Annotated in this window: 110 protein-coding genes and 1 pseudogene (2 of these 111 only partly in view); 61 read left to right on the top strand and 50 right to left on the bottom strand. The window is 67.9% G+C overall.

What is annotated here, in order from left to right:
- Nucleotides 1-809, top strand: the end of a protein-coding gene (locus tag GVY41_RS09925; protein ID WP_170301162.1) for a 3'-5' exonuclease. It extends 1,273 nt beyond the left edge of the window; the window shows 809 of its 2,082 coding nt (coding positions 1,274-2,082); its start codon lies beyond the left edge, outside the window; the stop codon is at nt 807-809.
- Between the two features lie 153 nt (nt 810-962).
- Here the strand turns inward: GVY41_RS09925 and truA are convergent, their stop codons facing one another.
- On the bottom strand, nt 963-1,730 hold the full coding sequence (gene truA, locus GVY41_RS09920; RefSeq protein WP_161345933.1) for a tRNA pseudouridine(38-40) synthase TruA: 768 nt from the start codon (nt 1,728-1,730) through the stop codon (nt 963-965).
- Between the two features lie 109 nt (nt 1,731-1,839).
- On the opposite strand from truA, the gene GVY41_RS09915 reads away from it, so the two are divergent.
- Both GVY41_RS09915 and GVY41_RS09910 read left to right on the top strand, forming a co-directional pair.
- Entirely contained in the window at nt 1,840-3,255 is a 1,416-nt protein-coding gene (locus GVY41_RS09915) for a YcjX family GTP-binding protein (protein ID WP_229726018.1), read from the top strand.
- Nucleotides 3,252-4,268: a YcjF family protein gene (locus tag GVY41_RS09910; RefSeq protein ID WP_161345929.1), complete on the top strand. Its 1,017-nt coding sequence runs from the start codon at nt 3,252-3,254 to the stop codon at nt 4,266-4,268. Before GVY41_RS09915 ends, GVY41_RS09910 begins: the two co-directional genes overlap by 4 nt.
- Here the strand turns inward: GVY41_RS09910 and GVY41_RS09905 are convergent.
- Nucleotides 4,265-4,672 carry a group III truncated hemoglobin gene (locus GVY41_RS09905; RefSeq protein WP_161345927.1) on the bottom strand — a complete coding sequence of 136 codons (408 nt, stop codon included), beginning with the start codon at nt 4,670-4,672 and terminating at the stop codon, nt 4,265-4,267. The genes GVY41_RS09910 and GVY41_RS09905 overlap by 4 nt on opposite strands.
- Nucleotides 4,673-5,179: 507 nt before the next feature.
- On the opposite strand from GVY41_RS09905, the gene ileS reads away from it, so the two are divergent.
- Both ileS and GVY41_RS09895 read left to right on the top strand, forming a co-directional pair.
- The gene (ileS, locus tag GVY41_RS09900) at nt 5,180-8,239 is read left to right on the top strand and encodes an isoleucine--tRNA ligase (RefSeq protein ID WP_161345925.1); all 3,060 of its coding nucleotides are present in this window, start codon (nt 5,180-5,182) and stop codon (nt 8,237-8,239) included.
- Nucleotides 8,240-8,243: 4 nt separating this feature from the next.
- Complete coding sequence (locus GVY41_RS09895) at nt 8,244-8,693, top strand: methylated-DNA--[protein]-cysteine S-methyltransferase (protein ID WP_161345923.1); 450 nt, start codon at nt 8,244-8,246, stop codon at nt 8,691-8,693.
- Here the strand turns inward: GVY41_RS09895 and GVY41_RS09890 are convergent.
- The 5 genes from GVY41_RS09890 to fsa all read right to left on the bottom strand — a co-directional run bounded on the left by GVY41_RS09890 (nt 8,690) and on the right by fsa (nt 13,368).
- A complete protein-coding gene (locus tag GVY41_RS09890; RefSeq protein WP_161345921.1) occupies nt 8,690-9,382 on the bottom strand; it encodes a CDP-alcohol phosphatidyltransferase family protein in 693 nt (230 codons plus the stop codon). The two genes, GVY41_RS09895 and GVY41_RS09890, sit on opposite strands and share 4 nt — an antisense overlap.
- Nucleotides 9,383-10,049: 667 nt before the next feature.
- On the bottom strand, nt 10,050-10,592 hold the full coding sequence (locus tag GVY41_RS09885) for an EF-hand domain-containing protein (RefSeq protein WP_161345919.1): 543 nt from the start codon (nt 10,590-10,592) through the stop codon (nt 10,050-10,052).
- Nucleotides 10,593-10,664: 72 nt separating this feature from the next.
- A complete protein-coding gene (locus GVY41_RS09880; protein WP_161345917.1) occupies nt 10,665-11,588 on the bottom strand; it encodes a tyrosine recombinase XerC in 924 nt (307 codons plus the stop codon).
- The gene (locus tag GVY41_RS09875; RefSeq protein WP_229726017.1) at nt 11,585-12,292 is read right to left on the bottom strand and encodes a DUF484 family protein; all 708 of its coding nucleotides are present in this window, start codon (nt 12,290-12,292) and stop codon (nt 11,585-11,587) included. Before GVY41_RS09875 ends, GVY41_RS09880 begins: the two co-directional genes overlap by 4 nt.
- A gap of 422 nt (nt 12,293-12,714) precedes the next feature.
- Nucleotides 12,715-13,368 (bottom strand): fructose-6-phosphate aldolase, encoded by a 654-nt coding sequence (fsa, locus tag GVY41_RS09870; RefSeq protein ID WP_066808978.1) that lies wholly within the window; start codon nt 13,366-13,368, stop codon nt 12,715-12,717.
- A gap of 81 nt (nt 13,369-13,449) precedes the next feature.
- Between fsa and GVY41_RS09865 the strand changes: the two genes are divergently transcribed.
- A complete protein-coding gene (locus GVY41_RS09865; RefSeq protein WP_161345913.1) occupies nt 13,450-15,645 on the top strand; it encodes a primosomal protein N' in 2,196 nt (731 codons plus the stop codon).
- A 9-nt stretch (nt 15,646-15,654) separates the two neighbouring features.
- On the opposite strand, the gene GVY41_RS09860 is transcribed toward GVY41_RS09865, so the two are convergent.
- Nucleotides 15,655-16,791 (bottom strand): sigma factor-like helix-turn-helix DNA-binding protein, encoded by a 1,137-nt coding sequence (locus GVY41_RS09860; protein WP_161345911.1) that lies wholly within the window; start codon nt 16,789-16,791, stop codon nt 15,655-15,657.
- 148 nt (nt 16,792-16,939) lie between these two features.
- On the opposite strand from GVY41_RS09860, the gene msrA reads away from it, so the two are divergent.
- The 3 genes from msrA to GVY41_RS09845 all read left to right on the top strand — a co-directional run bounded on the left by msrA (nt 16,940) and on the right by GVY41_RS09845 (nt 19,068).
- Complete coding sequence (gene msrA / locus GVY41_RS09855) at nt 16,940-17,593, top strand: peptide-methionine (S)-S-oxide reductase MsrA (RefSeq protein WP_161345909.1); 654 nt, start codon at nt 16,940-16,942, stop codon at nt 17,591-17,593.
- 216 nt (nt 17,594-17,809) lie between these two features.
- Nucleotides 17,810-18,682, top strand: a complete 873-nt coding sequence (locus GVY41_RS09850; RefSeq protein ID WP_161345907.1) for a 50S ribosomal protein L11 methyltransferase — start codon at nt 17,810-17,812, stop codon at nt 18,680-18,682.
- A gap of 74 nt (nt 18,683-18,756) precedes the next feature.
- Nucleotides 18,757-19,068 (top strand): hypothetical protein, encoded by a 312-nt coding sequence (locus GVY41_RS09845; RefSeq protein WP_161345905.1) that lies wholly within the window; start codon nt 18,757-18,759, stop codon nt 19,066-19,068.
- A gap of 135 nt (nt 19,069-19,203) precedes the next feature.
- Here GVY41_RS09845 and GVY41_RS09840 read toward each other — a convergent pair whose 3' ends face one another.
- Nucleotides 19,204-19,398, bottom strand: a complete 195-nt coding sequence (locus tag GVY41_RS09840; protein WP_161345903.1) for a DUF1127 domain-containing protein — start codon at nt 19,396-19,398, stop codon at nt 19,204-19,206.
- 378 nt (nt 19,399-19,776) lie between these two features.
- On the opposite strand from GVY41_RS09840, the gene ruvC reads away from it, so the two are divergent.
- From ruvC to GVY41_RS09820, 4 genes are read left to right on the top strand one after another with little or no spacing between them, the layout of a single operon-like run.
- The gene (gene ruvC / locus GVY41_RS09835) at nt 19,777-20,358 is read left to right on the top strand and encodes a crossover junction endodeoxyribonuclease RuvC (RefSeq protein ID WP_161345901.1); all 582 of its coding nucleotides are present in this window, start codon (nt 19,777-19,779) and stop codon (nt 20,356-20,358) included.
- Complete coding sequence (gene ruvA / locus GVY41_RS09830; RefSeq protein WP_161345899.1) at nt 20,355-21,023, top strand: Holliday junction branch migration protein RuvA; 669 nt, start codon at nt 20,355-20,357, stop codon at nt 21,021-21,023. Before ruvC ends, ruvA begins: the two co-directional genes overlap by 4 nt.
- Before the next feature lie 52 nt (nt 21,024-21,075).
- Nucleotides 21,076-21,987, top strand: a complete 912-nt coding sequence (gene htpX, locus GVY41_RS09825) for a zinc metalloprotease HtpX (protein ID WP_161345897.1) — start codon at nt 21,076-21,078, stop codon at nt 21,985-21,987.
- The gene (locus GVY41_RS09820) at nt 21,978-22,448 is read left to right on the top strand and encodes a GNAT family N-acetyltransferase (protein WP_229726016.1); all 471 of its coding nucleotides are present in this window, start codon (nt 21,978-21,980) and stop codon (nt 22,446-22,448) included. The genes htpX and GVY41_RS09820 overlap by 10 nt, the downstream gene beginning before the upstream one ends.
- Nucleotides 22,449-22,477: 29 nt before the next feature.
- Here GVY41_RS09820 and GVY41_RS09815 read toward each other — a convergent pair whose 3' ends face one another.
- Entirely contained in the window at nt 22,478-23,068 is a 591-nt protein-coding gene (locus GVY41_RS09815; RefSeq protein ID WP_161345895.1) for a TetR/AcrR family transcriptional regulator, read from the bottom strand.
- A gap of 88 nt (nt 23,069-23,156) precedes the next feature.
- On the opposite strand from GVY41_RS09815, the gene GVY41_RS09810 reads away from it, so the two are divergent.
- The 17 genes from GVY41_RS09810 (at nt 23,157) to folD (ending at nt 39,494) form a co-directional block, all read left to right on the top strand.
- The gene (locus GVY41_RS09810) at nt 23,157-23,660 is read left to right on the top strand and encodes an anthrone oxygenase family protein (RefSeq protein ID WP_161345893.1); all 504 of its coding nucleotides are present in this window, start codon (nt 23,157-23,159) and stop codon (nt 23,658-23,660) included.
- 147 nt (nt 23,661-23,807) lie between these two features.
- Entirely contained in the window at nt 23,808-24,848 is a 1,041-nt protein-coding gene (gene ruvB, locus GVY41_RS09805; protein WP_161345891.1) for a Holliday junction branch migration DNA helicase RuvB, read from the top strand.
- Nucleotides 24,849-24,913: 65 nt separating this feature from the next.
- A complete protein-coding gene (locus GVY41_RS09800; protein WP_161346116.1) occupies nt 24,914-25,537 on the top strand; it encodes a hypothetical protein in 624 nt (207 codons plus the stop codon).
- Nucleotides 25,534-25,935 (top strand): tol-pal system-associated acyl-CoA thioesterase, encoded by a 402-nt coding sequence (gene ybgC, locus GVY41_RS09795; RefSeq protein ID WP_161345889.1) that lies wholly within the window; start codon nt 25,534-25,536, stop codon nt 25,933-25,935. Before GVY41_RS09800 ends, ybgC begins: the two co-directional genes overlap by 4 nt.
- A gap of 179 nt (nt 25,936-26,114) precedes the next feature.
- Nucleotides 26,115-26,810 carry a protein TolQ gene (gene tolQ / locus GVY41_RS09790; RefSeq protein ID WP_161345887.1) on the top strand — a complete coding sequence of 232 codons (696 nt, stop codon included), beginning with the start codon at nt 26,115-26,117 and terminating at the stop codon, nt 26,808-26,810.
- A 3-nt stretch (nt 26,811-26,813) separates the two neighbouring features.
- Complete coding sequence (tolR, locus tag GVY41_RS09785; protein ID WP_161345884.1) at nt 26,814-27,299, top strand: protein TolR; 486 nt, start codon at nt 26,814-26,816, stop codon at nt 27,297-27,299.
- 9 nt (nt 27,300-27,308) lie between these two features.
- Nucleotides 27,309-28,514, top strand: a complete 1,206-nt coding sequence (locus GVY41_RS09780; protein ID WP_161345882.1) for a hypothetical protein — start codon at nt 27,309-27,311, stop codon at nt 28,512-28,514.
- 194 nt (nt 28,515-28,708) lie between these two features.
- The gene (gene tolB / locus GVY41_RS09775; RefSeq protein WP_161345880.1) at nt 28,709-30,034 is read left to right on the top strand and encodes a Tol-Pal system beta propeller repeat protein TolB; all 1,326 of its coding nucleotides are present in this window, start codon (nt 28,709-28,711) and stop codon (nt 30,032-30,034) included.
- A gap of 111 nt (nt 30,035-30,145) precedes the next feature.
- Entirely contained in the window at nt 30,146-30,670 is a 525-nt protein-coding gene (gene pal / locus GVY41_RS09770; RefSeq protein ID WP_161345878.1) for a peptidoglycan-associated lipoprotein Pal, read from the top strand.
- 14 nt (nt 30,671-30,684) lie between these two features.
- On the top strand, nt 30,685-31,521 hold the full coding sequence (gene ybgF, locus GVY41_RS09765) for a tol-pal system protein YbgF (protein ID WP_161345876.1): 837 nt from the start codon (nt 30,685-30,687) through the stop codon (nt 31,519-31,521).
- 1 nt (nt 31,522) lies between these two features.
- Nucleotides 31,523-32,764: a tRNA lysidine(34) synthetase TilS gene (gene tilS, locus GVY41_RS20535; protein ID WP_268234503.1), complete on the top strand. Its 1,242-nt coding sequence runs from the start codon at nt 31,523-31,525 to the stop codon at nt 32,762-32,764.
- A 90-nt stretch (nt 32,765-32,854) separates the two neighbouring features.
- Nucleotides 32,855-34,765 carry an ATP-dependent zinc metalloprotease FtsH gene (ftsH, locus tag GVY41_RS09755; protein ID WP_161345874.1) on the top strand — a complete coding sequence of 637 codons (1,911 nt, stop codon included), beginning with the start codon at nt 32,855-32,857 and terminating at the stop codon, nt 34,763-34,765.
- Nucleotides 34,766-34,767: 2 nt separating this feature from the next.
- On the top strand, nt 34,768-35,562 hold the full coding sequence (locus tag GVY41_RS09750; RefSeq protein ID WP_161345872.1) for a methyltransferase: 795 nt from the start codon (nt 34,768-34,770) through the stop codon (nt 35,560-35,562).
- Nucleotides 35,563-35,575: 13 nt separating this feature from the next.
- Entirely contained in the window at nt 35,576-36,172 is a 597-nt protein-coding gene (locus tag GVY41_RS09745) for an MOSC domain-containing protein (protein WP_161345870.1), read from the top strand.
- Nucleotides 36,173-36,494: 322 nt separating this feature from the next.
- Complete coding sequence (locus tag GVY41_RS09740) at nt 36,495-38,168, top strand: formate--tetrahydrofolate ligase (protein WP_161345868.1); 1,674 nt, start codon at nt 36,495-36,497, stop codon at nt 38,166-38,168.
- A gap of 130 nt (nt 38,169-38,298) precedes the next feature.
- A complete protein-coding gene (locus tag GVY41_RS09735; protein ID WP_161345866.1) occupies nt 38,299-38,607 on the top strand; it encodes a chorismate mutase in 309 nt (102 codons plus the stop codon).
- The gene (gene folD, locus GVY41_RS09730) at nt 38,604-39,494 is read left to right on the top strand and encodes a bifunctional methylenetetrahydrofolate dehydrogenase/methenyltetrahydrofolate cyclohydrolase FolD (protein ID WP_161345865.1); all 891 of its coding nucleotides are present in this window, start codon (nt 38,604-38,606) and stop codon (nt 39,492-39,494) included. Before GVY41_RS09735 ends, folD begins: the two co-directional genes overlap by 4 nt.
- 39 nt (nt 39,495-39,533) lie before the next feature.
- Here the strand turns inward: folD and GVY41_RS09725 are convergent, their stop codons facing one another.
- Nucleotides 39,534-39,962, bottom strand: a complete 429-nt coding sequence (locus GVY41_RS09725; RefSeq protein WP_161345863.1) for a PaaI family thioesterase — start codon at nt 39,960-39,962, stop codon at nt 39,534-39,536.
- A gap of 127 nt (nt 39,963-40,089) precedes the next feature.
- Here GVY41_RS09725 and GVY41_RS09720 point away from each other — a divergent pair, with 127 nt between their 5' ends.
- On the top strand, nt 40,090-40,866 hold the full coding sequence (locus GVY41_RS09720; RefSeq protein WP_161345861.1) for a LytTR family DNA-binding domain-containing protein: 777 nt from the start codon (nt 40,090-40,092) through the stop codon (nt 40,864-40,866).
- Here GVY41_RS09720 and pdeM read toward each other — a convergent pair.
- Entirely contained in the window at nt 40,820-41,533 is a 714-nt protein-coding gene (pdeM, locus tag GVY41_RS09715; RefSeq protein WP_161345859.1) for a ligase-associated DNA damage response endonuclease PdeM, read from the bottom strand. The genes GVY41_RS09720 and pdeM overlap by 47 nt on opposite strands.
- Nucleotides 41,534-41,592: 59 nt before the next feature.
- On the bottom strand, nt 41,593-43,995 hold the full coding sequence (locus GVY41_RS09710) for a ligase-associated DNA damage response DEXH box helicase (protein ID WP_161345857.1): 2,403 nt from the start codon (nt 43,993-43,995) through the stop codon (nt 41,593-41,595).
- A 101-nt stretch (nt 43,996-44,096) separates the two neighbouring features.
- Between GVY41_RS09710 and GVY41_RS09705 the strand changes: the two genes are divergently transcribed.
- Nucleotides 44,097-44,726, top strand: a complete 630-nt coding sequence (locus tag GVY41_RS09705; RefSeq protein WP_161345855.1) for a sulfotransferase family protein — start codon at nt 44,097-44,099, stop codon at nt 44,724-44,726.
- 12 nt (nt 44,727-44,738) lie between these two features.
- Here GVY41_RS09705 and GVY41_RS09700 read toward each other — a convergent pair whose 3' ends face one another.
- Nucleotides 44,739-46,061, bottom strand: coding sequence for a P-loop NTPase family protein (locus GVY41_RS09700; protein WP_229726015.1), 1,323 nt, complete (start codon nt 46,059-46,061; stop codon nt 44,739-44,741).
- A 167-nt stretch (nt 46,062-46,228) separates the two neighbouring features.
- Between GVY41_RS09700 and GVY41_RS09695 the strand changes: the two genes are divergently transcribed.
- Nucleotides 46,229-47,860: a hypothetical protein gene (locus GVY41_RS09695; protein WP_161345853.1), complete on the top strand. Its 1,632-nt coding sequence runs from the start codon at nt 46,229-46,231 to the stop codon at nt 47,858-47,860.
- On the opposite strand, the gene GVY41_RS09690 is transcribed toward GVY41_RS09695, so the two are convergent.
- The 15 genes from GVY41_RS09690 to GVY41_RS09620 all read right to left on the bottom strand — a co-directional run bounded on the left by GVY41_RS09690 (nt 47,830) and on the right by GVY41_RS09620 (nt 59,913).
- Entirely contained in the window at nt 47,830-48,357 is a 528-nt protein-coding gene (locus tag GVY41_RS09690) for a prepilin peptidase (protein WP_229726014.1), read from the bottom strand. The genes GVY41_RS09695 and GVY41_RS09690 overlap by 31 nt on opposite strands.
- A 3-nt stretch (nt 48,358-48,360) precedes the next feature.
- On the bottom strand, nt 48,361-49,218 hold the full coding sequence (locus GVY41_RS09685; RefSeq protein WP_161345851.1) for a tetratricopeptide repeat protein: 858 nt from the start codon (nt 49,216-49,218) through the stop codon (nt 48,361-48,363).
- Between the two features lie 11 nt (nt 49,219-49,229).
- Nucleotides 49,230-49,811: a tetratricopeptide repeat protein gene (locus GVY41_RS09680; RefSeq protein ID WP_161345849.1), complete on the bottom strand. Its 582-nt coding sequence runs from the start codon at nt 49,809-49,811 to the stop codon at nt 49,230-49,232.
- Between the two features lie 4 nt (nt 49,812-49,815).
- Complete coding sequence (locus tag GVY41_RS09675; RefSeq protein WP_161656888.1) at nt 49,816-50,805, bottom strand: type II secretion system F family protein; 990 nt, start codon at nt 50,803-50,805, stop codon at nt 49,816-49,818.
- Between the two features lie 4 nt (nt 50,806-50,809).
- On the bottom strand, nt 50,810-51,778 hold the full coding sequence (locus GVY41_RS09670) for a type II secretion system F family protein (RefSeq protein ID WP_161345847.1): 969 nt from the start codon (nt 51,776-51,778) through the stop codon (nt 50,810-50,812).
- A 12-nt stretch (nt 51,779-51,790) separates the two neighbouring features.
- Nucleotides 51,791-53,248 carry a TadA family conjugal transfer-associated ATPase gene (locus tag GVY41_RS09665; RefSeq protein ID WP_161346106.1) on the bottom strand — a complete coding sequence of 486 codons (1,458 nt, stop codon included), beginning with the start codon at nt 53,246-53,248 and terminating at the stop codon, nt 51,791-51,793.
- Nucleotides 53,249-53,289: 41 nt separating this feature from the next.
- The gene (locus GVY41_RS09660) at nt 53,290-54,564 is read right to left on the bottom strand and encodes a CpaE/TadZ family protein (RefSeq protein WP_161345845.1); all 1,275 of its coding nucleotides are present in this window, start codon (nt 54,562-54,564) and stop codon (nt 53,290-53,292) included.
- Nucleotides 54,565-54,788: 224 nt separating this feature from the next.
- Nucleotides 54,789-55,442, bottom strand: a complete 654-nt coding sequence (locus tag GVY41_RS09655) for an OmpA family protein (RefSeq protein ID WP_161345843.1) — start codon at nt 55,440-55,442, stop codon at nt 54,789-54,791.
- A 4-nt stretch (nt 55,443-55,446) separates the two neighbouring features.
- Complete coding sequence (locus tag GVY41_RS09650) at nt 55,447-56,808, bottom strand: type II and III secretion system protein family protein (RefSeq protein ID WP_161345841.1); 1,362 nt, start codon at nt 56,806-56,808, stop codon at nt 55,447-55,449.
- A 202-nt stretch (nt 56,809-57,010) separates the two neighbouring features.
- On the bottom strand, nt 57,011-57,853 hold the full coding sequence (gene cpaB, locus GVY41_RS09645; protein ID WP_161345839.1) for a Flp pilus assembly protein CpaB: 843 nt from the start codon (nt 57,851-57,853) through the stop codon (nt 57,011-57,013).
- Nucleotides 57,854-58,060: 207 nt separating this feature from the next.
- A complete protein-coding gene (locus GVY41_RS09640; RefSeq protein ID WP_161656887.1) occupies nt 58,061-58,276 on the bottom strand; it encodes a hypothetical protein in 216 nt (71 codons plus the stop codon).
- Nucleotides 58,277-58,372: 96 nt separating this feature from the next.
- Nucleotides 58,373-58,555, bottom strand: coding sequence for a Flp family type IVb pilin (locus GVY41_RS09635; protein ID WP_161345837.1), 183 nt, complete (start codon nt 58,553-58,555; stop codon nt 58,373-58,375).
- Nucleotides 58,556-58,821: 266 nt separating this feature from the next.
- Nucleotides 58,822-59,004: a Flp family type IVb pilin gene (locus GVY41_RS09630; RefSeq protein ID WP_161345837.1), complete on the bottom strand. Its 183-nt coding sequence runs from the start codon at nt 59,002-59,004 to the stop codon at nt 58,822-58,824.
- A gap of 278 nt (nt 59,005-59,282) precedes the next feature.
- A complete protein-coding gene (locus GVY41_RS09625) occupies nt 59,283-59,465 on the bottom strand; it encodes a Flp family type IVb pilin (RefSeq protein ID WP_161345837.1) in 183 nt (60 codons plus the stop codon).
- 265 nt (nt 59,466-59,730) lie between these two features.
- Complete coding sequence (locus GVY41_RS09620) at nt 59,731-59,913, bottom strand: Flp family type IVb pilin (protein WP_161345835.1); 183 nt, start codon at nt 59,911-59,913, stop codon at nt 59,731-59,733.
- Between the two features lie 286 nt (nt 59,914-60,199).
- Between GVY41_RS09620 and GVY41_RS09615 the strand changes: the two genes are divergently transcribed.
- Nucleotides 60,200-61,042 (top strand): lytic transglycosylase domain-containing protein, encoded by an 843-nt coding sequence (locus GVY41_RS09615; RefSeq protein ID WP_229726013.1) that lies wholly within the window; start codon nt 60,200-60,202, stop codon nt 61,040-61,042.
- An 11-nt stretch (nt 61,043-61,053) separates the two neighbouring features.
- On the opposite strand, the gene GVY41_RS09610 is transcribed toward GVY41_RS09615, so the two are convergent.
- The 6 genes from GVY41_RS09610 to tldD form a co-directional block, all read right to left on the bottom strand.
- A complete protein-coding gene (locus GVY41_RS09610; RefSeq protein WP_161345833.1) occupies nt 61,054-61,338 on the bottom strand; it encodes a GNAT family N-acetyltransferase in 285 nt (94 codons plus the stop codon).
- Nucleotides 61,331-61,960 (bottom strand): 3-oxoacid CoA-transferase subunit B, encoded by a 630-nt coding sequence (locus GVY41_RS09605; protein ID WP_161346102.1) that lies wholly within the window; start codon nt 61,958-61,960, stop codon nt 61,331-61,333. Before GVY41_RS09605 ends, GVY41_RS09610 begins: the two co-directional genes overlap by 8 nt.
- Complete coding sequence (locus tag GVY41_RS09600; RefSeq protein ID WP_161345830.1) at nt 61,957-62,661, bottom strand: CoA transferase subunit A; 705 nt, start codon at nt 62,659-62,661, stop codon at nt 61,957-61,959. Before GVY41_RS09600 ends, GVY41_RS09605 begins: the two co-directional genes overlap by 4 nt.
- A gap of 97 nt (nt 62,662-62,758) precedes the next feature.
- On the bottom strand, nt 62,759-65,497 hold the full coding sequence (topA, locus tag GVY41_RS09595) for a type I DNA topoisomerase (protein ID WP_161345828.1): 2,739 nt from the start codon (nt 65,495-65,497) through the stop codon (nt 62,759-62,761).
- 273 nt (nt 65,498-65,770) lie between these two features.
- A complete protein-coding gene (gene dprA / locus GVY41_RS09590) occupies nt 65,771-66,985 on the bottom strand; it encodes a DNA-processing protein DprA (protein ID WP_161345826.1) in 1,215 nt (404 codons plus the stop codon).
- A 335-nt stretch (nt 66,986-67,320) separates the two neighbouring features.
- Complete coding sequence (tldD, locus tag GVY41_RS09585) at nt 67,321-68,742, bottom strand: metalloprotease TldD (RefSeq protein WP_161345824.1); 1,422 nt, start codon at nt 68,740-68,742, stop codon at nt 67,321-67,323.
- 193 nt (nt 68,743-68,935) lie between these two features.
- Here tldD and coxB point away from each other — a divergent pair, with 193 nt between their 5' ends.
- From coxB to GVY41_RS09530, 11 genes are all read left to right on the top strand, one after another.
- Nucleotides 68,936-69,778 carry a cytochrome c oxidase subunit II gene (coxB, locus tag GVY41_RS09580; RefSeq protein WP_229726023.1) on the top strand — a complete coding sequence of 281 codons (843 nt, stop codon included), beginning with the start codon at nt 68,936-68,938 and terminating at the stop codon, nt 69,776-69,778.
- Between the two features lie 61 nt (nt 69,779-69,839).
- Nucleotides 69,840-70,772, top strand: a complete 933-nt coding sequence (gene cyoE, locus GVY41_RS09575) for a heme o synthase (protein ID WP_161345821.1) — start codon at nt 69,840-69,842, stop codon at nt 70,770-70,772.
- Nucleotides 70,773-70,776: 4 nt separating this feature from the next.
- Nucleotides 70,777-70,968, top strand: coding sequence for a hypothetical protein (locus GVY41_RS09570; RefSeq protein WP_161345819.1), 192 nt, complete (start codon nt 70,777-70,779; stop codon nt 70,966-70,968).
- Entirely contained in the window at nt 70,968-71,546 is a 579-nt protein-coding gene (locus GVY41_RS09565; RefSeq protein WP_161346100.1) for a cytochrome c oxidase assembly protein, read from the top strand. The genes GVY41_RS09570 and GVY41_RS09565 overlap by 1 nt, the downstream gene beginning before the upstream one ends.
- 23 nt (nt 71,547-71,569) lie before the next feature.
- A complete protein-coding gene (locus tag GVY41_RS09560; RefSeq protein ID WP_161345817.1) occupies nt 71,570-72,370 on the top strand; it encodes a cytochrome c oxidase subunit 3 in 801 nt (266 codons plus the stop codon).
- 84 nt (nt 72,371-72,454) lie between these two features.
- Entirely contained in the window at nt 72,455-73,144 is a 690-nt protein-coding gene (locus GVY41_RS09555; protein ID WP_229726012.1) for an SURF1 family protein, read from the top strand.
- 12 nt (nt 73,145-73,156) lie between these two features.
- Nucleotides 73,157-74,548, top strand: a complete 1,392-nt coding sequence (gene thrC, locus GVY41_RS09550; RefSeq protein WP_161345815.1) for a threonine synthase — start codon at nt 73,157-73,159, stop codon at nt 74,546-74,548.
- Nucleotides 74,545-75,807: a M16 family metallopeptidase gene (locus GVY41_RS09545; protein ID WP_161345813.1), complete on the top strand. Its 1,263-nt coding sequence runs from the start codon at nt 74,545-74,547 to the stop codon at nt 75,805-75,807. Before thrC ends, GVY41_RS09545 begins: the two co-directional genes overlap by 4 nt.
- A complete protein-coding gene (locus GVY41_RS09540; RefSeq protein ID WP_161345811.1) occupies nt 75,807-76,391 on the top strand; it encodes a GNAT family N-acetyltransferase in 585 nt (194 codons plus the stop codon). The genes GVY41_RS09545 and GVY41_RS09540 overlap by 1 nt, the downstream gene beginning before the upstream one ends.
- Before the next feature lie 115 nt (nt 76,392-76,506).
- The gene (locus GVY41_RS09535; protein WP_161345809.1) at nt 76,507-77,322 is read left to right on the top strand and encodes an MBL fold metallo-hydrolase; all 816 of its coding nucleotides are present in this window, start codon (nt 76,507-76,509) and stop codon (nt 77,320-77,322) included.
- Between the two features lie 57 nt (nt 77,323-77,379).
- Nucleotides 77,380-78,798 carry an FAD-binding oxidoreductase gene (locus tag GVY41_RS09530; protein ID WP_161345807.1) on the top strand — a complete coding sequence of 473 codons (1,419 nt, stop codon included), beginning with the start codon at nt 77,380-77,382 and terminating at the stop codon, nt 78,796-78,798.
- Between the two features lie 170 nt (nt 78,799-78,968).
- Here GVY41_RS09530 and GVY41_RS09525 read toward each other — a convergent pair whose 3' ends face one another.
- Nucleotides 78,969-79,505: an adenine phosphoribosyltransferase gene (locus tag GVY41_RS09525; RefSeq protein ID WP_161345805.1), complete on the bottom strand. Its 537-nt coding sequence runs from the start codon at nt 79,503-79,505 to the stop codon at nt 78,969-78,971.
- Between the two features lie 271 nt (nt 79,506-79,776).
- Entirely contained in the window at nt 79,777-80,649 is an 873-nt protein-coding gene (locus tag GVY41_RS09520) for an S-methyl-5'-thioadenosine phosphorylase (protein ID WP_161345803.1), read from the bottom strand.
- Nucleotides 80,650-80,789: 140 nt separating this feature from the next.
- Between GVY41_RS09520 and GVY41_RS09515 the strand changes: the two genes are divergently transcribed.
- On the top strand, nt 80,790-81,668 hold the full coding sequence (locus GVY41_RS09515; protein WP_161345801.1) for a DMT family transporter: 879 nt from the start codon (nt 80,790-80,792) through the stop codon (nt 81,666-81,668).
- On the opposite strand, the gene GVY41_RS09510 is transcribed toward GVY41_RS09515, so the two are convergent.
- Nucleotides 81,665-82,249 (bottom strand): flavin reductase family protein, encoded by a 585-nt coding sequence (locus tag GVY41_RS09510; protein WP_161345799.1) that lies wholly within the window; start codon nt 82,247-82,249, stop codon nt 81,665-81,667. The genes GVY41_RS09515 and GVY41_RS09510 overlap by 4 nt on opposite strands.
- 84 nt (nt 82,250-82,333) lie before the next feature.
- Here GVY41_RS09510 and GVY41_RS09505 point away from each other — a divergent pair, with 84 nt between their 5' ends.
- The 3 genes and pseudogenes from GVY41_RS09505 to GVY41_RS09495 all read left to right on the top strand — a co-directional run bounded on the left by GVY41_RS09505 (nt 82,334) and on the right by GVY41_RS09495 (nt 84,301).
- Nucleotides 82,334-82,840 (top strand): GNAT family N-acetyltransferase, encoded by a 507-nt coding sequence (locus GVY41_RS09505; protein ID WP_161345797.1) that lies wholly within the window; start codon nt 82,334-82,336, stop codon nt 82,838-82,840.
- 46 nt (nt 82,841-82,886) lie between these two features.
- Nucleotides 82,887-83,663: an EcsC family protein gene (locus GVY41_RS09500; RefSeq protein ID WP_373283288.1), complete on the top strand. Its 777-nt coding sequence runs from the start codon at nt 82,887-82,889 to the stop codon at nt 83,661-83,663.
- A gap of 78 nt (nt 83,664-83,741) precedes the next feature.
- A pseudogene (locus GVY41_RS09495) lies at nt 83,742-84,301 on the top strand (type 1 glutamine amidotransferase domain-containing protein).
- Between the two features lie 268 nt (nt 84,302-84,569).
- Here GVY41_RS09495 and ptsP read toward each other — a convergent pair.
- Both ptsP and GVY41_RS09485 read right to left on the bottom strand, forming a co-directional pair.
- Nucleotides 84,570-86,816, bottom strand: a complete 2,247-nt coding sequence (gene ptsP / locus GVY41_RS09490) for a phosphoenolpyruvate--protein phosphotransferase (RefSeq protein WP_161345795.1) — start codon at nt 86,814-86,816, stop codon at nt 84,570-84,572.
- A 34-nt stretch (nt 86,817-86,850) separates the two neighbouring features.
- Complete coding sequence (locus tag GVY41_RS09485) at nt 86,851-88,110, bottom strand: aspartate kinase (protein WP_161345793.1); 1,260 nt, start codon at nt 88,108-88,110, stop codon at nt 86,851-86,853.
- A gap of 175 nt (nt 88,111-88,285) precedes the next feature.
- On the opposite strand from GVY41_RS09485, the gene GVY41_RS09480 reads away from it, so the two are divergent.
- Nucleotides 88,286-89,770, top strand: coding sequence for a pyruvate kinase (locus tag GVY41_RS09480; protein WP_161345790.1), 1,485 nt, complete (start codon nt 88,286-88,288; stop codon nt 89,768-89,770).
- A 2-nt stretch (nt 89,771-89,772) separates the two neighbouring features.
- On the opposite strand, the gene GVY41_RS09475 is transcribed toward GVY41_RS09480, so the two are convergent.
- From GVY41_RS09475 to GVY41_RS09460, 4 genes are all read right to left on the bottom strand, one after another.
- On the bottom strand, nt 89,773-90,438 hold the full coding sequence (locus tag GVY41_RS09475; RefSeq protein ID WP_161345788.1) for an SDR family NAD(P)-dependent oxidoreductase: 666 nt from the start codon (nt 90,436-90,438) through the stop codon (nt 89,773-89,775).
- Between the two features lie 35 nt (nt 90,439-90,473).
- A complete protein-coding gene (locus GVY41_RS09470) occupies nt 90,474-90,911 on the bottom strand; it encodes a DUF1178 family protein (protein WP_161345786.1) in 438 nt (145 codons plus the stop codon).
- A 94-nt stretch (nt 90,912-91,005) separates the two neighbouring features.
- Entirely contained in the window at nt 91,006-91,491 is a 486-nt protein-coding gene (locus GVY41_RS09465) for an NUDIX hydrolase (RefSeq protein ID WP_229726011.1), read from the bottom strand.
- A gap of 161 nt (nt 91,492-91,652) precedes the next feature.
- Nucleotides 91,653-92,924, bottom strand: a complete 1,272-nt coding sequence (locus tag GVY41_RS09460) for a 3-deoxy-D-manno-octulosonic acid transferase (RefSeq protein WP_161345784.1) — start codon at nt 92,922-92,924, stop codon at nt 91,653-91,655.
- Nucleotides 92,925-93,029: 105 nt separating this feature from the next.
- Here GVY41_RS09460 and GVY41_RS09455 point away from each other — a divergent pair, with 105 nt between their 5' ends.
- The 6 genes from GVY41_RS09455 (at nt 93,030) to GVY41_RS09430 (ending at nt 100,062) form a co-directional block, all read left to right on the top strand.
- Entirely contained in the window at nt 93,030-93,710 is a 681-nt protein-coding gene (locus tag GVY41_RS09455; protein WP_229726010.1) for an NnrU family protein, read from the top strand.
- Nucleotides 93,711-93,796: 86 nt separating this feature from the next.
- Nucleotides 93,797-94,300 (top strand): DUF2478 domain-containing protein, encoded by a 504-nt coding sequence (locus tag GVY41_RS09450; RefSeq protein WP_161345782.1) that lies wholly within the window; start codon nt 93,797-93,799, stop codon nt 94,298-94,300.
- A 256-nt stretch (nt 94,301-94,556) separates the two neighbouring features.
- A complete protein-coding gene (locus GVY41_RS09445; protein ID WP_161345778.1) occupies nt 94,557-94,973 on the top strand; it encodes a CopG family transcriptional regulator in 417 nt (138 codons plus the stop codon).
- Between the two features lie 24 nt (nt 94,974-94,997).
- A complete protein-coding gene (locus GVY41_RS09440) occupies nt 94,998-96,089 on the top strand; it encodes an extracellular catalytic domain type 1 short-chain-length polyhydroxyalkanoate depolymerase (protein WP_161345776.1) in 1,092 nt (363 codons plus the stop codon).
- Between the two features lie 161 nt (nt 96,090-96,250).
- Nucleotides 96,251-98,536, top strand: coding sequence for a beta strand repeat-containing protein (locus tag GVY41_RS09435; protein WP_161345774.1), 2,286 nt, complete (start codon nt 96,251-96,253; stop codon nt 98,534-98,536).
- A 167-nt stretch (nt 98,537-98,703) separates the two neighbouring features.
- A complete protein-coding gene (locus tag GVY41_RS09430) occupies nt 98,704-100,062 on the top strand; it encodes a GntP family permease (RefSeq protein WP_205600085.1) in 1,359 nt (452 codons plus the stop codon).
- Nucleotides 100,063-100,085: 23 nt separating this feature from the next.
- On the opposite strand, the gene nhaC is transcribed toward GVY41_RS09430, so the two are convergent.
- The 6 genes from nhaC to GVY41_RS09395 form a co-directional block, all read right to left on the bottom strand.
- A complete protein-coding gene (gene nhaC, locus GVY41_RS09425) occupies nt 100,086-101,597 on the bottom strand; it encodes a Na+/H+ antiporter NhaC (protein WP_161345770.1) in 1,512 nt (503 codons plus the stop codon).
- Between the two features lie 637 nt (nt 101,598-102,234).
- Nucleotides 102,235-103,065, bottom strand: coding sequence for an HTD2 family dehydratase (locus GVY41_RS09415; protein ID WP_161345768.1), 831 nt, complete (start codon nt 103,063-103,065; stop codon nt 102,235-102,237).
- Between the two features lie 91 nt (nt 103,066-103,156).
- Nucleotides 103,157-104,293 carry a CaiB/BaiF CoA transferase family protein gene (locus GVY41_RS09410; protein WP_161345766.1) on the bottom strand — a complete coding sequence of 379 codons (1,137 nt, stop codon included), beginning with the start codon at nt 104,291-104,293 and terminating at the stop codon, nt 103,157-103,159.
- Entirely contained in the window at nt 104,286-105,023 is a 738-nt protein-coding gene (locus GVY41_RS09405) for an NAD(P)H-dependent oxidoreductase (protein ID WP_161345764.1), read from the bottom strand. The genes GVY41_RS09410 and GVY41_RS09405 overlap by 8 nt, the downstream gene beginning before the upstream one ends.
- Nucleotides 105,024-105,030: 7 nt before the next feature.
- Nucleotides 105,031-106,191 (bottom strand): acyl-CoA dehydrogenase family protein, encoded by a 1,161-nt coding sequence (locus GVY41_RS09400; protein ID WP_161345762.1) that lies wholly within the window; start codon nt 106,189-106,191, stop codon nt 105,031-105,033.
- A gap of 136 nt (nt 106,192-106,327) precedes the next feature.
- Entirely contained in the window at nt 106,328-107,287 is a 960-nt protein-coding gene (locus tag GVY41_RS09395) for a LysR family transcriptional regulator (RefSeq protein ID WP_161345760.1), read from the bottom strand.
- Between the two features lie 101 nt (nt 107,288-107,388).
- Here GVY41_RS09395 and GVY41_RS09390 point away from each other — a divergent pair, with 101 nt between their 5' ends.
- The 5 genes in view from GVY41_RS09390 to GVY41_RS09370 are tightly spaced (at most 52 nt apart) and all read left to right on the top strand, a layout consistent with a single transcriptional unit that may run on beyond the window.
- A complete protein-coding gene (locus tag GVY41_RS09390; RefSeq protein ID WP_161656885.1) occupies nt 107,389-107,943 on the top strand; it encodes a thiamine pyrophosphate-binding protein in 555 nt (184 codons plus the stop codon).
- Between the two features lie 5 nt (nt 107,944-107,948).
- On the top strand, nt 107,949-108,536 hold the full coding sequence (locus GVY41_RS09385; protein WP_161345758.1) for a thiamine pyrophosphate-dependent enzyme: 588 nt from the start codon (nt 107,949-107,951) through the stop codon (nt 108,534-108,536).
- A gap of 52 nt (nt 108,537-108,588) precedes the next feature.
- A complete protein-coding gene (locus tag GVY41_RS09380; RefSeq protein ID WP_161345756.1) occupies nt 108,589-110,067 on the top strand; it encodes an aldehyde dehydrogenase in 1,479 nt (492 codons plus the stop codon).
- 7 nt (nt 110,068-110,074) lie between these two features.
- Nucleotides 110,075-111,250 carry an NAD(P)/FAD-dependent oxidoreductase gene (locus GVY41_RS09375; protein WP_161345754.1) on the top strand — a complete coding sequence of 392 codons (1,176 nt, stop codon included), beginning with the start codon at nt 110,075-110,077 and terminating at the stop codon, nt 111,248-111,250.
- Between the two features lie 10 nt (nt 111,251-111,260).
- Nucleotides 111,261-111,649: the 5' portion of an SDR family NAD(P)-dependent oxidoreductase gene (locus tag GVY41_RS09370; protein ID WP_161345752.1), read on the top strand. The gene runs 385 nt beyond the window's last position; 389 of the gene's 774 nt are visible here — the first part of the coding sequence; its start codon is at nt 111,261-111,263; the stop codon falls past the right edge of the window.

Genomic DNA, 111,649 nt, shown 5'->3' with positions numbered 1-111,649 from the left:
TGGCGGACGTGACCGGGCGCTCTGTGCTGCTGACCCATGCCACAGAATGCTGGCCCGACCGTGATGCGGCGGGGCGGGCCGGCATCTGCCTGCCGGTGCGCGAGGCCCGCCGCGCCCATCGCCGCCCGCCCCCGGTGACGCGGGCGGTGGTCTACGATTTCGACCTGCTGTCCAAGGCCCGCAATGCCGGCGTGCTGGATTCGCGGCTGGAAGACCTGACCTATGTGGTCTTCGACACCGAAACCACCGGGCTGCTGCCCGCGCAGGGCGACGAGATCGTGCAGATCGCCGCGGTGCGCATCGTCAATGGCCGGCGGGTGGAAAAGGAGGTCTTCGACACGCTGGTGAACCCCGGCCGGTCGATCCCCGCCGGCTCGACCGAGGTGCATGGCATCACCGGCGCGATGGTGGCGGACGCGCCGCGGATCGAGGAGGTCGGCCGGCAGTTCCACAAGTTTGCGGAAGGCGCGGTGCTGGTGGCCCATAACGCCCCCTTCGACATGGAATTCCTGCGCCGGCACGAGGCCGGGATCGGCGCCAGCTTCGACAACCCCATCCTCGACACGGTGCTGCTGTCGGCTGTGGTGTTCGGGCAAGGCGAGACCCACAGCCTCGATGCGCTGACGCACCGGCTGGGGATCACCATCCCCGAGGAGGCGCGCCACACCGCCATCGGCGACACCGTCGCCACCGCCGATGCCTTCCTGCGCCTGCTGCCGATGCTGCGCGCCAAGGGCATGGTCACCTTTGGCGACGTGCTGGCCGAGGTGCGCAAGCATGGACGGCTGCTGAAGGACCTGAACGGCTGATCTGCTTTGCCTTTTCCAAATATCCTGCGGGGGAGCCCGAAGGGCGTGGGGGGCGCAAAGCCCCCCTCCGCAGGTGCCTGTGGCGCAGCGCCGGGGGTTTCACACCCCCGGACCCCCGTGGGATATTTGGAAAAGGCAAAGGCGAAGGGGCGGTCAGGCGAACGGGTCTTCGGGGTAGCCGACGCCGGTGAGGTAAAGCCCCTGCGGCGGGCAGACCGGGCCGCAGGCGGCGCGGTTTTTGGCCTCCAGCGCGCGGCGCACGTCCTCGGGCGCCCACGTCCCGGCGCCGACGCGTTCCAGCGTGCCGACGATGGAGCGGACCTGGTTGTGCAGGAAGCTGCGGGCGCGGAGGGTGAAGCAGTATTCGGTGCCCTGCGGGACCGGATGCGCGGTGATGGTGATCTCGTCCAGCGTCTTCACCGGCGAGGCCGCCTGGCACATGGTGGAGCGAAAGGTGGTGAAGTCATGGTGGCCGACCAGATGCGCCGCCCCGTCTTGCATCGCGGCAAGGTCCAGCGGGTTCTGCACTTGCCAGACGAGGCCCCTGTCATGCGTCACCGGGGCTCGGCGCTGGAGCAGGCGGAACAGATAGCGCCGCTCGATGGCCGAGAAGCGGGCGTGGAAGTCATCCGCCACGCGGGCCGCGGCAAGGATCGCGACCGGCTGCGGCTTCAGGTGCCAGTTCAGCGCCTCGGCGAGGCGGAACGGGTCCCAGTCCTTGGCCAGATCGCAATGGGCGACCTGGCCCGTGGCATGGACACCGGCATCGGTGCGGCCGGCGGCGGCGATGCCCGGTGCCTCGGCGTCCAACCGGCGCAGCGCGACTTCGATGGCCTCTTGCACCGAGGGCTGGCCGCTCTGACGCTGCCAGCCGGCGAAAGGGGCCCCGTGATACTCGATCTTCAGTGCAAATCTTGGCATGTCGCCCGCCCTAGCGCGGGGCGCCGGGCTTGGCAATCGGCGTGGTGGATCGGCCCTCCACATTCCGCGTGCGGGTGCCTATCTTGGATGCAAAGCAAAGGGGCGCGACTTGGGCATCGGTGACATTGCGGACAGCGTGACGCGCAGCGTCGAAAGCCTTGGCGCCTCGGTCAGCGAAGCCTTCTTCGAGCCGGTGATCCGGCTGGGGGTCACGGGCCTGTCGCGCGCCGGCAAGACGGTGTTCATCACCTCGCTGGTGGCGAACCTGCTGGACCGGGGGCGGATGCCGCAGCTGAAGGCGGCGGCGGATGGGGCGATCCGGTCGGTCTTCCTGCAGCCGCAGCCCGACGTGACGGTGCCGCGCTTCGAGTATGAGGCGCATCTGGCGGCGATGACCGGGCCCGACCCGCATTGGCCGGACAGCACCCGCGCGGTCAGCGAGCTGCGCCTGTCGTTCCGGGTGCAGCCACAGGGGATGCTGGGGGGCCTGCGCGGGCTGCGCACCGTGCATCTCGACATCGTGGACTATCCGGGCGAGTGGCTGCTGGACCTTGGCCTCTTGGACCGGACCTATGCCGACTGGGCCGCCGAGACGCTGGCGCGGATCGCGGACCGGCCCGAGGCGGCGGGGTTTCTGGCGCTGGCGGGGGCCACGAACGGCGCCGCGCGGCTGGACGAGGCGGATGCGCGCAGCCTGGCGGACAGCTTTGCCGGCTACCTGATCCGCGCCCGCGCCGCCGGCTGGTCGGATTGCACGCCGGGGCGGTTCTTGCTGCCGGGCGAGATGGCGGGGTCCCCCGCGCTGACCTTCGCGCCGATCCCGCAGCCTGCGGATCCCGGCCGCACGAGTCTGTGGCGTGAGATGGACCGGCGCTTCGAGGCCTACAAGGCGCGGATCGTGAAGCCGTTCTTCCGCGAGCATTTTGCCCGGATCGAGCGGCAGGTGGTGCTGGTCGACGCGCTTGGTGCGATCCATGCCGGGCCCCGCGCGGTGGAGGATATGCGCCGGGCGATGGCCGAGATCCTGGCCGCCTTCCACCCCGGCCGCAATGGCTGGCTGACCGGGCTGCTCGGCGGACGGCGGGTGGAGCGCATCCTGTTCGCAGCGACCAAGGCCGACCATTTGCACCACAGCCAGCACCCGCGCCTGACCGCGATCATGGAAGCGCTGCTGCGCGAGGCAAAGGACCGTGCCGATTTTGCCGGGGCGAAGACGGCGGCGATGTCGATTGCGGCGCTGCGGGCGACGGTGGAGGAGACGATCAGCCATGAGGGCGGCCCCTTGGATGCCGTGCGCGGCCGCCTGCAGGGCGGGCGGCAGGCGGCGTTCTGGGCGGGCGAGCTGCCCGCCGATCCGGCGCAGCTGCTGGTGCCGGCGCGGCAGGGGGCGGAGCGCTGGCTCGACGCCGATTTCGGGGCGATGGCCTTCCTGCCTGCGGCCTCGCCGCTGCGCCCCGGCGAAGGCCCGCCGCATATCAGGCTGGACCGGGCGGCGGAATTCCTGATCGGAGACAGGTTGCGATGACCCTTGAGCCCAAGCGCCGCGGCCCGGTGATCCTGGAACGCGAGGGGGCGGCGGATGTCACGCCCGCCACCGCCCCGCCGGTGCCGGATTTCCTGCCCGATGGCCGCGCGATGCAGATCGCGGCGCGGGTGGCGGCGCGGCCGCCCTCACGCCTCGGGCGGTTCTTCTGGGCCAGTGCCGGGGCGCTGCTGTCGTTCATGGTCTCGATGGCGGCGTGGAATTTCGTGACCGGGCTTCTGGCGCGCAACCCGGTTCTGGGCTGGGCGGCGGTGGTGCTGGTCGGCGCCTTCGTGCTGGCGGCGCTGCTGATCGCGTTGCGCGAGCTGTCGGCCTATGCGCGGCTGGCGCGGCTGGACCGGGTGCATCAGGCGGCGACCGAGGCGCTGCTGGCCGGCGATCTGAAGGCGGCGCGGGCGGTCTCTGCGCGGCTGATCGCGCTGTATGCCGGGCGGCCCGAGACGGCCTGGGGGCGCGAGCGGCTGGCAGAGCGGCAGGGCGAGATCCTGGATGCGGATGCGCTGCTGCAACTTGCCGAGGCGGAACTGCTGGCGCCGCTCGACCAGGCGGCGCGGCGCGAGGTGGAGGCGGCGGCGCGGACGGTGGCGACCGTCACCGCGCTGGTGCCGATCGCGCTGGCCGATGTGGTGGCGGCGCTGGCGGCGAACCTGCGCATGGTGCGGCGGGTGGCCGAGATCTATGGCGGACGGGCGGGCACCTTGGGAAGCTGGCGGCTGCTGCGCACGGTGTTCACGCATCTGGTGGCGACGGGCGCGGTGGCGGTGGGGGATGACATGATCGAGACGGTGGCGGGGGGCGGATTGCTCGCCAAGGTCTCGCGCCGCTTCGGGGAGGGCGTGGTCAACGGCGCGCTGACGGCGCGGGTGGGGGTCGCGGCCATCGAGGTGTGCCGGCCGCTGCCCTTTGCGGCGCTGCCGCGGCCCAAGGTGTCGAACCTTGTGGGGCGGGCGCTGGCGGGGCTGTTCCCGACCGGGAAGGGCACGTCGGAGGATTAGCGCAGGACGGGAACCCCGCCCGCGCGCGTTTCGACTTCGGCTACGCCCATGCGCAAGCCCTGGCCGATGCGATGGGCGAGGGCGGACCATGAGGCGGCGGTTTCGGGGGGCAGTTCGCGCTGCAGGGTCGTGTCGAAGAGCGCCAGCCAGCCGGGGAAATGGCCGGCCTTCACGTCGCCCGCGCGCAGATGGGCGCGCATCGGGCTGCCGTCATAGCCCCGCTCCAGCAAGATCGCGTTGCGCCAGAAGGCGGCGACTTTTGCCTCATGCACCGGCCAGTCGGTGACGTGGCGCGCGAAGATCGGGCCGAGCTGTGCGTCGCGCCGGACGGCGGCATAGAAGGCGGTGACCACCCGGTCGATCTGGGCGGCGGTGATGGGGAAGCGTGGTGGCAGGTGGGTCATCGGGCGGCCCCTTTCCCTGCCGATATGCGCGTGGAAGGGGATGGGTGCAAGGCGCGGGGGTGTCGCAGTGATGATGGGCGACCGTTGTGCCGCTGCATCGCTTGGATTGGCGAAGGCCCCCGCCTTCGCCACGCGAAGACATCTCATCCCTGCCGGACGGGCCCCCAAAGGGCCCGGCCAGCGCCCGCCCCGGTCTCGTGTGGCCAGCGGCTCCGGGGGAGAGGCCCCGCACGGGCGGGGGCGAGGCAGTGCCTCGCCTATTCCCGCCCGATCCTAGCGGACCACCTGTGGCGAGGGGCTCGCACCCTCCCTTTACGCCGCGCCGCCCCTTTCCTATAAGGCGCGCATGACCCGGCCCGCCGCACATGCTTTGCGAATTACCGGCCCGGCGCTCTGACCGCTGTCAGGGCCGCCGGGATGATGCTTGCCGGGGGGTGCCGGAAGACCGCGCCCGCCGTTCCCAGATAGTCAGGGCCCCCACGTGGCCCGCCCCCGAGGATCGTTCCGATGTGCGCCGAGACCGTTGACCCGACTGCCGACACCGTTGACTACCGCGATACCGTCTTCCTGCCCGAAACCCCGTTCCCGATGCGCGCCGGCCTGCCCGCGCGCGAGCCGGGCTGGCTGGAGCGGTGGGAGAAGATCGGCGTTTACGACCGCCTGCGCGAGAAAGCCGCCAGGCAAGAGGGGGGCCGCACCCCCTTCACGCTGCATGACGGCCCGCCCTATGCCAACGGCCATCTGCATATCGGCCACGCGCTGAACAAGACCATCAAGGACATGATCGTGCGCAGCCATCAGATGATGGGCTTCGACGCGCGCTATGTGCCGGGCTGGGATTGCCACGGCCTGCCGATCGAATGGAAGATCGAGGAGCAATACCGCGCCAAGGGCCTCGACAAGGACGATGTGGACGTCGTCGCCTTCCGGCAGGAATGCCGCAAGTTCGCCGAAGGCTGGGTTGATATCCAGCGCGAGGAGTTCAAGCGGCTGGGGATCACCGGCAACTGGGCAGACCCCTACCTGACGATGGATTTCCACGCCGAGGCGGTGATCGCCGAGGAGTTCATGAAGTTCCTGATGAACGGCAGCCTGTATCAGGGGTCCAAGCCCGTGATGTGGTCGCCGGTGGAGAAGACTGCGCTGGCCGAGGCAGAGGTCGAGTATCACGACCTGACCAGCCATACGGTGTGGGTGCGGTTTCCGATAAGTTTCTTGCGGACTGTTGAGCGATCCAAAGCAATCAACGAATCGAAACGACGTGCTCAGGAAGTTGCTCCGAACTTCGAACTCATTGGTTATGAGAAGGATGAGTACGACGCGGAAGAGCACCCGCTGCTTGAAGGTGCGTCCGTTCTGATTTGGACGACGACCCCTTGGACGATCCCTTCCAATCGGGCGATCGCATATTCACACTCAATCCCTTATGGGATGTACGAAATCGAAGAGGTTTCGGAAGGAAGCAACGCAGTCGTTGGTGAGCGCGTGGTGTTGGCTGACGAGTTGGTAAAAACTGTCTTTCCGAACTCTGGAGTCACAAAATCGAAGCGGCTCGAAGCCATCAATCCTCACCACCTCGTTTGCAAGCATCCCTACGCGATTCTCGATCCGCTATGGGATGAAAATAAACAAGAGAGACTCTCGAATCTGCGCCCCCTCCTCCCCGGCGATCACGTCACCGACGAGGCGGGCACCGGCTTTGTCCATACCGCGCCCTCCCACGGCGATGACGACTATCAGATGGGCCTGAAATTCGGCCTGCCGATGACCTATGATGTCGAGGCGGATGGCTCCTACCGGGCTGACCTTCCGCTGTTCGGCGGGCAGGCGATCCTGACGGCCGAGGGCAAGGAAGGTCCGGCCAACGTGTCGAACATCAAGGCGCTGCACGGCGCCGGGGCGCTGTTTGCCAAGGGCAAGATCAAGCACTCCTACCCGCATTCCTGGCGGTCCAAGGCGCCGCTGATCTACCGCAACACCCCGCAATGGTTCGTCGCCATCGACAAGTCGCTGGAGGACGGGATGGGCCAGTATGGCGAGACCATCCGCGCCCGGGCGCTGAAATCCATCGAGGATCTGGTGAAGTTCACCCCGCCCTCGGGCCGCAACCGCCTGCATGCGATGATGGACAGCCGCCCCGACTGGGTGCTGTCGCGCCAGCGCGCCTGGGGCGTGCCGCTGACCTGCTTCACCAAACGGGGCGCCAAGCCGACCGATGCCGACTTCCTGCTGCGCGACCCGGCGGTCAATGCCCGCATCGCTGCGGCGTTCGAGGCGGACGGGGCCGACGTGTGGTATGTGCCCGGCTTCAAGGACCGGATGCTGGACGGGCTGCACGATCCCGACGCCTATGAGCAGATCTTCGACGTGCTGGACGTGTGGTTCGACTCTGGCTCCACCCACGCCTTCGTGCTGCGCGACCGCGCCGATGGCACCGCTGACGGCATCGCCGATGTCTATATGGAAGGCACCGACCAGCATCGCGGCTGGTTCCATTCCTCGCTGCTGCAAGCCTGCGGCACCAAGGGGCGGGCGCCCTATCGGGGCGTTGTGACCCACGGCTTCACGCTGGACGAGAAGGGCATGAAGATGTCCAAGTCGCTGGGAAACACCATCGTCCCGGCGGAAATCGTCAAGGATTACGGCGCCGATATCCTGCGGCTGTGGGTGGCGCAGGCGGATTACACCGCCGATCAGCGCATCGGCAAAGAAATCCTGAAGGGCACCGCCGACAGCTACCGCCGCCTGCGCAACACCATGCGCTTCCTGCTCGGCAACCTCGAGGGCTTCACCGAGGCCGAGCGGGTGGCCCCGGCCGACATGCCGGAACTGGAACGCTGGGTGCTGCACCGTCTTGCCGAGCTCGACCATGTCGTGCGCAAGGGCTACCGCGAGTATGACTTCCAGGGCGTGTTCCAGACCCTGTTCACCTTCTGCACGGTCGACCTGTCGGCGGTGTATTTCGACATCCGCAAGGATGCGCTCTATTGCGACCCGGCGGGCAGCCTGCGGCGGCGCGCGGCGCGCAGCACGCTCGACCTGTTGTTCCACCGGCTGACGACCTGGCTGGCGCCGATCCTGGTGTTCACGATGGAGGAGGTGTGGCTTTGCCGCTTCCCCGGCGAGGAGTCCTCGCTGCACCTGCAGGACATGCCCGAAACCCCGGCCGACTGGCGCGACGAGCCGCTGGCGGCGAAATGGGAGGCGCTGCGCCGGGTGCGCCGCGTGGTGACGGCGGCGCTGGAGGTGCAGCGCACCGCCAAGGAGATCGGCGCGAGCCTCGAGGCGGCGCCGGTGGTGCATGTCGAGGATGCCGCGGCGCTGGCGGCGCTGAAATCGGTGGATTTTGCCGAGATCTGCATCACCTCGGGCATGGTGCTGACAGGCGATCCGGCCCCGACCGAGGCGTTCCGCCTGCCCGAAGTGCCCGGCGTCGGCGTGGTGTTCGAACTGGCCGAGGGCGAGAAATGCCAGCGCTGCTGGCAGATCCTGCCCGATGTGGGTTCGCATTCGCATGCCCACACCTGCGCGCGCTGCGATGCCGCGCTGACCGGGATGGGGAAGTAGGGCCATGCAGGCGGGGTTCGACAGCCCCTTTGGCCGGCTGGTGCTGACCGAAGAGTCTGGCGCGATCACCCGCTTGCGGTGGGGAGCAGAGGCGGCGGGCGCAGGCTCGCCGCTGCTGGCCGAGGCGGGGGCGCAGCTGGCCGCCTATTTCGCCGGGCGGCTGACGCGGTTCGACCTGCCGCTGGCGCTTGGGGACGGATTCCGCGGGCGGTTCCTGCAGGCGCTGCAGGGCATTCCCTATGGCGAGACGCGGCGCTATGGCGATCTGGCAACCACACTGGGGGTGTCTGCACAGGCGATCGGCCAGGCCTGCGGCGCCAATCCGATCCCGGTGATCGTGCCCTGCCACCGGGTGCTGGGGGCGGCCGGGCTGGGGGGATTTTCCGCGCCGGGCGGGGTGGAGACGAAGGTGGCGCTGCTGAGGCTGGAGGGGGCGGCGGGCCTGCTGATCTAGCTTTTTGCCGGGATCAGCTGCTGCACGACACCCGCCAGCAGCAGGTAAAGCGAGGTCACGACCAGCCCCCAATGCGCCCAGCTTTCGGGGTGGAAATCGACCCAGGCAGCCCATCCGGCGAACGCCGTCCAGGCCAGCGCCATCGGCAGGGTAATCGCGCGCCAGCGGTCGGTGCGCACCGGGTGGACGAACTTGATGTTCAGGAACATCGCCACCGCCAGCGCCACGACGATGGCCAGTGTCAGCTCGAAATTCGGCTTCAGCGCGAATAGGACCAGCACCACCATGTTCCAGCAGGCCGGAAAGCCCGAGAAGGAATTGTCCTTCGTTTTCATCCGCGTATCGGCGAAATAGATCACCGAGCCGTAGACGATGACGATGATGGCGATCCACCCGGTCCAGCCGGGCAGGATGCCGGATTTGAACAGCGCATAGGCCGGGATGAACACATAGGTCAGGTAGTCGATGATCAGGTCCAGCAGGACCCCGTCATAGGTGGGCCAGTTGACCGTGACCTGGTAGCGCCGGGCCAGCGGGCCGTCGATCCCGTCCACGACCAGCGCCACGACCAGCCACAGGAACATCATGCTCCACTGCTCCTCGACCGCGGCGAGCATTGCCAGCATCGACAGGACGGCACCGGTGGCGGTGAGCAGGTGGACGAACAGGGCTTTGAAACGCAGGGTCATCCAACCGTCATGCAGGAATTCGCGCAAAGGCGCAACCGGGCCGGGGTTGGAAACACCGGCGGCGTGGGGCGCGCACGGGCGTTGCGGCGCAAGACGGCGGCAGTGGCGCGGGAAGTGGCAGCAGGCGGATGGGGAAGGGCGGCGGGAAAAGCGGGCGCATGGCGGCGCCGGACCAAGGCGGGAGCGCGTGATATGGCCACGCGCCTTGCCAAGAGAGGGCCCGATCCATGCTCTTGGATCACCCTGCATTCCCGCACCGCGAGGGTGGAGGCCGCGCAACAGGCGGCAAGCGCGCTGGACGATGGAGTGGATTGATCCATGCGTCCATGCGGGCGGGTAGCTGAGCCCAGCAGGTGTGGCACGAGGCCCAAGCCTGAGGGTGGTGCAAACCTCGAGCGAGGCCGGATTGGCCTGCGCCTGCGCTTGCAAACGTCCTTGGTGGCCCTGCCGCGTGGTAGCTGGACGCTGGTCGCAACAGCGCCCGTCCCCCGGCGCACCAAGCTCCGCCGGTATCCGCCCGTCGGGGAGGGGTTGGGGTATCCAACAGCGCAGGCTGCACGCGCTTCTGTGGCGCGGTTCGCTCGGCCAGCTTGTAGGCAAACGCGCCAGCGAGCGCCGCACCATCCCCGGCTGCGGACCCACCACGGCGCCCGCCGGCTTTGCCCCGTCAGGCCCTGGCGAGCAGCATTGCGAGGGCGTGATCCGCGTCCATCAGCACTGGCGGAACTGGCGCCGGCTTCGGGTCCACCTCGGTCAGGCGCTGGAACAGCTCGTCCGGCGAAAGGGTGGGCGCGGGCGGGGCTGGCGGTTTCGGGGCAGGCGTGACGGCGAGCAGGTCCTCGATCAGGCTGGCGGTGTCGGCGGCCGAGGTTCCACCGCTGGTCGCTGCCCGGGCCGCCAGAGGATCGGCGCCCGCCGCTTGCGGTGCCGCCATGGCCTCGCCCAGCTTGCCAAGCACGGCGGCGAATACCGCCTGGTTCATGGCGTCGGGCCGGGCCTCGCGGCGTCGGTGCGTGTTCACGCGCGCGTCGATCTCGGCCGCGCTCAGCGCGCCGCTGTCATCGGTATCGATGAGGTCAAAGGCTGCCTCGAACTTCGGTCGGCCCGCAATCTCGGCCCGGCCGAGATCGCCGGAGCCATCGCTATCAAGCCGTTTCAGCATGGCGCTGCCCACCGAGGGGGCAACGCGGAAGGTCTGGTGCACGTCCATGGGAAAACCCTTCTGGTTTGGGAACGTGGGCAGCACTCTGCGCCGGCAGCGGTTAAGGAACCGTTTGCGGGGTCACGCCCGCGGGTGGGCCGCGGCATAGACCTCCATCAGCCGCGCCGAATCCACCGCCGTATAGGCCTGCGTGGTGGACAGCGAGGCATGGCCCAGCAATTCCTGGATACTGCGCAGATCGCCGCCCGCCGCCAGCAGATGCGTGGCAAAGCTGTGGCGCAGGGCGTGGGGCGTGGCGGTGGCCGGCAGGCCGAGGCTCATGCGCGCCAGTTCCATCGCGCGCGCCACCTGCCGCGGGTTCAGCGCGCCGCCGCGCACGCCGCGGAACAGGGGCGCGGTGCGGGCGGCGGGATGGGGGCAGAGGCGCAGGTAGTCCGCCACGGCATCGCGCGCGGCGGGCAGGACCGGCACGATCCGCTCGCGCCCGCCCTTGCCGATGATGCGCAGCACCGGCGGCAGCGGCGCATCGGCGCCCGTCAGGCCAAGCGCTTCCGAGATCCGCAGGCCGCAGCCCCAGAGCAGGGTCAGCACGGCCGTGTCGCGCGCCGCCGTCCAGGGCTCGCGCGCCTGATCCTCGACCATGCTGATCATCGCGCGGGCGGCATCCTCGGCCAGCGGGCGCGGCAGCGGGCGCTTGAAGCGGGGGCTGCGGGCGCCAAGCACCACGGTCGCGTCAAATCCCTCGCGGTCCGACAGCCAGCGGTAGAAGCTGCGCACCGAGGAGAGGGCGCGGGCGAGCGACCGCGCGCCGACACCGCGGCTGCGTTCGGCCGCCATCCAGGCGCGCAGGTCACCTTGCGTGATCGCGGCGAGGGCGGCGGTGCCGGGGGCGGTGTCCCAGTGCTGGCCAAGGAAGCTCAGGAAGCCGACGACATCGGTGCGATAGGCGGTGACGGTGTTCTCCGCGGCCCCGTCCAGGGCCGCCAGATGCGACAGCCAGGCCTGCAGCGCATCGCGCACTGCGGGCGTCAGCGCCAGGCTCACGCCAGCCAGCGCCGCATCGCACGCTCGAACGCGCCGGCGAAGAAGGCCAGAAGGTCGGTGCCCTGCGTCGGCTTGAAATGGTGCGGGTCTTCCGAGCCGAGGACCAGCATCGCTGGCAGCCGCCCCTCGCCCAGGTCGAGGCGGATCGCGGCTTCGGACCGGATCCAGCCGCCCTTGTCGCCATAGACGCCGTCGGCCGAAGGATGGGTCTGGCGCAGCACCACCGGGCGCAGCGCGCCGTTGCGGGGGCCGCGGAGGTAGGCCTCGACAAACCCCGGCTCGGCGACACACAGCACCGCGCCCACCCGCGCCAGCGCCGGGTCGTCGCCCGCCTGCACGGTTTCCAGCACCAGCCGCACCGCATCGACGCGCAGGATCTCGGCGACGTCGGTGCCAAGCGCCAGCAGGAAATCCTCGAACTTCAGCGGGTCGAGCATCCGCAGCACGGCGCGGTGGATCTGGTTGGTCCCGGCGAGGTTTTCGTAAGCGGCGGCGATGACGGAGCGGTGGGTATCCTCCAGCCGGTCCAGCCGCGCCTCGAGCCGTTCCATCGCAATGCCGCGCAGGTCGACGATATTGGCACCCATTGCCCGTTCATTGGCGGCGATCAGGGCGCGCATCAGGTCGCGGTCCTCAAGGATCACCTCGGGCTGCGAGATGATCCTGTCGCGCAAGGGCTGGTCGATGGGGGCGCTTTCGGCCATGGCTCGGGTCCGTCCGTTCGGGGCTTTGGGGGTGAGCATACAGGCAGGGCGGCGTTGGAACAATCCCGTGATGGTTGCGTGAGGGGGAATGTCGGGCGGCTGGTTAGGCGCTTTTCAGAGACCGCTCGGTTCGGGCGGAAACAGGCGAGGCACTGCCTCGCCCCGCCCGTTGCGGGACGTATCCCCCGGAGCCATCGGCAACAAGAGACCGGAGAGGCCAGCGCCCGACCTGGCGGGCGAGAAGCGCCCGCCATGGGCGGGGCGGGCGCTGGCCGGGCCCTTTGGGGGCCCGTCCGGTCCAGGATGAGACAGCACGGCGTGGCGAAGGCGATGGCCTTCGCCAAGGCATCGCCCGCGCCATAAAGGAAAAAGGCCCGCCGCATCGCTGCGGGCGGGCCCCGTCAATCACGAAGCGCGAACGCTCAGAGGATCTTCTGCCCGGTCTTCGCCCAGTCGGCGGTGAACTGCTCCAGCCCCTTGTCGGTCAGGATATGGTTCGCCATCGCCTTGATGACCGCGGGCGGCGCGGTGATCACATCGGCGCCGACCAGCGCCACATCGGTGATGTGGTTCACGTTGCGGATCGAGGCGGCCAGGATCTCGGTATCAAAATCGTAATTGTCATAGATGGTGCGGATATCCTCGATCAGCTGCACGCCATCGAGGTTGATATCGTCCAGCCGGCCGATGAAGGGCGAGATGAACGCCGCGCCGGCCTTGGCGGCGAGGATCGCCTGCGCGGCCGAGAAGCACAGCGTGACATTGACCATGTGGCCTTCGGATGCGAAAGCCTTGCAGGCGGTCAGGCCGGCCCAGGTCAGCGGCACCTTGATCGCAATGTTGGGGGCGATCTTGGCGAGCTTCAGACCTTCGGCGATCATGTCCTTGGCTTCCAGAGCCACGACCTCGGCCGAGACCGGGCCTTCGACCATGTCGCAGATCTCCTTGGTGACCTCGAGGATGTCGCGGCCCGATTTCAGGATCAGCGACGGGTTGGTGGTGACGCCATCGACCATGCCAAGGTCGTTGAGTTCCTTGATGGCGGCCACATCGGCGGTATCGACGAAGAATTTCATGGGGGGAGTCCTGCAAGTGAAGGGATGCCGCCCTGATACCGCAACCAGGCCGGTGCCGAAACCCCCGATGGGCCACCCGTGATGGATGAGGCGCGGTTCTTTGCGGGCGGCGAGCGGGTGGCGGTGCTGACGGCAGAACCCATCGGCCGGGTGCTGGATTACCGCGCGCCCGAGGGCGGCTGCGCCGAGGGCGCCTTCGTGGTGGTGCCGCTGGGGCCGCGGCTGGTGATGGGCGTGGTCTGGGGGCCGGGCGAGGGCGGGTTCGATCTGTCGAGGCTGCGCGCGGTCAACCGGGTGCTGGACGCGGCGCCGATGCGCGGCGAGCTGCGCGCCTTCCTGCTGCGCGCCGCCGAATACACGCTGACGCCGCCGCCGGCGATGCTGCGGCTGGCGACGCGCAGCCCCGGTCTGGGCGAGGCGCCGGGGCCGCGCCGGGTGTATCGGCTGGCGGGGACCGAGCCCGCGCGGATGACCGAGGCGCGGGCGCGGGTGCTCGACGCGCTGCAATCCTTCGGCGGCGCGGCGCTGACCCTGTCGGAACTTGCGGCGGCGGCCGAGGTCACGACCAGCGTGGTCAAGGGGCTGGTGAAGATCGGCGCGGTGCTGGAGGGGGAGGCCCCGCGCGACCTGCCCTATCCGCGGCTGGACCCCTCGCTGCCCGGCAAGGCGCTGTCCGGCGATCAGGCGGCGGGCGCGGAGCGCTTGCGCGCCGCGGTGCAGGGCGGCGGCTATGGCACCACGCTGCTGAAGGGCGTCACCGGGTCAGGCAAGACCGAGGTGTATCTGGAAGCCGTGGCGGAATGCCTCGCCATGGGCCGGCAGGCGCTGGTGCTGTTGCCGGAAATCGCGCTGACGGCGGAGTTCCTGACGCGGGTCGAGGCGCGCTTTGGCGCACGGCCTGCCGAATGGCATTCGGGCGCGACCCAGACCGAGCGGCGGCGGCTGTGGCGGATGGTCGGGCAGGGCGATGCGCAGCTGGTGGTGGGGGCAAGGTCCGCGCTGTTCCTGCCGTTCCGCGACCTCGGGCTGATCGTCGTCGATGAGGAACATGACAGCTCTTACAAGCAGGAGGACGGCGTCCTCTACAACGCCCGCGACATGGCGGTGCTGCGGGCCTCGCTATGCTCGGCGCAGGTGGTGCTGGCCTCGGCCACCCCCAGCCTCGAAAGCTGGGTGAATGCCGAGGCGGGAAAATACGCCCGCATCGACCTTGGCGCCCGCTTCGGCGTGGCGGAACTGCCCGAGATGCGGGCCATCGACATGCGCGCGGAAACCTTGCCGGGGGATCAGTGGATATCTCCCACGCTGGCGGGAGCGGTGAAGGCGCGGCTGGCGGCGGGGGAGCAATCCTTGCTGTTCCTCAACCGCCGCGGCTATGCGCCGGTGACGATCTGCCGGGCCTGCGGCCACCAGATCGGCTGCGAGCATTGCGATGCGCGAATGGTGGAGCATCGGTTCCTCAAGCGGCTCGTCTGCCACCAATGCGGCGACAGCCGGCCGATCCCGCTGGCCTGCCCCTCTTGCGGGGTGGAGGGCAAGTTGGCCCCGGTCGGCCCGGGGGTGGAGCGGCTGGCCGAGGAGGTGGCGGCGAAGTTTCCGGCCGCGCGGGTGGCGGTGCTGTCATCCGACCTGTTCGGCTCGGCAAGGGCGCTGAAGGCGCGCATCCTCGAGATTGCCGAGGGCGCGGCCGACATCATCATCGGCACGCAACTGGTTGCAAAGGGGCACAATTTCCCGGCTCTGACGCTGGTGGGGGTGATCGACGCCGACCTTGGCCTGCAAGGCTCGGACCTGCGGGCGGCGGAGCGGACGTTTCAGCTGATGCGGCAGGTGGCGGGGCGGGCCGGGCGCGGGGCGAAGCCGGGGGTGGCGCTGCTGCAGACCTTCCAGCCCGAGCACGCCGTGATCCGCGCCATTCTGGGCGGCGACGAGGAAGCCTTCTGGCGCGCCGAGGCGGCAGAGCGGCGGGTGGCGGGGATGCCCCCCTACGGGCGGATGGCGGGGATCATCCTCTCCTCGCCCGACCTTCAGGCGGTGTTCGATTTCGGGGCGGAGCTGGCCCGGCGCGATGGCCCGCTGCGCCGGATCGGGGCGCAGGTCTGGGGGCCGGCCCCGGCCCCGATTGCCCGGGTGCGCGGCCGCCACCGGGTGCGCCTGCTGGTCAAGGCCGACAAGGGCGCGCCGCTGCAAGCCGCGCTGGCCGAATGGACGGGGCAGCTGAAACCGCCCGCGAACTTGCGGCTGGCGGTGGATATCGACCCGCAGAGTTTCCTGTAGGGGAGAGCCTCAGCTCAACTGCTCCTTCGCGGCAATCGCGACCCCGCGCAGCACGTCCTGCGCGATCTCGCCCGCCACCGCATAGCCAAAGCCACCCTCTGCCCACCAGACGCCGCGCGTTCCGCCCTCCTCGAGGAAGCCGAAGGCGGTGCCCCCGGCGCCGGGCTGCGGGGCGGCGAACAGGGTCAGCCGCTCGCCCGGCCCGCTCTCATAGACCAGCACGGCGGCGGTGCCGCGGGCGTCGGGCAACAGGCGGCCCCCGATGGGATGGAAGCCGAAGGCCCCCAGATCGGGCAGGGCGAAGGGCCGCCCCAGCCGTGTCGAAAGCCAGCCGGTCACGTACTCGATGCGCTCGGCCCCCAGCTCGGCCGGCCGGGCGACCTCAGCATAGGCGTCATGGGCGTGCAGGGCTGCCAGCATCGGAAGCTCGGTGGCCGGCCGCGGCTGCATCCACCACGCGGCGCCCCAGCCCCCCGCGGCACCGATTGCCAGCAGGGCAAGGGCGGCGGCGACAGGGCGCAAACGGCGAGGACGGGCCACTGGCACCGGCGCCTCGGCGAAAAGCGCCCGCATCCGCTCCGGCACCGGCTCCGACACCTCCGGGTGGAGCAGGGCAAGCGCCGCATCCTGCCCGTCCCACTCCGCCAGCGTGGCCTGCGCCGCCGGGTCCGCCGCCAGCCGCGCCGGGAACCCCGCCGCCTCCTCGACCGAGAGCCTGCCATGCCGCGAGGCCAGCAGCGCAATGTCGCCGAGGGCTGCCTTGCCGGCGATGCGCGATCTGGGACGAGGCCCCTCGCGCAGCATCTCCCGCGCCCGGCCCAGCCGTGACACCAGCGCCCCCTCGGACACCTCCAGCGCCATTGCCGCCTCGGCCAGCGTCAGCCCCTCCACCGTCACCAGCAGTAGCGCAAGCCGCTGATCCTCCGGCAGCCGGGGCAGGGCCGCAGGCGCCTCCCCCTCCCGTTGCATCCTCAGCAGGATGCCGAACAGCCAGCCGCGCAGGCCCTCCCCCGGCGCGCCCTGCGCCAGTGCAACCTCCAGACATCGCTGCACCAGATCGTCGGCGGCGTCACGGTCCTGCACCAGCGCCCGCGCAAAGCGGCGCAGCGAGGGGATCATCGCGCGAGTGTCGTCCTGAAAGGTCATGCTGCCGTCCTGCCCGCGCTCTGCGGCGCGCTGGACCATGTGTAAGGCCAGAGCCCCCTGCAGGTCCATCGCAACCCGCGCGGCCCGCCTCTGGCAGGCGGACCTCCCCCGCCCTACATTAGGGGCAACCCCAGACCAGGAGCCCATCATGCTGAATGCCCTCTTCGGACGCAAACCCGACCTTCCGACCCCGGCCGAGGCGCTGCCGGGCCGCGCCGAGCCGATCCCGACCGCCGAGACCCATTTCCTGAACGGCCGCCCCCTGACCGGGCCGGTGCCGGAGGGGATGGAGGAAGCCGTCTTCGGCATGGGCTGTTTCTGGGGGGTGGAGCGCAAGTTCTGGGACCTGCCCGGCGTCTGGGTGACGATGGTCGGCTATGCTGGCGGGCTGACCCCGAATGCCACTTACAAGGAGGTCTGCTCGGGCCTGACCGGGCATAACGAGGTGGTGCGGGTGATCTACGATCCCGCCGTCATCTCCTTCGAAACGCTGCTGAAAACCTTCTGGGAGAACCATGACCCCACGCAAGGCATGCGCCAGGGCAATGACCGCGGCACCCAGTATCGCAGCGGCATCTACACCTTCTCGGACGCGCAGCAGCAGGCGGCGGAGGCCAGCCGCGAGATCTATGGCCAGCGCCTTACGGCCGCCGGCTACGGCGCCATCACCACCGAGATCCTGCCGACGCCGGAGTTCTTCCATGCCGAGGATTACCACCAGCAATACCTCGCCAAGACCCCGGACGGCTATTGCGGCATCGGCGGCACCGGAGTTTCCTGCCCCATCGGCCTGCCTGCCTGAGGCAGGATACAGAACCCATACAGAAGCCATACATACGGCATATGTAAACTGAAACACTCGGGAACCGGCGCCACAACACCTCTTCTTGCCCTTCGTTTTGGCCTAAGTATCCCGGGGGTCCGGGGGCAGCGCCCCCGGCGCCTGCCGCCGCGCGCCGCTTGACGCAGCAGGCGCCCGGGCCTATCGCAGGCCCGACCCAACCCCGGAGCCAAAGCCATGACCACCTTCACCGCGTTGACCACTCTCGATGGCCGCGACCCGGCCGAGGCCCTGGGCGAGGCGCTGGAAGACCTGACGCCGGAACCGACCGGCGTGGGCGTGTTCGAGATCGAGGATGGCTCGGGCCGCTGGGAGGTGGGGGGCTACTTCCTCGAGCAGCCCGACGAGACCCAGCTTGCGATCCTGGCGATGGCCTTCGGCGCGGCGCCCTTCGCGGTGTCGGAGATCCCCGAGACCGACTGGGTGGCGCATGTGCGACGCGATCTGCACCCGATCGTGGCGGGGCGGTTCTTCATCTATGGTGGGCATGATGCCGACAAGGTGCCGGCGGATGCCGAGCCCTTGCTGATCGAGGCGGCGATGGCCTTCGGCACCGGGCATCATGGCACGACGCAGGGCTGCCTGCTGGCGCTCGACCGGCTGGCGACGGATGGGTTCGTGGGCCGAAACGTCGCGGACATCGGCTGCGGCACCGCGGTGCTGGCGATGGCGGCGGCGCGGATCTGGCCGGGGGTCATCATGGCCTCGGACCTTGACCAGATCGCGGTGGAAACCGCGGCGGCGAATGTCACCGCGAACAATCTGCAAGGCCGGGTGGAGTGCTTCGAGGCGGCGGGGTTCGAGCATCCGCGCCATGCGGCGGCGGCGCCCTATGACCTCGTCTTCGCCAATATCCTGAAGGGCCCGCTGATCGAGCTGGCGCCCGACATGGCGGCGCATATCGGCTCGGGCGGCTATGCGGTTCTGTCCGGCATCCTAAACCCGCAGGCGGATGACACGGTAGACGCCTATGTCGAGAACGGGTTCGATGTTGCCGCGCGCAACGAACTGGGCGAGTGGACGACTTTGGTGATGCAGCGGAAACGCTGACGCCAGATTCCGCATGACGAGTGCCGGTGACGCGCGCAGGATTGCTTGCGGGGCGTCAATCGGAGGCATCGGGGATGCTGGACGAGAACATGCAGGATTTTCACGGCCGGCTTGCGCGCGTGGCGCGGGGGCGGGCCATCGGCCGCACTTCGGCGCCTGCGCCCGGGCGGCGGCGCTGGGTTGCGGCCCGGGCGCTGCTATTCCTGTTCCTGATGCCGATCGCGGTCAAGGCGGCGATGCTGCTGCGGCTTGGCGGCGCGGAGTATGAGGCGCGGCTGGACATCTTGCGTCAAGGGACAACGGCGCAAAAGGCCGGCGCGGCGGTGATGCAGGTCGATCCGGCGACGGCGCGGCTGGCGGACTGGCTGCGCGGTCTGGGGGGCTGAGGCCCCTGAAAGACAAAGGGCCGGTGCAGATGTCTCTGCCACGGCCCTGTCTTCAGATCGTCGTCTTCAGATCGTCGCCACCCGTGCCAGGCAGGGGCCCTTCAGGCCCGCCACTGCGAGGGTGTTTCCCGGGCGTCAGCCCCGGGCGCTGATCGCGTCGATGTCGCTGCGCGACAGACCGATATCGTCCAGTTCACGGTCCGACAGGCGCGACAGCGCTTTGCGGGTGACCCGGGCATCGTTCCATGCGGCAACTGCGGCAAAGAGCCGACCCGCGACACCGACACCGGTGCCTGCGGCGACCATGCGGTTCGTTTCAAAGGCGGCCATGATTTCAGTCCTTCATAAAGTGCGTAATTCGGAAGCATCGTGCTTCGTGAACCGCAAATAGGCTGGGCGTTATTGCAACGCAAGGTGGGCCCAAGCATGGTCGCCATGCTGCGGCTGCATGGCTCTCGCGGCCCGTTCACGGGATTTTCACTACCTGCAAAACTGCCCGTGAAACCTGTCGAAATGGCGATCCGGAATGTCGCTTTCGGGCGAAATGTGCGGCACAAATGCTGCAACTGCGAAGGCGCGCCTTCCCGCTGGCGAGCGTTCGCGTTTTGTGCTACTGCGTCAGAAAAGCCACAAACTGTCGGCAATCGGCCTTTCACGGCCGAGACCGGCGGCGATGCGGCAGCAAAACAAGGGCGGGGGCAGGACGCTATGCGGGTTTTGGGAATCGATCCGGGGCTGCGGACCATGGGCTGGGGCGTGATTGACGTGTCGGGCGCGCGGCTGAGCCATGTCGCCAATGGCCTCTGCCTGTCCGGCACCGGCGATCTGGCGCAGCGGCTGCTGGCGCTGTTCGACCAGCTCACCGAAGTCTTCGCGCGCTTCGAGCCGACGGCGGCGGCGGTGGAGCAGACCTTCGTGAACAAGGATGCCAGCGGGACGCTGAAGCTGGGACAGGCGCGGGCGGTGGCGCTGCTGGTGCCGGCGCAGCGCGGGCTGGTGGTCGGGGAATATGCCCCGAACGCGGTGAAGAAGGCGGTGGTCGGCGTCGGCCATGCCGGCAAGGATCAGGTGGCGCATATGGTGCGCTTCCAGCTGCCGGGCGTGGATCTGGCGGGGCCCGATGCCGCCGATGCGCTGGCGGTGGCGATCACCCATGCCCATCACTTGCAAAGCGCCGGGCGGATGTCGGCCGCGGTGCGCAGCGCGGAAACGCGGGCGAAGACGCCGCGGGGGGCGGTGGATGGCTGGGCCGAGATTGCCCGCACCCGTGTGAAGGGAGGCGTGGCATGATCGGGCGTATCGCGGGGGTGATCCTGCACCGGGCGATGGATCATGTGCTGATCGACGTGCGCGGCGTGGGCTATATCGTGCATGTGTCGGACCGGACCGCTGCCAGCCTGCCGCCGGTGGGCGAGGCCTGTGCGCTGTATACCGAGCTGCTGGTGCGCGAGGATCTGCTGCAGCTGTTCGGGTTTTCCACGTTGCTGGAGAAGGAATGGCACCGGCTGCTGACCTCGGTTCAGGGGATCGGGGCCAAGGCCTCGATGGCGATCCTGGGCACGCTGGGGGCCGAGGGCGTGGGCCGGGCGATTGCGCTTGGCGACTGGAACGCGGTGCGGCAGGCGCCGGGCGTGGGGCCCAAGCTGGCGCAGCGGGTGGTGATGGAGCTGAAGGACAAGGCGCCTAGCGTGATGGCGATGGGCGGCGCGCTGACGGTGGATGTGAGCCAGCCCGAGGATGTGCTGGAGCCTTTGGCGCCTCGCACAAGGCGGCCCGCGGCGGCGGTGTCGCCCACGGCAGCGGCCACGGCGGATGCGCTCTCGGCGCTGGTCAACCTTGGCTATGGGCAGGGCGAGGCGGCGGGGGCGGTGGCCGAGGCTGCGGGGGCCGAGCCGGATGCGCCGACGCCGGTGCTGATCCGCGCGGCGCTGCGGTTGCTGGCGCCGAAGGCTTGAGGCAAGCGCCGGCGGTGCCCATATTCCGGCGGTGAGTTTGCGGGAGGCGGGCATGGGCTATACCAAGACGGCGATCCTGATGGCGGCGATGACGGCGCTGTTCATGGGGCTTGGCTATCTGCTGGGCGGGCAGGGCGGGATGCTGATCGCGCTGGGGCTCGCCGGGGCGATGAACTTGTTCGGCTGGTGGAACTCCGACAAGGCCGTGCTCAGGATGCACGGCGCGCGGGAGGTGACCGAGGCCGAGGCGCCCGCCTATGTCGGCATGGTGCGCGAGATGGCGCTGCGGGCCGGGATGCCGGTGCCGAAATGCTACATCATCGAGACGGATCAGCCGAATGCCTTTGCCACGGGCCGCAATCCGCAGAATGCCGCCGTGGCCGCGACCACAGGCCTTTTGGCGCGGCTGAGCCCCGAGGAGGTGGCGGGGGTGATGGCGCATGAGCTGGCGCATATCCGCAACCATGACACCCTCATCATGACGGTGACGGCGACCTTTGCCGGCGCGATTTCCATGCTGGCGAACTTCGCGCTGTTCTTTGGCAACCGTGAGCGGCAGGGCGGGCTGATCGGCACGCTGGTGCTGATGATCCTCGCGCCGATGGCGGCGGGGCTGGTGCAGATGGCGATCAGCCGCACGCGGGAATATGAGGCGGACCGGGCGGGGGCCGAGATCTGCGGGCAGCCGCTGTGGCTGGCCTCCGCGCTTGGCAAGATCGAGGCCTTTGCGCAGCGGATCGACAACCCGGCGGCCGAGCAGAACCCGGCCAGCGCGCATATGTTCATCATCAACCCGCTGCATGCCCATGCCCATGACAAGCTGTTCTCGACCCATCCGAACACGCAGAACCGGATTGCGGCGCTGCGGGCGATGGTGGGGGAGGTGCCGCGCGCTGCGATGGACGCGGGGCCGAGCCGGGTGCCGCGGGTCAAGCGGGCGGCAAGGAAGGGGCCGTGGAGTTGAGCGGGCGGGGCCTGACATTCCGCCGCGCGGTTGCCGGGGATGTTCCGGCGCTGGTCGCGCTGCTCGCCGATGACGTGCTTGGCGTGCAGCGGGAGCAGACGGGGCCGGAGGGCCTTGGGCGCTACGATGCCGCGTTTGCCCTGATCGACGCCGATCCCAACCAGTTTCTCTGCGTCGCCGAGCGCGAGGGGCAGATTGCGGGCACCTTGCAGCTGAGCTTCATCCCCGGACTGGCGCGGGGCGGCGCGATGCGCGGGCAGATCGAAGCGGTGCGCGTGGCGGCGGGGATGCGGGGGCACGGCATCGGCCGGGCGATGTTCGATTGGGCGATTGCAGAATGCCGGGCGCGGGGGTGCGCGCTGGTGCAACTGACCACGGACAGGTCGCGCGCCGATGCTCACAGGTTCTATGACGGGCTGGGGTTTGTGGCCTCGCATGTGGGGTACAAGAAGCAGCTGTAGCGGGCCGTCGCCAGGAAGCCTTGGCCCAGCTAACCGTCCATTAGCCGATAGAAGAGCGCCATCGAGCGTGTGCATTGCGCGTCGATCTCTGCCTGCGACGGCGCGGGGCAGTTATGGATGATGCGCCTGATCTGCAGATCCCCGACAAGCAGGCTGATGAACAGGCGGGTGGCCTCGGCTGGCCCGATGTCGCCGCCGGTGCAGATCCGGCCCATCAGCTCGGCCAGCAGTGGCATGACCTGGTCGCGCCCGCCGGCGGAGATGGCGGCCCCCAGCTCTCCGCTCGGGTCGGCGGCGGCGGCGCGGTTCAGCAGGATCGCCCGGTCGCCGAGCAACATTTCGAGGAAGACGGCCGCAACACTGGCGAGCGTGCCGCGCGGGTCGTCCTGCCGCTCCAGCGCGCGCAGCAGCAGAGCGCGGGTCTCGGCGGCATTGTCCTCGACCATCGCGCGGAACAGCCCCTCCTTGTTGCCATACCAGCGGTAGAGCGTCTCGTTCGAGGCCTTGGCCGCGGTAGCGATGCGCAGCATCGAGGTGCCGGCATAGCCGTGCTCGGCCAGCAGCGCATAGGCGGCGCGGGCGATGGTGGCGTGTCGGTCCTGTCGGTCGCGGTCGTTCATGGGCCTGCGGAAATTGCTTGCTTTATCCGTACACATCGGTACGTCCTGGTAAAGGCGTATTGATCTGTACGCCAAGCGGAGCGCGGACATGAAGCACCTGACCTATGGAATGATCCTGCTGTCGCTGACGCTGAGCGCGGCGATCTTCGGCTTTTTCTATGCCTGGGTCTGTTCGACCATGTGGGGGCTGGACGCGGCTGACCCGCGGGTGGCGATCAGCGCGATGCAGGCAATGAATGCCTCGGTCAGGAATGCGGTCTTCGCGCCGGCCTTCTTCGGCACCCCGGTCGCGCTTGGCGCGGCTGCGGGGCTGCTGCTCATGCGGGGGCACCTGCGCAGCGCGGCAGCGTTTGCAGTGGGAGCGGGCGTCTATCTGTGCTTCGGACTGGTGCTGACGATGATGGTCAATGTTCCGATGAACGAGGCGTTGGCGATGGTTGCGGTGCCTGCGGACGTGGAAAGCGCCGGGGTGATCTGGCGGGAGTATTCCGGGCCCTGGCAGGTCTGGAACCAGATCCGCACGGTGGCCTCGGGCGCGGCATTCCTGCTGGCCCTGTCGGGGGTGATGATGGTTGGCCGGGAGCGGGTCTGAGACCCCGGACAGCCGCGCATCCAGTCCCGCAGCGCCCACCCGGCGGACGGGCGCTGCCCTCTGCCAGTGGGCCACCAACCCCGCCCCGCTTGCATCGCAACGCGTTCCGGGTGAGAACGGACAGGAAACGTCGCAAAGGTCTGCCCGATGCCCGCCTCCAGCCCCGATCCGATGCTGCGCCCTGAAAGCCTGCCCGAGGATCCGGGCGGGGCCGACCGGGCGCTGCGGCCGCAGGCGCTGTCGGAATTCGTGGGCCAGGCCGAGGCGCGGGCCAATCTGCGGGTGTTCATCGAGAGCGCGAAGATGCGCGGCGAGGCGATGGACCACACGCTGTTCCACGGCCCGCCCGGCCTTGGCAAGACCACGTTGGCGCAGATCATGGCGCGCGAGCTGGGGGTCAGTTTCCGCATGACCTCCGGCCCCGTCATCGCCAAGGCGGGCGATCTGGCGGCGATCCTGACCAACCTCGAAGCCCGCGATGTGCTGTTCATCGACGAGATCCACCGGCTGAACCCGGCGGTGGAGGAGATCCTGTATCCCGCGATGGAGGATTTCGAGCTGGATCTGGTGATCGGCGAGGGGCCGGCGGCGCGGACGGTGCGGATCGAGTTGCAGCCCTTCACGCTGGTCGGGGCGACGACGCGGCTGGGGCTGCTGACGACGCCGCTGCGCGACCGTTTCGGCATCCCGACCCGGCTGCAATTCTACACCGAGGATGAGCTGGACCTGATCGTGGCGCGCGGGGCGCGGCTGATGGGGATCTCGTCCGATCCCGCCGGCACGCGCGAGATTGCGCGGCGGGCGCGGGGCACGCCGCGGATCGCCGGGCGGCTGCTGCGCCGGGTGGTGGATTTCGCGCTGGTCGAGGGCGATGGCCGGCTGACGCGCGAGATTGCGGATTCGGCGCTGACCCGGCTGGGGGTGGATCATCTGGGGCTGGATGGGGCCGACCGCCGTTATCTGATGCTGATCGCCGAACACTACGCGGGCGGCCCGGTGGGGGTGGAAACGCTGTCGGCGGCGTTGTCCGAGGCGCGGGATGCCATTGAAGAGGTGATCGAGCCCTACCTGCTGCAACAGGGCCTGATACAGCGAACCCCGCGCGGGCGGATGCTGGCGAGCCGGGCCTGGAGCCATCTGGGCATGGCCGCGCCGGCGCTGCCGGGGCAGACCGACCTGTTCGGCTGAGCTTGAGCGCGCGCCGGGTTGCTTCTATGTCAGGGGCAGCAACAGGCGAGGCGACGATGGACCAGATGAGCCCCGAGGTGATCACCGCGCTGTTTACCCGTGCGTCTGGGGACTATGTCTTTGCCCGCTGGGGAAGGCCGATCGTGCCGGTGGTGTTCGGGGTCGATGATGCGACGCTGTCCACCATGAAGGGCGCCATCGAGGCGGTGGTGGTGCTCGCCGGGCACAAGATGGCCGAGCATGACCCCGAACTGGGCGCCAACCTGATGGTGTTCTTCCTGCGTGACTGGGCCGAACTGCTGGAGGTGCCGAACCTGGACCGGCTGCTGGACGGGCTGGCGCCGCTGGTGGCGCGGCTGCAGGCGGCGGAGGCGAACCAGTACCGGGTGTTCCGCTTCGATCCGTCGGGCGCGATCAAGGCGGCTTTCGTGTTCGTGCGGATGGATGACGCTCTGGCCGAGGTGCCGGCGGCGACGCTGGCGCTGTCCCAGGCGGTGCAGGTGATCGTGCTGTGGTCGGATGCGGCGTTCCATCAGGCGTCGCCCTTGGGGCTGGTGGAGGGGGTGGCAGTGCTGCGCCCCGAGATCGCGGCGGTGATCCGCGCCGCCTATGACCCGGTGCTGCCGGTAGCGACGCAGGAGGCCAGCCACGGGCTGCGGCTGGCGGCGCGGGCGGGGCGGCTGGTATGACGCATACCTTTGCGCTGCGGGTCTATTACGAGGATACCGACCTTGCCGGCATCGTCTATTACGCCAATTACCTGAAGTTCATCGAGCGGGGGCGCAGCGAGTGGGTGCGCAGCCTCGGGATGGATCAGGCGAGGCTCAAGGCTGACACCGGGATCGTCTTCGCCGTCCGCCGGGTCGAGGCGGATTACCTGCGCCCCGCCCGCTATGATGACGAGCTGGTAGTGGAGACGCGGGCAGTGAGCATCAGCGCGGCGCGGATCGTGCTGGATCAGGCCGTGATGCGGGGCGGCGAACGGCTGTTTCAGGCGCAGGTGGTGCTGGTCTGCATCGGCGAGGGCGGGCAGCCGGCGCGAATTCCGGCAATGCTGCGGCAAAAGCTGAGCCCGGCACTGCACTGACGTGCAGGGGCGGGCGGCAATCCGCCGCCCAAGGCAGCAGCGGGCGCGGAACTTGCCCCAACTGTGCGCCGCAATGCGGCATTGACGCAGATGTGTTGGCATCTCCCCTTACCCTGTGTAGAATCGCGTGCAATGAGAGCCGCGACAATGCGGCCCCACAACCGGCGAGCAGTATAGATATGGAAACCGAAGCCCTTGCGATGGCGCAGGAGATCGACTTCTCCTTGTTCGCGCTTTTTGCGCGCGCCACCCTGACCGTGCAACTTGTGATGCTGATGCTGCTGGTTGCCAGCATCTGGTCCTGGACGATCATCGTGCAGAAGCTGCTGACCTATCGGATGGCACAGCGCGAGGCGGCGATCTTCGACCGCTCGTTCTGGTCGGGTGAGCCGCTGGACGAGCTGTTCGAGAAGATCGGCAGCGCGCCCGATGGGGCCAGCGAGAAGATCTTTGCCGCCGGAATGCTGGAATGGCGGCGCAGCCACCGGCAGGATGGCGGGCTGATCGCCGGCGCGCAGGCGCGGATCGACCGGTCGATGGACGTGGCGATCGCCAAGGAGGCCGAGCGGCTGAATGCCGGCCTTGGCGTGCTGGCCACCACCGGCGCCACGGCGCCGTTCATCGGCCTGTTCGGCACGGTCTGGGGCATCAAGACCGCCTTCGAGGACATCGCCATTTCGCAGAACACCAGCCTTGCGGTCGTGGCGCCGGGCATTGCCGAGGCGTTGCTGGCCACAGGCATCGGCCTGCTGGCCGCCATCCCGGCGGTGATCTTCTACAACAAGCTTTCGGCCGACAGCGACAAGATCGTGTCGGGCTACGAGGCCTTTGCCGACGAGTTTGCCACCATCCTCTCGCGCCAGCTGGACGCCTGAGCCATGGGCGGGGGTGTTGCCAGAAAATCCGGCGGAGGCGGCCGGCGCGGGCGGCGGCGGGGCACACCCGCCGCGATGAGCGAGATCAACATCACGCCCTTCGTGGACGTGATGCTGGTGCTGCTGGTGATCTTCATGGTCGCGGCGCCGCTGATGACCGTGGGCGTGCCGCTGGAACTGCCCAAGACCGCCGCGCAGGCGGTGCCGACCGAGCAGGAGGAGCCGCTGACCATCTCCATCACCGCCGAAGGGCCGGTGATGATCATGAACACCGAAACGCCCGAGAACGAGCTGATCGAGAAACTGCGTGCCATCGCGGCCGAACGCAATGACGACAAGCTGTTCCTGCGGGCCGACGGGTCGATCCCCTATGAACGTGTGGTGCAGGTGATGGGCGCGCTGAATGCGGGCGGTTTCACCTCGATCATCCTCGTGACCGAGGCGGGCGGCCCCCGGTTCGATGGCGCGGTAGCGGCCCCGAGCGAGTAAAGGCAGCCCATGGCGAGCCCGGAAAAGATCGGCATCACGGTATCGGCGGCGGGGCACGCAGGATTGATCCTGTGGGCCGCGCTTGGCGGCTGGCTGTTCCAGCCGCAGGAGAGCGAGCCGGTGGAGATGGCCGAGGTCTCGCTGATGTCGGAAAGCGAGTTCGCGGCGATTTCGGCAGCGGCCGAGGCGGCGGCAAGCCGTGCGCCCGTGGCCTCGCCGGACGAGCCGTCGGCCCCCGCCGCGCCCGAAGCGCCGGAGGCAGAAGCGGCCCCGGCCGAGCAGCCGGCCGAGCCCGAGCAGGTGACGCCCGAGCCGCCGGCGCCCGAGCCTGCACCCCAGCCGGACGCCGCCCCCGATGTGACCGAACTGACCCCGCCGGTGCCCGAAGTGCCCGAGGCGCCGCCGACGCCGCCGACCCCGCCGGTCGAGGAGCCGAGCGCGACGATCCTGACCGAGATCAGCCCGCGGCCGCGTCCGCGCCCGGCGCCGCGCGTGGCCCCGACGCCTGCAGAGGCGCCCGAGCCCGATGCGCAGGTTGCGGAAACCGCGGTGGCCGAGACGGAGCCGGAACCTACGCCCGAGCCCGAGCCGGTGCCTGAGCCCCCCGTCGAGGAGGCCGCGCCGCCCGAGGCGACAACCGAGATCGTGACCGAGGCGACCGAGACCGACGAGGCGCCCGAAAGCTCTGCCCCCGCCGCGACGCCGCGGCCCCGGCAGCGCCCGGCAGCGCCGGCGCGCCCGGCCGAGACCGAGACGGCGGCAGCGGAACCCGAAGCGGCGGCCCCTTCGCGCGAGGATGCCGTGGCGGATGCGCTGGCCGAGGCCCTGGCCGAAAGCGCCCCGGTGGAGGCGCCCGAGGCGGCCTCTGGCCAAGGGCAGGCCCCGTCCGGCCCGCCGATGACGGCCGGCGAGAAGGATGCGCTGCGCGTGGCTGTGCAGGCCTGCTGGAACACCGGCTCGCTGTCTTCCGAGGCGCTGCAGGTGACGGTGACGGTGCGGGTGCTGATGTCGCAAGACGGGCGGCCGCAGTCGAACAGCATCGAGATGCTGGGCTATGAGGGCGGATCGGATGGGGCGGCCAACCAGGCCTATGAGGCCGCCCGGCGTGCGATCATCCGCTGCGGGGCCAACGGCTATGACCTGCCGGCCGAGAAATTCGACCAATGGGATGAGATCGAGATGATCTTCAACCCGACGAACATGAGGATCAAGTGATGGGTGCCGCGCAGGCAAAGCCCATTGCGGCGGGCCGGGTCGCAGGGGGCCGGATCGGGGAACGATCCGCGCTGGCGCAGGTTGGTCACGCAGTTGTGGCCGGGGCCGCCGGGCCCTTGCCCTATGCTGCGGCAAGAATTGATGGGTTTTTAAGGGCGGTTCGCAGGGCCCCCAACACAGAGGGTGTGACGCTGATGCTTCGCAGTTTGACATGGGCGCTGGCACTTGCCGGCGCAGCTTTCGCCGCGGCGCCGGTTGCGGCGCAGGATGGCCCGCTGCGGCTGGAAATCACCGAGGGCGTGATCGAGCCCTTGCCCTATGCGGTGCCGGCCTTCGTGGCCGAGAATGCCGCCGCCCAGCAATATGCCGCCGAAATCTCGCGCGTTGTCGCGTCCGACCTCAGCGGCACCGGCCTGTTCCGCGAGATCCCGGCCTCGGCCCATATCGCGCGGGTCACCAGCTTTGACGCGCCGGTGGGCTATGCCGACTGGAAGGCCGTGAATGCCGAGGCGCTGATCACCGGCGCGGTGTCGGTCTCGGGTGACCGGCTGACGGTGAAGTTCCGGCTTTATGACATCTATTCCGGCCAGCAACTGGGCGAGGGGCTGCAATTCGCCGCCACCACCGCCAGCTGGCGGCGCATGGCCCACAAGGTCGCCGATGCCGCCTATAGCCGGATCACCGGCGAGAGCGGGTATTTCGACAGCCGCGTGGTGTTCGTGGCCGAGGCCGGTCCCAAGGACCAGCGCCAGAAACGCCTTGGCGTAATGGATTACGACGGCGCGAACGTGCAGTACCTGACCGACAGCAGCACCATCGTGCTGGCACCGCGCTTCTCGCCCACCGGCGACCGGGTGCTGTTCACCACCTTTGAAACCGGCTTCCCGCGGATCAAGCTGCTGAACGTCGCCTCGGTCACCGCGCAGCTGCTGCCGGAAACGCCCGGCACCATGACCTTCGCCCCGCGCTTTTCCCCCGATGGGCGGCAGGTGGTCTATTCGCTGGAGCAGGGCGGCAATACCGACATCTGGAAGATGGACCTGAACACCGGGCAATCCTCGCGCCTGACCAACACGCCCGCGATCGAGACCGGGCCGTCCTTCAGCCCCGATGGCAGCCGCATCGTGTTCGAAAGCGACCGGTCTGGCACCCAGCAGCTGTATGTCATGTCCGCCTCGGGCGGCGAGCCGACGCGGATCAGCTTTGGCGAGGGCCGCTATGGCACCCCGGTCTGGTCGCCGCGCGGCGATCTGATCGCCTTCACCAAGCAGAACCAGGGCCGCTTCCATATCGGCGTGATGCGGACCGATGGCTCGGAAGAGCGGCTGCTGACGGCGTCGTTCCTCGACGAGGGCCCGACCTGGGCGCCCAATGGCCGGGTGATCATGTTCACCCGCGAAAGCGCCGGTGCGGGCGGCGAGCCGCGGCTGTATTCGGTGGATATCACCGGGCGGAACCTGAAGGCGGTGACGACAGAGGGCGCGGCTTCGGACCCGGCATGGTCGCCGCTGCTGCCCTGACCGGACCTGCAGGAGGGGCGTTTCCAAATCGCGGCCAGACTGCTAACCTGACGGCCAAAGGCCACCGAACACATCTGATGGCCAAAGGCCAATAAACACAGGCGGAACGACATGAGACTGCACTCTTCGGCCCTACTTCTGATCGGCGTGCTTGCCCTTGCGGCATGTAACAACCCCAACCGCTTTGGCGCGGGCGGTGCTGATGGCGCGGGCGGCTATGGTCCCGGCGGCATCGGCAGCACCGGGCTTGGCGGCGCGAACGATCCGACCTCGCCGGCCTATTTCGCGCAGACCATCGGCGACCGGGTGCTGTTCCAGGTGGACCAGTCGACGATCAACCCCGAGGCGCGGATGATCCTGACCGGCCAGGGCCAATGGCTCGCCAGCAACCCGCAATATACCGCGATCATCGAAGGCCATGCCGACGAGCAGGGCACGCGCGAGTACAACCTTGCGCTTGGCGCCCGCCGCGCCAGCGCCGTGCAGGAGTTCCTGGTCAGCCAGGGCGTGCAGCCCGGCCGTCTGCGCACCGTCAGCTATGGCAAGGAACGCCCGCTGCAGGTCTGTTCGGAAGAAAGCTGCTATGCCCAGAACCGCCGCGCCGTGACCGTGATCTCGGTCGGGGCCGGTAGCTGAGAACGGGGGGCGCGATGATCCGGCTTCCGGGCCTTGCCCTGTGCGTCTTTGCGCTGGCCGCGCCCTTTGCAGGGGCGGCCAGGGCGGAAACGCTCGCCGATATCCGGACCGAGCTGTCGCAGCTGGCCGCGATGCTGCAATCGCTGAAGTCAGAGCTGGTCAGCTCTGGCACCGGATTGCAGGCCGCAGGCGGCGCAACGGCGCTCGACCGGATGAACACGATGGAGGCGGAGCTGTCGCGCCTGACATCGCAGACGGAAGAGCTGCAGAACCGCATCGACCGTGTGGTGTCGGATGGCACCAACCGGGTCGGCGATCTGGAATTCCGTCTGTGCGAGATGGAGGATGGCTGCGACATTGCCAACCTTCCCGTGACCACCGCGCTTGGCGGCGAGGCGGGCAGCGCGGCGCCGGCCCTTCCGGCGCCGGGTTCGACCGCTCCGCCGCCTTCGGGCGGGGCACAGCTTGCGGTGGGCGAGCAGGCAGACTTTGATCGGGCCCGGGAGGTGCTCGATCAAGGTGACTTTCGCGGCGCCGCTGACCTCTTTGCGACCTTTACCCAAACCTACACGGGCGGCCCCCTGACCGGCGAGGCGCATTACCTGCGCGGCGAGGCGCTGACCAAGCTGGGCGAGACGGCGAATGCCGCGCGCGCCTATCTGGAGGGGTTCTCGGGCAGTCCGGACGGGCCGTTCGCCGCCGACAACCTGCTGCGGCTTGGCACCTCGCTGGGGCAGCTGGGGCAGAGCCAGGAGGCTTGCGTAACGCTGACCGAGGTCGGCACCCGCTTCCCGGGCCATCTGGCGACGGCCGAGGCGGCCTCGCAGATGCGCACGCTTGGTTGCCAGTGACGTGACAGACGACCCGCTGCTGCGGACAATTATTGCGGCTTTGACGCCCGGACGCATCGAGCGTCTGGGCGTTGCCGTGTCCGGCGGGGGTGATTCGGTGGCCCTGTTGCATCTGCTGGCGGCGTGGCGCGCGGCAGGCGGCCCTGATCTGGCGGCGGTGACGGTGGATCACGGGTTGCGGCCCGAGGCGGCGGCCGAGGCCGAGGCGGTGGCGGTGGTCTGCGCCGGGCTTGGCGTGCCGCATACCGTGCTGCGCTGGCAGTGGGACCGGCGCGGCAATCTGCAGGATGCGGCGCGGCGGGCGCGGCAGCGGCTGATCGCGGAGTGGGCGGCGGGGCAGGGGGCCGGTGCTGTGGCGCTTGGCCATACCGCCGACGATCAGGCGGAAACCGTGCTGCTGCGGCTGGCGCGCGGGTCGGGCGTGGACGGGCTGTCGGGAATGGCGGCGGAGCGGCGGGCGGAGGGCGTGCTGTGGCTGCGGCCGCTGCTGGAGGTGCGGCGCGGGGCGTTGCGGGACTGGCTGCGGACGCGGGGGGTCGGCTGGGCGGAAGACCCCTCGAACGATGATCCGCGCTTTGACCGGGTGAAGGCGCGGCAGGCGCTGGCGGCTCTGGCGCCGCTGGGGCTGGACGTGGCGGGCCTCGCGGACACCGCCGCGCGGATGCGGATGGCGCGGGAGGCGCTGGCGCAGACGGCGCAGGCGGCGGCGCGAGGGCTGGGGCGGATTGACGCAGGCGATGTGGTGCTGGCCTCGGGGTTTGCCGGCCTGCCAGAGGAAACCCGGCTCAGGATCGCAGCCCATGCCCTGCGCTGGATCGGCGGTGGCGACTATCGCCCGCGGCTGGCGGCGCTGCAGGGCGCGCTGGCGGCGGCACAGGGCGGCAAGCCCGCGACGCTGGCCGGGTGTCTGCTGCTGCCCGAGGCGGGCGGCCTGCGGATTGCGCGTGAGCCGCAGGCGGTGGCTGCCACCACTGGCCTCGTGGGCGACCTTTGGGACGGGCGCTGGCGGCTGGAGGGCCCCGGGCCGGCGGACTGCGAGGTCCGGGCGCTTGGCGCTGCCGGGTTGGCGCTCTGTCCGGGCTGGCGCGAGACTGGCCGCCCCCATGCCGGGCTGGCGGCGACGCCCGCGGTCTGGCGCGGCGCCAATCTGGTCGCGGCGCCGCTGGCCGGGCACCCGGCGGGTTGGCGCGCAGAGCTTGCCTGCGGCGAAGAGGACTTCCTTCATTCGCTGATCTTGGATTGAACCTGACCGCCAAATCCCTATTTTGAACGGCAAGTGACACCGCGCGCCGCCAACGGTACGGGGCTGTCCGCACAAATGGAGGTTTCCCCCTTGGGTAACGCGCGCAATATCGCCTTCTGGGTCGTGCTGTTCCTGCTCATCCTGGCGCTGTTCAACCTGTTTTCGGGTGGGCAGAACACGATGAACAGCCGCTCGATCAGCTATTCGGAGTTCGTCCAGCGGGTGGACGCGGGCGAGGTGGCCTCGGTCACGCTCGACGGGGAGCAGGTGATCATGCGGGGGACCGATGGTCAGCAGTATGTGACCGTGAAGCCCGACGGGGACCAGATCACCGAGCGCCTGATCGCCAATAACGTCGAAGTGAAGGTGGAACGCCAACAGCAATCGGGCTTCTTGTCGATGCTGTCGCTGTGGCTGCCCTTCCTGCTGCTGATCGGCATCTGGATCTTCTTCATGAACCGGATGCAGGGCGGCGGCAAAGGCGGGGCGATGGGCTTTGGCAAATCGCGCGCCAAGCTGCTGACCGAGAAGCAGGGCCGCGTGACCTTTGACGACGTGGCCGGCATCGACGAGGCCAAGGAAGAGCTGGAAGAGATCGTGGAATTCCTGCGCAACCCGCAGAAGTTCAGCCGCCTTGGTGGCAAGATCCCGAAAGGCGCGCTGCTCGTCGGCCCGCCCGGTACGGGTAAAACCCTGCTCGCCCGCGCCATTGCGGGGGAGGCCGGGGTTCCGTTCTTCACCATCTCTGGCTCCGACTTTGTCGAGATGTTCGTGGGCGTCGGCGCAAGCCGGGTGCGCGACATGTTCGAGCAGGCCAAGAAGAACGCGCCCTGCATCGTGTTCATCGACGAGATCGACGCCGTGGGCCGCGCCCGGGGCGTGGGCATGGGCGGCGGCAATGACGAGCGTGAACAGACGCTGAACCAGCTGCTGGTGGAAATGGACGGCTTCGAGGCGAATGACGGCGTGATCATCATCGCCGCCACCAACCGCAAGGACGTGCTGGACCCGGCGCTGCTGCGCCCGGGCCGCTTCGACCGGCAGGTGACCGTCAGCAATCCCGACATCAAGGGCCGCGAGAAGATCCTGAACGTCCACGCCCGCAAGGTGCCGCTGGGGCCGGATGTCGACCTGCGCACCATCGCGCGCGGCTCGCCGGGCTTCTCGGGCGCCGATCTTGCGAACCTCGTGAACGAGGCCGCGCTGACCGCTGCGCGCAAGGGCCGCCGCTTCGTGACCATGGACGATTTCGAGAGCGCCAAGGACAAGGTGATGATGGGACCGGAGCGCCGGTCGATGATCATGTCCGATGACGACAAGGAAATGACCGCCTACCATGAGGCCGGCCACGCCATCGTCGGGATCAAGCTGCCGAAGTGCGACCCGGTCTACAAGGCGACGATCATGCCGCGTGGCGCCGCGCTTGGCATGGTGATGAGCCTGCCCGAGATGGACCGCCACAGCTGGCACAAGGACCAGATGAAGGACCGCATCGCCATGGGCATGGCCGGCAAGGCCGCCGAGGTGAAGAAATGGGGCGAGGAGCGTGTCTCCTCGGGCGCCAGCGGCGATATCCAGAACGTGTCGGCCGTGGCCCGCGCGATGGTGATGCGTTGGGGCATGTCGGAAAAGATCGGCAATATCGACTATTCCGAGGCGCATGAGGGCTATCAGGGCAATACCGGCGGCTTCAGCGTCTCGGCGGAAACCAAGCGCATGATCGAGGATGAGGTGAAGATCATCGTCGACGAGGGCTATGCCCGCGCGATGCAGATCCTGACCGAGCATGAGGAAGAGTTCGAGCGTCTGGCCCAGGGCCTGCTGGAATACGAAACCCTGACGGGCGACGAGATCAAGCGGGTGATGCGCGGCGAGCCGCTGGCCGATCCGGGCAATGACGAGACCCCGCCCTCGGGCAATGCCACCAGCGTGACCGCGATCCCGAAGACGACCAAGCCCAAGGCCCCCAAGGGCGGGCTGGAACCCGAGCCGACGGCCTGACGATGGCCGCTGGCAAGGATTGGAGCCCCGAGACCTATGCCCGGTTTCGGGGCCTTCGGTTGCGGCCGGCGCTGGATCTGCTGGCGCAGGTCCATGATCTGCCCGAAGGCGATGTGATCGACCTTGGATGTGGCAACGGCGCCGTGGGGCCAGCGCTGGCGGCGCTGTTCCCGGGCCGCCGGCTGATCGGCATCGACCAGTCGCCTGCGATGCTGGCCGAGGCTGCGGCAACGGGCGCCTACCGCCGCTGCCTTGCCGAGGATGCCGCGGTGTGGGAGCCGGCAACGCCGCCGGCGCTGATCTTCTCCAACGCTGCGCTGCAATGGCTGGGGAACCACGATGAGCTGCTGCCTCGGCTGGCGGGCCTGCTCGCCCCCGGCGGCACCCTGGCGGTGCAGATGCCGCGCCAGTTCAACGCGCCCTCGCACCGATTCCTGCGCGAGTTCGCCGCCGACATGTTCCCGGACCGTTTCGATTTCGTCGACTGGCACCCGCCGGTCCGCGCCCCGTTGGACTATCACCGTCTGCTTGCCCCGCTTGGGCAGCTGAACGTGTGGGAGACCGACTACATCCAGCGGCTTGTGCCCGGCGGCACCGGCCACCCGGTGCGGCGCTTTACCGAAGCCACGGCGATGCGCCCGTTCCTCGACAAACTGACCCCGGCCGAGACCGAAGCCTTCGTCGCGCGCTATGATGAGGCGCTGTCCGCCGCCTACCCGGCGGAGGATGACGGAAGCGTCCTGTTCCCGTTCCGCCGCGCGTTCATCGTGCTGCAGATGCCTGCGCATCCGTTCTGACCCGGAGGCTGCCATGCCGGTGCTGAAACCGAGTGACTTCTGGGGCGAAATCGTCTGGCTGGGCCGGGTCGATGACCGCGCCACCACCCTTGCCGCGACGCCCCTGCCCGAGCTTCACGCCAGCTTTGCCGGCGTTGCGGGAGAGGAGCATGCGGGGCTGACGCGCCCCTCGTGCTCTCGCGTGACGGCGCAATATCCGCGCAACACCGAGATTCGCAACACGCGGCAATTCTCGATCCTCGCGCAGGAAGATCTGGACAGTATCGCCGCTGCGATGGGGCTGGACAGCCTCGATCCGGCCTGGCTGGGCGCCAGCATGGTGGTGAACGGGATCCCCGATTTCAGCCATGTTCCGCCCTCGTCACGCCTGCAGGCGGGCAGCGGCGCGACGCTGGTGGTCGACATCGAGAACCGCCCCTGCACGCTGCCCGCCAAGGTGATCGAGGCGGCGCGTCCGGGGGCGGGAAAACTGTTCAAGCCGGCTGCCAAGGGCAAGCGCGGGATCACGGCTTGGGTTGAACGGGAGGGGGTGTTCCGGCTGGGGGACCGCCTGCGTCTGCATGTGCCGGACCAGCCGGTCTGGGCACATCTGGCGGAGGTGCGGGGGTAGAGCGCTTAGACCAGGACCAGGAAGGTCGAGGCAAGGGCGAGTCCCAGGCCGAAGCCGAGGTTGATGGCGATGGTTGCGGCGCGCATGGCAAGTCTCCTGTGGTTGGTCTTGTCGGCGTCTTCGCAGGCTCAACGCTGCCGCACCGGCGAAGTTCCGCGCATGGCTGCATTCCCCGGAAAACGCCCGATGTTTCCGATCGGCGTTGCGGCATCCGCGCCCGCGGCGAATTCAGGGGCGCATCCGTCGCAAACCTGTGCGACCGTGGCTTGCGATGCGCTAAGGCGCTTGGCAGGGAAGGCGCATCAGACGCCGGGAGGAACCCGTGGCTGCAAGAACCGATATCGAAATCGCCCGCGTGGCGGTGAAACGCCCGATCCGCGAGATCGGGGCGAAGCTGGGCATCCCCGTGGAGGCCCTGATCCCCTATGGCCATGACAAGGCCAAGGTGGCGCAGGGCTTCGTCGCCGGGCTGGAGGGGCAGGCGGAAGGCAAGCTGATCCTTGTCACCGCGATCAGCCCCACCCCGGCGGGTGAGGGCAAGACCACGACGACGGTCGGCCTCGGCGACGCGCTGGCGCGGATCGGCAAGCGCACGGCAATCTGCATCCGCGAGGCGAGCCTGGGCCCGAACTTCGGCATGAAGGGCGGGGCGGCGGGCGGCGGCATGGCCCAGATCGTGCCGATGGATGAGATGAACCTGCATTTCACCGGCGATTTCCACGCGATCACCGCCGCGCATAACCTGCTGTCGGCGCTGATCGACAATCACCTCTACTGGGGCAATGCGCTGGATATCGACCCGCGCCGCATCACCTGGCGGCGGGTGATGGACATGAACGACCGGGCGCTGCGCGACATGGTGGTGGGCCTTGGCGGGGTGAAGAACGGTTTCCCGCGGCAGACCGGTTTCGACATCACGGTGGCGTCCGAAGTGATGGCGATCCTGTGCCTCGCGCGCGATCTGGCAGACTTGCAGGACCGGCTGGGGGCCATCGTCATCGGCGCGCGCCGCGACCAGAGCCCGGTCCATGCCCGCGACCTGAAGGCCGAGGGCGCGATGACCGTGCTGCTGAAAGAGGCGATGCAGCCCAACCTGGTGCAGACGCTGGAGCATACGCCGGCCTTCGTGCATGGCGGGCCCTTTGCCAATATCGCCCATGGCTGCAATTCCGTCATCGCTACCCGCACCGCGCTGCGGCTGGCGGATTACGTGGTGACGGAGGCGGGGTTCGGCGCCGATCTTGGCGCCGAGAAGTTCTTCGACATCAAGTGCCGCAAGGCGGGGCTGGCGCCTGCCGCCGCGGTGATCGTGGCAACGGTGCGGGCGCTGAAGATGAACGGCGGCACTGCGCGGGCCGATCTAGGCCCCGAGGATGTGGCGGCGGTCGAACGCGGCTGCGCCAACCTTGGCCGCCACATTGCCAACACGCGCGGGTTCGGTGTGCCGGTGGTGGTGGCGATCAACCATTTCACCGGCGACACGGCAGCAGAAATGGCGGCGGTGCAGGCCTTCTGTGCCGCGCAGGGCGTGCAGTCGGTGCTGTGCCGGCATTGGGCGGAAGGCGGCGCCGGGGCCGAGGAACTGGCCCATGCCGTGGTGGCGCTGGCCGATGCGCCCTCGACCTTCACCCCGCTCTACCCCGACGACATGCCGCTGCTGGCCAAGATCGAGACGGTGGCGACGCGCATCTATCACGCTGCCGAGGTGGTGCCCGAGGCCGGCATCCGTGAGCAGCTGGCGGCCTGGGAGGCGGCGGGGCATGGGCATCTGCCGGTCTGCATCGCCAAGACGCAGTATTCGTTTTCCACCGATCCCACCCGGCGCGGCGCGCCCTCCGGCCATTCCGTGCCGCTGCGCGAGGTGCGGCTGGCGGCGGGGGCGGGCTTCGTGGTGGCGATCTGCGGCGAGATCATGACGATGCCGGGCCTGCCGCGGGTGCCGGCGGCGGAGAGCATCCGGCTGAATGCCGCGGGCGAGATCGACGGGTTGTTCTGATGGGTCAAGCTGTTCTGATGGGGTTGAGCGGGCGCGCCAGATGTTGCAGAGGTTTTCGTGGCCCTTTCCCCGGGGCCACGCCCCCAGGACCGCAGGCCCCCGCCTGCCGCTGCACCGCAGGAGAGCCCGCATGACCAAGCTTCCGCAGATCACCAACATGGCCGAGTTGCGCCTTGAGATCGACCGGCTGGATGCCGCGCTGGTCGATCTTCTTGCGCAGCGCACGGCGATGATCGACCGCGCCATCGAGCTGAAACCCGGCGAGGGGCTGCCGGCGCGGATCGAGACGCGGGTCGAGGATGTGGTGACCAAGGTGCGGGCGCGGGCGATTGCGGCAGGGCTGCCGCCCGAACTGGCCGAAACATTGTGGCGCGAGATGATGGAGTTCTTCATCGCGCGCGAGGAAGACGTTCTGGGTAAAGGGGATGACGGGGAATGACGGCACAGATCATCGACGGCAAGGCCTTTGCGGCCAAGGTTCGCGGCCAGGTGGCGGACGGCGTGGCGCGGCTGAAGGCCGATCACGGCATCACGCCGGGGCTGGCCGTGGTGCTGGTGGGCGAGGATCCGGCCAGCCAGGTCTATGTACGCAACAAGGGCGTGCAGACCGAGGAGGCGGGGATGCGCTCTGTCACGCACCGGCTGGATGCCGGGGTGGAGCAGATCGAGCTCTTGAACCTCATCTACCAGCTGAACGGCGATGACGAGATCAACGGCATCCTCGTGCAACTGCCGCTGCCGGCGCATATCGACGCAAGCTTCATCCTCGACGCGATCGATCCGCAGAAGGATGTGGACGGGTTCCACATGTCGAACGTGGGTCGGCTGGCGACCGGGCAGAAGGCGATGGTGCCCTGCACGCCGTTGGGATGCCTGATGATGCTGCGGGACCATCTGGGCGACCTTTCGGGCCTGAACGCGGTGGTGGTCGGGCGCAGCAATATCGTCGGCAAGCCGATGGCGCAGCTGCTGCTGGCCGACAACTGCACGGTGACCATCGCGCATAGCCGCACGCGCGACCTGGCGGCCGTCTGCCGGGGGGCGGACATTCTGGTGGCGGCGGTGGGCCGGCCCGAGATGATCACCGGCGATATGGTGAAACCGGGCGCCACGGTGATCGACGTGGGCATCAACCGGGTAGGGCGAGACGGCAAGACCCGCCTCGTCGGTGACGTGGACTTCGCCAGCGCCTCGGAAGTTGCGGGCGCGATCACCCCGGTGCCGGGCGGGGTGGGGCCGATGACCATCGCCTGCCTGCTGGCCAACACGCTGACCGCCACCTGCCGCTGGCACAATCTGCCAGAGCCGGAGGGGCTGACGGTCTGAGGTTCGTCAGCCCAAAGAGGCTGACGGTCTGGGCGCCCCTCAGCCCGCCGGGCCCACCGCGATCATCGTGCCCTGCAACAGCGCGATGGTGCGGCGGGTGCCTGCCTCGGTCTCTGCTTCCACCTCAGCCGTGACCACGGTCAGCCGCCGCCCCGCCCTCACCACCCGCCCGGTGGCGATCAGCCGCGCCCCGGCGGCGGGGGCCATCAGGTTGATCTTCATCTCCACCGTCATCACCTCGGCGCCCTCGGGCATCAGGGTCAGCGCGGCATAGCCCGCCGCGGTGTCGCCAAGCGCGAAGGTCAGCCCGGCATGGCCGACATCATGCTGCTGGCGCACGTTCGGACCGATCGGCGCGGCGATTGTGCAAAGGCCCGGTGCCAGCTCTTCAAGGCTGGCGCCGAAGGTCTGCATCAGGCTCTGCCTGGCAAAGCTGGCGCGCACCCGCGCCTCTGGTCCCTCATCCATCGCGATTCCTATGTCTTTGGCGCAACGCTTGGAGAAGGCTACTTCGAAACCGGAACCGGCGCCATTGCCCGCCATGGGCGCTGCAATTAGGTGATCGGGCCTGAAGTTTGGATTGGTGCCGGGGTTGATGACCTCCTTGTTCAAAGACTGGAAGCGCTTGCTCGAAAGCTGGAAGCGTGTGGTCTCGGCCCCCGCCGCGATCGTGACATGGATCGTGCTGTCGATTCTGACGACGCTTGCCGGACCGTTTGGCAGCTATGAAGTGTTCCCGCTCGCCCTGCGCGCGATCTATTGGCCGACGCTGATTGGCCTTGGCTTGCTGATCGGCTCGGCAGTGCGGGTGCTGATCGAGGAGCGGATATGCTCGCGTAGCATCTGGCCGGCGTCCTTCGTGATCGCGGCGATCAACGTGGTGCTGTTCACCCCGCCGCTGACGCTGATCACCCATTGGCTGGGCGGCTCTGCCAGCCCGGTGCCGAATGTCTGGGAGTTCGCCCTCTTCGTGTTCGTCGGCTCGGTCGGCGTCGGGGCCGTCCGCAATGTGATGGCGGACCCGCCGGCCGAGACGCCGCCGCCCGCCCCTGAAGAGGCGCTGCCAAAACTGATCGCCCGCCTGCCGGACCAGCAGCAGGCGCCGCTGGTGCGGCTGTCGGTGCGCGATCACTACGTGGTCATCCACACCTCGCAGGGCACCGACACGCTGCTGATGCGCTTTGCCGATGCAATGGCCGAGACCGATCCGGTGGAAGGGCTGCAGGTCCATCGCTCACACTGGGTCGCCGCGGCCGAGGTGGCCGAGCCGGTACGGCGGGGCGGGCGCACGCTGCTGGTGATGAAGGACGGCTCGGAAGTGCCGGTCAGCCGCGGCTTCCAGGCCGCCGTCTCGGAGCGCTGGCCGGGCTAGCGGCGCGCGGCATCGGCAGGCAGATCGCCCGCCGCCCGGTCAGCACCGCCACTGCCTCCGGCCCCATCAGCGCCCCCAGCGCCGGGTCGGTGGTGGCAAGCCCGCCGGTATAGGTGCCGAAGGCGGGCAGGATCGCGCGCGCCCTGTCGATCAGGAAGCAGGGCCGCGACAGCAACTGCCCCTGCGCGGTGATCCGCGCCTTGGGGTGGTAGTGCCCCGACACCTCGCCCGCACCCGCGCCCGGCACGGCGATGTGGCGGAAGGTCAGCGGGCCTTCGTGGCATTCCGCCAGATGCGCCCCGCCAAGCCCCACCGGCCCCGGATCATGGTTGCCCGCGATCCAGATCCAGCGTCGCCCCGCCATCAGCCGCGCCAGCCACAGCGCCTCCGCCTCCGGCAATTCCGTCGACAGCAGGTCGTCGAAACTGTCGCCGAGGCAGATCACCACTGCTGGGTCCAGCGCCGCGATCTCGGCATCCAGCCGCGCCAGAGTGTCTACGGTCTCATAGGGCGGCAATAGCGTCCCCCCGCGCCGGGCGATCCGCTCCGACTTGCCCAGATGCAGGTCCGACACGCAGAGCAGCCCGGGCTCCGCCCACCAGAGCGTCCCCGCCGCCCGCGCCATCAGCCGCGCCCCCGCCAGCCCGAACTCGAATCCTGTTTTCATCTTCTTGCTGGCTCAAATATCCCGGGGGTGCGGGGGCTGGCCCCCGCTTCTTCTCCCCGTCATACCAGCCCCGCCGCCGCCATCAACCGCTCTGCCGCCTCGGCGAGCAGCCGTTCGCGGCCCGCGCCCTGCACCGGCACACGGCCCATCTCCAGGAACAGCGGCGCGGCCAGTGGCGGGATCCGCTCCAGCCGCCTTGTGTCGATGCGCCCGCCGATCCGGGCCAGCATCTCCTCGATCCGCCCAAAATCCACCAGCCCGCGCATCGCCTCTTCTGCGGTGATCCGCAGCATCAGGTGGCCGGGATCATGGCGGCGCAGCGTGTCATAGAGGATGTCGGTGGAAAACGTCGCCTGCCGCCCGGACTTGCGCTGGCCGGGCAGGTTGCGCTCGATCAGCCCGGCGATCTGCGCGGTGGTGCGGAAGCTGCGCTTCATCACCGCGTTGCCCGCCAGCCAGCCCTCCAGCCCCTCGCGCAGGCCCGCCGCATCCAGCAACGGCGCGGCGTCCAGCACCGCGTCCAGCCCCCAGATCAGCGTGGCATAATCGGTGGCGACAAAGCCAAGCGGATGCAGCCCCTGCTCCTCCATCCGCTTGGTTGCCAGCAGCCCCAGCGTCTGCTGCGCGTTGCGCCCGGCAAAGCCCCAGATGCACAGATGCTCGCGCCCCTCGTAAGGAAAGCTCTCGACCAGCAGCCGATTGCGCTGCGGCATCACCGACACCTCGGCCTGCAAGGCCAGCCAGCCCTGGGTGGCGGGCGGCAGGGCGGACCAGTCACCGCTGTTCAGGATCGCCAGAATCCGGTCCGACAGTTGGGTGGAGGTGGCGAACTTGGTGCCGTCGAACACCGCCAGCTTCGGCTCGCGCCCCGGATCGCGGGTCACCTCGACCGTCAACTCGCGCAGCCCATCGAAGCGGACCACCTGCCCGCCCATCAGGAAGGTATCGCCCTGGGACAGCGAGGCGGCAAAGCTCTCCTCAACCTCTCCAAGCGGCGTTCCGCCGCGGCCCTTCATCCGCACCTTCAGCTTTTCGGTATCGACGATGGTGCCAAGGTTCATGCGGATCATCCGCGCCGTGCGCGGGTCGCGCAACTGCCAGAGGCCATCGCCGCGCTGCATCAGCCGCCGCCAGCGGTCATAGGCGCGCAGCGCATAACCGCCCGTGGCGCAGAATTCGAGGCAGGCGTCGAAATCGGCGCGGGGCAGGGCGGCATAGGGGCCGGCCGCCGTGATCTCGGCATAAAAAGCCCCGGCGTCGAACGGCCCGGCGCAGGCGGTGGCAAGGATATGCTGGCACAGCACATCCAAAGGCCCCGGCCCGCGCGGATCGCCGTCGAGGTCATGCGCCTGCACCGCCTGCAGCGCGGCGATGCATTCCACCACCTCGAAGCGGTTGGCGGGCACCAGCATCGCCTTCGATGGCGCGTTGTAGCGGTGGTTGGCCCGGCCGATCCGCTGCACCAGCCGCTTGACGTTCTTGGGCGCGCCGACCTGGATCACCAGATCGACATTGCCCCAGTCGATGCCCAGATCGAGGCTGCCGGTGCAGACGATGGCGCGCAACTGCCCCGCCACCATCGCCGCCTCTACCCGCTCGCGCTGTTCGCGGGCAAGGCTGCCGTGGTGGATGCCGATGGGCAGGTCATCGGTGTTCTGCACCCAGAGGTCATGAAAGAAGATCTCGGCCTGCGCGCGGGTGTTGTGGAAGATCAGCGTGGTCTGGTGGGCGCGGACGCGGTCCAGGATGTCCGGGATCGCATAGCGCCCGCCGCCCCCGGACCAGGGCGGCGGCGCGGTGGTCTGCATCATGGTGATGTCGGGGTCCGGCCCGGGGTCGGCGTGCAGCACCGCGCAGGGCTGGGGCGCATGGGCCATGAACCGCGCCAGCGCCGGCGGGTCCTCGACCGTCGCCGACAGCCCCACCCGGCGCAGGCCGGGCGCAAGCGTGGCCAGCCGGCCTAGGCCCAGCATCAGCTGATCGCCGCGCTTGCTTTCGGCCAGCGCATGGATCTCGTCCACGATCACCCGTTGCAGCCCGTCGAAGATCCGCGGGGCATCCTCATAGCTTAGCAGCAGGGCAAGGCTTTCAGGCGTGGTCAGCAGGATCTGTGGCGGATCGGCGCGCTGGCGCTTGCGCTGCGTGGCGGTGGTGTCGCCGGTGCGGTCCTCGACCCGGATCGGCAGCCCCATTTCCGCAATCGGCGCGGTGAGGTTGCGGCGGATGTCGGCGGCCAGCGCCTTTAGCGGCGAGATATAGAGCGTGTGCAGCCCCGGGCGCGGCGCATCGGCCAGTTCGGCCAGCGTCGGCAGGAAGCCCGCCAGCGTCTTGCCGCCGCCCGTGGGCGCGACCAGCAGCAGCGCAGGCTCCCCGGCGCGGGCCAGCATCTCCGTTTGATGCGGGTGCAGGGACCAGCCCCGGGCGTTGAACCAGTCGGTGATGGGGGGCGGCAGGCTGTTCATGGGGCAGAAGATAGGGTGCGGCGATGCAACTTGGCAGGGGTCTTGCCACCGAAAGCCCATCCCCGTATCCCGGGGCAACCCTAAGCGACCCCGGACCCCTGATGCTGATCTCCTATGCGCAGTCGCTCGTGCTGTTCGCCACGCCCAAGACCGGCTCTACCGCGCTGGAATATGCGCTGGCCGCCAGCTGCGACCTGCGGCTGACCGGCGCGCCGTCGCGGCGGCACACGACGATGCAAAGCTACGAGTCGCGGATGGAGCCGCGGGTGCGGGCGCTGTGCCTTGCCGAGCCGGAGTTGGTAGCACTGGTGCGCGAGCCGCTGGACTGGCTGGGCAGCTGGTTCCGCTACCGCGCCCGCCCGGGGATGAAGGTCCCGCAGAACAGCACCCGCGGCATGAGCTTTGATGACTTCATCGAGGGCTATCTGTCGGACGCACCGCCGCCGCCGTCGCGGCTTGGCACCCAGTCCGACTTCCTGTCACGCAAGGACGGCAGCTGCGGCGCAACGGCACTGTTCCCCTATGAGCGGTTCGACGAGGCCGCCGCCTATCTGCGGCGCAAGCTGGGGACAGAGGCGGAGCCAGACGCGGTGAACGTTTCGCCCTATGCCGAACTTGCCCTGTCACCCGAGCTGGAAGCGCGGCTGCGCGAGGAGCGGGCCTTGGATTTCGCGCTGCACCAGCAGGCGCTGGCGGGCTGGGACGCGCTGGCAACGCGGCTCCGCCTGTAGGCGCCCCGGCCTTCAGTGCTCCACCTCTGAATCGTCCACGAACATGTTGGCCCAGGCCCGGTCGATCAGCTCGGGCGACATCTGGTGGGGGATGCCTTCAAAGTCGCAGATGGCGATCATCTGGTCGATCAGGAACACCGGCTGGTAATTCGCATAGACGTTGTCGATGGTGGGGTACTTGACCTTCAGCAGGTGGATCAGCGCCTTTTCGTTCAGTGGCACCCCCTTCTTGCGGGCGACGAGCGCGAAGATCTTCAGGAAGTTCTCCTGGCTCGGCCCGTCGATCTTGATCTTGAAGAAGATCCGCCGCAGCGCCGCCTTGTCGAAGATGCTGTTGGGGTGGAAGTTGGTCGAAAAGATCACCAGCGTGTCGAAGGGCACCTCGAACTTCTCGCCCGATTGCAGGGTCAGGATGTCCTTGCTCTCCTCCAGCGGCACGATCCAGCGGTTGACCAGCTTCTGTGGCGGCTCCGACTGGCGGCCAAGGTCATCGACGATGAACACGCCGCCGGTGGATTTCAGCTGCAGGGGCGCGGTATAGGTCCGCGCCGTGGGGTTGTAGGTCAGGTCCAGCATGTCCAGCGACAGCTCACCCCCGGTGATCACGGTGGGGCGGTCGCACAGCACATAGCGGGTGTCGAAGCGGTTGGCGTTGCGACGCAGGGTGCTTGCATCCTCTACCGCGGCCTCGGCGGCGGAATGGACGATCGGGTCATAGACGGTGATGACCTGCCCGGAATATTCGATGGCCAGCGGCACATAGATCTTGTCGCCAAGCGCGTCGCGGATGCCATTGGAAATGCTCGACTTGCCATTGCCGGGCGGGCCATACATCAGCACCGACCGGCCGGATCCCACCGCCGGGCCAAGCTGGTCCAGCAGCGCCGGCGGCAGGATCAGGTGGCCCATGGCCTTGGTCAGCTGCGCGCGGGTCAGGGTAATGTTGCGGATCGACTGCCGCATGATCTGTGCGCGGTAGGTGTCCATCGGCACCGGCATTGCGCCGAAATATTCCGATTGCGCCAGCGCATCCAGCGCCCGCGCCTTGCCGGCATCGGTCAGCTGATAGCCCATCCCGGTGCCCGAGGTGGCATGGAGCGTGCCCGTCGCCTCCAGCAGGCGCTGGCTGCGGGCAAGGTCCACCAGTTCCTGCGCCACGCTGACCTGCACGCAGCAGATGCGGGCGATGTCGGGCACAAGGTCGAGGTTCATGCGGAACATGGTCTTCAGCAGGATGTCCCGCATCATCACCATCGACAGGCCGGTTTCGGCCATCGTGCGCGGGGCGGGCGGGGCGGCGACGGTCGTCGCGGCGGCGGTGGCCTGCATGGTCATGCGGATGTCCCTGACTGCTTTATGCTTTTTGGGCGATTCTACCCATGCGGGGGCCATTCAACAACGGAAATGCACCAAGCCGAGGCTTCCCCGGTCAAGCCTGGCAGGCTATGGTTTCCACAATGGTAAGGCGCGCCGCAAAACGGCGTCGGGCGGGGGCAGGACGAGTGACGATCAGGCAAGGTGGCTGGCGGCTGGCGGTGTTTCTTCTGGCCGTGGTGGCGGTGATGGGCGGGCTGGCGCTGGGCAAGGGCGGGCTTTTCATCGCCAAGCATGAGGGCGACACCCTGCATCTGGCCGACATGGTGCTGCGCATGGCGCGCGGGCAGGTCCCGCATCTGGATTACGCCACGCCCATCGGCATCCTGGCAGTGGCGCCGGTGGCGGGGCTGGTGGCGCTTGGCGCGGGACTTGGCCATGCGCTGATCCTGGCGCAGACCCTGCTGGCGCTGCTGCTGGTGCCGGCGATCCTGCGCGCGGGGCCCAGCCGGATGCAGGGGCCATGGCCCTTTGTGCTCGGCGCACTGGTGCTGATCTTCGTGCTGGCGCTGGTGCATGGCGAGGCCGAACCCTCGACCTCGATCTCGATGCATTACAATCGGTGGGCCTGGGCGATCAGCTATCTGGTGCTGGTGCTGGCGGTCCTTCCGCCGCTGCCGGGGCGGGCGCGGCCCTGGCTCGACGGGGCGCTGATCGGGCTGGGGATGGCGGCGCTGGCGCTGATGAAGATGACCTTCTTCGCCGCCTTCGCGCTGCCGGTGCTGCTGGCTTTGGCGCTGCGGCGCGAGGGGCGGGCGCTGCTGGCGGCGCTGGTCGCCGGGCTGGCGGTGGCCGCGGTGGCGACGATGCTGCTAGGGACGGGCTTCTGGGCGGCCTATCTGGGCGATCTGCTGCAGGTGGCCGGGTCCGACGTGCGCCCGCAGCCGGGGGCCAGCTTCACCGGCGTGCTGACAGAGCCGCTGTACCGGCTGGTCAGCATCTTGGCGATCCTGGCCGTGGTCTTCCTGCGCAAGGGCGGGCAGGCCGATCTGGGGTTGGTGCTGATCGTGCTGTTCCCGGCCTTCGCCTTCGTCACCTACCAGAACTACGGCAACGATCCGCAATGGATCTACCTGCTGGCGCTGCTGGCCTTCGTCGCGCGGCCAGAGCCGGGCACCCGCCGCGCCTGGGGCTTCGATCTGCGCGACGGGCTGACGGCGGTGGGCATCGCGGCCTTCGCGCATGGCGCCCCCTCGTTGCAGAACATGGCCTACAGCCCGCTGCTGCACCTTCGGCTTGGGGAGAACAGCCAGCCGGTGGGGGGCGAGGCGCTGGCCGATATCCACGTGCTGGACAGCCGCATGGCGGCGCTGGCGGGCACGTCCAGCATCGCCGCGCCGGACTTTTCGCAGCTGGCGCCGCCCGCGCTGGCGGAGGATGCCAAGGTCTCGGACCGGCCCGCGCTGCTGAACGGCGAGACGCTGCCCCGCTGCGCGCTGTCCACCGGCCTGACCGCCTGGCTGCACGCGGTGACGGCGGATCTGGAGGCGGCGGGGCAGTCCGGCAAGGGCATCTTCACCACCGACACGCTGTCGCTGTTCTGGATGTTCGGCGATTTCCACCCGCTGGATCAGGGTGCGCCCTGGTATTACGACGGGCTGCCGGGGCTTGCGGATGCCGATCTGGTGCTGGTGCCGCTGTGCCCGCTGTCGCCCTCGGGCCGCACCGCGGCGCTGGAGGCGCTGGCCGAGGCGGGGACTGAGCTGACAGAGATCCGGCGGACCTCGCTCTATATCTTGCTTGGGAAGAACGCCCCGTAAGTCTCGGGGAAGGCGGCAAAAACCAGATAGGCGACAATCGTTCCGGCGATGGCGAGGCCCATCGGGAAATCCTTGCGCGTCCAGCTGACCCAATCGGGCGTCTGCCGACGCACGGCGGGGATGGCGCGGGCCGCCCGGTGCATGGCGAAGGCCCCCAGCAGGAAGGCCGCGAACAGCAGCGGGATGAGCGGCGCCTGTTCGACGGCCACGAAGGGCGCGGCGGCGGCCGCGAACTTCACGTCGCCCGCCCCGACCCCGGCCACGAGGTGCAGCACGAACCCGGCGCCAAGGATCACCGCGTAATGCAGCCAGCGCCAGGCCCAGACCTCGGCCGGCAGTACCAGAAATCCGGCCACAGCAAAGATCAGCAAGAGCAGCCGCCCGGCGGCGTTGCGGATCTTCATGAACTTCAGGTCCGACCAGCAGACATAGAGCGCGACCGGCGCAACCAGCACCAGAAACACCAGCGCCGCGGTCTGGGGAGAGGTGCCCAGCAAGGCCTAGCCCTGCCCGCCGGTTTCCAGCGCGGTCAGCGCGCGGGAGGCTTCCTCGAAATGCTGGGGATGGGTGTCGATCGCGTCGCGCAGCAGACCCTTGCCGATGGTGACATCGCCCTGCTTGATCGCCGACAACGCGGCGGTATACAGCAGCATCGCCCGTTCGGTCTGGGTCATCTGGGCGATGGGCATGTCATATTTGCGCTGCCCGGCGCGGGCCATGACCAGGTTGTTCTTGGCGGTGAACAGCCCCTCGTCATGGGTCAGCGCCTCGTTGAACAGCTTCTCGGCGCCGGCAAAGTCGCGGCGGCCCAGCTTGGAATAGCCCCAGTTGTTCAGCACATTGGCGGGGCGCGTCGTCAGCCCCGCGGCGATTTCATAGAAGCTGTCGGCCTTGGCCCAGTTCTTGTTGCTGTCGGCGACCATCGCCTCCAGCCGGTAGCGTTCATAGGTCTCATGCGTCGGCGGAACGTTGTTCAGCTCTGCCTCGGCGCGCTTCCAGTCGCCGGCGCGGATCAGGGTATCGGCATATTCCACGCGGTCATCCGCCGTGCCTTCGGGACTGGCGATGATCTGGCCCCAGAGCGCCACCGCCTCGGTCGGTCGCTTGGCCCGCACCAGCGAGCGGGCAAGCCCGCGGCGCAGGTCGATCCGGTCCGGCTGATCCGACGTGGCGCGCTGGAAATACGCGACCGCCTCGTTCGGGTCGGCCACGGTCAGCATGATGTCGTTGAGGTTGGTCTCGTCGATGACATTGACGCTTTTCACGGCGCGCTCGACATCGGCGTCAGAGGTGCCCCCACAGCCAGACATCAGGGCCGCTGCGCCAAGGCACAGCGTCAGCAACACGGGGTGGCGCATCATTGGCGTCCTTATAACTGCTCGACCTCGGGCGCGCCCAGCAGCAGGTATTCCCCATAGCCGCGACGAACCAGCTTGTAGTTTGTTATGTCTTTGGGTTCATCATACGCCGGATTTTCGATCTGTGCGAGCGCCAGGCGCAGATTTTCGCGGATGGCGTCCGATTCGCCACTGTCCAGCGCATAGGCGGTGCGGAACACGCGGCTGGCCTCGGCCGGCTCACCCATTTCCATCAGCGCGACCCCAAGGTTGTTCCAGGCCGGCACAAAGCGTTCGTCCTGATCAATGGCCCGGCGCAGCATGGCCTCGGCCTGACCAAGCCGCCCCAGCCGCAGGTTTGCCGATCCGATGGCCGAGAGCACATCGACGGTGGCCCCGGTCTCGGCAGCGGCACGGTAATAGGCGCGCAGGGCCAGGTCGAACTCGCCCGCCTCCATCAGCCGGTGGCCGACGGTCAGCCCGTCCACCGCCTCGCCGCGCGCGCGGCCCGTGGGTGCATAGGGATCGCCGCCCCCCAAAGGCAAACCGCCCGTCGATTGACAGGCGGCGAGCAGGCATATGGCTGTAAGGGCAAGCGCCCTGCCGAGCGTCATTCAGTTACCGCATGCTATCGAACAGCCCCAGCATAGAATGAACTGACGGGCCCACAAGGATGATCAGCAGCGGCGGCACAGTAAACATCATCGTTCCAAGGGTGATCTTGGTGGGCAGCTTGTTGGCCAGTTCTTCGGCGCGCATCACCCGCTTGTCGCGCATGTCGGCGGCATAAACGCGCAGCGCCTCGGCGATCGAGGTGCCGAAGGTCTGCGACTGGATCAGCACCGTCACGAAGGACGAGATGTCGGGCAGCCCGGCGCGTTCGGCAAAGCCGCGCAGCACGGTGGCCTTCTCCTTGCCGGCCTTCACCTCATAGGCGACCAGCTCGAATTCCTCGGACAGGGCCGGGAAGCCCGGCTCCAGTTCCTTGGCGACGCGGACGATGGCCTGATCGACCGACTGGCCGGCCTCGACGCAGACCAGCAGCATGTCGAGCGCGTCGGGAAAGCCGTTCTGCATTTCCTTCTGCCGGCTCTCGACCCGCTTGTCGACCCAGTAGCGCGGCAGGTAATAGCCGGCGATGCCAGGCCCAAGCGCGTAGAGGATCATGTTGGTCGTGGACAGATCTCCGGTCTTGGACTTGATGAAGGCATAGATCACGCCCAGAACCAGCAGCCCGATCCCCAGCACGAACTGCGCCGCATGGAAGGTGCGCACCGCCGACTTGCCGCGATAGCCGGCGCGGGTCAGCTTCAGGCGGGCCGAGGTCATTTCCTCTTCGTTCTGCGGCTCGAGGAAGCCGGCGAACTTCTCCAGCTTGTCGGTCTTGCCCGACCGCAGCATCTTGCGCGTCGGCTCCTTGGCGCGGGCGGCGGCCTGCGCGGCCTGGTTGCTCTGCCGCAGCTTTTCCAGCGGATCGGGGGTCTTGCGCATCATCATGGGCAGCACGGCCAGGATCAGCAGCAGGCCAAGCCCGCCGACCGCATAAAGCGGCCCCAGCGGCCCAAGATTGGCGATCAGCGCGGCGTTGAGATCGGTGAACAGCTGCACGGGACTAAACCTTGATATTGGTCATGATCTTCATGAACAGGACGTTGGCCCCCAGCAGGGCCCCCACCACCAGCGCGGCGGGAACGAAGGCGGCGGTTTCCTTGACCTCGTCGAAGTAGTCCGGCTTGCCGAGCTGGATGGCGACCAGCGCCACCAGCGGGAAGGCCGACAGGAACATGCCCGACCATTTCGCCTCGGCCGTGATCGCCTTCACCCGGCGGAACAGCCGGAAGCGGGCGCGGATCACCTTGGCAAGCCCGTCCAGGATCTCGGCCAGGTTGCCGCCGGCCTGCTGCTGGATGGTCACGGCCACGGCCAGGAAGCGCAGATCCTGCATGTCCATCCGCTCGGCCAGTGACTTGAGGCTCTCGGTCACGTCGCGGCCATAGGCGGCCTCATCCGCGATCATCCCGAATTCGGTGCCAAGCGGGTCGGCGACCTCCTTGGCGACGATCTGGATGGCGGAGGAGAACGGATGCCCCACCCGCAGCGAGCGCACCATCAGCTCGATCGCGTCGGGCAGCTGCTCTTCGATCAGGGTCAGGCGCTTCTTGGCCTTGCCGTTGACCCACATGTAGACGCCGCCCACCCCCATCACCACGGCGATCAGGGCGCGGATGCCGGGCTCTGCGCTGGTGCCGACAGTCAGGCCGCCGTAAGCCACCGCCGACAGTAGCACCATCACCATCACCAGCTGCTGCGGCGAGAACGCGATGTTGGCCTTTTGCGCCTTGGCCGCCAGGATGGAATAGAGCGGGATGCCGCGGGCCTTCAGATGCTGGCTGGCCTCCTTGCGCAGCTGTTCCAGCACCTGCTCGCGCGGGCCGCCCTTTTCCAGCAGGTCCAGCCGGCGGTTTACCCGGGCGTTGAGGCTGATCGACTTGCCGAAGACCAGCAGGTAGATGCCCTCGACCAGCAGCAGCACTGCGACGAAGATCAGGGCGTAGATGATGGGGGCCGGGCTGATGGACATGGCGTGCTCTCCTCAGACCGCGGGTTCGTAGATCGAGGCGGGCAGGTCATAGCCCCACTGCCGGAAGCGCTCTGCGTAATGCGAGCGGATGCCGGTGGCGGTGAAGCGGCCGATGATCTTGCCCGAAGGCTCCATCCCCAGCCGTTCGAAGCGGAAGATTTCCTGCATCGAGATCACGTCGCCTTCCATGCCGGTGATCTCGGTGATCGAGACCATGCGGCGGCTGCCGTCCTGCAGGCGGCTGGCCTGCACGATCAGGTTGACGGCGGCGGCGATCTGGCTGCGCACCGCCTTGATCGGCATCTCGATCCCGGCCATCGCCACCATGTTCTCAAGCCGGCTGATGCCGTCGCGGGCCGAGTTGGCGTGGATGGTGGTCATCGACCCGTCATGGCCGGTGTTCATGGCCTGCAGCATGTCGATGACTTCCTCGCCGCGGGTCTCGCCGACGATGATCCGGTCGGGGCGCATCCGTAGCGCGTTGCGCAGACAGTCGCGCTGCGTGACCGCGCCCTTGCCCTCGACATTGGGCGGGCGGCTCTCCATCCGGCCGACATGGACCTGTTGCAGCTGCAGTTCGGCCGTATCCTCGATGGTCAGGATCCGCTCGGAGTTGTCGATGAAGCTGGACAGCGCGTTCAGCGTGGTGGTCTTGCCCGAACCCGTACCGCCCGAAACGATCACGTTCAGCCGGGTGGAGACCGCTGCCTGCAGATAGGCGGCCATCTCTTCGGTGAAGGCGCCAAAGCGGACCAGATCGTCGATGGCCAGCTTTTCCTTCTTGAACTTGCGGATCGAGACCAGCGAGCCATCGACGGCCACCGGCGGCACCATCGCGTTGAAGCGGCTGCCATCGGCAAGGCGGGCGTCGACATAGGGGTTGGATTCATCGACGCGGCGGCCGACGGCCGACACGATCTTGTCGATGATCCGCAGCAGGTGGCGTTCGTCCTTGAAGGTGATGTCGGTCAGCGTCAGCTTGCCGCCGCGTTCCACGAAGATCTGCTGCGGGCCGTTCACCAGGATGTCGTTGACGCTGTCATCCTTCAGCAAGGGCTCCAGCGGGCCAAGGCCCATCACCTCGTCATACAGCTCCTGCACCAGGGTGAAGCGCTCGTCCTTGTTCAGGACGACGCTCATTTCCTCCAGCGCCTCGGTGGTGATCGCGCTGATCTCCTGCCGCAGGTCGGCCTCGGTGGCATGTTCCAGCGCCGACAGGTTAAGGTCGTCCAGCAACCGTTTGTGCAGCTGCACCTTCAGCTCGGACAGCTTCTCCTTGCGCTTCTTCTCCTTGTCCGCGGCGATGGCCTGCGCGGGGGGCTGCTGCGCCTGGGGATCGGCCTTGCGGGTCACGGTGGGGCGCTGCTGCTGCCCGGCGCTGGCGGGCGCGGCGGGCGCCGCCTGCACCTTGGCGGCGGGCGCCATCGGCACGGCGCCGGGAGCGGTGGGCTTCTTGTAGCGCGAGAACATCGTGGGCACCTATTCCTGTACTGTGGACCAGCGGCGAGCGATCAGACCTTGCCGGCCTCTGCGGCGCGGTTGAGGTCGAACAGCGATTTCGCCAGCTTCTGGATTTCCTTGCGCAGCGGGTTCTTGGCCGCGGCGGTCGCCAGTGGCAGGCCGTGGTCATTGGCCTGCGTCACTTGCCGCCCGCCATCGGGGAACTGCAATTCGATCGTGATATCAAGGCTTTCGGCCAGTCTCTTCACCCGGCCCTTGGCCGCCAGATCGGTGAATTTCGGCGCCCGGTTCAGAACGTAGCGCAGCTTCTCTACCGGCAGCTCTTCGGATTTCAGCGCGCGGATCATCCGCAGCGTGTTCTGGGCCGACCGCATGTCCAGCTCGATGGGCACGAAATACACATGCGCCTGATTGAGCACCGCCTCGGTCCATTGCACCACGGCCGAGGGCATGTCGATCACCACGAAATCGAAATTGTCGCGGGCCACGTCGATCAGGCGGTTGATGTCTTCCGAGGTGACGATGTCCAGCGGCAGCATCTCGGCGGGCGCGGTCAGCACCTGCAGGCGGTCGTGATATGTCAGCATGGATTGCAGCAGCGTGTCGCCATCCAGCACCGAAGTGTCGGACAGCATGTCATAGACAGCCTCGCGGCGCGGCAGGTCGAGGTAGGTGGCGACAGAGCCCATCTGGAAATCGAAATCCAGCAGGCAGACGCGCGGGCCGTTGTCCTTGACCAGCGTTGCCAGCTCCCAGGCGAGGTTGACCGCGAAGGTCGAGGCGCCGGTGCCGCCGGCAAGGCCATGCACGGGCAACACCACGCCATCGCGCTGGCCGGTGGCCTTGAAGGCGGGCGCGGCGTGGCTGGTGAGCGGGTGGGCATGAGGATCGGCATGGACGGGCGCCGCCACCTCGGGCTCTTTCAGCCGCTCGATGGCCTCGTGCAGCGCGTTCTCGGGCAGCGGGTAGGGCACGAAGTCATCCGCCCCCATCCGCAGCAGGTGGTGCAGGGCGATGGGGCTGATCTCGTCGGCGATCAGGATCACCCGAATGCCCATGTCGCGGGCGCGCCCGATGATGCCGGACACGCGGGTCAGGTCGGCTTCATCCTCGCCATCCACGGCGACGGCGATGAACTCGAGGTGTTTGGCCTCGGGCTGGTCGAGGAATTTCAGGGCGTCGGGAAAGGCGAGATCGCCCCAGCTTTCGCCAAGCTCGGCCTCCATGTCCTCGATCAGCAGGTCGAAGTTTGCCACGTCCCGCGAGACGGTGCAGGCCACGATCGGGGCCGGTTCTGGCTGCAGTGCGGGGGCTGCGTTACCCATTGCCTCATGTCCTTTTTTACTGCCAGGCGCGACGCGACTCTGGTGTCGTCTCACTCATCCATGGGGCGGAAGGTGGGGGACAATGTAGGCAAGAATGCGGCTTAAAAATCCAAATTGTGCGGAATTCATAGACGGTGGGTGCATCAACAGCCGCCATGCAAAGATTGCCCGCCCAATGTGCAGGCCAGCGGTGGCGTCCGGCGCGGGGCAGGGCGCCTGCCGCGTTACTCGCCGCCGCCTTCGCCGCCACCCTCACCGACTCCCCCGCCCAACGCAGAGGCCGGCACAGCGCTGGCGACATACTCGCGGAAGATGACCTCGGCATATTTGCCGTTCAGCACCATCGGATGGTTGGCAACAAAGCCCGACACCTCGGTGACGGTACGGCGGTTGCGCTGCTCTGGCCCCTGGGTCAGCACCAGCGGCTGGGTCTTGCCGAATGAAGCCACCGCCTCGAGCCGCGACCGGCTGACGCCCTGCGTTGCCAGATAGGCGACAACGGCCTGGGCCCGGCGCATCCCGAGCGCCTTGTTGTAGGCATGCGAGCCGACAAGATCGGTATGGCCGTAGACCCGGAAGCGCAGTTCCGGGAACTGGCGGATGAAATCGGCCTGCTTGCGCAGGGCGGCCTGGGCATTACCGTCCAGCATAGAGCTGTTGAAGGCGAAGGTCACCATTGCCGGCACTTCCGCGGCAAAGCGCCGTGTCAGGTCGATGGCATAGGATTTGTCGCCGCTCTGGACCATCGTGTTGTTCATCGTGGCATTGCCGAAGCTGGCTTCGGTGCCGTCGATCCTGCCGCCCAGCTCTGTCACCGGGTCGCAGGCGACCAGAGCGGTCAGCGCCAGCGGGAACACGATCAGGCTACGCAGGCGCATCTTGTCACTCCATGACATAGCCGTAGGACCCCGTGAAATCTTGCTTGGCCACTTCGGCCGCCGCGCCCGTGGTCTTGCCGCGCAGGAACAGGTCGGCCTCGGTCGGGATACGCACCCTGTCTGTCGGAAGGGCGAGGGCCTCGCCGCGGGTCGGGGTCACCAGATGCGGGGTGACGATGATCACCAGTTCCGTCTGCTGCCGTTCATACTCCACACTGCGGAACAGCGCGCCCAGAACCGGGATGTCGCCCAGCCACGGCACCTGGCTGTTCAGGTCGGTGAAGTCGTCCTGCAGCAGCCCCGCAATGGCAAAGCTCTCGCCGTCGCGCATCTCCACCGTGGTCTTGGTTTCGCGGCGCCTGAAGGCATTGACCGAGAAGCCGCCGTTCTGAAGCGTCACCGCAGTGTCGATGGACGAGACCGAGGCCGACATTTCGAGGTTGATGATGTCGCCATCGATCACCCGGGGTATGAAGGCCAGCTCCACACCGAAGGGTTTGTATTCGATGGCGATGGACCCATCGTCATCCACCACGGGGATCGGGTATTCGCCGCCCGCGAGGAAGCTGGCTTCCTGCCCCGACAGGGCGGTCAGGTTCGGCTCGGCCAGGGTGCGGACCATGCCCTTGGATTCGAGCGCCTCCAGCAACACGCCGATTTCGAAGTTGCCACGTGTGAGGTTGAGCCCGAGGCCCGCACCACCTTGCGCCACGCCCGCAGCATTGCCGGTCGGAGAGCCGTTGCCGATCCCGGCATCGAACGAGCCGGCAGAGTTGCCGATCCCAATCGAGGCAGAGAGGTTCTTGGAAACCGAGCGCTGCATCTCGGCAAAGCGGACCTGCAGCATCACCTGCTGGGTGCCGCCGACGTTCATCAGGTTCGACACCCGGCCGGGCGCATAGCGCTGCGCCAGTTCCAGCGCACGGTCCAGCGTGCCGATCGACGAGACGGTGCCCGACAGCACGATGCCGTCATTGGCGGTGCGCACCTCGATCGTCTCGCCCGGCAGAACCTGACGCAGGCGTTCCTTGAATTCGGCGATGTCTGGGGTGACCTGCACTTCCACGTTGGTCATCAGCTTGCCATCGGCGCTGAGCAGCGTCAGCGTGGTGCGGCCCGGGGCCTTGCCAAGCACGTAGATGGAGCGGTCCGACAGGGTGGAGATATCGGCGATGCCCGGATTGGCGATGGAGAGCTCCGCAAAGGGACTTTCGGATTCAACCACCACAGCCCGGTTCATCGGGACCGACAGCGGGGTGGAAACCGATCCGCTCATCACCCGTAGCACCTCGGCCCGGGCCAACGGCGCCGCCACCACGGTTGCGGCAAGCCCCAGAAGGCCGGCCCTGACAATAGTTCCGATCATAGGTTGACCCTGCCTCTCGATCACGCCTCTACCGGGTCTTGACGCCCGAATTTCCGCCAGAATGCGCGAGAAGTCGTTTTTTTGCAAGAATCAACCTCTTGCACGCCGACATTTACCTAAGGCCCTGTCCGCCCCGTCCATCTATCGCCGAAACCCGGCGCGCCGCCACCAGATGCGGTGCGATGAAACGGGCACTGGCGCCTCAGTTGGTGCAGGGGATCTGGGTTTCCACCATCTCGCCGCCCTTGTTGGTGCGGATGGTACAGACCTTCGCGGCCTCCTCGACCTCGACGACTTCTGCCGCCTGCACACCCAGCAACTGATCGCGGTTGACCTCGACGGCGCTGAACAGGCTGTCATCGTTGCTGCCGACCAGCGCCAGCGTCAGCCGGCCGGTCGATTGTGCCAGCGTCAGCGCCGCAACCTGCATCGGCGCTGCCTCGATGGTCACGGTGCCGGCGATCTGCGCCATGTCTACCTGATCGGTATCCGCCCGCTGGTCGATGGCGATCAGCCGGACCGAGGAGTCGATCAGCTTGGTGACATCCTGGCCCTGCTGGTTGCCGGTCCAGTAGACGTCGACCCGGTCGCCGGGGCGCAGGAAGCCCGACACGCCGCTGCTGACATCGACCTGGATGGTGAAGGCGCGCATGCCCTTGGCAAGACGCGAGGTGAGGCCGGCATCCTCGCCGGGTTCGGTGACCTTGACGGCCAGCACCGGCTCGAACTTCTCGACCGCGCGCAGCACGATCCGGGTGGTCGGCGCGCCTTCGGGGAACAGGGCGGCCGCATCGGTGAAGGCGCCTTCGGGAACCGCATCGGCCTGCCATTTGATCTGCATGACGTCTTCGGGGGTCAGCGGATCGCCGTATTTCTTGGGGGTGTTGACCACGAGGATGTCGACAAGCGGCACTGCGCTGGCCTGAACCGCACGCAGGGCATCCCGCTCTGCCTGGGTCTGCGCGATATAGCCCTGCGCCATATAGACCGCAAAGCCCGCAAGCCCGATACCTAGGATCAGAACCAGACCAAAAACCATCCTCATGACATCATCCTTCTGCTCGTTGCGATGCGGCTTGTTGCGGATTGCGGAGTCCGCCTGCATCGACCGGAAATATGCCGCGCGATTGCGGCAGAAACTTGGTGGAAGCGTGCCGCGTCCGGGGTATTTCGGGGCGACCCGAGCAAGGGCGACATGCGAAAGGCCCGGTGTGATCCGGGCCTTTGCGTCGCAGTTCAGATCGCCGAGGCGTCAGTCGAGAAAGCTGTTCGCCGAGGTTATCGTCTCGGCAATGGTATCACTTGCGTCGCTGATCGAGACCGAAAGCCCGCCTGCGGCCAGAACCCCCAGGACAACGATCCCGGCTGTCAGCACGACCCAGTCGATGGTCACGGCCCCGTCCTCTCGCCGCATAAGGTCGAGCACCCGCTCGCGGAGCCGGACCAGACGGGGGAACAGTGGGGTCATCCAAACTCTCCGTTCGTTGCGCGGCGGCCAGGTGAAAGCCGGGCCGGCCCCTTGCGACTGGCGGCAGACCCGAGGATCCGGGTCTGCCGGCCATCATCAGTTCTTGGCGCTCGAAATCGAGGTCGCGATGTTGGACGACAGGTCACCCACGGCGGTGTCGATCACGCCCATGGCCAGGATGCCGAGGCCGACGACGGCGGCGGTCAGCACGACCCAGTCAACGGTGACGGCACCGTCTTCGTCGTTGCGGAAGGTCTTGAACAGGTTGATCAGTTTCATGGTGTCTCTCCAGGTGTTTGCGTGTTTCTGCCCCCCGCCCCGGGTCTTGTGGGCTGGCCTCGCCTTGGCCCGTTCCCGCTGCGGTATGAAGATGTTCTGCCTGCCGAACGTGGCGCGATTGGGGCGTTGACGGTGCTTTTTCGGACCTTCTTCAGGTTGAATTTGCGGTGCGGACCAGCTGGGCGGCCTCGGCGCGGGAAGGGAGGAAATGCGAAAGGGCCGCACCATCCGGTGCGGCCCCTGCAGGCGGCGAGTGCCGACCGATATCAGTTCTTGGCGCTCGAGATCGAGGTGGCGATGTTGGACGACAGGTCACCCACGGCGGTGTCGATCACGCCCATGGCCAGGATGCCGAGGCCGACGACGGCGGCGGTCAGCACGACCCAGTCGACGGTGACGGCACCGTCTTCGTCATTGCGGAAAGTCTTGAACAGGTTGATCAGTTTCATGGTGTCTCTCCAGGTGTTTGCGTGTTTCTGCCCCCCGCCCCGGGTCTTGTGGGCTGGCCTCGCCTTGGCCCGTTCCCGCTGCGGTATGAAGATGTTTTGCCCTTGGATCGTGGCGCGATTGGGGCCGTATTCGTGCATTTTCAGACCTTCTTCGCGGAATTGGCACGTCAGGAACCCTTGCGCCTCGGGGCAGCCAGAGGCTGGAAACGCAAAGGGACCGCACCTTGCGGTGCGGTCCCTGCGACAGGCGCTGTGGCCTGCGGATCAGGCGCCGCTGATCAGTTCTTGGCGCTCGAGATCGAGGTCGCGATGTTGGACGACAGGTCGCCCACGGCAGTGTCGATCACGCCCATGGCCAGGATGCCGAGGCCGACGACGGCGGCGGTCAGCACGACCCAGTCAACGGTCACGGCACCGTCTTCGTCATTGCGGAAGGTCTTGAACAGGTTGATCAGTTTCATGGTGTCTCTCCAGGTGTTTGCGCGTTGTTATCTCCCGCTCCGGATCTTTCGGGCCGGCCTTGTCTGGGCCCGTCCCCGTTGCGGTATGAAGCTGTTTTGACCCCCGATCATGGCGCGATTGGGGCGCCTTTCGTGCATTTTCGGACCTTCTTCGCGGTGTTTGCGGGACAGGGCTCGACGGAACGGAGCGGCGGAAAGGCCCCGGAAACGCGAAAGGACCGCACCATCCGGTGCGGCCCCTGCAGGCGGCGAATGCCGACCGATATCAGTTCTTGGCGCTCGAGATCGAGGTCGCGATGTTGGACGACAGATCACCCACGGCGGTGTCGATCACGCCCAGGGCGAGGATGCCGAGGCCGACGACAGCGGCGGTCAGCACGACCCAGTCGACGGTCACGGCACCGTCTTCGTCATTGCGGAAGGATTTGAACAGGTTGATCAGTTTCACGGTGTCTCTCCAGGTTTCCAGGTTGCTGCCCCCCGCCCCGGGTCTTGTGGGCTGGCCTCGCCTTGGCCCGTCCCCGCTGCGGTATGAAGATGTTTTGCCTGCCGAACGTGGCGCGATTGGGGCGAGCTAAGGGAATTTTAACGGGATTACCGCGTCCGATCCGCGGCAGGCCTGGCGCTGCGCGGAACCAGTGGCGCATTGGCCGAAAGTTTGCGACACTGCGCGCAATCAAGGCGGGCAGGGAAACTGCCTGAACCGAAACGGGCAGTCAGCAGCAGGACGCGCAATGTCGCGGCACATGGCACGGATCATGGCGCTTTGCGCGGGCCTCGGGCTTGCGCCGGTGGCGGCGGAGGAAACTCCGGCGCCCTATCCCGATTTCACGTTCAAGCGGATCGGGGTGCCGCAGGCGGGCCAGAAGCGCATCACCGTGCAGATCGACCCGGCTGAACAGGCGCGGATGCTGGCGGCGGTGGTGCCCATGCCCGACACGCCGATGCCGACGGGGGCTGCCGCCGCGGGCCTCGGCGGGGCGCCGGTGGGGGCCTATGACTGGTACTGGGGACTCGTATCACCCTCGCTGGGGGACAACGCGGGCCGCTTCCCCAAGGCGGTCGCGGCACTGGCGCAGGGGCCGGGCGGCGCCATCGTCGGGGCGCCGCGGATGCAGCACATGCAGGAGATTGCCCGCCTGCACGGCGCCGATATCCTGATGGCGACGATCGGCACCGAGGTGTCGCCGGCGCTGGTGCTGGCGGTGATCGGGGTGGAAAGCGGGGGGCGGGCCGAGGCGGTATCGTCCGCGGGTGCTGTGGGGCTGATGCAGCTGATCCCGGCGACGGCCAGCCGCTTCGGCGTGACCGATTCCACCGTGCCGGGGCAGAACATCAAGGGCGGGGTCGCCTATCTGGACTGGCTGATGAAGGAATTCGACCGCGACCCGCTGATGGTGCTGGCGGCCTACAACTCTGGCGAGAACGCGGTCAAGAAGAACGGCGGCGTGCCGCCCTATGCCGAGACCCGCGATTATGTGCCGAAGGTGCTGGCGGCCTGGTCCGTGGCGCGGGGGCTGTGCCTGACGCCGCCGGAACTGGTCTCCGACGGCTGCGTGTTCGGGGTGCGCGGTTAGACCTTTCCCGGTCAGACCTGGAACACGTCCGCCCAGTCGGGGTGCTTGGCCCGCCAGCGGTTCACGAAGGGGCAGAGCGGCACGATCTTCACCCCCTCTGCCCGCGCATCCGTGACCAGCCGCAGCGCCAGCGCGTTGCCCGCGCCGGTGCCGCGAAAGCTGTCCGGCACGCCGGTGTGGTCGGCGATGATCAGCGTCGGCGTGGTGATGGAATAGGTCAGCTCCGCCTCGTCGCCGCCCTGGCGCACAACGTATCGGCCGCGGCTGCCGTCGATCTCGCGCGTGATCTCAGTCAACGATCGTGGCCTCCGTCGCTTGGCGCACCTGCTCTTCCGTCACACCATCGGCGATCTCGAGCAGCTTCAGCCCGCCTTCGACCACGTCGAACACCGCCATGTTGGTGATGATCCGGTCCACGACCGCCTTGCCGGTCAGCGGCAGGGTACAGTCCTTCAGCACCTTCGAGTCGCCATGCTTGCTGGTGTGGTCCATCACGACGACCACGCGGCCCACGCCCGCCACAAGGTCCATCGCGCCGCCCATGCCCTTGACCAGCTTGCCCGGGATCATCCAGTTCGCAAGGTCGCCCTGCTCGGACACTTCCATCGCGCCGAGGATCGCCATGGCGATCTTGCCGCCGCGGATCATCGCAAAGCTTTGGGCAGAATCGAAATAGGCCGAATGCGGCAGCTCGGTGATGGTCTGCTTGCCGGCGTTGATCAGGTCGGGATCGACCTCATCCTCGGTCGGGAACGGGCCCATGCCCAGCATCCCGTTTTCCGATTGCAGGGTCACGGTCATGCCCTCGGGGATGTAGTTCGACACCAGCGTCGGGATGCCGATGCCAAGGTTCACATACATCCCGTCCTGCAGCTCTTTCGCCGCACGGGCAGCGATCTGGTTGCGGTCCCACATCAGACAGACTCCTTGCTGCGCACAGTGCGATTCTCGATCCGCTTTTCATGCTCGCCCTGGATGATGCGGGTCACATAGATGCCGGGCAGGTGGATATGGTCGGGATCGAGGCTGCCGACCGGCACGATTTCCTCGACCTCGACCACGCAGACCTTGCCGCAGGTGGCGGCGGGCGGGTTGAAGTTGCGGGCGGTCTTGCGGAAGACGAGGTTGCCCGAGGTGTCGGCCTTCCAGGCCTTGACAATCGACAGGTCGGCGACGATCCCGCGCTCCAGCACATAGGTCACACCGTCAAAGTCCATGTGCGGCTTGCCCTCGGCGATCACGGTGCCCACGCCGGTCTTGGTGTAGAAGCCGGGGATGCCGGCGCCGCCGGCGCGCATCCGTTCGGCCAACGTGCCTTGCGGGTTGAACTCCAGCTCCAGCTCGCCCGACAGGTATTGGCGCATGAATTCGGCGTTCTCGCCGACATAGGAGGAGATCATCTTCTTGATCTGCCGGGTCTGCAGCAGGATGCCGAGCCCGAAATCATCGACGCCGCAATTGTTCGAGGCGACGGTGATATCCTTGGTGCCGGCGTCCTTGATCGCGTCGATCAGCAGCTCGGGGATGCCGCAGAGGCCAAACCCGCCCGCCGCGATGAACATGCCGTCGAACAGCAGCCCGTCTAGCGCCTCTGCCGCACTGGCATAGACCTTCTTCATCCGTGATCCTCCCCGCACTACACTGCCGGAGTTGTGGCAAGAGGTCCGGGCCAAGTCAATCGCCGCTGCGCAGCGTGGCGCTGGCAGCGGCGGGGGATCAGTCCTCGGTGGCGACGGGCTTGGGCTTGGCGGGTGCCTTGGGCTTCGCAGCGGCCTTGGGTTTGGCGGCGGCTTTTGGCTTTGCGGCCGCTTTGGGCTTGGCGGCAGCCTTCGGCTTGGCAGCAGCCTTCGGCTTGGCGGGGGCCTTGGTGGCCGCGTCCTCGCCGTCCGCCGCTGCGGCCTTTGCCTTCGCCGGTGCCTTCTTGGCCGCCGGCTTCTTCGCCGGGGCCTTGGCCTTTGTGGTCTTGCCCTTGCCGCCCTTCGACGCCTTGGCGGCCACCAGTTCCAGCGCCTCATCGAAGCTGATGGTCTCCGGCTCCATCTCCTTGGGCAGGGTGGCGTTGACCTTGCCCCATTTGATGTAGGGCCCATAGCGGCCCGGCATCACCTGCAACGGGCCGCCAGAGGGATGCTCGCCAAGCTCGCGCAGCGGCGCCGCCGCAGCCCCGCGCCCGGCCCCGCGCGAGAATTTCTGCGCCAGAACCTCGACCGCCCGGTTCATGCCGATGATGAACACCTCATCGGCCTCGGGCAGGTTCGCATAGGTGGAGTTGTGCTTCACATAGGGGCCAAAGCGGCCGATCCCGGCCTCGACCGGGGCGCCATCCTCGGGATGGGTGCCGATCAGCCGCGGCAGGTCCAGCAGCAGGATGGCGCGGGGCAGGTCGATGCTCTCGGGCGACCAGCCCTTGGGCAGGCTCGACCGTGGCGGCTTCGGCGCCTCGGCCGTCGCCTCGCCGCGCTGCACGTAAGGCCCGAAGCGACCGGCGCGCAGGCTGATCGGCAGGCCGGCCTCGTCATGGCCCAGAAGCTTGCCGTCGCCGCTGAGGTTCATGCCATCCTCGCCGCCCGGCTGCGAGATGGGGCGGGTATAGCGGCACTCGGGGTAGTTGGAGCAGCCGATGAAGGCCCCGCCGGACCGCGCCGTCTTCAGGTTCAGCCGGCCCTTGCCGCAGGTCGGGCAGACCCGCGGGTCGGTGCCATCCTCGCGCGCCGGGTAGAGGTGCGGGGCCAGGAAATCGTCGATCCGCTCCAGCACTTCGGTGATGCGCAGGTCGGCGGTTTCAGCGATGGCGGCGGAGAAATCGCGCCAGAACCGGGCCAGCACATCCTTGTAGTCGCGGCTGCCATTGGTGATGTCGTCGAGCTCGCCTTCCAGATCGGCGGTGAAGTCATACTCCACATACTTGCGGAAGAAGTTGGTCAGGAAGGCGGTGACGAGCCGGCCTTTATCTTCTGGAATCAGGCGGTTCTTGTCCTTGCGGACATATTCGCGGTCCTGGATCGTGGTCACGATGCTGGCATAGGTGGAAGGCCGGCCGATCCCGAGCTCTTCCATGCGCTTGACCAGCGTCGCCTCGGTATAGCGCGGCAGCGGCTGGGTGAAGTGCTGGTCCGGCGTGATGGCGCGCTTGTCCACCGCTTCGCCCTGCATGATCTGCGGCAGGCGGGCGCTGTCTTCGCCGTCATCCTCGTCGCGGCCCTCGTCATAGATCTTGAGGAAGCCGTCGAACATCATCACCTGGCCATTGGCGCGCAGCTCGACCTGCGCGTCGCGGCTGGCAAGGTCCACGGTCGTGCGTTCCATCCGGGCGGCGGCCATCTGGCTGGCAAGCGTGCGCTTCCAGATCAGGTCATAGATCCGCTTCTGGTCGGTCTCGGTCGCCTTCAGCTTGTCGGGCGAGAGGCTCATCTCGGTCGGGCGGATGCACTCATGCGCTTCCTGCGCGTTCTTGGCCTTGTTCTTGTACATGCGCGGGCTGTCCGGGACGTAAGAGGGGCCGAAGCGATCCCTGATCTCGGCCCGCGCGGCCATGACCGCCTCGGGGGACATGTCGATGCCGTCGGTGCGCATATAGGTGATGTAGCCGGCCTCGTAGAGCCGCTGCGCCGCCGACATGCAGGCCTTGGCGCCCATGCCGAACTTGCGGCTGGCTTCCTGCTGCAGGGTCGAGGTCATGAAGGGCGGGTAGGGGTTGCGGGTGGCGGGTTTGGACTCGACCGCCTTCACCGTCAGGTCGCGCGAGGTGACGGCCTGCACTGCGAGTTCGGCGGCTTCGGTGGTGGGAATGTCGAACTTGTCGAGCTTCTTGCCGCCGAGGACGGTCAGCTTCGCCTCGAACTCCTGGCCCCGCGGGGTCTGCAGCGTGGCGGTGACGGTCCAGTATTCGCGGGCGCGGAAGGCCTCGATCTCCATCTCGCGCTCGACGATCAGGCGGAGGCAAACGGACTGCACGCGGCCGGCGGATTTGGCGCCGGGCAGCTTGCGCCAGAGCACGGGCGAGAGGTTGAAGCCGACGAGGTAATCAAGCGCGCGGCGGGCGAGATAGGCCTGCACCAGTTCCATGTCGACGTCGCGCGGATTGGCCATCGCCTCGGTCACCGCGGCTTTGGTGATGGCGTTAAACGTAACGCGGCGAACGGTTTTTCCCTTCTTGATGCTGGAGGCGAGCGCCTCTTGCAGGTGCCAGGAAATCGCCTCGCCTTCACGGTCAGGGTCGGTGGCGAGGATCAGGATGTCGTCGGTTTTCAGGGCTTCGGTGATCGCGCGGATGTGCTTTTTGCTGTCGGCAGCAACCTCCCACAGCATCTCGAAGCCGTTGTCGGTATCGACCGATCCGTCCTTGGGGGGCAGGTCGCGGACATGGCCGAAGGAGGCCAGCACCGTATAGCCCGGGCCAAGATATTTGTTGATCGTCTTGGCCTTAGCGGGGGATTCGACTACGACAACGGCCATGAGATCCTCTTCACCTGCGCGTTGCGGACCGTCACCGGGCGGGCCTTGCGCTTTGGCCGCGGAACATGGGGGCTGGGGATAGGGAATGTCAATGTCGCCTGCCGCGCAGTGTGTGGAGGGCATACAGACCCCATACAGATGCCATGCATATGATTTGCCGCATGATCCGGGCGCGGGGTGGGGCTGAGTCTGATTGCAGGCCTCCGCGGCGCATGGGGAAACCATGCGGAACCCATACATACGATTTGCCATACGGTCAGCCGGCGGGGCCGGTCAGTTCAGCCGCGCCAGCAACCCGCCGGGGGCGCGGGCGATGCGGCCCTCCAGCTCCAGCGTCAGCAGTTCGGGGGCGACGGCGGCGGCGGGGATCGCGAGGTCACGGATCAGCTGATCCTCGGCCAGCGGGCTGGGGCCGAGGCGGTCGAGGATCTGGCTGTGGAGCGCGGCGGTTTCGGCGAGGCTGCGGGTCTGGCCGGGGATATGGCCTTGGGGAGGGGCCTTGGGCCGGGCCGGGCGCGGCGGGGCTGGCGGGTCCACGGGACGCGGGGCCGGTTCGTGCAGGGCGGGGGGCGCGGCGGCCGCCAGCGGCACCCCGCGGGCGGCCAGCGCCTCGATCACGTCCTCGACGCTGCGGATCAGGACAGCGCCGTCGCGGATGAGAGCGTTGCAGCCGCCGGCGCGGGCATCGACGGGGTGGCCGGGCACCGCGAGCACCTCGCGGCCCTGATCGAGCGCCTCGCGCGCTGTGATCAGGCTGCCGGAGCGCATCGCCGCCTCGACCACGATCACCGCTTCGCACAGGCCCGAGACGATGCGGTTGCGCTGCGGAAAGTGCCTTGCCTGTGGGTCGAGGCCCATCGGCTGTTCCGACAGGCGCAGGCCGCGCCTGGCAATCTCGGTCGCGAGTTTGGTGTTCTCGGTCGGGTAGATCACATCGACGCCGCCGGCCTGCACGGCGATGGTGCCGCCCTCCAAGGCCGCCTCATGCGCGGCAGCGTCGATGCCGCGGGCGAGGCCGGAGACGACGGTGAAGCCGGCGCGGGTGAGGCCTTCGGACAGGCGGCGGGCCATGCGCAGGCCAAGCGAGGAGGCGTTGCGGGCGCCGACCAGCGCGACCATCGGGCGGGCGGCGAGGGAGAGGTTGCCAAGCGCCCAGATCAGCGGCGGGGCATCGGCGAGTTCGGCAAGGCGGGCGGGATAGGCGGGCTGACCCTTGCAGATCAGGCTGGCGCCGGCCTTGCGGGCGGCGGCGAGCTCGGCGCGGGCCACGCCTTCGGGGCAGGCGGTGTAGCCGGTGACACCTGCGGCGCGGGCAACCTCGGGGAGGGCGTCGAGGGCGGCGGTGGCCGAGCCGTATTCGGACAGCAGCCGCCAGAAGGTGACGGGGCCGACCTTGCGGGAACGAATGAGACGGAGCCAGACGAGTTCATCTTCTTCCGTGGTGGGTGGGGTGAAGGGGGTGGGAAGAGAAAACAAACCGTTGTCCATCGCCGCCCCGCCTCATTCGCAAGCCCGGTATAGCGGACGTAAGGTTAACAAGCCGTTTACGATGAATGATTCGTTTTGAGGGCGGAGATTTCGGATTGAACGCTGGTTCGGGAGTGTCTTCAGCGCGCACAGGCAGAGGGCTGCGCCTGTCCGCCGGGTGGGCGAGCAACGGTGGTTCTAGGCACTTTATGGTGCGGCATCTCCCCACCGAATTTCTAGGCGCCGGCGTTGCAAAGCGCCCGCCCGAGGGGGCGGACGGGCGCTGCCCGGCGGCGCAAAGGCGCCTTGATTCCGGGCAAGGAAGGAAGACTTGAGGAAGTCCAGCTTGGGCCCCGCTACGCCGCAGATCCCCCCACCGTCAGCCCGCCGATCAGCAGCGTCGGCTGGCCGACCCCGACCGGCACCCATTGCCCGGCCTTGCCGCAATTGCCCATGCCGGGGTCGAGCGCCATGTCATTGCCGATGGCGCGGATCTGGCGCAGCGCGGTCGCGCCATCGCCGATCAGCGTGGCGCCCTTCACCGGGTTGCCGACGACGCCGTTCTTCACCCGGTAGGCCTCGGTGCAGGAGAACACGAACTTGCCGCTGGTGATGTCGACCTGCCCGCCGCCAAAGCCCACGGCCCAGATGCCGTCCCTGACCTCGGCCACCACATCCTCGGGGCGGGCCTCGCCGCCCAGCATGTAGGTGTTGGTCATCCGCGGCATCGGTGCATGGGCGTGGCTCTCGCGGCGGCCGTTGCCGGTGGGCGCGACGCCCATCAGCCGCGCATTCTGCCGGTCCTGCATGAAGCCGACGAGGATGCCATCTTCGATCAGCACGTTGCGGGCCGAAGGCGTGCCTTCATCATCGACGCTGATCGAGCCGCGGCGGTCCGGCAGGGTGCCGTCATCGAGCACCGTCACCCCCGGGGCGGCGATGCGCTGGCCCATGAGGCCGGCGAAGGCCGAGGATTTCTTGCGGTTGAAATCGCCCTCGAGCCCGTGGCCGACGGCTTCGTGCAGCAAGATGCCGGGCCAGCCCGGGCCAAGCGCCACGTCCATCATGCCGGCGGGGGCGGGTTCGGCATCGAGATTGACCAGCGCGACGCGCAGCGCTTCCCGCGCCACCGATTCCCAATGGCCGCGCTGCAGGAGGCCGCCAAGCCCGAATCTGCCGCCACCCCCGGCGCTGCCGGATTCGCGGCGGCCGGACTGCTCGACGATGACTGCGACATTCAGACGCGCCATCGGCCGGATATCGGTGACCATCCCGCCCTCGGGGCGCAGGATCGTCACCTCCTGATGCGATGCAGAAACCGAGGCGGTAACCTGCATCACCCGCGGGTCGAGCGCGCGGGCGAAGGCGTCAATCTCGCGCAGCGTGTCGAGCTTGGCCGAGAAGACCGCATCGGCCATCGGGTCGGCATCGCTGTAGAGCCGGCGGTTGGTGCCGGCGGGCGGCGGGGCGAGGGTGCCGCCGCCATTGCCCACCGCCAGACGGGCAGTTTCGGCCGCACGGCGCAGCGCCGGTTCGGAAATCTCGGTGGAATGGGCGTAGCCCGCGACCTCGCCGAGCACGGCGCGCAGGCCGAAGCCTTCGCTGGCATCATAGCTGGCATTGCGCACCCGGCCGTCGTCGAAGACCAGCGATTCCGACCGGCTGCGTTCCAGGAACAGCTCGCCATCCTCGGCCCCGGCGGTGGCTGCACGCAGGATCGCCAGCGCCTGCGCCTTGTCCAGATGGGTGTCGAAGGGGGAGAATTGCTGCGCCTGCATGATGTCTTTCCTCGTCCATGATCTGGATCAAAAGCGTCGCCGTGTCGCACGGTTTCGCTTGTCGCCTTGGGGACAATATGATTTTAGAATTCCCTCTTACAACGCGCCTTGCGAAATGGGCAGGGCGCGCGTGGGCGGCAGGGAGAGCCGCCTTTGGGAACGGGAACACATGATGCGTTTTGCAACGAAGCTGATGGGCCCTGGGGCCGTCCTTTCCTCGGTTTTCGTCGCCGGCATGGCGATGGCGCAGGACGGGATCACCGGGCTTGAAACCGTGGGCAAGGCCCATGAGGGCGCGATGGGCTTCCAGCCTGCCGCGACCGAACTGGCGCGCGACCAGCAATGGCTGGACGGGATGCTGCTGTATATCACCGCCGCGATCACGATCTTCGTGGTGGCGCTGCTGCTGATCGCGATCTTCCGGTTCAACCAGCGCGTGAACCCGGTCCCGGCGAAATTCACTCACAACACCCCTCTGGAGATCGGCTGGACGCTGGTGCCGGTGCTGATCCTGGTGGTGATCGGGTCGTTCTCGCTGCCGATCCTGTTCAAGCAGCAGGAGATCCCGACCGCCGACATCACCATCAAGGCCACGGGCTTCCAGTGGTACTGGGGCTATGAGTATCCCGATGAGGAACTGGCCTTCGACAGCCTGATGCTGCAGCGCGAAGAGCTGGCCGAGTATGGCTATGCCGAGGACGAGTATCTGCTGGCGGTCGACAATGCGATGGTCGTGCCGGTGAACAAGACCATCGTGGTGCAGGTGACCGCGGCCGACGTGATCCACTCCTGGACCATCCCGGCCTTCGCGGTGAAGCAGGACGGCGTGCCGGGCCGCGTGGCCGAACTGTGGTTCAGTGCCGAGCGTGAGGGCGTCTATTTCGGCCAGTGCTCGGAGCTGTGCGGCAAGGACCATGCCTACATGCCGATCACGGTGAAGGTGGTCAGCGAGGCGGAATATGCCGCATGGCTGACCCGCACCCGCGAGCTGTTTGCCGGCACCCCGGCGCCGCTGACGGTAGCTTCGGCCGACTGATCCGCCCCGCGCACAAGGCAGGGCAGGGCGCCGCGGCGCCCGCCCCACCCGGAGGAACCGCATGACCGACCTGACCGCCCTCGACCAGAGCCCCGAAGCCGAGTTCGGCGACTATGTCGCGCTGCTGAAGCCGCGCGTGATGTCGCTTGTCGTGTTCACGGCGCTGGTCGGGCTGCTGGTGGCGCCGGCGCAGGTGCATCCGCTGGTGGCCTTTGCCTCGATCCTGTTCATCGCCCTGGGGGGCGGCGCCTCGGGCGCGCTGAACATGTGGTATGATGCCGATATCGACCGGGTGATGAACCGCACCCGTGGCCGCCCCGTCCCCGCCGGCAAGATCGCTGCCGGGGACGCGCTTGGCCTTGGCCTGGTGCTGTCGGGGATTTCGGTGCTGATGCTGGGGCTGGCGGCGAACTGGTTCGCGGCAGGGTTCCTGGCCTTCACCATCTTCTTCTATGCCGTCGTCTATACGATGTGGCTGAAGCGCTCGACCCCGCAGAACATCGTGATCGGCGGCGCGGCCGGGGCCTTCCCGCCGATGATCGGCTGGGCTGTCGCCACGGGCGGGATTTCTGCGGAATCGGTGCTGATGTTCGCGCTGATCTTCATGTGGACGCCGCCGCACTTCTGGGCGCTGGCGCTGTTCATGAAGGAAGACTACGCGAATGCCGGCGTGCCAATGCTGACCGTGACCCATGGCCGCAAGGTGACGCGCAACCATATCCTTGCCTATACGCTGGCGCTGGCGCCGGTTGGCTTGGGCCTTGGCTTCACGTCCATTGGTGGGCCGATCTATCTGGCGGTGGCCGTGGTGCTGAATGCAGGCTTCATCCGCGGTGCCTGGCGCATCCGCGCGCGCAGTGAAGAGACGGCGGTTGCCGATGGCTATGCGGCAGAGAAGGCTTTCTTCCGCTTCTCGCTGGCCTATCTGTTCCTGCATTTCGGGGCCCTTCTGGCGGAAGCCGCGCTGCGCCCCTACGGGCTGGGAGGCTGGTAACATCATGGCATTCGGACGCGATCACGAGCTTCATACCCGCCGCTTCGGGCGCAACCTTGGCCTTGGGCTGGTGCTGGCTGCCTTCGTGGCGCTGGTCTTCGGGCTGACCATCGTCAAGGTTTCGCAGGGCAACCCGATGCAGGCCTACGACCATGCGCCGCGGCCCGAGCTGGTGCAGCCGGAGGTGACCCAATGATGCCGAAGGATCCCAATGCCCGCGTGGCGGTGAAGCTGGCCGGCGTCGCCGCGGTGATGGTGTCGCTGTCCTTCGCCGCGGTGCCCTTCTACGACTGGTTCTGCCGGGTGACTGGCTATGGCGGCACAACGAACGTGGCGGAAACCTCGTCGGACGAGATTCTGGACCGCACCGTCACCATCCGCTTCGATTCGAATGTCGAGCCTGGGATGCCGTGGGAGTTCAAGCCGGTGGAGCGTCAGGTGACCCTGCGCATCGGCGAGACCGGGCTGGCCTTCTATGAAGCCTACAACCCGACCGACCAGCCCGTCGCCGGCACCGCGAGCTACAATGTCGCGCCGGATGCGGCGGGCTATTACTTCACCAAGATTCAGTGCTTCTGCTTTGAGCAGCAGGTTCTTGCGCCTGGCGAGCGGGTGATGATGCCGGTCAGCTTCTATGTCGATCCGGACATGGTCACCTCGCGCGATGCCAGCAAGGTCAAGCACATCACGCTGAGCTATACGTTCTACCAAACCGAATTGCCCGAAGAGCAGGCGGCGCTTGCCGCGCCCGCGCCTTCGGCTACAGTCAACTGATCCAAGGCCACGGGGACATCGACATGGCGCACGCCAAGAACCACGACTACCACATCTTGCCGCCGTCGCTCTGGCCGTTCCTGTCGGCGGTCGGCGCCTTCGTGATGCTCTTCGGGGGCGTTCTGTTCATGAAGGGCATGACGCCCTGGATGTTCGTGATCGGCCTCGTGCTGGTGCTCTACACCATGTATGGCTGGTGGGCGGACACCGTCGCTGAAAACCATGCGGGCGATCATACGCCGGTGGTGCGGATCGGCCTGCGCTATGGCTTCATCCTGTTCATCATGTCGGAAGTGATGTTCTTCGCGGCTTGGTTCTGGTCGTTCTTCAAGCACGCCATGTATCCGATGGCCGAGAATTACCCGGCGACCATGGGCGTCTGGCCGCCCGAGGGGATCGAGGTGTTCGACCCCTGGCACCTGCCGCTGATCAACACCCTGATCCTGCTGTGCTCGGGCATGGCGGCGACCTGGGCGCACCATGCCTTCGTCCATGAGAACAACCGCAAGGACATGATCACCGGGCTGGCGTTGGCCATTGCTCTGGGCGTGGTCTTCACCTTCTTCCAGGCCTATGAATACAGCCACGCGGCCTTTGGCTTCGCCGGCAACATCTATGGCGCGAACTTCTTCATGGCGACCGGCTTCCACGGCTTCCACGTCATCGTCGGGACCATCTTCCTGTTCATCTGCATGGTGCGGGCGATGAAGGGCCACTTCACGCAGGAAAGCCATGTCGGCTTCGAGGCGGCGGCCTGGTACTGGCACTTCGTCGATGTGGTCTGGCTGTTCCTGTTCGCGGCGGTCTATATCTGGGGCGCCTGAGCCTTTTTCGAACGCCTGCCGAAAATTGCAAAGCGCGGGGCCGCAAGGCCGCGCGCTTTCGCCCGTGAAGGAGCCCCCACCCGAATGCATCGACCCATGCGCCGCATCCTGTTTCCGCTGATCCTCGGCATTGTCGGGGTGGCGATCCTGATCAACCTTGGCCTGTGGCAACTGCGGCGGCTGGAGTGGAAGGAGGCGGCACTGGCGCAGATCGAGGCGCAGATGGCCGCCGCGCCCGCGCCCCTGCCGGCGCAGGGCGAGACGAGCGAGGGCGGCAAGTATCAGCCCGTTGCCGTGACCGGGCGGACGGTGGGGCCGGAGCTGCACATGCTGACCGGGATGACGGGCGTGGGCCCCGGCTACGAGGTGATCACCGCGTTCGAGACGGCGGAGGGGCGGCGGATCCTGCTGGACCGCGGCTTTCTGCCGGAGGTGGGCAAGGACGTGGCCCGCGCGGCGGTGGAGTTGACGGTGACCGGCAACCTGCACTGGCCCGAGGAGGCGAGCAGCAACACGCCCGAGCCGGACATGGGCCGCAACATCTGGTTTGCGCGCGACGTGCCGGCCATGGCCGCGCATCTGGGGGCAGAGCCGGTGCTGGTGGTCGCGCGCGGCGTGACCGGCGATGCGCAGGGCATCATCCCGGTGCCTGTGTCCACCGCAGGTATCCCGAATGACCATCTGGGCTATGCCTTGACCTGGTTTTCGCTCGCCGGGGTCTGGCTGGGGATGACAGCGTATCTTCTGTGGCGTATCAGGCAACGAACCATCTGAGAGGCAGGCCCCATGCGCTATATCTCGACCCGGGGGCAGGCCCCGGTGCTTTCCTTTGGCGAGGCGATGCTGACCGGCCTTGCCCGCGACGGTGGCCTTTACGTGCCCGAGACGATCCCGACCATGACCGGCGATGAGATCGCGGCGCTGGCGGGGCTGCCCTATGAGGAGGTGGCGTTCCGGGTGATGCGGCCCTTCCTGGGCGAGACCTTCACCGAGGAAGAGCTGCGCCGCGCGATTGCCGCCGCCTATGCGGGCTTTGGCCATGCCGCGCGGGCGCCGCTGGTGCAATTGGCACCGGGGCATTTCCTGTGCGAGCTGTTCCACGGGCCGACGCTGGCCTTCAAGGACTTCGCCATGCAGCTGATCGGCCAGCTGTTCCAGATTGCCCTCGGGCGCGAGGGGCGGCGGGTCACGATTGTCGGCGCGACCTCGGGCGATACCGGGTCGGCGGCGATCGAGGCGTTCCGGGGGCTTCCCAGCGTCGATGTGTTCATCCTGTTCCCGCATGGCCGGGTGTCCGAGGTGCAGCGCCGGCAGATGACCACGCCGGTGGAGGCGAACGTCCACGCGCTGGCGCTGGATGGCGATTTCGACGATTGCCAAAGCAAGCTGAAGGACATGTTCAACGATTTTGCCTTCCGCGATGCGGTGGGGCTGGCAGGGGTGAACTCCATCAACTGGGCGCGGGTGCTGGCGCAGGTGGTCTATTACTTCACCGCCGCCGTCAGCCTTGGCGCGCCGCTGCGGCAGGTGGATTTCACCGTGCCCACCGGCAATTTCGGCGATATCTTCGCGGGCTACATCGCGCGGCAGATGGGCCTGCCGATCGGCAAGCTGGTGGTGGCAACCAACCAGAACGACATCCTGCACCGTTGCCTGACGACGGGGCGCTATGAGACGGACGGGGTGCGCCCGTCGATCAGCCCGTCGATGGATATCCAGGTGTCGTCGAACTTCGAACGCGCGTTGTTCCATGCCTATGGCGGCGATGGCGCGGCGGTGGCGCAGCTGATGGACGAGCTGAAGGCCACGGGCGGCTTTACCGTCAGCCAGGGCGCGTTGCAGCTGCTGCGCGAGACCTTCGCCTCGGGCCGCTGTTCCGAGGACCAGACCAGCGAGACCATCAAAGCGACGCTGGCCGAAACCGGCGAATTGCTGTGCCCGCATTCGGCAGTTGGGGTTTTCGTGGCGAATGCCCATATCAGGGCCGAGGCGCCGATGGTGACGCTGGCCACGGCGCATCCTGCGAAGTTCCCCGATGCCGTGCAGGCCGCCACCGGCATCCGCCCCGCGCTGCCCGCCCGCATGGCCGACATGATGGACCGCCCCGAACGGGTGACGCGGGTTCCGAACGATCTTGCCGCGCTTGAGGCGCTGGTTCTTGAAAGGCGTGCCCTTTGACTGTCAGATTGACGACACTTCCCAACGGCTTCCGCATCGTCACCGAGGTGATGCCTGCCCTTGCCTCGGCCGCGGTCGGGATCTGGGTCAACGCGGGTGGCCGCCATGAGCGGGCCGAGCAGAACGGCATCGCGCATTTCCTGGAGCATATGGCCTTCAAGGGCACAAAGCGCCGGACAGCCCTGCAGATCGCCGAGGAAATCGAGGATGTGGGGGGCTATATCAACGCCTATACCAGCCGCGAGATGACTGCCTATTACGCCCGCGTTCTGGCCGCCGATGTGCCGCTGGCGCTGGACGTGATTTCCGACATCGTGCTGAACCCGGCCTTCGACCCGAAGGAGATCGAGACAGAGCGCCATGTGATCTTGCAAGAGATCGGGCAGGCGATGGACACGCCCGACGACATCATCTTCGACTGGCTGCAAGAGGCGGCCTATCCCGATCAGGCGCTTGGCCGCACCATCCTTGGCCCGGCGGAACGGGTGTCGGCCTTTGGGCGGACGGATTTCGAGCGCTTCGTGTCCGAGCATTACGGGCCGGACCAGATGGTGCTGTCGGCAGCAGGGGCGGTCGATCATGACCTGCTGGTGCGGTTGGCCGAGGACATCTTCGGCCATCTGAAGCCGGTGGGTAACTCGCTGCTGCAACCGGCGCTCTGGCTGGGATCGGAACGGCGCGAGATCAAGGATCTGGAGCAGGTGCATTTCGCGCTGGCCTTCGAGGCGCCGGGGTATCGCGACGAGGATGTCTATGTCTCGCAGGTCTATGCCACCGCGCTTGGGGGGGGCATGTCGAGCCGTCTGTTCCAGAAGATCCGCGAAGAGCGGGGGCTGTGCTATTCGATCTTCGCGCAGGCCGGCGCCTATGAAGATACCGGGATGATGACCATCTATGCCGGCACCTCGGCCGAGGAGATCGGCGAGCTGTGCGGGCTGACCGTGGACGAGCTGAAGCGCGCCGCCGATGACATGACCGAGGCCGAAGTGGCCCGGGCACGGGCGCAGATGAAGGCCGGCCTGCTGATGGGCCTCGAGAGCCCGTCGAGCCGGGCCGAGCGCATGGCCCGGATGCTGGCGATCTGGGGCCGGGTGCCCGATGTGGTGGAGGCGGCCGAGAAGATCGACAGCGTCACCCGCGACGCGGTGCGCGGCTTTGCCGGGCGCATGGCGGGCGCGGGGCAGTCGGCGCTGGCGCTCTATGGTCCCGTCGACCGGGCGCCGGGGCTGGAGAGTTTGCGCGAACGGCTTGCCGCCTGATGCTTTCCCGGCGCCGCAAGGTCCGGATCGACACCGAGCGCATGCTGCTGCGCCTGCCTGCGCATTCCGATTTCCGCGACTGGTCTGGCCTGCGCGCGCAAAGCGCCGCGTTCCTGGCGCCGTGGGAGCCGACCTGGGCCGAGGATCATCTGGGGCGCCGCGCCTTCACCCACCGCGTCTATTGGGCGGCGCGGGCCGAGTTGCAGGGCACGGCGCTGCCGCTGTTCCTGATCCGGCGCGAGGATGATGCACTGCTGGGGGCGATCACGCTGGACAATATCCGCCGCGGCCCGGCGCAGTCGGGCACGCTGGGATATTGGGTCGGCGAGCCCTATGCGCGGCGCGGCTACATGCGCGAGGCGATCCGCGCGGTGGTGCATCACGGCTTCACCCAATTGGACCTGAGCCGGATCGAGGCGGCCTGCCTGCCCGAGAACATGGCCTCGCGCGGGGTGCTGGAGAAATCCGGCTTCAAGTACGAGGGCGTGGCGCAAAGCTACCTGCAGATCAACGGGCGCTGGCGGAACCATGTGCTCTATTCCAACCTGCGCGGCGACCGGCGCGGGCGCACGGATGTGGGCTGACGGCATTTGCCGCATAAAGCGGCAAGGTGCGCGTCAAACGCGTTCGTGAACGGGGCAGGGCGCGGCGATCCGCGGGTGCCGTGCTAGGCTTATCCCGAGCCACCGGGGGATGCCGATGTTCGCCAAAGCCTTGCCGCTGACCGCCCTTGCCGCGCTGCTGGCCTTGCCAGCACTGGCGCAAGACCGCATCCCCAGCCATTGCGTCGCGCTGGCGCAGGCCCCCGGGATGGAGGTGCTGCACCATGCCAGCTTCGGCGCCCCGCTGGCCGAAGACCGGGTGCGCATCCGCTATATCGACCATGCGACCTTCGTGATCGAGACCTCGGGCGGGCTGGTCGCGGCGACGGATTACACCGGCTATCTGGGCACGTCCGACGTGGTGCCCGATGTGGTGACCATGAACAACGCCCATTCCACCCATTGGACCAGCCGCCCTGATCCTCGCATTCCCCATGTGCTGCGCGGCTGGGACGAGGGTCAGGGGCCGGCGGCGCACAAGCTCGATCTGGGCGAGATGCTGGTGCGCAACGTGCCGACCGACGTGCGATCCGGCTATGAGGGTGTGCGGCCCAACGGCAATTCGATCTTCGTGTTCGAGGCGGCGGGGCTGTGCATCGGCCATCTGGGGCATCTGCATCACGAACCCGATGCCGCGCAATATGCCGCGCTTGGCCGGATGGATGTGCTGATGGTGCCGGTGGATGGCGGCTACACCATGGGCCATGAGACGATGGCACGGGTGGTACGGCGGTTGCGCTCGTCAGTAGTGCTGCCGATGCACTGGTTCTCGGGTGCCTCGCTGGAGGTGTTCCTGGACGAGATGTCGGCAGAGTTCGAGGTGGTGCGGCTGGAGCAGCCCGATATCGAGCTGTCGCTGCGGGATCTGCCGGGGCGCCCGACCATCGTGGTGCTGATGCCCGAGGGGCTGTAGGGCGGGTGGCATGGGGCGGCGCGGCGGGTTAGACAGGGGAAAAGCCCCGAGGTGATCATGCTGAACCCCTGCGACGCCGCCTTTGCCGAAACCCTGAGCGCCCGCCTGCCCGAAGGCTGCCTGCGCGCGGTGGAGCCGCGCTACGTGACCGAACCGCGCGGTCGCCATACCGGCATCGGCGGGGTGGTGGCGCTGCCGCGCTCGGTGGCGGAAGTTTCGGAAATCGTGCGTGCTTGTGCCGAGGGCCGCGTGGGGATCGTGCCCTTCGGCGGCGGCACCGGGCTGGTCGGCGGGCAGGTGATGGAGGCCGGCCCCTTGCCGCTGATCCTGTCGCTGGAGCGGATGGCGGCGGTGCGGTCGGTGTTCCCGGCCGAGAATGTGCTGGTGGTCGAGGCCGGCGCGACACTGGCCGAGGTGCAGGAGGCGGCGCTGGCGGCGGGGCGGATGTTCCCGCTGGCGCTCGCCTCGCAGGGCACGGCGCGGATCGGGGGCAATCTGGCGACCAACGCGGGCGGGGTGAATGTGCTGCGCTATGGCAATATCCGCGACCTCTGCCTCGGGGTCGAGGCGGTGCTGCCGGACGGGTCGGTACTGAACGGGCTGAAGCGGCTGCGCAAGGACAACAGCGGCTATGACCTGCGGCACCTGCTGATCGGGTCGGAAGGCACGCTGGGGGTGATTACCGCTGCTGCGCTGCGGATGGTGCCGCGGCCTGCTGGGGTGGGGACGGCGATGCTGGTGGTGGAGAGCCCGGCGGCGGCGCTGGCGCTGCTGGCGATGGCCGAGGAGCGGCTGGCGGGCTGCGTCTCGGCCTTCGAGCTGATCTCGCGCCAGGGGCTGCTGTTCCTCGACGAGGTGATGCCCGAGGTGCGCCAGCCCTTCGTGGACCGGCCCGCGTGGATGGTGCTGATCGAGCTTGGGCTGCCGCGCGGCCTCGACCCGCAGGAGGCGCTGGAGGAGCTGTTCGTGGCGGCCTCCGAGGCCGGGCTGGTCAGCGACGGCGTGATCGCGCAAAGCGCCGGGCAGCAGGCGGAGCTGTGGCGGCTGCGCGAAAGCCTGCCCGATGCGAACCGCAAGATCGGCGCCGTCAGCTCGCATGACATCTCGGTGCCGCTGTCCGAGATCCCGGGGTTCATCAGCGCGGCAGAGGCGGCGCTGGCGGGCATCGGCAGCTTCCGCATCAACTGCTTTGGCCATGTCGGCGACGGCAACCTGCATTTCAACCTGTTCCCGCTGCCGGGCCAGACCCGCGCTGACCACGACAACCAGCGCGAGGCGATCAAGACCTGCGTGCATGACATCGCGCATGGTCTGGGCGGATCGGTCAGCGCCGAGCATGGGGTGGGGCGGCTGAAGACGGGCGACATGGAGCGCTATGGCGACCCGGCCAAGCTGGCGGTGCTGCGCAGCCTCAAGGCGGCGATTGACCCCTTGGGGATCATGAACCCCGGGGCGCTGCTGGCAGAGCAGGCATAGGGGCCGGACAAAGGTGCACCCCGCCGGGGGGAAACGGCGAGGTGCGGTGCTTTGGGTTCACGTGTCGAATGCAAGCAGCCCTGAACCTTCAGGCAGGGCAAGGTGTAGGGCGATTCGGGTTACCGGTCCGTTAGCGATGACGGGAGCGGCCTGGTGCCCCTCGCCGGCCCTTACTGGCCCTCAAACGCGCAAAGCGTGTGGACGTTCATCCCCATCCGGTCCAGCAGGGCATGGCCGCCAAGGTCGGGCAGGTCGACCACGAAGGCGCAGCCCACCACCTCGGCCCCCAGCCGTTCGACCAGCTTGATCCCCGCCGCGCAGGTGCCGCCCGTGGCCAAGAGGTCATCGACGATCAGCACCTTCTCCCCGGGTTGCAGGGCGTCGTCATGGATCTCGACCACCGCCTCGCCATATTCCAGCGTGTAGTGTTCGGCGATGGTCGGGCCGGGCAGCTTGCCCTTCTTGCGGATCGGCACGAAACCGACCGACAGCTGATGCGCCACCGCGCCGCCCAGGATGAACCCCCGCGCCTCGAGCCCCACGACCTTGTCGATCCGGCTCCCGGCCCAAGGGTGCAGCAGCTGGTCGATGGCCATGCGAAAGCCGCGCGGATCGGCGAAGAGCGTGGTCACGTCGCGGAACAGGATCCCCTCATGCGGGAAATCCACGATGGTGCGGATATGGTCGCGGATGGACTTGGTCTGCATGGGGAGGCTCCGGGGTGGATGGGCGTATGTATCTGGCGGCGGGAGGGCGGCCGGCGCCGGAGTAGACCTTTCGCAGGTTGGGTGGCAAGGGCTCTTGCCCGGAACAAGGCGCTTCAGCGCCGCCGGGCAGCGCCCGTCCGCCCCCTCGGGCGGGCGCTACTCAACTGTTGCGCCTAGAACTTCGGTGGAAGCAGGTTGCACCATAAAGCGCCTAGAACTTCTGTTGCGCGCCCACCCGACGGACGGGCGCTGCCCTCTGTCGGTGCAAGACCTACCGGTTCAACACCCGCCCCGCCACCGCATCCAGCTTTGCCATCAACCCCGGGTCGCGCTTCTCCGGGGCGGTCATGATCGCATAGTCCAGCGCCCGGTCGCAGCCATGCAGGCAGGGTTCGCGCAGCGCTCCCAGCAGCGCGGGCAGGCGGGCGACGAGGCTGCGGGCGTGGTCGGCGTTCTGGCCCAGCGTCTTTATGATCTGGGTGATGTCCACCGCGCCATGATCGGGGTGCCAGCTGTCATAGTCGGTGATCATCGCCACGCTGGCATAGCAAAGCTCTGCCTCGCGGGCGAGTTTCGCCTCGGGCATGTTGGTCATGCCGATCACGTCGCAGCCCCAGCTGCGATACATCCGGCTTTCGGCGAGGGTGGAAAACTGCGGCCCCTCCATCGCCAGATAGGTGCCGCCGTTGTGCATCCGCAGCCCGAGGTCGCGCCCCGCCGCCAGGCAGGCGGCCGACAGCCGCGGGCAGACCGGGTGGGCAACGCTGACATGGCCGACGCAGCCGGTGCCGAAGAACGACTTCTCGCGCGCGAAGGTGCGGTCGATGAACTGGTCGACCACCACGAAATCCCCCGGCGCCATCTCCTCGCGGAACGATCCGCAGGCGGAGACGGAGATGACATCGGTCACCCCCAGCCGCTTCAGCGCGTCGATATTGGCGCGGTAGGGCACGGTGGAGGGTGAGTGCACATGCCCGCGCCCGTGGCGGGGCAGGAAGGCCATCGCCACCCCGTCCAGCCGCCCGGTCAGGATCTGGTCCGACGGCGTGCCCCAGGGGGTTGCGACGCTGACCCACTCGGCCGCCTCCAGCCCCGCGATCTCATAAAGCCCCGAGCCGCCGATCACCCCGATCACCGTATCCATGCCTGCCTCCGCTGCTGTGCGGCGGGAAGGGTAGGCGCGGCGGCGGGCGAGGGGAAGGGGGCAAAAGCAGCGCTGGCCCCGGCCCGATGGCAGCGGTATCACGGGGCCTCGGCAGTGCGATGCGGGCCCCCGGAGGACCAATGGACAACATGCGCGGCAGCATCCTGATGGTGGCGGCCATGGCCGGGTTCGCCATCGAGGACATGTTCATCAAGGCCGCCGCGCGCACGCTGCCGGTGGGGCTCATCCTGATCCTGTTCGGCCTTGGCGGGATGATCGGCTTCATCTTGCTGACGCTGCGGCGGGGCGAGCCGCTGTTCCATCCGGCGCTGCTGTCCCGGCCGCTGATCCTGAAGGCGGTGTTCGAGGTGCTGGGGCGGCTTGGCTACACGCTGGCGCTGGCGCTGACGCCGCTGTCGAGCGCCAGCGCGATCCTGCAGGCGACGCCGCTGGTGGTGGTCGCCGGCGCGGCGCTGGTGTTCGGCGAGAAGGTCGGCTGGCGGCGCTGGATGGCAATCCTCGTCGGCTTTGCCGGCGTGATGGTGATCTTGCGCCCCGGGGCCTCGGGGTTCGAGGCGGCGTCGCTGTTCGCGGTGCTGGGGACGCTGGGCTTTGCGGGCCGCGACCTTGCCACCCGCGCGGCGCCGGCGGTGCTGTCGAACGTGCAGCTGGGGATCTATGGATTCCTTGCGCTGATCCCCACCGGCGCAGTGATGCTGGCCTTCACCGGCGGCGCGGTGATGCCGGCGGCGACCGACTGGGGTTATCTGGCGGGGGCCACGCTGTTCGGCGTCGCGGCATATTACTGGCTGACCTCGGCGATGCGGATCGGCGACGTGTCAGTCGTGACGCCCTTCCGCTACACGCGGCTGGTGTTCGCCATGATCCTCGGCACGCTGGTCTTTGCCGAACGCCCCGATGCCGCCACGCTGATCGGCAGCGCCATCGTCATCGGCAGCGGGCTTTACACGCTGATGCGGGAACGCAGCCTGGCAAAGGCGCGGCGGGCGGCGCTCTAGCTCTGCCCCGGCCGCGCCAGTTCGAACACCTCGCGCACCACGGCGTAATCCTTGTAGCCAAGGCGGGCGAGCGGCGAGAAGCGGGTCACGTCGAAGCGGCCATCGACCAAGCAATCGTCGCGCATGTGGATGCCCGTCACCTCGCCCAGGATCAGGAAATTCGCCGCTCCGGGCAATGGAACGATCTGCGTCAGCTTGCATTCCAGCGTGGCGGGGGCGCCAGCCACGCGCGGGCAGGGGATCGTCTCGCATTCCGCCTTCTGCACCCCGGCCAACGCGAATTCATCCACCCCCCGCGCCGCGGCGGCGGAGCTGGCGTTCATGGCGTCCCGCGCGGCGAATTCCACGATGTTGACCGCGAACACCCCGGTCTCGCGGATATTGGCCAGCGAATCCTTGGCGGCGGTCGAGGAGAACATGACCTGCGGCGGCACATAGGCCACGGCGTTGAAGAAGGAGTAGGGGGCAAGGTTGTCGCCCTCGCTGCCGCGGCTGGAAATCCAGCCGATCGGGCGCGGCGCGATGATGGCGTTGAACGGGTTGTGCGGCAGGCCGTGGCCATCTTCGGGGCGGTAGAACATGCGGGTCCTTTCAGGTTTGAACCCGACCTTAGCCCGTGTTAGGCGCGTTTCCAGTCGATTCCGCGAATGCCGAAGGCCCCGCCCATGTACCAGCTGGAAGAAGAGACAGAGGCCGACTGGTGGGATGTGGAGGCGCTCTATGACCTGTGCTTCGCGCCTGGCCGCACGGCACTCTCCTCCTACCGGCTGCGCGACGGGGTGCCGAAGGTGGCCGAGCTATGCCTGACCCTGCGCGATGATACCGGCGCGCTGGCGGCGGTGATCCGCTACTGGCCGGTGCTTGTGGGCGGGGCGCGGACGCTGCTGATGGGGCCGGTCGCGGTGCATCCGGTGCATCAGGGCGAGGGGCTGGGGGCGCTGCTGATCCATGAAAGCCTGACCGAGGCGCGGCGGTTGGGATGGGGCCGGGTGCTGCTGGTCGGGGACGCGCCCTATTACCGGCGCTTCGGTTTTGCCAAGATGCAAGATGTGGTGATGCCGCCGCCGACCAACCCCGACCGGGTGCTGGGGCTGGAGCTGGATGTGGGTGCCTGGGACGGGGTGGCGGGCGAGGTGACGCGGGATGTGCCGGAGGAAGCTCTGGCACCTTGACCTGTGGCCTCCCATATTGAGGGCAGCTTGCCCCACGGAGGATGCCATGACCGACACCGATCTTGCCCAGACGACCCTGATGCCGCTTGCCGACCCGGTCGTGGCCCAGGCGCTGGATGCGTTGGCGCTGCGCCACAAGGCCGCCAGCGGCGTCGGGATGCAGGTGCTGAGCTTCGTTGGCGGCAATGCCGAGAACCTGCTGGAGCGGCTGCCCGACCGGGTGAAGGACCGGCTGGAGGCTGCGACCCGCTCGGCGCTGGAAACCGCCTTCACCGCCGCCGCCCGCTCGCGCGGCGTGGTCTCGGACCGGCCCGATTGGCTCAACACCGTGCTGACAACTGCCATGGGGGCGGCAGGCGGCGCGGGCGGGCTGGCGACATCGCTGGCCGAGCTGCCGGTGACGACGACGGTACTGCTGCGCGCGATTCAGGGGATCGCGGCCGAGCATGGCTTCGACCCGGCCGATGAGGAAACCCGGATCGACTGCATCCGGGTGCTGGCCGCGGCCGGGCCGATGACCAAGGATGACGGCGCCGATCTGGGGTTTCTGGCGGCACGGGTCACGATCACCGGCACCAGCCTGCAGGCGGTGATCGCACGCGTGGCGCCGCGGCTGTCGCTGGTGATGGGGCAGAAGCTGGCGGCGCAGGCAGCTCCGGTGCTGGGGGCGGTCGCGGGGGCGGCGGTCAACTATGCCTTCACCAGCTATTATCAGGAGATGGCCCGGGTGCAGTTCGGCCTGCGCCGCCTGGCCGAGGACCGCGCCCTGCCGCGCGAGGCGCTGACCGAGGCGCTGCGGGCGAGGATCCTCGCAAAGGGCTAGTGCCGTCGGGTCAGGGTAGGAACCCTGCGCGGGGACTCTTCGTTGTCACCGCATAATCCCAAGCATAGGAGACCCCAGATGCAGGACATTTCCGGCAAGCGCGTCGTCATCCTCGCCACCAATGGCTTTGAACAATCCGAACTCGAAGTGCCGCTGAAAAAGCTGCGCGACGCGGGGCGGAGGTTCATGTCGTCTCGCTGAAATCCGGCGAGATCAAGGGCTGGGACGGCAATGACTGGGGCCGTGCGGTCCCGGTCGACAAGGTGCTGTCCGAAGTCAGCGCGGGCGACTACGACGCGCTGGTGCTTCCCGGCGGGCAGATCAACCCTGACCTGCTGCGCGTCGAGGCCGTGGCCATCGACTTCATCAAGGCGTTCTGGACAGAGAAGAAGGTGATCGCCGCGATCTGCCACGCGCCCTGGCTGCTGATCGAGGCCGGGATCATTTCCGGCCGCAACGTCACCTCCTATGCGTCGATCAAGACCGACGTAGTGAATGCGGGCGGCATCTGGGAGGACTCCGAGGTCGTCACCGATCAGGGGCTGGTGACCAGCCGCAAGCCGGCTGATCTTGAGGCGTTCTGCGCGAAGGTCGCCGAGGAGATTTCCGAGGGCCGCCATGAGAAGCGCGCGGCCTGAGGTCGGGGAGGGGCGACGATTGTCTGGGCGCCCCGTCTCTGGCGAAGGCCATCGCCTTCGCCACTCACCGCCCTCGCATCTTGCACCGGACGGGCCCCCAAAGGGCCCGGCCAGCGCCCGCCCCGCCCTTGGCGGGCGCTGGCCTTATACAGTTTCGCGTTGCCAGCGGCTCTGGGGACGTTCGTCCCGAACGGGCGGGGCGAGGCAGTGCCTCGCCTTTTTCCGCCCGAACCGGGCGGTGTCGGCTCAGGCCTAAATGGGCCGAAGCTCACATCGGCTGCCGCGCCAGCCATTCCATCACCGCGGGCCGCACCGTCAGCGCGCCAGCCTCGCGCGCGTCGTCGATCACCGCGCGCAGCTCGGCCAGATTCACCCGCCGGATCAGGTGCTTGACCGGGCCAATGGAGGCGGGGCGCATCGACAGGGTGCGCAGGCCCATTGCGATCAGGCACAGCGCCTCGATCGGGCGGCCGGCATCCTCGCCGCAGAAGGACAACGGCGTGTTGGTTTCGGCGCAGCGGTCGGCGATGCGGCCGATGAAGTCCAGAAAGCTGACATCGAGCGTGTCATAGCGGCGGCGGACCCGTTCGTTCTCGCGGTCGGCGGCGAAGAAGAACTGCTTGAGGTCATTGCCGCCGATCGACACGAAATCGGCCAGCTCGAAGAACGAGCGCGGCGCGAAGGCGAGGCTGGGGGTTTCCAGCATCGCACCGATCTCGGTGCTGGTCGGCAGCACATGGCCGGCGCGGCGCTCGCGCTCGATCTCGCTCAGCAGGGCGCGGCGGGCGGCCTCGAACTCGCTCATCTGCGCGACGAAGGGGAACATCACCGACAAGGGGCGCCCGGCCGCGGCCCGGATCAGCGCCTGCAACTGCATCCGCATCACCCCGGGCTTGTCGAGCCCGACGCGGATCGCGCGCCAGCCCATCGCCGGGTTGGGCTCGTCCTGCGGCTTCATGTAGGGCAGGACCTTGTCGGACCCGATGTCGAGCGTGCGGAACACCACGCGCTTGCCCTTGGCGGAATCGAGCACGCGCGAATAAAGCGCCGCCAGCTCGCCCCGCCGCGGCACACGGCTGCGCAGCAGGAATTGCAGCTCGGTGCGGAACAGGCCCACGCCTTCGGCCCCCGAACCGGCCAGCGAGGGCAGGTCAGCCATCAGCCCGGCATTCATGTGCAGCGAGATCTGGGTGCCGCAGGTGGCGAGTGCGGGCAACTCGCGCAGGCTGGCATAGCGCGACTGCGCCTCGGCCTGCATGGCGATCTTGTCGCGGAAGGCACCGGCCACCGTGTCTTCGGGCCGCAGATGCACCACGCCCTGATCGCCGTCGACAAGGATGGCGTCGCCGTTCAGCGCCTCGGTGGTGATGCGCTCGGCATGGATCACCAGCGGGATCGCCAGCGCGCGGGCGACCACGGCGGCATGGCTACCGACGGATCCCTCCTCCAGCACCACGCCCTTCAGCTTGCGGCCATATTCCAGCAGCTCCGCCGGGCCGATATTGCGGGCAACCAGCACCGGGTTTTCCGGCATCGCGGCGCCGGTATCGCGGCCCTGCCCGGTGAGGATGCGCAAGAGGCGGTTCGACAGGTCGTCAAGGTCGTGCAGACGCTCGCGCAGATAGGGGTCCGGCACCTGGCCCATGCGGGCGCGGGTCGTGGATTGCTCTTTCTCCACCGCCGCCTCGGCCGAGAGCCCGCGCTGGATGTCTTCCTCCATCCGGCGCAGCCAGCCGCGGGAATTGGCGAACATGCGGTAGGTTTCCAGCACCTGCTGGTGGTCCTTGTCGACGATCTCGCTGCCCGACATCATCGCATCGACCGACAGGCGCAGTTCCTCGACCGCCTTGTTCAGGCGCTTGAGTTCCTTCTTGGGATCGTCGCCCACCGGATTGGCCACCACCACCCGCGGCTCATGCAGCCAGACCCGGCCCTCGGCCGATCCCTCCTGCCCGGTCAGCCCGCGGATCAGCACCGGCTGCTGATGCAGGGCCGACAGCGCCTCGCCCTCGCCGATGAAGGCGCCAAGCTCTGTCATCTCGGCCAGAACCATGGCGACGACTTCCAGCGCATAGACCTCGTCATCGGAATACTGCCGCGCGGTCTTGGACTGCACCACCAGCACGCCCAGCCGCTCGCCAAGGCGCTGGATCGGCACGCCGAGGAAGGCGGAATAGATTTCCTCCCCCGTCTCCGGCATGAAGCGGAAGCCGCGTTCGGCGGGCGCGTTGCCGGTGTTGATCGGGGTCGATGTCTTGGCGACGCGGCCGACAAGGCCCTCACCCAGCCGCATCCGGGTCTGGTGGACGGCCCCGGGATTCAGTCCCTCGGTCGCGCACAGCTCCAGCGTGCTCTCGTCGCGGAAGAGGTAGATCGAGCACACTTCGGTGCGCATCGAATCCGCGATCATATGGGTGATGCGGTCAAGCCTTTCCTGCCCCTTGGCGGGGGTGGCGAGCGTGTCGCGCAGCCGGCGCAGCAATTTGCGGCTTTCGCTTTCCGAGCGTTCGGGCATGACTAGCGTGCAGTCCCCCGTGCAAGGCCCGTTCTCAGGCCGATTTTTCCAGTTCGAAGGCATCATGGAGCGCCTGAACCGCGAGTTCCATGTATTTCCGGTCGATCAACACCGAAATCTTGATCTCTGACGTGGCGATCACCTTGATGTTGATGTTTTCGGCGGCCAGCGCCTTGAACATGGTCGCCGCGACACCTGCGTGGGAGCGCATTCCGATGCCCACGACCGAGACCTTGGCGACATCGGTATCCACCGCCAGATCGTCATAGTTGATGATGCCGGAGGCGCGGGCATCTTCCATCGCCTTGCGAGCGCGCGGGATCTGGTTGACCGGGCACGAGAAGGTCATGTCGGTGACAGCCCCCGGGTGGTCGTCATAATCCCGCTCCGAGATGTTCTGCACGATCATGTCCACATTCACCCCGGCCTCGGCCAGCGGGCCGAAGATCGCCGCGGCGATGCCGGGGCGGTCCTCGATGGTGACGAGGGTCATTTTGGCTTCGTCGCGCGAATAGGCGACGCCGGAGACGACTTTCGATTCCATGATTTCTTCCTCGTCGCAGACGATGGTGCCGGAGGTTTCGTCGGTATCTTCAAAGCTGGACAGCACCCGCAGCCGCACCTTGTAGCGCATGGCGAGTTCCACAGACCGGGTCTGCAGCACCTTGGCGCCAAGGCTGGCGAGTTCCAGCATTTCCTCGAAGGCGATCTTGTCGAGCTTGCGCGCCTTTGAGCTGATGCGCGGGTCGGTGGTATAGATGCCGTCCACATCGGTGTAGATGTCGCAGCGCTCTGCCCCGAAGGCGGCGGCGAAGGCGACGGCGGTGGTGTCGGAGCCGCCGCGGCCAAGTGTGGTGATGCGGCCCTCGGGCGAGACGCCCTGAAACCCCGCGACCACGGCGACCTTGAAGCCTTCGGCGAATTTCGCGTCGATATTCTCGCGCGGGATGTCGACGAAGCGGGCGGCGGAATGGGCCGAGGTGGTCAGGATCGGCACCTGCCAGCCCTGCCAGCTGCGCGCCGGGACGTCCATCTCCTGCAGGGTCAGTGCCATCAGCCCGGCGGTCACGTTCTCGCCCGAGGACACGACGGCATCATATTCGCGCGCGTCGAACATCGGCGAGGTCTGCTCGACCCAGCCGACCAGCTCGTTGGTCTTGCCCGACATGGCCGAGACGATGACGATCACGTCATAGCCACGTTCCACCTCGCGCTGCACCTTGAGGGCGGCGTTCTTGATGCGCGCCAGATCCCCGACCGAGGTGCCGCCGAATTTCATCACCAGAAGCGGCATGAAAGCCCCTCTCCCCGAGCCCGTCAAAATCGCCCGCTTCTTATGCGGGGCAGGGGCGCCATGCAAGCGGAATGGGGGCCAAGATGCGCAGGGGGTGCGGCGCGATGGCTGACACGGGCGCGTCGCAATCGGGGTATAGAGACGCAGGACGCAGGTCGCGCGAGGGATTGAAGAGATGTCGGAGCAGGAACACCCAGGCGCGGATCACGCGGAGTTGCTGGATGCGCTGTGCAAGCTGGACGCCGAAATCGCCGGGGCGGCGAAGCAGGCGATGGCGGCATGGGCCCCGGCGCTGCAGCGGGAGGAGTTCCGCGCCTCGGCCGGGAACATGGCCGCCTATCTGGCGCTGCGGCAGGCGGATCTGCGCGGCTTCCAACGCCCGCTGGCGGCGCTTGGCCTGTCCTCGCTTGGCCGGGCCGAGGGGCATGTGCGCGCCTCGCTGGCGGCAGTGATCGCGGCGCTTGGCCGGATCACCGGAGGCGGGACTGGGGATTTCCCACCGTCGGAGGCCTTCGACGCGCCCGGCGAGATGCTGGACGCGCGCCGTGATGCGCTGTTCGGCGGCGCGGCGGACAGTCCCGAGACCCGGATTCTGGTGACGCTGCCGACCGAGGCGGCAACCGATGACGGGATGCTGGAGCGGCTGGTGGCGGCGGGGGCCGACTGTGTGCGGATCAACACCGCCCATGACGGGCCCGAGGTCTGGGCGGCGATGATCGCGCAGACCCGCGCTGCGGGGCAGGCTGCGGGGCGGCGGGTGCCGGTGTCGATGGATCTTGCCGGGCCGAAGATCCGCATCGAAGCCGTTGCGCGGGTGGAGGGCCTGCGGCTGAAGATCGGCGAGCGGTTCGCGCTGGCGGTGGATGCGGGCGCGGCACCCGATCTGCCGGTGGCGGTTCTCAGCCATGCCGAGCTGTTCGCGCATATGCCGGTGGGCCAGCCGGTCTGGATCAACGACGGCAAGCTGCGCGCCCGGGTGGTGGAGCGCCCGGAGGGCGGCTGCGCGATCCTGGCGGTGACAGGCGCGCGGGCCAAGGGCGAGAAGCTGAAGCCGGAAAAGGGCGTCAACCTGCCCGGCGCCGATCTGGCCATCCCGGCGCTGACGGACGATGACCGCGCGGTTCTGGATTTCGTCGCGGGCCATGCGGACATCGTGTCCTTCTCCTTCGTGCAGACGGTGGAGGATGTGCAGGCGCTGCTGGCGGAACTTCATTCGCGCTGCGAGGGCCGCGCGCTTCCGGCGGTGATGCTGAAGATCGAGACGCCGCTGGCCGTGCGCAACCTGCCGCAGATGATCGTGGCCGCGGGCGGGCAGGTGCCGGTGGCGGTGATGATCGCCCGCGGCGATCTGGCGGTGGAGATCGGCTTCGAGCGGCTGTCGGAAATGCAGGAGGAAATCCTGTGGCTCTGCGAAGCGGCGCAGGTGCCGGTGGTCTGGGCGACGCAGGTGCTGGACGGCCTTCTGCGCGACGGGCAGGCGAGCCGGGCGGAAACGACCGACGCCGCGATGGGCCAGCGCGCCGAATGCGTGATGCTGAACAAGGGGCAGTATCTGCCCGAGGCGGTGGCCTTCCTGCGCAGCGTCCTGGGCCGGATGGACCGGCACCAGGACAAGAAGTTCGCGCATCTGGGGCCGCTGAAGACCTGGCGGCTGCCCTGACCTCAATAGGCGTGGGGCTGGCCGTCCCAGGTCTCGAAACATCCTGTCGTTGCCATGCTCAGCGCCGCGAAACGCGCGCGCAGGCCGGCTGCGGCCACCTCCACCGGGATTTCGGCCGAGGGGCCGCCCATCTCGGTCTGTACCCAGCCGGGGTGGTAGATGCCGACGGCGATGCCTTCGGCCCGCAGGTCGGTGGCGAGGTTGCGGCCAAGGTTCAGCGCAGCCGCCTTGGAGGCGCGATAGGCATAGCTGCCGCCCGGCGCGCGGGTATGCGAGGCCATCTGGCTGGAGAGAATGGCAATCCGGGCGAGGCCATGTGCCGCCGCCGCCCGAAGGTTCGGCAGCAGCGCCTGCACCGTCAGGAACACGCCGGTGACGTTCACCGCGAAACTCTCGGCCCAGACATCCGCCGGATAGCCATCCTCCAGCCGCTGGCCCTTGTCGGCATAGACGCCGGCATTGCAGATCAGCGTGTGGACCGGCTGCCCCGCCAGCCGCGCCGCCAGAGCCTTCGCGCTGGCCGGGTCGGTCACGTCCAGCGCCTGCCAGCCCGCGCCCTCGGGCAGGGCGCCGCGGGCGGTGCCGAGGACGTCAGCGCCCGCGCCGCGGTAGCCGTCCATCAGGGCACGGCCGATGCCGCGGTTTGCGCCGGTGATCAGGATGGTCATGGGGAGTTTCCTTCAGGTGCCGCGCCGGGCGCGGGTCAGTTGGTCTTGCGGCCGGGCATGAAGGGCAGCGGCGCCACCGGCACCCCGTCCTCGATCAGCTTCTTCGCCTCATCGAGCCGCGCCTCGCCATAGATCGCGCGGTCGGGCGCGTCGCCGTCATGGATCGCGCGCGCCTCGGTGGCGAAGTTCATGCCGACATATTCCGAGTTCTCCTCGACCTTGCGGCGCAGGGCTGCAAGTGCCTCTTCGGCCGGGTTCGCGGGGGCAGAGAGGGGACGCGGCTTTTGCTCGGCCTCGCCGGCCTTGCGGGCAGGGCGCACGGCGGGGGCCATCAGCGATTTCGTCACCTCGGTCGCGCCGCAGACCGTGCAGGACAACCGGCCCGAGGCGGTGAGCCGATCGAAGGCCTCGGCCGACTGGAACCAGCTTTCGAAGCTGTGGTCATTGGGGCAGGTCAGGGCGTAGCGGATCATGCGGGGTACTCGGGCGCACATCGGCGGCTGCCGGGCGCTTCTTCAGACCTAACGGTTTGAAGGCGGAATTCAAGCGGCGCCGGTGTGCCGCCCCTCAGGCGCCCGCGGCAGGCGGCACGAAGCTGGCCAGCAGATGCGCCAGATCCGGCTCTGCCACCTTCAGCGCCGCCTTCTGCGGGCTGAACCATTTGCGCCGGCGCTGGCCCTTTTCCGGGAACTGCCCGGCAAGCCGTTCCACCCGCAGCGGATAGACCTCGACCATGCAGGGCACCGCCGTCCGCGGGCCAAGCGCCTTGGCATAGGAATAGGCGCCCTCGGGCTCCTCCGCGGCGTGACCTTGCACGCCCGCCTCCTCCCATGCCTCTTGCGCCGCGCATTCGGCTGGGGAGCGGCCATCCATCGGCCAGCCCTTGGGGATGATCCAGCGGCCGGTGTCGCGGCTGGTGATCATCAGGATCTGCAGCTTGCCCCGCTGCGCGCGGTAGCAGAGCGCGGCATATTGCACCCGCTCCACCAGGGTGGAGGGTGTTATGCCTTCGCTGGGCCCAGGGGGGGCCATGATCCGTTCCACAAATGCCATCTCTGCCCGATCCTTGGCCGCACTGCCGTTCGGCATGTTACGCCACGTTCAGAAGATAGCATGGATCGGGCCAAATGCGACGGGCTTGGCGTGTGCGGCGGTGAATATTCTTCAGGCTGCACAGGAAATAAGCGGACTTTCCACCGTTGCGGCGGCGTGGGTCAGGGCGCGGGCAGGACGGCTGCCGGGCAGGCGGCCAGGATCGCAGTGCGGAGCTGGCGCTGCGCCGCGTCAGCGACCGCCGGGGTCAGCGCGTGGCGGGCGGCAGCGGCCTGTTGCGCCTGCCGGTCTGCATCCAGCGACGCCACCGCTGCGACGAGGCTGGCGGCATCCGTCACCAGCAGCGCGCCGCCCGCGGCCTGCAGCGCCGCATAGGCCTCGGCGGCATTGCCGGTATGGGGGCCGTGGAGAATGGCCGATGCCTGCGCCGCCGGTTCGAAGGGGGTATGCCCGCCCTTGTCCACCAGCGAGCCCCCGACGAAGGTCACCCCAGCCAGCGCATACCACAGCGGCATGTCCCCCATCGTGTCGCCCAGCAGGACCGGCGCCTGCGGCCCCGGCAGCTCGGCCCGCGAGCGGCGCGCAAAGCCGAGTCCCGCGGCGGCGATCAGCGCGGCCACCTCGTCCGACCGGCGCGGATGGCGGGGGGCGAGGATCAGGCGGCGCGCGGGATCGGCCCGCCACAGCTGCGCGAAGGCCTCCAGCACCGGCGCCTCCTCGCCGGCATGGGTGGAGGCGGCGAGCAGGGTGCGGGAGCGGTCGAACAGCGGGGCGAGACGGCGCAGCTCTGCCGCGGGCACGTCGGGGGCGAGCCCGGCCTTGAGGTTCAGCGCCGGGCCGATACGGTCCGCGGGCAGCCCCAGCTGGCGGAAATGCGCTTCCGATGCCGCATCCTGCGCGCTGAGCAGGTGGATCGCCTGCACCAATGGCCGGGCGAGCGAGGGCAGGCGCGTCCACCGCCGCGCGCTGCGCGCCGACATCCGCGCACCGATGACAAGCACCGGAATACCGGCCTGCGCGCAGGCGGCCAGGCGGTTCGGCCAGAATTCATTCTCCATCACCACCAGCGCCGCGGGCCGGGCGCGGGCCAGGAACCGGCGCAGCACCAACCGGTGATCGAGCGGGGCCAGCGCCGCCGTCACCCCGGGCAGCGCCCAGCCTTCGACCATCTTGCGGGCGGTCAGGGTATTGGCAGTCACCAGCACCCGCAGCCCCGGAGCCTCGGCGATCAGCGAAGCCAGTAGCGCCCGGGCCGAGGTCAGCTCGCCATTCGACGCGCCATGCAGCCACAACGCCGGGCCGTCTGCCCGTGGCGCCCGCCCCAGCCGCTCGGCCAGCGCGCCGGCCGGCTCGCGCCCACGCAGGCGGCGCCAGAACAGGCGCAGCACCATGAGCGGCGCGAGGAGCGAGACGAGCAGGCGATAGATCGGCACGGGGCCTCCGGCGGCAAGGGGGCCTTGTGGTTGGGGCCCGATGGCGGCAGGTTTGCCGCGAAACGGCGGCCGAGGGAAGGGCCGCGGGCAAAAGGCGGGGCCGGGATGGCAGAATGGGGCATGGCGGGATGGGGCGAATTCGCGGCGGCGCTGGCGGCGTTTCTGCTGTCGCACGCGCTGCCCTCCCTGCCCGGCGCGCGGGGCTGGCTGGTGGCGCGGATGGGAAAGCGGTTCTATGGCGCGGCGTTCGGACTGGCCTCTACGCTGCTGCTGGTCTGGCTGATCGTGGCCGCCGGGCGTGCCCCGCTGGTGCTGCTATGGGATCAGGGCCCGTGGATGCGGTGGGTGCCGAACCTGGTGATGCCAATGGTCTGCGTGCTGGCGGCGTTGGCGATTGCCGCGCCGAACCCGTTCAGCTTCGAAGGGCGTGCCCGCGGCTTCGACCCCGCCCGGCCCGGGATTGCCGGGCTGACGCGGCACCCGCTGCTGTGGGCGCTACTGGTGTGGTCGCTGGCGCATCTGCTGGTGAATGGCGATCTGGCGCATGGGGTGCTGTTCGGCGGCTTTGCCGCGATGGCGCTGGCGGGGATGGCGCTGCAGGACGCGCGGCACCGCCGGGTCTGGGGCGCGGCGGACTGGGCGCGGCTGTCGGCGCGGACCTCCGCCTTGTCGCTGACGGGGTTGGCGGGGCGCGGGGTGCTGCTGCGGGTGGGGGCGGGGCTGCTGGTCTGGGCGGCGCTGTGGCACCTGCACCTGCCGGTGATCGGCGTGAGCCCGATGCCGTGAGCCCGATGCCGTGAGCCCGATGCCGTGAGCTTGACACGGGGCCGCGCCCGGGATGGCATCGCGGCAGCCCTTGCCGGAGCCCGAAGATGATCCTCGCTGCCCTCTGCCCCGAAGACACCGCGGATTGCGACAGCGCCCTTGCGGGGCTGGTGGAGCGGCTTGCCGGGCAGGGCTGCCGCGTGGTCGGGGCGGTTCAGGTGCCGTCGGCGGGCGAGACCCGGATCATGGACCTGCGGCTGCTGCCCGGCGGCACGCTGTTGCGCATCTCTCAAGACCTTGGACCCGCAGCGACGGGCTGCCGGCTGGACCCCGGCGCGCTGGAGAGCGCGGCGGCGGCGGCCGAGGCGGCGCTGGCCGCGGCGCCCGCCGATCTGCTGGTGGTCAACCGCTTTGGCCGGCAGGAGGCCGAGGGCCGGGGCTTTGCCGGGCTGATCGGCACCGCGCTGGCAGCCGGGGTGCCGGTGATCGTCGGCCTTTCGCCGAAGTTCCGCCCGTTGTTTCAGGATTTTGCCGGGGATCTGGCGGAATGGCTGCCGGCTGATTCCGCGGCCCTGCTGGACTGGTGGGCGCGGGCGCAGGCAGACGCGTGATGCTGGCGGCAGATGGGATAGAAGCTCGACTGCCATTTCGTTGGCTGCGGCGTGAAACCGGGAAAACCGCCACATTCTCCATGCCATCAGGCCCGATTGACATGCCGCCAGCATCATCGCGGACCTAACGCTGCCTGCCGGAGCGGGTTCCGTGCGGGCTGGTCCGGCGCGTCGGGGGCCGCAGAAACTTGCGCAGTCGGGCTTGATACCCGCTGAATGGCATCCATATACCATCCACACGGATGGAGAAACTGCCATGGGCGACGTAAGACAGCTTCGAGAGAAGCAGACCGACAGCGAGAAGATCACCATCAACCTCGGCTATGTCGATCTGGGCCGCATCGACCTTCTGGTGCAGGAGGGCTTCTACTCGAACCGCAGCGACTTCATCCGCACCGCGATCCGCAAGCAGCTGGATGGCCATGGCGAGACCGTCGAGAAATCCATCGAGCGGCACACAATGGAACTGGGCCTGCGCGACTATGGCCGGGCCGAGCTGGAGCGGCTGCGCGCGGCGGGCGAGGTCCTGCATGTGCGGGTCGTCGGCCTTGCGCGCATCGGCGCCGACGTCACGCCCGAGCTTGCCCTTGCCACCATCGGCTCCATCACCGTCCTCGGCGCGCTTCAGGCGCCCGCGGACATCAAGGCCGCCCTGGCGGGCCGCATCCGCTAGCGCCCCCTTACAAGGACTGACCCTATGATCGATTTCCCCACCGGCGTTTGGCGCAAGGCGACCGGGGCCGCGCGCGGCCTGCGGCTCTCCTCGGCGCAAGAGCTTGTTACCCGCACGCTGGCCCGGCATGGGCTGGCGCCGGGCGGGCCGGACGCTTCGGCCCCTGGCCCCACAAGCCCGGGCGGCCCCTCCGGCCTGCCCGTTGCGCTGGCGGCCATGCTGGCCCGCAAGCCCAAAGGGGCAACGGCGACGCCTGCCGCAACCCCTCCCGGCGCCAGCTTTGCCGAGGGCAGCTTCAGCTGCGCCGCCGGCAGCCGGAATTACCGCACCTATGTGCCCGCTTCGGCACAGGGCGGCGTCGCCGGCCTTGTGGTGATGCTGCATGGCTGCACCCAGACGCCAGAGGATTTTGCCGCCGGCACCGGCATGAACGCGCTGGCCGAGATGCACCGGCTGGTCATCCTCTACCCCCAGCAGTCGCGCGGCCACAACGCGCAGTCCTGCTGGAACTGGTTCAGCCGCGGCGATCAGCGGCGGGACCGGGGCGAGCCTTCCATCCTTGCGGGCATGACCCGCGAGGCCATCGCCGGACACGGTATTCCCGCGGACCGGGTCTTTGTCGCGGGCCTTTCGGCCGGGGCGGCGATGGCGGTGATCCTGGGCGAGACCTATCCGGACCTGTTCAGTGCCGTCGGCGCGCATTCCGGCCTGCCGATGGGGGCGGCGTCGGATGTGCCCTCGGCCTTTGCCGCGATGGCCGGGCAGGGCGCGGTGGCCCCTGCCACGGGACCGGCGATGCGCACCATCATCTTTCACGGCAGCGCCGATGCCACTGTCCATCCGTCGAATGGTGAGAAGATCGCCCGGCACGCGCTGGACCGCGGCCCGCGGCAGAGCCTGCAGACCGAGGATAAGGGGATGGTGGGCGGCCGGTCTTTCCGCCGCAGCACGACGCTTGCCGAGGGCGGCACCGAACTGGTCGAGCATTGGATCGTCGAGGGGATGGGCCACGCCTGGTCCGGCGGGCAGCCGGGCGGCAGCTACACCGACGCGCAGGGGCCGGATGCCAGCGCCGAGATGATCCGGTTCTTCCTTGCGGGCAAATCCGCAAGCTAGGCAGGCGCGGGACCTTGGCCTCATCGGCGGCGCGTCCTTCGGGCGCGTCCGTCCTTGCAACACCTGAGGACGGCGGCGGCAAACTCGGCCGCGGTTTCACATGACTGTCACCTGCGGCCGCTAGCGGTCGGGGCCAATGCAACGAATTGCCAAGGTCCCCCATGACTCCCAAGCTCAGCCGCCTGTCGCTTTTTTCCCTTGCCCTTTGCGGCTTTGCCTCGGGCCTGCCGCTTGCGGCGCAGGCGCAATCGGCCTGTGTGCCAGACGCCCCGGTCGCGGGCGACAGTGTGGCCTGTGCGGGCGCCGGCGACGGCATCCGCGATGACGGGCTGGACGGCGTCACCATCAGCGTGGCTGCGGGGGCCGAGGTGTCGAGCGCCACCGAGATCGTCTTCGAACTGGATGACGACGTCACGCTGATCAATGACGGCACGATCTCGTCGGGCGGGGACCATGCGATCCAGCTCGACAATGGCGGCACCATCATCAACTCTGGCACCATCGAGAGCACGGACAGCGACGGCATCAACGCCGACAACGACACCTCCATCACCAATTCCGGCACCATCACCGGCGGCGATGAGGGTATCCAGATCGAGGATGACAGCAGCGTCGTCAACTCCGGCACCATCACGGGGGCCGATCGCGGCATTGATGGCGACAGCTTCACCGGCATCCTTATCGAGAACTCTGGCACCATCACCGGCATCGGCAATGACGCCATTCGCGTCGGGGCGGATGCGGTGATCGAGAACTCCGGCACCATCACCGGCGATGACGAGGGGGTCGACTTCGGGCAGGACAGCAGCCTCGTCAACTCGGGCAGCATCACCGGCACCGACCGCGGCGTCGATGGTGAGGTCAGCGGCATCCGCATCACCAACTCTGGCAGCATCACCGGCGTGGACAGCGACGGCGTGCGGACCGGGGCAGATGCCGTGGTCGAGAACAGCGGCACCATCACCGGCGGCGATGACGGCGTGCAGGTGCGCGAGAACAGCACCGTCATCAACTCCGGCACCATCACCGCGTTGGGGGCCGAGGGCATCAACGCCAACCGGGATGGGGTGCGGATCGAGAACTCCGGCACAATCATCGGCCTCGATGACGCGGTGAACCTGGCCAACGATGCCTATGTGCTCAACACCGGCACCATCCTCAGCAACGGGACCGATCAGGACGGGGTCGACCTCGACAGCGGCACCGTCATCAACCATGGCACGATCAGGTCGCTGGCGCTGACCGATGGCGACGGGATCGACTTCGACGAAGGGGCGACCGGGGCCGGCTTCGTGCTGAACACCGGCCTGATCGAGGGCGCGCGCGGCGTGAATGCGGATGACCTCGACACGCAGTCCCAGACCGTCACCAACTACGGCACCATCATCGGCCACAGCGGCATCGCCATCTCGCTGGCCGGGGGCGATGATGTGCTGGAACTGGCGACCGGGTCGCAGATCATCGGCGCGATCGACCTTGGCAGCGGGACCGACACCTTCCGCCTGCTGTCGCCGGTGCAGGGGGCCTTCAGCTTCATCACTGCGCCGGAGATCTTCGATGCCGGCGGCAACCCCTTCATCGCCTCGGCCGACGGGCTGGCAGCCGTGGCGGCGGATCCGGACGTCATGTCGGCCGGTGACACGCTGGCGGCGCGCGGGCTGACCTCGGTGCTGGGCAATGCGCTGGAACTGGCGGAAGGCGCGCCTGGCTTTGCCGCGCTGCTGACCTCGACCCATGAGCGGGACGAGATGGAAGGCGTGCTGCGCTATGGCTTCGCGCTTGAGGATGGCACGGTGTTGTCGGTGATCGGCGGCCTGATGTCGAGCGAGACCGAGGATATGCCGGGCGGTGTGGATGTGGACTATTCGATGGCGCTGGTGGGGCCGGCGGCAAGCCGGGATGTCGGCGCGGCGCGGGCGACCGTCCTTGGCTTCATCGGGACCAGCGAGACGGAATATGACGCGGCGGCGCATGTTGGCGGGCACGGCACGGCGGATGGCACGCTTTACGGGGTCGCCGGTCGCTTCTCCTATGCGCCGGGGCAACTCGGGGTTCGCGGCATGGATCTTGCGCTGTCGGGCGGCCTTGGCTGGCACGACATGGGCGACTTCAGCCTTTCCACGCTGGGAGAGTTCGACGGGCGCACCCCGCGCACCGGCTTTGCCCGGGTCGAACTGGGGCAGAGCGTGGAGCTTGGCACCGGCACCCTGCGCGGCCTGATCCGACTGACCCATGTGTCGGGCGCGGGCGACGGGTTCACGCTGCGCGCCCTTGGCGGCAGCACCAGCTTTGGCGGGACCGGGCTGGACAGTGACACCTTCGGCGGGATCGGCGCGGAATACCTGCAGCCGCTTGGGGGCGGCGGCACCCTGCGCCTGCGGCTGGTGGCCGAAGGCACCGACGAAGACGACATGGCGGTCGGGCTTGGCCTCGGCGTAACCTTCTAAGGCCGGATTTGAAGCCAGCGATGGCCCCCGGCACCTTTGGTACGGGGGCCATCGCCGCTGCTTGCATGATCCGTGACCGTGGCGAGGTGCGGCGTTTTGCCTTGTGCCGCGGTTACTCGCTTCCGGCCGCCAGATCGACTATGCTGCGACGCAGCAAGGAGGGCGCCGTGACCGTATTCCTGATCCTGTTCGCCCTGGTACTGCTGATGGCTGGGGCCTGGCGCGGCGCCTCGGTGCTGGTGCTGGCGCCGGTGCTGGCCCTGCTTGCGGCGCTGGCCTCGGGCGCGCCGGTGCTTGCCGGCTATACGCAGGTCTTCATGCAGGCAGCGGGCAGCTTCGTGATCGCCTTCTTTCCGCTGTTCCTGCTGGGGGCGCTGTTCGGCAAGGTGATGGAGGCATCGGGGGCTGCCGCCCGTCTGGCCGCTGCGATCGCCGCGGCGCTTGGCCCGCGGAACGCGATTCTGGCAGTGGTGCTGGCCTGCGCGGTGCTGACCTATGGCGGCGTGTCGCTGTTCGTGGTGGCCTTCGCCGCATGGCCCCTGGCGCGGGCCCTGTTTGCCCAGACCGGGCTGCCAGCGCGGCTGATCCCCGCGACCATCGCGCTTGGCGCCTTCACCTTCACCATGACCGCCTTGCCGGGCACCCCGTCTATCCAGAACGCGATCCCGATGGTCACCTTCGGCACCACCCCCTTCGCCGCGCCCGGCCTGGGGCTGATCGCCGGCGCGGTGATGCTGGGGCTGGGGGTGGCGTGGCTGCAGATGCGCACGCGCAGGCTGGCGGGGGATGCGCCGCCAGAGGCGCCCGAGACCCCGCCACGCGACCAGCCGATGCCGCTGTGGGTGGCGCTGGTGCCGATCCTGTCGGTCGCGGTGGTCACGCTGGCGATGGGCAGCGTGGTGCTGCCCGCGCTGGATACCGCCTATCTTGCGCTTCCGGCCTATGGCGAGACCGATCTGCCCCGGGTCAAGGGGCTGTGGTCGGTCATCACCGCGCTTGCCGTGGCGCTGGTGCTGGCGCTGATCCTCAGCCGCCCGCCGGAGGTGATGCAGGTCCTGAACGAGGGCGCCGAGTCCTCGCTGCTGCCCCTGTTCAACACCGCCAGCCTTGTGGGCTTTGGCGCGGTGATCGCAGGCCTGCCCGGTTTCGAGGTGCTGCGTGCCAGTCTCGAGGGGCTCTCGGGCGGCAATGCCCTGATCTCGGCGGCGCTGTCCTCGGGCGCGCTGGCGGGCATCACCGGGTCAGCCTCGGGCGGGATGTCCATCGCGCTGGATGTGCTGGGGTCATCGCTGATGGCGCAGGCCGCGGTGCAGGGGATCGACCCGTCGCTGCTGCACCGGGTGGTCACCGTTGCCACCGGGGGCCTCGATACCTTGCCCCATAACGGCGCGGTCATCACCCTTCTGAGCATCTGCGGCATGACCCATCGACAGGCCTATGGCGACATCTTCGTCGTGGCGGTGCTGGTGCCGACGATTGCCTGTATCCTGATCATCGGGCTGGGGATGGCGTTCGGAAGCTTCTGAGGCTCGCCCGCCTTGATGCCGGGTCAGCCGGCTTCGGTATCCGCGAGCGCGTGATCCTTCAGGTCCAGCACATCCTCGTCGGTCTTTTCCCAGTTCGCGCGCTCCGCGTCCGTGGCGCGGGGTGAGAAGAGGCCGGTGACGGCGTAGAAGATGCCGATCAGCGGCGCTGTCCAGCAGGCAAAAGCCAGCGGGATGTAGAGCAGGTTCTGCAACTCTCCCGACATGATCCCGAGGCCAAGGGCCGAAATGACGAAGGCGCCGCCGGCGTTCCACGGGATCAGCGGGCTCATCAACGTGCCGCCCTCTTCCACCGCGCGGCTGAGGTTCAGCGTCGAATAGCCCATGCCCCGGTACAGCGGCGCATACATCCGCCCCGGCAGTGCGATGGAGATATAGGGATCGCCCGCCACCATGTTGGTGGCAAAGGCCGTGCCGATGGCAGAGCTTTGCACGGCGGCGAAGCTTTTCACCCGGCCGATGATTGCCTGGATGATGGCTTCAAGACACCCCGTCCGCTCCAGCGCGCCGCCGAAGCCAAGCGCGATCAGCATCAAGGAAATGGTCCACATCATCGACTGGATGCCGCCGGCGTTCAGCAGGCTGTCGATATCGGCGACGCCGGTTTCGATGGCAAAGCCCGACTGCGCATAGGCGAAGACGTCATGCAGCCCCTCGCCCTGCAGGAAGATCGCGATCAGACCGCCGGCCAGCACCCCCGCAAACAGCGACGGCAGCGGCGGCTTGCGCATCAGCGCCAGCACGATGACGATCACTGCCGGCAGCAGCGGCACCCAGCCAAGCGCGAATTGCTGGTCGAGCCGGTCGGTGATCTGGCTGATCGCCCCCAGCGAGGTCTCGGTCGGCTCGATCAGCGCATAGCCCGCGATCAGGTAGATCGTCAGCGCGATCAGCATCGCCGGAATCGTCGTCGGCAGCATGTTCTTGATGTGGTCGAAGACCGTGACGCCGGTGACTGCGGGGGCAAGGTTGGTGGTGTCCGACAACGGCGAGATCTTGTCGCCGAAGAACGCACCCGACACGACCGCGCCCGCCGTCCAGTAGGGCGGGATGCCGAAGCCCGCGCCGATGCCCATCAGCGCGAGGCCGATGGTGCCGACCGTGCCCCAGCTTGTGCCAAGCGACAGCGAGACGACCGCGCAAAGGATCATCGCCGCGGCAAGGAAGATCGAGGGGTTCAGCAGGACCAGTCCGTAGTAGATCAACGTCGGCACCGTGCCCGAGGCGATCCAGACGCCGATGATCATGCCGACCACGATCAGCACTGCCAGCGATGGCATTGACACGTGAATGACGTGGAAGATGCCCTCGCGGATATCCATCCAGGTCATGCCGCGCAGGACGCCGAGCAGGCTGGTGATGGCGAGCCCGCAGATCAGGGGAATGTGGGGCGTGAAGTCGCCGTAGTAGAACAGCTGCAGCGCCAGAAGGCCGAGGGTGAGGACGACAGGAAGCAGCGCGAGGGGCAGCGATGGCAGGCTGCGCGGTCCGGTTTGGTCGGTTGCGTCCGTCGCCATCATGCACTCCAATCCCGCTTTGCCAATGCAAGGGGAACCGTGGCGTTACCCGATTGGTTCCGAGGCTGTGCGAAAGCGGTATCGACCGGGCATCGTGCAGGCTCGGCCAAGATCGCCGTGTCTTGCGCGCTGAGGCCCGAGCTTGCTGCGCAGGGCGTGTGATTGGCGGGGGCACCCCGGTTCGGCTTAGTCTGGCCCGTCCGTATCCGCACCCGGTGTGCCCTAGCTTCCAGCCGACCGGGCATCTTCAAAGCGGGCAGGTTTGATAAAAAATGTAAACCGAGGGCGATTTTCGGGGGCGAAGATCAATGGGTTACGGGGCGTTTGCATTCTGGAGACGGGAAACGACAGCTTGCGCTTCAAGGCCAGTTCAGTTTCAGCAATACGGAAAAAGAAGGAGAAAGCGATATCTTGACCTCACCCTGTCCCGAAAAACCATACTCAGAGTTGGGTCACTTATCGATGGAAAACCGGGTCGGTTCTGGGTGGAAACCAACATTGACGTCATCAAGAGTGAGTCAGAGCGCAGCTTTGCGTGCCGATTGACAGCAACATTTCGGGCGAGGCAATACGCCGCTGCCGACAACCAACTTGTCCGGCGGGACTGAACGGAAGACCGCGGCGAGGGTTCGAAACCCTACCATGTGGCGGTCGCCGTCATCGCGGTCACTTGGACTTTGGTGACGGTGGCAAGCTCCAGCGCGGCGCCTGCTTTCCAGGCGCGAACGCTCAGCGTTTGTGGCCCACAGGCCGGGCTGAGCCCGCGAAACGCGAACCGGCGGGGCAGTCCGCCCCCCCACGTCGCGGCAAGGTTCAGCAGCAGCGTCGCCTGCAACGGACCGTGGATCACCAGCCCCGGGTAGTGCTCGACCTCGCGGGCGTAGGGCGTGTCATAATGGATGCGGTGGCCGTTGAAGGTCAGGGCCGAATACCGGAACAGCAGCACCGGATCCACGGCCACGCCCCATTCCAGATCCGAGCCGCCGTGGATCTCTGCCGGCGCCGGCGGCGCAGATGCGCTGGCTGCGGCGCGGTAGACGAGGTCCTGCCGCTCACGAAGGGCGAGGCCGCGTTCGGTCACAAGGTCGTGCCGCACGGTCACGAAGCAGAGCGTTCCGCTGCGACCGGTCTTGGTCTGCACATCCGCGATCCGCGAGGTGCGGGTCACGTTGTCGCCTTCGCGCAGCGGGTCCAGGAACTCCACCTCGCCCCCCGCCCACATCCGCCGCGGCAGGGACACCGGAGGCAGAAAGTCGCCCTTCGCCGGATGGCCGTCGGGCCCCAGCCCCGAAGCGGCGATCGCGGGCGGGGCAAGGCACCAGTGAACTCCCGCAGGGGCCGCGCCAAAATCGGCCAGATGCGGGGCAAGGGTGGCGCGGAACCTGTCCAGCAGGCGCGGCGTCACCGCTTCCGGCGCCGCCTGCTCGGTGCGGCCGATCCAGTCGGACAGATGGGTTTCAACGCTCATGGCAAGGCTCGCAGGTTGGGATGCAGAGGGATCGCGCCATGGAACCACGCCCTGGCAGGACGTTCCACCCGGCGCTGCGCCAGGGCGGAAACTAAGTCGGCTTGTGCGATGGCCCGAACTCGGCCCGGAGGGAGGCCGTATCCGCCCCGGTGCCGGGCACAGGGCCGGGGCGAAAGCCGGGCCCGCGTCCGGCGGGGCGGGGAATGCTGACCTGCTGCCCGTCCGCAAGGGTGATATCCATGCGGCGCAGCGCGGGGTGCGCGCCAAGATCGCGCACGTCGGTATAGCGCCCCCAGGCCACGCCCGCTGCATCCAGCAGCGTGATGACCTCGCCCGTCGTCAGCTGCGCAAATACGGGGTCAAGCTCGCGGTCCAGGGCGGCACGGTTCGCGACCCGCGCAGCGTTGGACACGAAATCGGGGTGCGCGGCCAGGTCCGGGCGGTGCAAGACGATGTCGCAAAGCCGCTTCCATTCGCCATTGGTCTGCGCGGCGATGATCACGGCGCCGTCCTTGCAGGCGAAGGGGCGGTAGGGATAGATCGACGCGTGCGAGAGCCCGTAGCGGCCCGTCTCGCGGCCACCATGTTCGTAGTGCAGCAACGGCACTGCCATCCAGTCGGCCACGCCGTCGAACATCGCAATCTCTATCTGCTTGCCGCGTCCCGTCATGCCGCGCTCGATCAGCGCCTCAAGAATTGCGGCGTGGGCGTTCATTCCGGTCGCGATATCGGCGGCCGAGACACCGATCTTGCTGGGAGTTTCCGGGGTTCCGGTCACGGCGCAAAGCCCGCTTTCCGCCTGTACCAGCATGTCATAGGCCCGCATCCGGGCATAGGCCGTGTCCTGCCCATAGCCGTTGATCGACACGGCGATCAGCCGGGGAAAGCGGCCGGCGATCACGTCCGGGGCCAGGCCCATACGCGCCAGGGCGCCGGGGATGAGGTTCTGGACCAGCACGTCGGCCCGCTTCAGCATCGCAAACAGCACAGCAAGGTCCGCGTCGGCCTTCAGGTCCAGAACCGCGCTTTGCTTGCCCCGGTTCAGCCAGGCGAAATAGGCCGAGGTGCCCTTCACCACCGCATCATAGTGGCGCGCGGTTTCGCCGCCCGCACGCTCTATCTTGATGACGCGGGCGCCGGCATCGGCCAGCCGGACGGTGCATAGCGGGGCCGCGACCGCCTGCTCGATCGCGACCACCAGCAGACCTGAAAGCGCGCCTTCAGACATTGCGCTGCTGCCCCGAGCGGGCCAGAACGCCGGGTTTCAGCCGCTCGTTCGGGCCGTAATCCTCGGCGGAATGGAAGAACAGGTGCGGGGTCGTCTCGATGGATTCCAATCGTTGGCGATAGCCCTCAAGCTGCAGTGCCCGGCCTGCCTCATCTTCGCGCGCCGGCATGTAGGCCACATAGGGCGGCAGCACGTCAAACCCGGTGTAGCGTAGCAGTCCGTTGTGGACCGGCCACAGCAGGGTCAGGATGTCGCCGTCGATCCCGTCCGGCGCGTAGGTATCGGCCGAGGTGCCTGTCGTCGTGGCAAGCATCGCCAGCTTGCCCTTGAACATGCCGGTGTCGTATTTGCGCCCCGGTCGGTAGGCGTAGCCACGGGCAAACACGCGGTCGACCCACCCCTTGAGGATCGCAGGCATGCCGAACCACCAGACCGGGAACTGGAAGATCACCATGTCCGCGCGGGTCAGCCTGTCCTGTTCGGCAGCGATATCGGCGGCGATGGTGCCGCTTTCCATGGCGATGGTCTGTTCCCGCGCAAGGCTGAAGCGGTCAGGATCGGCCCGCACGGCAGTGTCGGACGGGCCGGCCACCGCGTTCCATCCCATCGTGTAAAGATCTGCCACCGTGACCGAATGGCCCTGCGCGGTCAGGGTCTGGACCGCCAGGTCCTTCATTGCGCCGTTGAACGATGTCGGCTCGGGATGGGCATAGACGATCAGGATGTTCATGGCGACCTCAGTACGAGCGGGGCAAGCCAAGCACATGCTCGGCCAGATAGGACAGGATCAGGTTCGTGGAGATCGGCGCGACCTGATACAGCCGGGTTTCGCGGAACTTGCGTTCCACATCGTACTCCTCGGCAAACCCGAAACCGCCAAAGGTCTGGATGGCCACGTTGGCCGCCTCGAAACTGGCATCGGCGGCAAGCATCTTGGCCATGTTCGCCTCTGCGCCGGGATTGGCGCCCGCTTCGTATAGCGCCAGCGCCTCGCGCACCATCAACTCTGCGGCGCGCATGTTGGCATAGGCCCGGGCGATGGGAAACTGGACGCCCTGGTTCTGGCCGATTGGGCGGCCAAAGACGTTCCGGTCTTTCGCATAGGCGACGGCCTTGTCGATGAACCACTTCGCATCGCCCACGCATTCCGCGGCGATCAAGATTCGCTCGGCGTTCATGCCCGACAGGATGTAGCGGAAGCCCCTCCCCTCCTCGCCGATGATGTTGCCGGCCGGCACGCGCAGGCCATCGAAGAAAACCTCGGTCGTGGCATGGTTCATCATGGTGCGGATGGGCCGGATTGTCAGCCCGTTGCCGACCGCGTCGCGCATGTCGACCAGCAGTACGGAAAGGCCGTCGGTCTTTTTCATGCCCGCGGTCAGCGGCGTGGTGCGTGCCAGCAGCAGCATCAGGTCCGAATGTTGGGCGCGGCTGGTCCAGATCTTCTGCCCGTTGACGACGTAGAACTCTCCATCGCGGCGCGCGGTCGTGCGCAGCGCGCCGGTATCGGTGCCGCTTGTCGGTTCCGTCACGCCAAAGGCCTGCAGGCGCAACTCGCCGCTGGCTATCCTTGGCAGGTATTGCTGCTTTTGCTCGGTAGAGCCGTGTCGCAACAGCGTGCCCATCGTATACATCTGGGCATGGCAGGCACCGCCATTGCAGCCCGCGCGCTGCATTTCCTCCAGCACGGCGGCCGCGGCCGACAGCGGCAGGCCAGAGCCGCCGTATTCCTCGGGTATCAGCACCGATAGCCAGCCCGCTTCAGTCAGTGTGTCGACGAACGCCTTGGGATAGGCCATGTCCCGGTCAAGCCTGCGCCAGTACTCGCCCGGGAATGCCGCGCAGAGCCTCGCCACCGCCTCGCGGATCTCGGGGTATGTCTCGATGGCCTGGCTCATCCCGGTCGCTCCCACATGCACTCCAGGCACTGATAGCGGAAGTGCCGGGATATCGACAACGACAAGTCAGATAGATCAGCTATGCCGCGATTGTATCGGTATGGCGATGCAAGCCGCCCTGCGGCGGGGACCGCCCCTAGGGCCACCGCCGGCCGCGCGGCTCGGGGGGCGGGTCGGGGATGCGGCCGGCCCAGATGCCCTGATCCACCATTCTGGCCACGTTCGTTGCGATGATCTGGCCCGCAAAGCGCGCCAGCCGAGGCGTCGGGCGATCCGTCGGGTAGGAGAGGACCAGCCGCCGCATCGGCACAGGGTTGATCAGCGGCGCGGCGCAAAGCCGCCCCTCGGCCAGATCGCGGTGGATCGGGGCCAGCGGCAGGACGGTCACCCCATGTCCGCTGCGCACCAACGCTTTGAGCGTGGAATAGCTGTCCGCCTCGACCTTGACGTTCAGCACTATGTCGCGCTCAGCAGCGCAGCGTTCGAGAATGGCGCGCAATCCGTGGCCGCTGCTTGGCAGCAGCAGGCGCTGGTTTTCCAGCTCCTCGAAATCGACGGGCGTGTCCGGGGTGAAGCCCGACTCGCGCGGACCGATCAAGAACAGCGTTTCTTCCAGCAAGGGGTTGATGCGCAGGGTGCGTGCCGATTTCGGGTCATACAGAATTGCGGCATCAACCTCGTTGCGGTGCAACCAGTCCGTCAGATAGCCGGAATAGGCGCTGACGATGCGCAGGGTCGCTTCGGGGTGGGTGGTCTGAAATGCCGACACCAGCGGCTCTGCCAGGATGTCGGACGCGGTTGGCGGCATCCCGATGGACACGTGGCCGCGCAGGGGCGCATCCTCATCCGAGACCGTGGCGCGGATCTCTTCCAGCTCGCCCATCACGCGCAGCGCGTGGCGCAGCACGTCCTGCCCCTGATCGGTCATGATCATGCCCCGCCCGTGCCTGTCGAACAGCCGCACACCCAGTTCCTCTTCCAAAAGGCGGATCTGCCGGCTCAGCGCGGGCTGCGCGGTATGGAGCCTGTCGGCTGCCTTCGACAGGCTGCCAAGCTCGGCGACGTGGATCAGGGTGCGCAGTTGTGAAAGCTCCATCGCTATACAATACCGCTATACCTGATCAACAAAAAGGGTCGATGTGGGAGGCATCCGGCAAAGCTATACCAAGGGAAACCAGCCGTGCCGGGAGACGCGCAATGACTGTCGCTGAAGTGATGTCCGCGGGGACGACGCCCCGTGATCTGGCCACGGACTGGCCGCTCGAACTCTATGACCTGCTGAAGGCTGCCGGTATTCGCCAGGTATCGTATGTGCCGGATGCGGGCCACTCGACCCTTATCCGCCTGTTTAGCGAAGACAGGGACGTGACCACCAATGTCCTGACCACCGAGGAGGAAGGCATCGCCATCGCAACGGGCGCCTGGCTGGGCGGCGAACGGTCGGTGGTGCTGATGCAATCCTCGGGCGTCGGCAACTGCATCAACATGCTGTCGCTGCCGGTGCAAACCCGCACCCCCATGTTTATGCTGGTGACGATGCGCGGCGAATGGGCCGAATTCAACCCGTGGCAGGTTCCGATGGGGCAGGCCACCGAAGCCGCGCTGCGGGCGATCGGCGTGACAGTGATGCGCGCGGAAACGGGTGAGGATCTGGTCGAGGTGGTGGCGCAGGCGGCGGGGATGGCTTTCGAGGCCGATCAGCAGATCGCGGTCCTGATCGGCCAACGCCTGCTTGGCAAGAAGAAGTGGTGATCGGAATGACGCAACATCAGATGGATCGCCGCGCGGCGGTGAACAAGTTGCTGGCGGCGCGGGACGGCGCGCTGGTCGTGACCGGGCTTGGATCGCCCAGCTACGACGTTCATGCCGCGGGCGACGAGGACAGCAACTTTTATCTGTGGGGTGCAATGGGCGGCGCGGCGCTGACCGGTCTTGGGCTGGCGCAGGCGCAGCGCGACACGCGGGTGATGGTCATCACCGGCGACGGCGAGCAGCTTATGGCCTTTGGCGCATTGGCGACCATTGCCGTTGCCGCGCCCAAGAACCTCGATATCATCGTACTGGACAACCAGCATTTTGGTGAGACGGGGATGCAGCCCAGCCATACCGGGCGGGGCATCTGCCTTGCCAGGGTCGCCGCCGCCACCGGGTTTGCGGACTCTGCGGAACTGCGCAGCCTTGAAGAGGTGGATGCGCTGGTGGACCGCTTGCGCATGCCTGCCGCCGGGCCGCGCTTGTTCGTGCTGAAGATCAAGGCCGAAAACCTGCCAAGGTCGCTGCCGCCGCGGGATGCGGTGTTCGTCAAGAACCGCTTCCGCGCCCATCTTGGCTTGGCGCCCTGCTGACTGCGCTCCATGCATCCGACCAAGCGGCGGGACCCGCCAGCAATGAGGCAACATGACCCTGCATCAATTCCAGAACACCGTGGGCGGCCTGGTTCAGCGGGCGGGCAGCACGTTTGAAAGCTTCGATCCCTTCACCGGCAAGCCATGGGCGCTGATCCCGCTGGACGGCCCGGCCGAAGTGGATGCCGCCGTCGCCGCAGCCAAGGCGGCCTTCCGGTCCGCCGACTGGGCTGGCCTGACCGCCAGCGCGCGCGGCAGATTGCTTGTGCGGGTGGCGGACCTCATCTTCGAAAATGCGGATCGTCTTGCCAGGCTGGAAACACGCGACAATGGCAAGCTGCTGGCGGAGATGACCGCGCAGTTGCGCTACATTCCCGAATGGTTCCGATATTTTGGCGGGCTTGTCGACAAGATCGAAGGTGCGGTCCTGCCGATCGACAAGGCGGGGATGTTCGCTTTTACCCGCCGCGAGCCCATCGGCGTGATCGCGGCCATCGTGCCCTGGAACTCGCCCCTGATGCTGCTGACATGGAAGCTTGCGCCCTTGCTTGCGGCGGGCAACACGGTCGTCATCAAGCCGTCCGAGCATGCCTCGGCCTCGGCGCTGGAATTCGTCAAGCTGTTCGCGCAGGCCGGGTTCCCGCCGGGCGTGCTCAATACCGTGACCGGCATGGCGGCGGATGTGGGCGTGCCACTGGTCAACCACCCCGACGTGGCCAAGATCGCCTTCACCGGCGGCGAGCCGGGGGGCATAGCCGTCTATCGGGCCGCCGCGGAAGGCCTGAAGACGGTCACGCTGGAACTGGGCGGAAAATCCGCGAACATCGTCTTTGCCGATGCGAATATCGACAATGCGGTGAACGGCGCAATATCGGGCATCTTCGCCGCGTCGGGCCAGACCTGCATCGCCGGCTCGCGGCTTCTGGTGCAGCGTTCGGTGCATGACCGGGTGGTCGAGGGCGTCGTGCGGCTGGCACGCACGGCGCGCCTTGGCAATCCGGCCGAGCCCACCACGCAGGTTGGACCGATCACCACGCAGGCACAGCGCGCGAAGATCCTGTCCTATCTGGACATCGCCCGCAGCGAGGGCGCCGAGGCGGTTCTGGGCGGCAAGGCCCCCGATGCCGAGGGGCTTGGGCATGGCTGGTTCGTCGAGCCGACGATCTTTACCGGCGTGGACAACCAGATGCGCATCGCCCGCGAAGAGGTGTTCGGCCCGGTGCTGTCCGTCATCCCCTTCGATGACGAGGACGAAGCTTACGCCATCGCCAATGACAGCCCCTATGGCCTGGCAGCGGGGCTCTGGACCGCCGACATTGGCCGCGCCTTTCGGGGCAGCGCGGCATTGGAGGCGGGAACGGTCTGGGTGAATTCCTATCGCACGGTCAGCTACATGGCGCCCTTCGGCGGCTACAAACGCAGCGGGGTCGGCCGTGAAAGCGGGCAAGAGGCAATCGACGCCTACCTGCAGACCAAGACGGTCTGGATCGACACGGCGGGGCAGGTCGCCAACCCCTTCGTCCTGCGCTGAGGCCGGCATGGCCAACAACGCAATGGCACGGGTGGTCATCGTCGGCGGCGCGATCATGGGCAGCTTTGCTGCGTGGTTCCTGCGCCGCGAAGGCTTTGCGGGCGACATCACCGTGGTCGAGAAGGACCCGACGTATCAGCGTTGCTCGACCACGCTGTCCGCCGCGTCGATCCGCACCCAATTCGGCACACCGGTCAACATCCAGATGAGCCTTTACGGGGTCGACTTCCTTCGGGGCATCAAGCAGACCTTCGGGCCCACTGCCGATATCGGCTATGTCGAGCGGGGCTATCTGATCCTTGGCGGGCCCGATACCGTGACCGCCCGCCGCGCCGCCGTGGAAATGCAGCGCGCCGGGGGTGCCGATATCGTGGCCCTGACCCCGGACCAGATTGCGGCGCGCTTTCCCTACCTTTCGGTAGAGGATGTGGGCATCGGCACCTTTGGCGAAACGGGCGAAGGCTGGTTCGATGCCTGGTCGCTGATGTCGCTGGTGCGGGGCGCGGCCAAGGATCTGGGCGTGCGTTATGTTTCGGCCGAGGTCGCTGCCTTCGATCTGGCCGGCGGCAAGGTGCAGGCAGTGCGGCTGGCGGGTGGTGACAGCCTGCCTTGCGACTGGTGCGTGATGGCGGCGGGCGCCGCTTCGGGCGCACTCACGTCCGCGCTTGGCCAGCCGCTTCCGGTAACGCCGCGCAAGCGGACCGTCTTCTCCTTTCGTGCCCCGCTCAAGGCGCCCGGGTTTCCGATGCTGTTCGACACCTCGGGCATCTGGACGCGCCCCGAAGGCGAAGGCTTCATCGGCGGCATCCAGCCCCCGGCAGATCAGGACCCGGACGCGACCGGCGATTTCGAGCCGCATCACCATCTTATGGAAGACGTGTTCTGGCACGCGCTTGCAGCCCGTGTTCCGGCGATGGAGCATTTGAGGCTGGAGCGGTCGTGGGCCGGGCATTACGAAATCAACGAGCTTGACCACAACGGCATCGTCGGGCCCCATGATGAAATCGCCAACCTGGTGTTTTTGACGGGGTTCTCGGGACATGGCGTGATGCATGCCCCGGCCGCGGGGCGGGGCGTTGCGGAATTCATCGTGCAGGGTCGGTTCACCAGCCTCGACCTGTCACCCTTGGGCTATCATCGGATCCGTTCGGGCACGCCGATGCCCGAAAGCATCGTCTATTGAGGAGACTGACATGAGGTTCACAGGCAAGGTCGCCGTCATCACCGGAGGTGCTCAGGGTATCGGCCGGTCCACCGCCGAACGCTTCCTGGCCGAGGGAGCGAAGGTCGTCATCGCCGATATCGACGAAAGTCGCCTGACTGCCACCGCAAAGGAGATCGGAACGCCGGACACTGTGCTTGCCATCCGAACAGATGTGGCAAAGAAGGCCGATGTCGATGCGATGATCGCTGCCGCTGTCGCGCGCTTCGGCCGCATCGACATCTTGCTGAACAACGCCGGGATCTGCCCGGTAGCGGATTTCCTGGACTTCACGGAAGAGCAATATGACCAGACGCTTGCGGTGAACCTGCGGGGTGCATTCTTCGGCACGCAAGGCGCCGGCCGCCAGATGATCGCGCA

Origin of the sequence: Frigidibacter albus (assembly GCF_009908165.1) — a bacterium.
In the GTDB taxonomy this organism is placed as follows: Bacteria; Pseudomonadota; Alphaproteobacteria; order Rhodobacterales; family Rhodobacteraceae; genus Frigidibacter; species Frigidibacter albus.
The sequence above is the reverse complement of the archived record's forward strand: the minus strand, read 5'-3'. Positions and strand labels throughout refer to the sequence as shown.

Excerpts from the sequence above, each read along its gene's own strand:
- truA (WP_161345933.1), bottom strand. The coding sequence starts at position 1,730 with ATGCCAAGATTTGCACTGAAGATCGAGTATCACGGGGCCCCTTTCGCC.
- GVY41_RS09910 (WP_161345929.1), top strand. The coding sequence starts at position 3,252 with ATGACCCTTGAGCCCAAGCGCCGCGGCCCGGTGATCCTGGAACGCGAG.
- GVY41_RS09905 (WP_161345927.1), bottom strand. The coding sequence starts at position 4,672 with ATGACCCACCTGCCACCACGCTTCCCCATCACCGCCGCCCAGATCGAC.
- ileS (WP_161345925.1), top strand. The coding sequence starts at position 5,180 with ATGTGCGCCGAGACCGTTGACCCGACTGCCGACACCGTTGACTACCGC.
- GVY41_RS09895 (WP_161345923.1), top strand. The coding sequence starts at position 8,244 with ATGCAGGCGGGGTTCGACAGCCCCTTTGGCCGGCTGGTGCTGACCGAA.
- GVY41_RS09890 (WP_161345921.1), bottom strand. The coding sequence starts at position 9,382 with ATGACCCTGCGTTTCAAAGCCCTGTTCGTCCACCTGCTCACCGCCACC.
- GVY41_RS09885 (WP_161345919.1), bottom strand. The coding sequence starts at position 10,592 with ATGGACGTGCACCAGACCTTCCGCGTTGCCCCCTCGGTGGGCAGCGCC.
- GVY41_RS09875 (WP_229726017.1), bottom strand. The coding sequence starts at position 12,292 with ATGGCCGAAAGCGCCCCCATCGACCAGCCCTTGCGCGACAGGATCATC.
- fsa (WP_066808978.1), bottom strand. The coding sequence starts at position 13,368 with ATGAAATTCTTCGTCGATACCGCCGATGTGGCCGCCATCAAGGAACTC.
- GVY41_RS09865 (WP_161345913.1), top strand. The coding sequence starts at position 13,450 with ATGGATGAGGCGCGGTTCTTTGCGGGCGGCGAGCGGGTGGCGGTGCTG.
- GVY41_RS09860 (WP_161345911.1), bottom strand. The coding sequence starts at position 16,791 with ATGACCTTTCAGGACGACACTCGCGCGATGATCCCCTCGCTGCGCCGC.
- msrA (WP_161345909.1), top strand. The coding sequence starts at position 16,940 with ATGCTGAATGCCCTCTTCGGACGCAAACCCGACCTTCCGACCCCGGCC.
- GVY41_RS09850 (WP_161345907.1), top strand. The coding sequence starts at position 17,810 with ATGACCACCTTCACCGCGTTGACCACTCTCGATGGCCGCGACCCGGCC.
- GVY41_RS09845 (WP_161345905.1), top strand. The coding sequence starts at position 18,757 with ATGCTGGACGAGAACATGCAGGATTTTCACGGCCGGCTTGCGCGCGTG.
- GVY41_RS09840 (WP_161345903.1), bottom strand. The coding sequence starts at position 19,398 with ATGGCCGCCTTTGAAACGAACCGCATGGTCGCCGCAGGCACCGGTGTC.
- ruvC (WP_161345901.1), top strand. The coding sequence starts at position 19,777 with ATGCGGGTTTTGGGAATCGATCCGGGGCTGCGGACCATGGGCTGGGGC.
- ruvA (WP_161345899.1), top strand. The coding sequence starts at position 20,355 with ATGATCGGGCGTATCGCGGGGGTGATCCTGCACCGGGCGATGGATCAT.
- htpX (WP_161345897.1), top strand. The coding sequence starts at position 21,076 with ATGGGCTATACCAAGACGGCGATCCTGATGGCGGCGATGACGGCGCTG.
- GVY41_RS09815 (WP_161345895.1), bottom strand. The coding sequence starts at position 23,068 with ATGAACGACCGCGACCGACAGGACCGACACGCCACCATCGCCCGCGCC.
- GVY41_RS09810 (WP_161345893.1), top strand. The coding sequence starts at position 23,157 with ATGAAGCACCTGACCTATGGAATGATCCTGCTGTCGCTGACGCTGAGC.
- ruvB (WP_161345891.1), top strand. The coding sequence starts at position 23,808 with ATGCCCGCCTCCAGCCCCGATCCGATGCTGCGCCCTGAAAGCCTGCCC.
- GVY41_RS09800 (WP_161346116.1), top strand. The coding sequence starts at position 24,914 with ATGAGCCCCGAGGTGATCACCGCGCTGTTTACCCGTGCGTCTGGGGAC.
- ybgC (WP_161345889.1), top strand. The coding sequence starts at position 25,534 with ATGACGCATACCTTTGCGCTGCGGGTCTATTACGAGGATACCGACCTT.
- tolQ (WP_161345887.1), top strand. The coding sequence starts at position 26,115 with ATGGAAACCGAAGCCCTTGCGATGGCGCAGGAGATCGACTTCTCCTTG.
- tolR (WP_161345884.1), top strand. The coding sequence starts at position 26,814 with ATGGGCGGGGGTGTTGCCAGAAAATCCGGCGGAGGCGGCCGGCGCGGG.
- GVY41_RS09780 (WP_161345882.1), top strand. The coding sequence starts at position 27,309 with ATGGCGAGCCCGGAAAAGATCGGCATCACGGTATCGGCGGCGGGGCAC.
- tolB (WP_161345880.1), top strand. The coding sequence starts at position 28,709 with ATGCTTCGCAGTTTGACATGGGCGCTGGCACTTGCCGGCGCAGCTTTC.
- pal (WP_161345878.1), top strand. The coding sequence starts at position 30,146 with ATGAGACTGCACTCTTCGGCCCTACTTCTGATCGGCGTGCTTGCCCTT.
- ybgF (WP_161345876.1), top strand. The coding sequence starts at position 30,685 with ATGATCCGGCTTCCGGGCCTTGCCCTGTGCGTCTTTGCGCTGGCCGCG.
- GVY41_RS09750 (WP_161345872.1), top strand. The coding sequence starts at position 34,768 with ATGGCCGCTGGCAAGGATTGGAGCCCCGAGACCTATGCCCGGTTTCGG.
- GVY41_RS09745 (WP_161345870.1), top strand. The coding sequence starts at position 35,576 with ATGCCGGTGCTGAAACCGAGTGACTTCTGGGGCGAAATCGTCTGGCTG.
- GVY41_RS09735 (WP_161345866.1), top strand. The coding sequence starts at position 38,299 with ATGACCAAGCTTCCGCAGATCACCAACATGGCCGAGTTGCGCCTTGAG.
- folD (WP_161345865.1), top strand. The coding sequence starts at position 38,604 with ATGACGGCACAGATCATCGACGGCAAGGCCTTTGCGGCCAAGGTTCGC.
- GVY41_RS09725 (WP_161345863.1), bottom strand. The coding sequence starts at position 39,962 with ATGGATGAGGGACCAGAGGCGCGGGTGCGCGCCAGCTTTGCCAGGCAG.
- GVY41_RS09720 (WP_161345861.1), top strand. The coding sequence starts at position 40,090 with ATGACCTCCTTGTTCAAAGACTGGAAGCGCTTGCTCGAAAGCTGGAAG.
- pdeM (WP_161345859.1), bottom strand. The coding sequence starts at position 41,533 with ATGAAAACAGGATTCGAGTTCGGGCTGGCGGGGGCGCGGCTGATGGCG.
- GVY41_RS09710 (WP_161345857.1), bottom strand. The coding sequence starts at position 43,995 with ATGAACAGCCTGCCGCCCCCCATCACCGACTGGTTCAACGCCCGGGGC.
- GVY41_RS09705 (WP_161345855.1), top strand. The coding sequence starts at position 44,097 with ATGCTGATCTCCTATGCGCAGTCGCTCGTGCTGTTCGCCACGCCCAAG.
- GVY41_RS09700 (WP_229726015.1), bottom strand. The coding sequence starts at position 46,061 with ATGACCATGCAGGCCACCGCCGCCGCGACGACCGTCGCCGCCCCGCCC.
- GVY41_RS09685 (WP_161345851.1), bottom strand. The coding sequence starts at position 49,218 with ATGCGCCACCCCGTGTTGCTGACGCTGTGCCTTGGCGCAGCGGCCCTG.
- GVY41_RS09680 (WP_161345849.1), bottom strand. The coding sequence starts at position 49,811 with ATGACGCTCGGCAGGGCGCTTGCCCTTACAGCCATATGCCTGCTCGCC.
- GVY41_RS09670 (WP_161345847.1), bottom strand. The coding sequence starts at position 51,778 with ATGTCCATCAGCCCGGCCCCCATCATCTACGCCCTGATCTTCGTCGCA.
- GVY41_RS09665 (WP_161346106.1), bottom strand. The coding sequence starts at position 53,248 with ATGTTCTCGCGCTACAAGAAGCCCACCGCTCCCGGCGCCGTGCCGATG.
- GVY41_RS09660 (WP_161345845.1), bottom strand. The coding sequence starts at position 54,564 with ATGGGTAACGCAGCCCCCGCACTGCAGCCAGAACCGGCCCCGATCGTG.
- GVY41_RS09655 (WP_161345843.1), bottom strand. The coding sequence starts at position 55,442 with ATGCGCCTGCGTAGCCTGATCGTGTTCCCGCTGGCGCTGACCGCTCTG.
- GVY41_RS09650 (WP_161345841.1), bottom strand. The coding sequence starts at position 56,808 with ATGATCGGAACTATTGTCAGGGCCGGCCTTCTGGGGCTTGCCGCAACC.
- cpaB (WP_161345839.1), bottom strand. The coding sequence starts at position 57,853 with ATGAGGATGGTTTTTGGTCTGGTTCTGATCCTAGGTATCGGGCTTGCG.
- GVY41_RS09640 (WP_161656887.1), bottom strand. The coding sequence starts at position 58,276 with ATGACCCCACTGTTCCCCCGTCTGGTCCGGCTCCGCGAGCGGGTGCTC.
- GVY41_RS09635 (WP_161345837.1), bottom strand. The coding sequence starts at position 58,555 with ATGAAACTGATCAACCTGTTCAAGACCTTCCGCAACGACGAAGACGGT.
- GVY41_RS09630 (WP_161345837.1), bottom strand. The coding sequence starts at position 59,004 with ATGAAACTGATCAACCTGTTCAAGACTTTCCGCAATGACGAAGACGGT.
- GVY41_RS09625 (WP_161345837.1), bottom strand. The coding sequence starts at position 59,465 with ATGAAACTGATCAACCTGTTCAAGACCTTCCGCAATGACGAAGACGGT.
- GVY41_RS09615 (WP_229726013.1), top strand. The coding sequence starts at position 60,200 with ATGTCGCGGCACATGGCACGGATCATGGCGCTTTGCGCGGGCCTCGGG.
- GVY41_RS09600 (WP_161345830.1), bottom strand. The coding sequence starts at position 62,661 with ATGAAGAAGGTCTATGCCAGTGCGGCAGAGGCGCTAGACGGGCTGCTG.
- topA (WP_161345828.1), bottom strand. The coding sequence starts at position 65,497 with ATGGCCGTTGTCGTAGTCGAATCCCCCGCTAAGGCCAAGACGATCAAC.
- dprA (WP_161345826.1), bottom strand. The coding sequence starts at position 66,985 with ATGGACAACGGTTTGTTTTCTCTTCCCACCCCCTTCACCCCACCCACC.
- tldD (WP_161345824.1), bottom strand. The coding sequence starts at position 68,742 with ATGCAGGCGCAGCAATTCTCCCCCTTCGACACCCATCTGGACAAGGCG.
- coxB (WP_229726023.1), top strand. The coding sequence starts at position 68,936 with ATGGGCCCTGGGGCCGTCCTTTCCTCGGTTTTCGTCGCCGGCATGGCG.
- cyoE (WP_161345821.1), top strand. The coding sequence starts at position 69,840 with ATGACCGACCTGACCGCCCTCGACCAGAGCCCCGAAGCCGAGTTCGGC.
- GVY41_RS09570 (WP_161345819.1), top strand. The coding sequence starts at position 70,777 with ATGGCATTCGGACGCGATCACGAGCTTCATACCCGCCGCTTCGGGCGC.
- GVY41_RS09565 (WP_161346100.1), top strand. The coding sequence starts at position 70,968 with ATGCCGAAGGATCCCAATGCCCGCGTGGCGGTGAAGCTGGCCGGCGTC.
- GVY41_RS09560 (WP_161345817.1), top strand. The coding sequence starts at position 71,570 with ATGGCGCACGCCAAGAACCACGACTACCACATCTTGCCGCCGTCGCTC.
- GVY41_RS09555 (WP_229726012.1), top strand. The coding sequence starts at position 72,455 with ATGCATCGACCCATGCGCCGCATCCTGTTTCCGCTGATCCTCGGCATT.
- thrC (WP_161345815.1), top strand. The coding sequence starts at position 73,157 with ATGCGCTATATCTCGACCCGGGGGCAGGCCCCGGTGCTTTCCTTTGGC.
- GVY41_RS09540 (WP_161345811.1), top strand. The coding sequence starts at position 75,807 with ATGCTTTCCCGGCGCCGCAAGGTCCGGATCGACACCGAGCGCATGCTG.
- GVY41_RS09535 (WP_161345809.1), top strand. The coding sequence starts at position 76,507 with ATGTTCGCCAAAGCCTTGCCGCTGACCGCCCTTGCCGCGCTGCTGGCC.
- GVY41_RS09530 (WP_161345807.1), top strand. The coding sequence starts at position 77,380 with ATGCTGAACCCCTGCGACGCCGCCTTTGCCGAAACCCTGAGCGCCCGC.
- GVY41_RS09525 (WP_161345805.1), bottom strand. The coding sequence starts at position 79,505 with ATGCAGACCAAGTCCATCCGCGACCATATCCGCACCATCGTGGATTTC.
- GVY41_RS09520 (WP_161345803.1), bottom strand. The coding sequence starts at position 80,649 with ATGGATACGGTGATCGGGGTGATCGGCGGCTCGGGGCTTTATGAGATC.
- GVY41_RS09515 (WP_161345801.1), top strand. The coding sequence starts at position 80,790 with ATGGACAACATGCGCGGCAGCATCCTGATGGTGGCGGCCATGGCCGGG.
- GVY41_RS09510 (WP_161345799.1), bottom strand. The coding sequence starts at position 82,249 with ATGTTCTACCGCCCCGAAGATGGCCACGGCCTGCCGCACAACCCGTTC.
- GVY41_RS09505 (WP_161345797.1), top strand. The coding sequence starts at position 82,334 with ATGTACCAGCTGGAAGAAGAGACAGAGGCCGACTGGTGGGATGTGGAG.
- GVY41_RS09500 (WP_373283288.1), top strand. The coding sequence starts at position 82,887 with ATGACCGACACCGATCTTGCCCAGACGACCCTGATGCCGCTTGCCGAC.
- ptsP (WP_161345795.1), bottom strand. The coding sequence starts at position 86,816 with ATGCCCGAACGCTCGGAAAGCGAAAGCCGCAAATTGCTGCGCCGGCTG.
- GVY41_RS09485 (WP_161345793.1), bottom strand. The coding sequence starts at position 88,110 with ATGCCGCTTCTGGTGATGAAATTCGGCGGCACCTCGGTCGGGGATCTG.
- GVY41_RS09480 (WP_161345790.1), top strand. The coding sequence starts at position 88,286 with ATGTCGGAGCAGGAACACCCAGGCGCGGATCACGCGGAGTTGCTGGAT.
- GVY41_RS09475 (WP_161345788.1), bottom strand. The coding sequence starts at position 90,438 with ATGACCATCCTGATCACCGGCGCAAACCGCGGCATCGGCCGTGCCCTG.
- GVY41_RS09470 (WP_161345786.1), bottom strand. The coding sequence starts at position 90,911 with ATGATCCGCTACGCCCTGACCTGCCCCAATGACCACAGCTTCGAAAGC.
- GVY41_RS09465 (WP_229726011.1), bottom strand. The coding sequence starts at position 91,491 with ATGGCATTTGTGGAACGGATCATGGCCCCCCCTGGGCCCAGCGAAGGC.
- GVY41_RS09455 (WP_229726010.1), top strand. The coding sequence starts at position 93,030 with ATGGCAGAATGGGGCATGGCGGGATGGGGCGAATTCGCGGCGGCGCTG.
- GVY41_RS09450 (WP_161345782.1), top strand. The coding sequence starts at position 93,797 with ATGATCCTCGCTGCCCTCTGCCCCGAAGACACCGCGGATTGCGACAGC.
- GVY41_RS09445 (WP_161345778.1), top strand. The coding sequence starts at position 94,557 with ATGGGCGACGTAAGACAGCTTCGAGAGAAGCAGACCGACAGCGAGAAG.
- GVY41_RS09440 (WP_161345776.1), top strand. The coding sequence starts at position 94,998 with ATGATCGATTTCCCCACCGGCGTTTGGCGCAAGGCGACCGGGGCCGCG.
- GVY41_RS09435 (WP_161345774.1), top strand. The coding sequence starts at position 96,251 with ATGACTCCCAAGCTCAGCCGCCTGTCGCTTTTTTCCCTTGCCCTTTGC.
- nhaC (WP_161345770.1), bottom strand. The coding sequence starts at position 101,597 with ATGGCGACGGACGCAACCGACCAAACCGGACCGCGCAGCCTGCCATCG.
- GVY41_RS09415 (WP_161345768.1), bottom strand. The coding sequence starts at position 103,065 with ATGAGCGTTGAAACCCATCTGTCCGACTGGATCGGCCGCACCGAGCAG.
- GVY41_RS09410 (WP_161345766.1), bottom strand. The coding sequence starts at position 104,293 with ATGTCTGAAGGCGCGCTTTCAGGTCTGCTGGTGGTCGCGATCGAGCAG.
- GVY41_RS09405 (WP_161345764.1), bottom strand. The coding sequence starts at position 105,023 with ATGAACATCCTGATCGTCTATGCCCATCCCGAGCCGACATCGTTCAAC.
- GVY41_RS09400 (WP_161345762.1), bottom strand. The coding sequence starts at position 106,191 with ATGAGCCAGGCCATCGAGACATACCCCGAGATCCGCGAGGCGGTGGCG.
- GVY41_RS09395 (WP_161345760.1), bottom strand. The coding sequence starts at position 107,287 with ATGGAGCTTTCACAACTGCGCACCCTGATCCACGTCGCCGAGCTTGGC.
- GVY41_RS09390 (WP_161656885.1), top strand. The coding sequence starts at position 107,389 with ATGACTGTCGCTGAAGTGATGTCCGCGGGGACGACGCCCCGTGATCTG.
- GVY41_RS09385 (WP_161345758.1), top strand. The coding sequence starts at position 107,949 with ATGACGCAACATCAGATGGATCGCCGCGCGGCGGTGAACAAGTTGCTG.
- GVY41_RS09380 (WP_161345756.1), top strand. The coding sequence starts at position 108,589 with ATGACCCTGCATCAATTCCAGAACACCGTGGGCGGCCTGGTTCAGCGG.
- GVY41_RS09375 (WP_161345754.1), top strand. The coding sequence starts at position 110,075 with ATGGCCAACAACGCAATGGCACGGGTGGTCATCGTCGGCGGCGCGATC.